This is a genomic window from Paenibacillus assamensis DSM 18201 (assembly GCF_000422445.1).
Taxonomy (GTDB): Bacteria; Bacillota; Bacilli; order Paenibacillales; family Paenibacillaceae; genus Paenibacillus_B; species Paenibacillus_B assamensis.
In genome coordinates, this window is sequence record NZ_KE383839.1 from 292678 (window position 1) to 375261 (window position 82584).

At 41.1% G+C, this 82584-nt stretch carries 77 protein-coding genes and 2 pseudogenes (1 of these 79 only partly in view); 65 read left to right on the forward strand and 14 right to left on the reverse strand.

Annotated elements, in window-relative coordinates:
- From H580_RS0121380 to H580_RS0121405, 6 genes are all read left to right on the forward strand, one after another.
- A protein-coding gene (locus H580_RS0121380) for a DUF4179 domain-containing protein (protein ID WP_028596597.1) crosses the window boundary here: on the forward strand, window positions 1-247 show its 3' end. The gene continues 959 nt to the left of window position 1, outside the view; the window shows 247 of its 1206 coding nt (coding positions 960-1206); its start codon lies beyond the left edge, outside the window; it ends in the stop codon at window positions 245-247.
- 262 nt (window positions 248-509) lie between these two features.
- Window positions 510-1187 carry a response regulator transcription factor gene (locus H580_RS0121385; protein WP_036605635.1) on the forward strand — a complete coding sequence of 226 codons (678 nt, stop codon included), beginning with the start codon at window positions 510-512 and terminating at the stop codon, window positions 1185-1187.
- 16 nt (window positions 1188-1203) lie between these two features.
- Complete coding sequence (locus H580_RS0121390) at window positions 1204-2229, forward strand: sensor histidine kinase (RefSeq protein ID WP_028596599.1); 1026 nt, start codon at window positions 1204-1206, stop codon at window positions 2227-2229.
- A 216-nt stretch (window positions 2230-2445) separates the two neighbouring features.
- Window positions 2446-3231 carry an ABC transporter ATP-binding protein gene (locus H580_RS0121395; RefSeq protein ID WP_028596600.1) on the forward strand — a complete coding sequence of 262 codons (786 nt, stop codon included), beginning with the start codon at window positions 2446-2448 and terminating at the stop codon, window positions 3229-3231.
- Complete coding sequence (locus H580_RS0121400; protein WP_245583616.1) at window positions 3209-5131, forward strand: ABC transporter permease; 1923 nt, start codon at window positions 3209-3211, stop codon at window positions 5129-5131. The genes H580_RS0121395 and H580_RS0121400 overlap by 23 nt, the downstream gene beginning before the upstream one ends.
- A gap of 62 nt (window positions 5132-5193) precedes the next feature.
- Window positions 5194-5535, forward strand: coding sequence for a YxeA family protein (locus tag H580_RS0121405; RefSeq protein ID WP_028596602.1), 342 nt, complete (start codon window positions 5194-5196; stop codon window positions 5533-5535).
- Window positions 5536-6093: 558 nt separating this feature from the next.
- Here the strand turns inward: H580_RS0121405 and H580_RS0121410 are convergent.
- A complete protein-coding gene (locus H580_RS0121410) occupies window positions 6094-6672 on the reverse strand; it encodes a DUF3238 domain-containing protein (RefSeq protein WP_028596603.1) in 579 nt (192 codons plus the stop codon).
- A 148-nt stretch (window positions 6673-6820) separates the two neighbouring features.
- On the opposite strand from H580_RS0121410, the gene H580_RS0121415 reads away from it, so the two are divergent.
- The 10 genes from H580_RS0121415 (at window position 6821) to H580_RS0121460 (ending at window position 15186) form a co-directional block, all read left to right on the forward strand.
- Window positions 6821-7294, forward strand: coding sequence for a MarR family winged helix-turn-helix transcriptional regulator (locus H580_RS0121415; RefSeq protein WP_028596604.1), 474 nt, complete (start codon window positions 6821-6823; stop codon window positions 7292-7294).
- Between the two features lie 461 nt (window positions 7295-7755).
- Window positions 7756-8856 (forward strand): C45 family autoproteolytic acyltransferase/hydrolase, encoded by a 1101-nt coding sequence (locus H580_RS0121420; RefSeq protein ID WP_028596605.1) that lies wholly within the window; start codon window positions 7756-7758, stop codon window positions 8854-8856.
- A 167-nt stretch (window positions 8857-9023) separates the two neighbouring features.
- The gene (locus H580_RS0121425) at window positions 9024-9248 is read left to right on the forward strand and encodes a hypothetical protein (RefSeq protein ID WP_028596606.1); all 225 of its coding nucleotides are present in this window, start codon (window positions 9024-9026) and stop codon (window positions 9246-9248) included.
- A 15-nt stretch (window positions 9249-9263) separates the two neighbouring features.
- A complete protein-coding gene (locus tag H580_RS0121430) occupies window positions 9264-9509 on the forward strand; it encodes a hypothetical protein (protein ID WP_157283049.1) in 246 nt (81 codons plus the stop codon).
- Between the two features lie 63 nt (window positions 9510-9572).
- Complete coding sequence (locus H580_RS25095; RefSeq protein WP_084509448.1) at window positions 9573-10211, forward strand: winged helix-turn-helix domain-containing protein; 639 nt, start codon at window positions 9573-9575, stop codon at window positions 10209-10211.
- Entirely contained in the window at window positions 10208-11149 is a 942-nt protein-coding gene (locus tag H580_RS26890; protein ID WP_281167990.1) for a sensor histidine kinase, read from the forward strand. The genes H580_RS25095 and H580_RS26890 overlap by 4 nt, the downstream gene beginning before the upstream one ends.
- Before the next feature lie 14 nt (window positions 11150-11163).
- Window positions 11164-11310: an ATP-binding protein gene (locus tag H580_RS26895; protein WP_281167991.1), complete on the forward strand. Its 147-nt coding sequence runs from the start codon at window positions 11164-11166 to the stop codon at window positions 11308-11310.
- Between the two features lie 170 nt (window positions 11311-11480).
- A complete protein-coding gene (locus tag H580_RS26485) occupies window positions 11481-12443 on the forward strand; it encodes an ATP-binding cassette domain-containing protein (RefSeq protein ID WP_051217633.1) in 963 nt (320 codons plus the stop codon).
- A 49-nt stretch (window positions 12444-12492) separates the two neighbouring features.
- Entirely contained in the window at window positions 12493-14019 is a 1527-nt protein-coding gene (locus H580_RS0121455; protein WP_028596608.1) for a serine hydrolase domain-containing protein, read from the forward strand.
- A gap of 144 nt (window positions 14020-14163) precedes the next feature.
- Window positions 14164-15186 carry an amidohydrolase family protein gene (locus tag H580_RS0121460; protein ID WP_051217635.1) on the forward strand — a complete coding sequence of 341 codons (1023 nt, stop codon included), beginning with the start codon at window positions 14164-14166 and terminating at the stop codon, window positions 15184-15186.
- Here H580_RS0121460 and H580_RS0121465 read toward each other — a convergent pair.
- Window positions 15183-16019 carry a lipase family protein gene (locus H580_RS0121465; RefSeq protein ID WP_084509450.1) on the reverse strand — a complete coding sequence of 279 codons (837 nt, stop codon included), beginning with the start codon at window positions 16017-16019 and terminating at the stop codon, window positions 15183-15185. The genes H580_RS0121460 and H580_RS0121465 overlap by 4 nt on opposite strands.
- A 148-nt stretch (window positions 16020-16167) precedes the next feature.
- On the opposite strand from H580_RS0121465, the gene H580_RS0121470 reads away from it, so the two are divergent.
- The 6 genes from H580_RS0121470 (at window position 16168) to H580_RS0121495 (ending at window position 23411) form a co-directional block, all read left to right on the forward strand.
- Window positions 16168-17838: a ribonuclease J gene (locus H580_RS0121470; protein ID WP_028596611.1), complete on the forward strand. Its 1671-nt coding sequence runs from the start codon at window positions 16168-16170 to the stop codon at window positions 17836-17838.
- Between the two features lie 160 nt (window positions 17839-17998).
- Window positions 17999-19444 carry a SulP family inorganic anion transporter gene (locus H580_RS0121475; RefSeq protein ID WP_084509452.1) on the forward strand — a complete coding sequence of 482 codons (1446 nt, stop codon included), beginning with the start codon at window positions 17999-18001 and terminating at the stop codon, window positions 19442-19444.
- Between the two features lie 140 nt (window positions 19445-19584).
- Entirely contained in the window at window positions 19585-20010 is a 426-nt protein-coding gene (locus tag H580_RS0121480; RefSeq protein ID WP_028596613.1) for a MarR family winged helix-turn-helix transcriptional regulator, read from the forward strand.
- Window positions 20011-20100: 90 nt separating this feature from the next.
- Window positions 20101-21519, forward strand: coding sequence for an MFS transporter (locus H580_RS0121485; RefSeq protein WP_028596614.1), 1419 nt, complete (start codon window positions 20101-20103; stop codon window positions 21517-21519).
- A 109-nt stretch (window positions 21520-21628) separates the two neighbouring features.
- Window positions 21629-22840 carry a macrolide family glycosyltransferase gene (locus H580_RS0121490; protein WP_028596615.1) on the forward strand — a complete coding sequence of 404 codons (1212 nt, stop codon included), beginning with the start codon at window positions 21629-21631 and terminating at the stop codon, window positions 22838-22840.
- A gap of 262 nt (window positions 22841-23102) precedes the next feature.
- Window positions 23103-23411: a hypothetical protein gene (locus tag H580_RS0121495; RefSeq protein WP_028596616.1), complete on the forward strand. Its 309-nt coding sequence runs from the start codon at window positions 23103-23105 to the stop codon at window positions 23409-23411.
- Between the two features lie 136 nt (window positions 23412-23547).
- Here the strand turns inward: H580_RS0121495 and H580_RS0121500 are convergent, their stop codons facing one another.
- A complete protein-coding gene (locus H580_RS0121500; RefSeq protein ID WP_028596617.1) occupies window positions 23548-23976 on the reverse strand; it encodes a VOC family protein in 429 nt (142 codons plus the stop codon).
- Between the two features lie 289 nt (window positions 23977-24265).
- Here H580_RS0121500 and H580_RS0121505 point away from each other — a divergent pair, with 289 nt between their 5' ends.
- The gene (locus H580_RS0121505) at window positions 24266-24877 is read left to right on the forward strand and encodes an ArsR/SmtB family transcription factor (RefSeq protein ID WP_028596618.1); all 612 of its coding nucleotides are present in this window, start codon (window positions 24266-24268) and stop codon (window positions 24875-24877) included.
- Between the two features lie 25 nt (window positions 24878-24902).
- Window positions 24903-25712, forward strand: coding sequence for an MBL fold metallo-hydrolase (locus H580_RS0121510; protein WP_028596619.1), 810 nt, complete (start codon window positions 24903-24905; stop codon window positions 25710-25712).
- 410 nt (window positions 25713-26122) lie between these two features.
- Here H580_RS0121510 and H580_RS0121515 read toward each other — a convergent pair whose 3' ends face one another.
- Complete coding sequence (locus H580_RS0121515) at window positions 26123-27052, reverse strand: hypothetical protein (protein ID WP_028596620.1); 930 nt, start codon at window positions 27050-27052, stop codon at window positions 26123-26125.
- 701 nt (window positions 27053-27753) lie between these two features.
- On the opposite strand from H580_RS0121515, the gene H580_RS0121525 reads away from it, so the two are divergent.
- The 8 genes and pseudogenes from H580_RS0121525 (at window position 27754) to H580_RS0121560 (ending at window position 37585) form a co-directional block, all read left to right on the forward strand.
- Window positions 27754-28983 carry a serine hydrolase domain-containing protein gene (locus tag H580_RS0121525; protein ID WP_051217636.1) on the forward strand — a complete coding sequence of 410 codons (1230 nt, stop codon included), beginning with the start codon at window positions 27754-27756 and terminating at the stop codon, window positions 28981-28983.
- A gap of 436 nt (window positions 28984-29419) precedes the next feature.
- A complete protein-coding gene (locus H580_RS25115; protein WP_051217637.1) occupies window positions 29420-30604 on the forward strand; it encodes a DUF418 domain-containing protein in 1185 nt (394 codons plus the stop codon).
- A gap of 135 nt (window positions 30605-30739) precedes the next feature.
- Entirely contained in the window at window positions 30740-30994 is a 255-nt protein-coding gene (locus H580_RS0121535) for a glycine zipper domain-containing protein (RefSeq protein WP_028596622.1), read from the forward strand.
- A gap of 163 nt (window positions 30995-31157) precedes the next feature.
- Entirely contained in the window at window positions 31158-32156 is a 999-nt protein-coding gene (locus H580_RS0121540) for an alpha/beta fold hydrolase (protein ID WP_084509455.1), read from the forward strand.
- 130 nt (window positions 32157-32286) lie between these two features.
- A pseudogene (locus H580_RS25120) lies at window positions 32287-32802 on the forward strand (MFS transporter); the annotation flags it as partial.
- 313 nt (window positions 32803-33115) lie between these two features.
- Complete coding sequence (locus H580_RS0121550; protein WP_084509457.1) at window positions 33116-34459, forward strand: extracellular solute-binding protein; 1344 nt, start codon at window positions 33116-33118, stop codon at window positions 34457-34459.
- Complete coding sequence (locus tag H580_RS25125) at window positions 34426-36237, forward strand: cache domain-containing sensor histidine kinase (protein WP_051217639.1); 1812 nt, start codon at window positions 34426-34428, stop codon at window positions 36235-36237. Before H580_RS0121550 ends, H580_RS25125 begins: the two co-directional genes overlap by 34 nt.
- Before the next feature lie 52 nt (window positions 36238-36289).
- Complete coding sequence (locus tag H580_RS0121560) at window positions 36290-37585, forward strand: response regulator transcription factor (protein WP_028596625.1); 1296 nt, start codon at window positions 36290-36292, stop codon at window positions 37583-37585.
- A 445-nt stretch (window positions 37586-38030) separates the two neighbouring features.
- Here H580_RS0121560 and H580_RS0121565 read toward each other — a convergent pair whose 3' ends face one another.
- Entirely contained in the window at window positions 38031-38429 is a 399-nt protein-coding gene (locus H580_RS0121565) for a PPC domain-containing protein (RefSeq protein ID WP_028596626.1), read from the reverse strand.
- 272 nt (window positions 38430-38701) lie between these two features.
- Between H580_RS0121565 and H580_RS0121570 the strand changes: the two genes are divergently transcribed.
- The 9 genes from H580_RS0121570 to H580_RS25130 all read left to right on the forward strand — a co-directional run bounded on the left by H580_RS0121570 (window position 38702) and on the right by H580_RS25130 (window position 49688).
- Window positions 38702-39847: a sensor histidine kinase gene (locus H580_RS0121570; protein WP_028596627.1), complete on the forward strand. Its 1146-nt coding sequence runs from the start codon at window positions 38702-38704 to the stop codon at window positions 39845-39847.
- Window positions 39844-40479 carry a response regulator gene (locus H580_RS0121575; protein ID WP_028596628.1) on the forward strand — a complete coding sequence of 212 codons (636 nt, stop codon included), beginning with the start codon at window positions 39844-39846 and terminating at the stop codon, window positions 40477-40479. The genes H580_RS0121570 and H580_RS0121575 overlap by 4 nt, the downstream gene beginning before the upstream one ends.
- Before the next feature lie 141 nt (window positions 40480-40620).
- Entirely contained in the window at window positions 40621-41553 is a 933-nt protein-coding gene (locus H580_RS0121580) for an ABC transporter ATP-binding protein (protein WP_028596629.1), read from the forward strand.
- Window positions 41554-41567: 14 nt separating this feature from the next.
- A complete protein-coding gene (locus H580_RS0121585; RefSeq protein WP_028596630.1) occupies window positions 41568-42845 on the forward strand; it encodes an ABC transporter permease in 1278 nt (425 codons plus the stop codon).
- Window positions 42846-43949 (forward strand): ABC transporter permease, encoded by a 1104-nt coding sequence (locus H580_RS0121590; RefSeq protein WP_028596631.1) that lies wholly within the window; start codon window positions 42846-42848, stop codon window positions 43947-43949.
- A gap of 465 nt (window positions 43950-44414) precedes the next feature.
- Complete coding sequence (locus H580_RS0121600; protein WP_028596632.1) at window positions 44415-45734, forward strand: hypothetical protein; 1320 nt, start codon at window positions 44415-44417, stop codon at window positions 45732-45734.
- 110 nt (window positions 45735-45844) lie between these two features.
- The gene (cls, locus tag H580_RS0121605) at window positions 45845-47296 is read left to right on the forward strand and encodes a cardiolipin synthase (RefSeq protein ID WP_028596633.1); all 1452 of its coding nucleotides are present in this window, start codon (window positions 45845-45847) and stop codon (window positions 47294-47296) included.
- A gap of 174 nt (window positions 47297-47470) precedes the next feature.
- A complete protein-coding gene (locus H580_RS0121610; protein WP_157283051.1) occupies window positions 47471-48247 on the forward strand; it encodes a hypothetical protein in 777 nt (258 codons plus the stop codon).
- A 196-nt stretch (window positions 48248-48443) separates the two neighbouring features.
- Window positions 48444-49688, forward strand: coding sequence for an MFS transporter (locus H580_RS25130; protein WP_051217641.1), 1245 nt, complete (start codon window positions 48444-48446; stop codon window positions 49686-49688).
- 137 nt (window positions 49689-49825) lie between these two features.
- Here the strand turns inward: H580_RS25130 and H580_RS0121620 are convergent, their stop codons facing one another.
- Complete coding sequence (locus tag H580_RS0121620) at window positions 49826-50776, reverse strand: LacI family DNA-binding transcriptional regulator (RefSeq protein WP_028596635.1); 951 nt, start codon at window positions 50774-50776, stop codon at window positions 49826-49828.
- Between the two features lie 238 nt (window positions 50777-51014).
- A complete protein-coding gene (locus H580_RS0121625) occupies window positions 51015-52064 on the reverse strand; it encodes a bifunctional transcriptional activator/DNA repair enzyme AdaA (protein ID WP_036605613.1) in 1050 nt (349 codons plus the stop codon).
- 256 nt (window positions 52065-52320) lie between these two features.
- Between H580_RS0121625 and H580_RS26755 the strand changes: the two are divergent.
- Window positions 52321-52459, forward strand: a pseudogene (locus H580_RS26755) (DUF2332 domain-containing protein); the annotation flags it as partial.
- Window positions 52460-52741: 282 nt separating this feature from the next.
- Here the strand turns inward: H580_RS26755 and H580_RS0121630 are convergent.
- Window positions 52742-53353 (reverse strand): hypothetical protein, encoded by a 612-nt coding sequence (locus H580_RS0121630; protein WP_028596637.1) that lies wholly within the window; start codon window positions 53351-53353, stop codon window positions 52742-52744.
- A 352-nt stretch (window positions 53354-53705) separates the two neighbouring features.
- Between H580_RS0121630 and H580_RS0121640 the strand changes: the two genes are divergently transcribed.
- Window positions 53706-55262, forward strand: a complete 1557-nt coding sequence (locus H580_RS0121640) for an ABC-F family ATP-binding cassette domain-containing protein (protein WP_028596638.1) — start codon at window positions 53706-53708, stop codon at window positions 55260-55262.
- A gap of 590 nt (window positions 55263-55852) precedes the next feature.
- Complete coding sequence (locus H580_RS0121645; protein WP_028596639.1) at window positions 55853-56530, forward strand: protein kinase family protein; 678 nt, start codon at window positions 55853-55855, stop codon at window positions 56528-56530.
- A gap of 83 nt (window positions 56531-56613) precedes the next feature.
- Here H580_RS0121645 and H580_RS0121650 read toward each other — a convergent pair whose 3' ends face one another.
- Window positions 56614-57555 carry a helix-turn-helix transcriptional regulator gene (locus tag H580_RS0121650; RefSeq protein ID WP_028596640.1) on the reverse strand — a complete coding sequence of 314 codons (942 nt, stop codon included), beginning with the start codon at window positions 57553-57555 and terminating at the stop codon, window positions 56614-56616.
- Between the two features lie 140 nt (window positions 57556-57695).
- On the opposite strand from H580_RS0121650, the gene H580_RS0121655 reads away from it, so the two are divergent.
- From H580_RS0121655 to H580_RS25655, 10 genes are all read left to right on the forward strand, one after another.
- Window positions 57696-58217 carry a dihydrofolate reductase family protein gene (locus H580_RS0121655; RefSeq protein ID WP_028596641.1) on the forward strand — a complete coding sequence of 174 codons (522 nt, stop codon included), beginning with the start codon at window positions 57696-57698 and terminating at the stop codon, window positions 58215-58217.
- 112 nt (window positions 58218-58329) lie between these two features.
- Window positions 58330-59742: an MBOAT family O-acyltransferase gene (locus H580_RS0121660; RefSeq protein WP_028596642.1), complete on the forward strand. Its 1413-nt coding sequence runs from the start codon at window positions 58330-58332 to the stop codon at window positions 59740-59742.
- 28 nt (window positions 59743-59770) lie between these two features.
- On the forward strand, window positions 59771-61063 hold the full coding sequence (locus tag H580_RS0121665) for an alginate O-acetyltransferase AlgX-related protein (RefSeq protein WP_028596643.1): 1293 nt from the start codon (window positions 59771-59773) through the stop codon (window positions 61061-61063).
- Between the two features lie 22 nt (window positions 61064-61085).
- Window positions 61086-61940 carry an aminoglycoside 6-adenylyltransferase gene (gene ant(6) / locus H580_RS0121670; RefSeq protein ID WP_028596644.1) on the forward strand — a complete coding sequence of 285 codons (855 nt, stop codon included), beginning with the start codon at window positions 61086-61088 and terminating at the stop codon, window positions 61938-61940.
- 224 nt (window positions 61941-62164) lie between these two features.
- The gene (locus tag H580_RS0121675; protein ID WP_028596645.1) at window positions 62165-63217 is read left to right on the forward strand and encodes an NADH:flavin oxidoreductase/NADH oxidase; all 1053 of its coding nucleotides are present in this window, start codon (window positions 62165-62167) and stop codon (window positions 63215-63217) included.
- Window positions 63218-63430: 213 nt separating this feature from the next.
- Window positions 63431-63880 carry a MarR family winged helix-turn-helix transcriptional regulator gene (locus H580_RS0121680; RefSeq protein WP_028596646.1) on the forward strand — a complete coding sequence of 150 codons (450 nt, stop codon included), beginning with the start codon at window positions 63431-63433 and terminating at the stop codon, window positions 63878-63880.
- A 156-nt stretch (window positions 63881-64036) separates the two neighbouring features.
- Complete coding sequence (gene trxA, locus H580_RS0121685) at window positions 64037-64357, forward strand: thioredoxin (protein WP_028596647.1); 321 nt, start codon at window positions 64037-64039, stop codon at window positions 64355-64357.
- Between the two features lie 206 nt (window positions 64358-64563).
- Window positions 64564-65175, forward strand: a complete 612-nt coding sequence (locus H580_RS0121695) for a TetR/AcrR family transcriptional regulator (protein ID WP_028596648.1) — start codon at window positions 64564-64566, stop codon at window positions 65173-65175.
- A 47-nt stretch (window positions 65176-65222) separates the two neighbouring features.
- A complete protein-coding gene (locus H580_RS0121700) occupies window positions 65223-66443 on the forward strand; it encodes a cytochrome P450 family protein (protein WP_028596649.1) in 1221 nt (406 codons plus the stop codon).
- Window positions 66444-66540: 97 nt separating this feature from the next.
- Complete coding sequence (locus tag H580_RS25655; protein WP_051217642.1) at window positions 66541-67014, forward strand: GyrI-like domain-containing protein; 474 nt, start codon at window positions 66541-66543, stop codon at window positions 67012-67014.
- Window positions 67015-67138: 124 nt separating this feature from the next.
- Here the strand turns inward: H580_RS25655 and H580_RS0121710 are convergent, their stop codons facing one another.
- Window positions 67139-68386, reverse strand: coding sequence for a hypothetical protein (locus H580_RS0121710; protein WP_028596650.1), 1248 nt, complete (start codon window positions 68384-68386; stop codon window positions 67139-67141).
- 303 nt (window positions 68387-68689) lie between these two features.
- Between H580_RS0121710 and H580_RS0121715 the strand changes: the two genes are divergently transcribed.
- On the forward strand, window positions 68690-71074 hold the full coding sequence (locus H580_RS0121715) for a polyprenyl synthetase family protein (protein WP_211224429.1): 2385 nt from the start codon (window positions 68690-68692) through the stop codon (window positions 71072-71074).
- Window positions 71075-71419: 345 nt separating this feature from the next.
- On the opposite strand, the gene H580_RS25140 is transcribed toward H580_RS0121715, so the two are convergent.
- Window positions 71420-71857, reverse strand: coding sequence for a hypothetical protein (locus H580_RS25140; RefSeq protein ID WP_084509462.1), 438 nt, complete (start codon window positions 71855-71857; stop codon window positions 71420-71422).
- 121 nt (window positions 71858-71978) lie between these two features.
- Between H580_RS25140 and H580_RS0121725 the strand changes: the two genes are divergently transcribed.
- Window positions 71979-72665, forward strand: coding sequence for a response regulator transcription factor (locus H580_RS0121725; protein WP_028596652.1), 687 nt, complete (start codon window positions 71979-71981; stop codon window positions 72663-72665).
- 202 nt (window positions 72666-72867) lie between these two features.
- Here the strand turns inward: H580_RS0121725 and clpP are convergent, their stop codons facing one another.
- Window positions 72868-73452, reverse strand: coding sequence for an ATP-dependent Clp endopeptidase proteolytic subunit ClpP (gene clpP / locus H580_RS0121730; protein WP_028596653.1), 585 nt, complete (start codon window positions 73450-73452; stop codon window positions 72868-72870).
- A 181-nt stretch (window positions 73453-73633) separates the two neighbouring features.
- Here clpP and H580_RS25145 point away from each other — a divergent pair, with 181 nt between their 5' ends.
- The 6 genes from H580_RS25145 (at window position 73634) to H580_RS0121760 (ending at window position 79456) form a co-directional block, all read left to right on the forward strand.
- A complete protein-coding gene (locus tag H580_RS25145) occupies window positions 73634-74377 on the forward strand; it encodes an RNA polymerase sigma factor (RefSeq protein WP_051217643.1) in 744 nt (247 codons plus the stop codon).
- 212 nt (window positions 74378-74589) lie between these two features.
- Entirely contained in the window at window positions 74590-75726 is a 1137-nt protein-coding gene (locus H580_RS0121740; protein WP_245583617.1) for an ATP-binding protein, read from the forward strand.
- A 48-nt stretch (window positions 75727-75774) separates the two neighbouring features.
- Window positions 75775-76452: a class I SAM-dependent methyltransferase gene (locus tag H580_RS0121745; RefSeq protein ID WP_051217648.1), complete on the forward strand. Its 678-nt coding sequence runs from the start codon at window positions 75775-75777 to the stop codon at window positions 76450-76452.
- A gap of 267 nt (window positions 76453-76719) precedes the next feature.
- A complete protein-coding gene (locus H580_RS0121750; protein ID WP_028596656.1) occupies window positions 76720-77904 on the forward strand; it encodes a stalk domain-containing protein in 1185 nt (394 codons plus the stop codon).
- A 197-nt stretch (window positions 77905-78101) separates the two neighbouring features.
- Window positions 78102-78851, forward strand: a complete 750-nt coding sequence (locus H580_RS0121755) for an alpha/beta fold hydrolase (RefSeq protein WP_028596657.1) — start codon at window positions 78102-78104, stop codon at window positions 78849-78851.
- 8 nt (window positions 78852-78859) lie between these two features.
- On the forward strand, window positions 78860-79456 hold the full coding sequence (locus H580_RS0121760) for a TetR/AcrR family transcriptional regulator (RefSeq protein ID WP_028596658.1): 597 nt from the start codon (window positions 78860-78862) through the stop codon (window positions 79454-79456).
- 87 nt (window positions 79457-79543) lie between these two features.
- Here H580_RS0121760 and splB read toward each other — a convergent pair whose 3' ends face one another.
- A complete protein-coding gene (gene splB / locus H580_RS0121765) occupies window positions 79544-80572 on the reverse strand; it encodes a spore photoproduct lyase (protein ID WP_028596659.1) in 1029 nt (342 codons plus the stop codon).
- On the reverse strand, window positions 80565-80840 hold the full coding sequence (locus H580_RS0121770) for a transcriptional regulator SplA domain-containing protein (RefSeq protein ID WP_028596660.1): 276 nt from the start codon (window positions 80838-80840) through the stop codon (window positions 80565-80567). Before H580_RS0121770 ends, splB begins: the two co-directional genes overlap by 8 nt.
- A gap of 212 nt (window positions 80841-81052) precedes the next feature.
- Here H580_RS0121770 and H580_RS0121780 point away from each other — a divergent pair, with 212 nt between their 5' ends.
- The 3 genes from H580_RS0121780 to H580_RS26035 all read left to right on the forward strand — a co-directional run.
- Window positions 81053-81484, forward strand: coding sequence for a serine hydrolase domain-containing protein (locus tag H580_RS0121780; protein WP_028596661.1), 432 nt, complete (start codon window positions 81053-81055; stop codon window positions 81482-81484).
- Window positions 81485-81892: 408 nt separating this feature from the next.
- A complete protein-coding gene (locus H580_RS0121790) occupies window positions 81893-82246 on the forward strand; it encodes a HesB/IscA family protein (RefSeq protein ID WP_028596663.1) in 354 nt (117 codons plus the stop codon).
- 216 nt (window positions 82247-82462) lie between these two features.
- A partial coding sequence (locus H580_RS26035; protein WP_211224432.1) for a transposase occupies window positions 82463-82584 on the forward strand: 122 nt, incomplete at its 3' end.

The following is an 82584-nucleotide window of genomic DNA, read 5'->3' on the forward strand; positions in this document are numbered from 1 at the left end:
TGTGGACGACAAAGGCAACGTTGTGGAACAAAGTATGTTTGGATACTTCCACCGCTTACCTGAATTACACTATCAAAATGATGATTTGTATAGTCCATTTGAAGGCACACCACAATCAATTACGATCAGACCGTTTACATTAACGGTGAAGACAGTAGACTGGAGTGTTATGGATTTGGATAAGGACGGCAAACAAGATAGAACCTATCTGAAAGATCTAGAGCTGACCATTCCTATTAAGAAGTAATTTTCTTAGGAGAACCCACTATATTTGGGTTCTTTTTATTTTTTCACGATATTTCCCAAAAAGTATTCAGAAAAAAATCAGATATAGCTCACACAACTATTATTTCTAATTGCTAATATAGAAAAGTTATTCAAGAGGTAATGTATACGATTAAGAATGAAAAGCTGATAACAGCTGTTAGAAAAGTAAACAATAACAGTAACATTTTATGAAAGATATTTTATGTATCGAGAAGAAGATAGGATGTGTAGTTAGCATGAATATGAATATTCTTATTATTGAAGATGATGCCGCTATTTTGGATTTGTTGAACAAAGCGCTGGAACAGTGGGGATTCCATGTTACCGGTACAGATGATTTTCATCATGTAATGGGTACTTTTCTGAAGGAGAAGCCTCATTTGGTTCTTATCGATGTTCAGCTGCCCGCCTATGATGGTTTCCATTGGTGCCGCGAGATCCGCGCAGTTTCGAAGGTCCCAATCCTTTTTCTTTCTTCACGGGATCATCCAATGGACATGGTGATGGCTATGAGCATGGGGGCAGATGACTATATTCAGAAACCATTTAATATCGATGTGCTGCTTGCAAAAATTCAAGCCATGCTTCGACGTACATACGCATATGGAGAAGAAGCATCGGACTTTATTGAATGGAATGGGACGATTCTTGATATGAAGCGCGGTGTTATCCGTATGGAAGGCAAAGAAATTGATCTGACAAAAAACGAGTTCTTCATCCTTGCTACGCTCATCCATTCCAAAGATGAGATCATTACACGCCAGGATCTCATTCGAAAGCTATGGGACGATGACCGTTTCGTAAATGACAATACGTTAACCGTAAATATTACGAGGCTGCGCAATAAGCTGGCCGATTTTAACTTGGAAGAAGCCATTGTCACCAAAAAGGGTCTCGGGTATATGGCGGTTACGTTCTAATGAAGGGGAGATCGTAATGTTCATTCGATATTTGAACGATATGAAAAGCTGGATCCTCTTTTTCCTTGGGGCATTAGGCTTCACGAATTTACTGATTTGGCTAGATGATGGACTAGCACTTCAAGTATACTCCATCATCTATTTGAATAGTTTGCTGATTATTTCATTTGTTGTGTTCCTTATTTGGCGTTATAAAAAAGAAAACAAGTTCACATCTGCGCTTGATGTGCTCATTCGTGACACCATGGACGAGGATTGGTTGGAGAAGCTGCCGGAACCTGTGTTGAGCCGTGATGAAGTTACGGAGGAAGCCTTGCATGCAGGAGTTAACGCTCTTCGGAACAAATGCTCTGAGTTAAATGAGGCTCACTTAGTGGAGCGGGATTATATGTCTTCTTGGGTACATGAAGTGAAGACACCACTTACTGCTATGCGTCTGATGATAGATGCAAATCGCTATGATCCGATTCTACGCAAAGTGGAAGCAGAATGGCTGCGAATTCATTTGCTTATTGATAGGCAGTTATATATTTCACGCTTGCCTTCATTGGAGTCTGACTTTGTGCTCGAAGTAACGGAATTGCAGAAGCTTGCTGCTAAAGAAGTGCGTGAATTGGCTTCATGGTGTATGGAGAAGAACCTTGCCGTTGACATAGAGGGTGCGGAGCAAGAAGTGATGACGGACAGTAAATGGTGCCGCTTCATCATTAGACAATTGTTGACGAATGCAGTGAAATACAGTCCAGACGGGGGGATAATTACGATCACGACATGTGCCAGATCATCTGGTCATGTCGTCTTATCAATTACAGATGAAGGGCCAGGTATTCCAGCGTATGATCTGCCACGCATATTCGATAAAGGCTTTACAGGCGGCACTGGACGGCTCCAGCATGCAGCAACAGGATTAGGTCTATATTTAGCCAAGATGGTGGCCTCCAAAATAGGAATTACGCTTACGGTACGATCACAATTAAATCAAGGCACGATTATACAGATGACGTTCACGACGAAAAATACCTTCGAATCCATTCGTACATGACAACGAGGTCACGATTCATCCTCTGCTTGTCATTATAATCAAATGCCTTTCCAGATGAGGCTATACCATTATGGGTTGAAAATAGTGTCAACTGAACTCACCAAAGTTACAGGAATGTCACGTTGTAATTCGAAATGTCATGTGAAACGAACGACCAAGCCTACGGTAAGTCTTACAATAAAGCTATAAGCAAACGGGAGGAGAACTTCGTCATCTATGAATCAATCAACTACACAATCAACAGTACTGCATGCTCAAAATGTACGCAAATCCTATGGTACACGGAGTAATGTGCAGCAAGTATTAAAAGGCATTAATCTGCGCGTTCTGGAAGGGGAATTCGTAGGTATTATGGGGCCATCTGGCTCAGGAAAGACAACCTTGTTGAACGTCCTAGCAACTATTGACCGTCCAACGGAAGGTTCTATACTAATCCAGAATGTCGATATCGCGAAAATGAAAGATGCGGAGCTATCGTTGTTCCGACGCGATAAATTAGGCTTTATCTTTCAAGATTACAACTTGCTCGACACACTAACGGTCAAGGAAAATATCCTTCTGCCGATCTCTCTCGGCAAGATAAAGAAGAAAGACGTGGAGCAGCAGTTCCATACGATCACATCCATTCTTGGCATCGAAGAACTGGCGCATAAATATCCGCATGAAATCTCAGGAGGGCAGAAGCAGCGTACATCAGCAGGGCGCGCACTTATTCATAAGCCCTCGATGGTGTTTGCCGATGAGCCGACAGGAGCACTCGATTCGAAGTCCGCTTCGGACTTGCTCGGAACAATGGAAGATATCAATAAGAAGCAGGGCGTCACGATTATGATGGTTACACATGATCCAGTCGCTTCGAGCTACTGCAATCGTGTCGTATTTTTGAAAGATGGTACTATCTATTCGGAATTGTATCGCGGAGATAAAACGAGACAGGCCTTCTTTAAAGATATTTTGAACGTGCAGGCCGTTCTCGGGGGTGACAACGTTGACGCTATTTGACCTCATTATTCGCAGCATGCGTAAAAATGTGAAGCATTATTATCTTTACTTTTTTGCTCTTATTTTCAGTACCGGATTATACTTCGTATTTTCAACCTTGCAGTATGATGAGGCTACGCTCAAAGTGATGGCTTCAGATGCTAGCTTCAATACGGCATTTAAAGTTGCGGGAATGCTGCTGCTTTTCATCGTGGTGGTGTTCGCGTTCTATGCCAATCAGATTTTTTTGAAGCGTCGTAGTAAGGAAATTGGCGTCTATCAGTTGATTGGATTAACGAGAAAAGCGGTGGCACGCTTACTTGTAATTGAAAATATATTGCTTGGTCTTGGTGCGCTTCTGTTAGGCATTTGTGGCGGAGCCTTAATAGCACGACTTTTCCTTATTATCTTACTAAAGCTAATTGGCTTTGCAGGAATGGTCAACATTTCATTTTCAATCGAAGCAGCCATACAAACGATTATCATTTTTAGCTTGCTAATTGTGCTTACTTCGATTCAAATTGTACGCACGGTTTATAACCATACCTTGCTTGAATTGTTTCGTGCGGATCAACAAGCAGAGCACCCTCGAGAGAAGAACAGTATCATCTCTGCAATTATTGCGGTCATGGGCATTTCATTAATCGTATATGGTTACTCTCTATCTGGGAGGATGACCGAGGACACGTTATTGCTCGATATGCTTCTCGTACTAGGATCGACGATTTTAGGCACTTATTTGCTGTTTCGCGTCACGATTAGTTGGCTGTTCTGTACGATACGTAAAAATAAAGACGGCCATCTGGGGTTGAAAAATAGTGTGTCACTTGCACCACTCATGCATCGCATGAAGGCGAATGCAAACTCACTTACATTAATCACTATATTGTCGGCGATGACATTGACGATGGTGGCAGTTTCATACTCGCTTTACTATTCTGCAAAGGCAGACACAAGAGCGCAGATGCCGTACGATTTTATTTTTGAGAACAATCCACAAGCAGCGAAGTCCTTTAGTAAGGAATTAGAAAAGGCCGACATTTCTTTCGTCTATCAACCGATTGAAACCGTGAAGCTGCTTGGCAAAGTTGGAAGTGAGGATGGCAAGGACAGCATGCTGCTGCTTCCAGCAGAACAGCTTCGTCAATCTGGTATCGATGTCATCCTGCCTGACCAAGGACAAGCTATTCATTACGATGCGCATGCGAATATGAATTTGGATTCCGATAAGCAGACGTATCCAGGTACGGTGGAAATAGAGCATATCGGGGGTACAACAACACTTGAACTGACACAGCTTGTCGTTAAAAATGCGATCAACTTCAATGTGCATGGCAACCAATATGTCGTGTCTGAGTCACTTATGAATGATCTTAAGGAAAAATTGCCAAGAGCTGATTTCAATGAGGTCATTGTTCTCGATACGTACCAGATTGCGAATGAGCAAGCGCGCGCCAAGGCAGCTGAGTTGTATGAGAAATATATATCTGAAGGTGAGTATATGCCGAACTTCCATACGGAGTATAAAGGCTATCTTCAATTATTCGGCATATTTATTTTCATTGCAGCATTTTTGGGGCTTGTGTTCTTGATTGCAACGGGTAGCATTCTTTATTTTAAGCAAATGACAGAAGCGGAACAGGAGAAGCAAAGTTATAAGACGTTAAGGCAGCTCGGATTTGATGTGAAGGATATCATGGGAGGAATTATTCGCAAACAACTATTTGTCTTCGCGATTCCACTCGCAATTGGGCTGCTGCACTCGATATTTGCAGTAAAGGCAGCAAAAGTGTTGCTAATTTCAGATATTACGGTACCGTCAGCGATTGCGATGGGGGCTTACATCTTTATTTACTTCTTATTCGCGGTACTAACCATTAATTATTACAAGCGAATCGTTAAAGGTGCATTAAAGTCGTAATACGTAATTGCCACAACTTGTGTACCTCTCATTCATTTTTTAAGGACAGGTGAAATTAGGTTATGAAAAAGTCAGGAACAATTTTTGTAATGGTGATGCTCATCATTATTGTGGGTACAGTGCTAATGTACAGAGAGGATCTGGATCGCTTTAATCCGTTCTTTACGAAAGAATATGTATATGTTCAAATCAATGAACAGCCAGAACCCGATGAACCAGACGGCAAACGTTTTAAGTATCAGCTCACAGGATTCAATGATGAAGGCAAAAAGAGAAATGTGAACTTCAGTACGAGTAGTGAGTTGGAGCAAGGAACCTACCTGAAAGTGATGGCAAAAGGTCAGTATACAGAAAAGTGGGAAAAAATAGAGGATGACAGCCTTCCAAAGAACATCAAGTTTTAACCTACAGAGTTAACACGATAGTGGTTCATACATGTTTCAATTAGAACGTGTCGATTGGATTGGCACGTTCTTTATATGGAATAGCTAGCTGGTGCATATAGATCATAGTCCGTATTTCGAGTTATTGCTAACATAGAATTTCCACGGTAAATCCACCGGGTACTTCTATATAAAAGGTATAGCCATTCTGTTTCCATTAAAAAAGCAAGTCCTTTAAGGACCTGCTTTTTTTCTTCTTTGAACAGCATAAACTGGAAATCTGCCTTCCACGTCAATAACCTGTTTGCCATCGAATAAATCTAGAAACAGATCACGCTTGCTGGCTTAAGGATATCCCATCAATATGCCTGCGATCCTGTACAACTTTATTTTCGATCCGATGTTCATAGGTAACGTTACCTACATGGCTAAATACATTATAGACTTGCTGTTCCAGCGACGTTAGTCCAAAATGCCTACAAACCCTGTGAGTGCCCGGTCCAGCAGACGAGTGAAAAAGGACTCCTTGGCAGAAGTCCTTTCAAATCCTTGCACATCACATGGATTCAACTCTGTTGATTAGCTATAGTACCTAAACTTATACTCCATGTCACCAGCTAGTGCAGCCGGTGTATCTCCCGTTTTTCTATAGTCATGCGTATAGATGGTCTCGAATAGACCGAAATCGATCTGTTGATAAAATTCAAAACATGGGAAACCATCATGTGCGCCTGCAATCGTTACCGTGCCATAATTAGTTACTTTTACGGCTAGTAAGTAGTCGACTGGAGGTGCCTTATCGTTCAAAGGATTGCTAGCACTTGCTCTCATTTTAAAGCTAACATCTTCCGAGCCCCATACAATATCGGTACATTGGATACCGTCTGTGCTAGCCTTACCTTGTCGTAACTGAATCGAACCATCTGGGCTCGTAATACGTTCTGTTGTAATCCCCGTATTTTTATAATTAAATACTTCTTTTTTTTGAAAATCTACAGTAACTTCTTGCTCGACTCTAGAGCGCATTGTGTTTACGGCGTAGGGAGTGAATTCGCGTGAATCCCCTTCGAACTGCTTGATATTTCCAGTCACCGTATCCTGTTCGGGATAAGTCCAAGATAGCGGAATAAACACACTTGCTCTAATTTTGATAATCATATAGAACCTCCAGAGTTGTTTTAATCTGGTTGACTAACATAAATAATAATTAAAATTTTAAAAGTCAACTTGATTGACTATATATCAGACTGTACAATGTTAATTAGAGAAAGTCAACTTGATTGACTACATTTGAGGAGAGATTGATATGAATGAGCAAAAAGATGTGGGAACCGACCTTCCTGTATTACTGGCGACAAGTATTAACTTAATGATTCGGGAACTTCATCAACAGCTGCATGAATTAGGATTTGAACATATAAGACCAGCACATGGCTTTCTGTTTAAACGTATCGTGCCTGATGGTGCAACAGGCATAGAGATAGCAGAGTATCTGGGGATTACGAAGCAGGCTGTGAGCAAAATGGTTGATCATCTAGAGGAAAATGGATACGTCGAACGTACTAATCATCCCACAGATATGAGAGGAAAATTGATTGTGCTCACTGAACGCGGGAAGTTAGCCATACAAGCAAAGGAAAAAATAGTTGCAGAGATTGAAAAGTGTTGGGCAGAGCGAATCGGTGTGGAAAGAATGAATTTACTCAAAGAGGATTTAACAACGTTAGTTAGTAAAGCTAATGGAGGACAAGTTCCATCGGGAGCTAGGCCAGTTTGGTAAACAAAGCCGAACAAGTAAGCCAGTGACACCAAACATTGGTGGAACCAATCGCTGTTAGGAATCCTCTAACTCATCAGCAATTGATGGGACTAGAGGTTTTTTTATGTTATTTATAGAGTAGCCTGTGCACAGGCTGTTTCAATCCTCATTGCTTGCTTTTTCTTCGATACTTCGCATAGCTTCGAATTCATAAATCGATATTAACTGCTTCGCCATATCTTCTGGAGAAAGTCGTGTGGGGGTCTTGATCAAGCCAGTATTTTAAAATACCCATAAACGAAAATAGTTCATAATGAATAATAAGGTCTTTGTTAATAGGAATAGTCGCATTAGAGCTCCGCTTCATGTCCTCAATGGACGAAACGATTTAGCAGTTAACTCTCCAGTTACTGGAGACTGTATGCTGTGTACAGCAAGACTATATGCATCTTGCTATACACATACAGAATGGGGAGCTTGGAATGAACATGTATACAGGAAAATTCGCTTATCTGATTGGAAGTTCATATGAGGTGGGGGAACAACAAGCTTTAGAGTACGCTGAACATGCACATGCTAAGGAGATATTTTTTACGGAACAATCCGTTTCTGACAGCGCCTATCTGGAAAAGAGATCGCAAATCGCAAAGTATTGTCCAGGATTAAATGAAGAGTTAGAGGGCTTTGCGCAAGGGTTTGGTCGTGATCCGCAGCAATTAAAGTTTTATAACGATGGGTGGTTAATACCTGGGGGATGTAGTATAGGTGCTATTTTGCCTCGTAAAATGGTCGACGGCAAAACATACGTATTACGAAACTATGACCTCTCTCCTGACATTTCGGATATGCGACTTTGTACCACAAAGGTAAATGGAAAATACACACATACAGGTTTCTCGGTGTCTACCTTCGGTCGAAGTGAAGGGTTGAATGAGAAAGGTCTTTGTGCAGCCTTTGCTTCGTGCGGTATGCCAATAGGTCATTATCCAGGGATGAGAGCGCCAGCAACTGCTGGATTGCAGTTTATGGTGATAGTAAGAGCCGTACTAGAAGCGTGCAAAAACGTTGAAGAAGCCGTCTATGCAGTTATGAATATGCCTGTGGGAACGAATATGAATTTACTTTTAGCGGATTCCAGTGGGGATGCAGCTCTAGTTGGAACCTATGACGGAGTGAAAGTAGTTAAAAAGGCAGAACAAGACTATTTACTTGCAACCAATCATGGACTATTTGCCGAAATTGAAGCTCTTGAACTAGGCAAGTTAGAACAATCTCAACTACGATATAATCTCTTAGAAAATAAATGTAGTGAAAATGGTAAGAGAACAGTAGACGAAATGAAAGAGCTTCTCTCGACGGAGTTTCCGAAGGGGTTGACCGTTCATAATTATAACGAGAAGTTTGGAACGGTTCATTCCGTATTGTTTAATGTTACGGATGGCCAACTTGAGTTTTCGTTTGGATCTTCCTTGCAAAATACATCCTATACATTACAAGTCGGTGAACATTTTGCAAAGACGGAAATTCCAGTTGAGTTGTCTAACAAGAACTATGGAGTGGGCTTCTGGAAAATCATGAGATAATAACTGTAAAATTATAGTGAGTGATTAAACTGAAATACTATATATTTTCATATCACAAATAGAATGTCCATATTCACAGAAAGAGAAAGGGTCAACAAATCAAAACTAGATTTGTTGACCCTAGCCATTTATCGTTCTTTTATGTAAATAGGATGAAGATTCTCCATATGCTCGCTGATCTTGTATTGCTGGAAGCGAACCCGCTGGAGGATATTCGGAACACTACTCGTATCTCCGCCGTTATTTACAACGGGAAGCTGATGGAGAAGAAAGAATTAGAGAAATCGATTAAGACGTACGATCTTGTCAAAATGGAAGATTTGAAGGTTGAACCAAGCCCACCTCATACACCGAAGTCATCTTCACATCATCATGGATTGCATTCGCATTAAAGAAAGAGTCGGAGATTGCTCACACATTCATTTATTTGTATAATGATGGATGAATGTCATGTTGAGGATATTTTACATGCGGTTACTTTTATTCTCGATTCAGCTACACAACGAATTGAGAAGCTAATCATTGCAAGTGAAGGGAACCTAGACCGCATAGATGAAGAACTGAATGTGGTGTTTCAAGAGCTAAGAAAGTGCTTAAACTTGTTCCGCTATGGCATTTACAAAGCAAGTTCCAACGGTGCTGCTGGATCATAAACTTATTATAGCCTCCAATGTCAAATGACGTTGGAGGTTGTTTTGTGCTGGTAATACAGCGATATTGTAACAGAGTTGAATGCGTATGCACCGAATCTAGTACTACTAGATATTAACTTGCCATACTTTGACGGCTATTATTGGTGCAGACAAATTCGAAAGAATTCAAATGTACCAATTATTTTTATATCAGCAAGAGAAGGTGAAATGCACCAGGTGATGGCCATCGAACATGGCGGAGACGACTATATTACCAAGCCGATTTCTCTTGATCTCTTAATGGCAAAAATAAAAGGAGTGCTGCGGAGAGTATACGGCGAGTATGCAGATACGTCGACACTAGCTCCTCCTGATTCCGAATTAAGTGCAGAAGGGTTGCGACTTAATCTTAGTAGAAATGAACTGATATGGAAGCAGGAAAAGATCGTGCTTACGAAGAATGAGCAATTGTTAGTGGAATGCTTTATGCAGCATCTTGGCAGGACGATTACACGTGATCGATTGTTGGAAGTGCTATGGGATAAAGCAGAGTTCGTAGACGATAATACGTTGACGGTGAACGTCACTAGGTTGAGGAAAAAGTTTGAGGAACTTGGACTGCCAGAGGTCATTGTGACCGTGCGAGGCCTTGGCTATAAAATGGTGCTCGAAACAGATATAAAGAATGAGAAGGAGTCGAAGGATCAGAGGATGCATCTATGAACAAACAGGGAACACATAGCACAGCAGTTCTATTTATACGGGATCGTTTATTGTTTTTTCTAACAGCGCTCGTCATTATTGTACTTGGCGTCGTACTAATGGAATTAGACAGAGTGCGTCTAAGTAAAGGTATTAATGATATCGGTACCACTACATACTTTATTATCGTATCACTCTTTTTTATTGGAGTGTGGTTGGTAATAGACTTCATCCGGCAGCGTGCTTACTATCGGCAGTTACATATTGCGATTGAACATCCACCTGTGATGCAAGCCGCTGCAATCATACAGTCTACGGTAACGCAAGAACAACGGCTAGTTGCTCGTTTATTGGAACAACAGCAATCAGCTTATCTGAATGAGCTTCGCAGCTATCACCGTCAGCAGGAGAGGCATAATCATTTTGTATTACAGTGGGTCCACAATATGAAAACACCTGTTTCGGTTATGGATTTACTTATGCAGGAAGCGATACAGCAGATTCCTTTTTCTGATCAAGAGCAGTATCAGTTTATTTCAGATATACAGGATGAGGCCGATCGGATGATGAGAGGTCTGGAAATGCTGCTGTATTCAGCGCGGATTGATAAATTTGAGATCGATTTACATTGTAAGCGATTCTCACTGCATGAGTTGATTCGTGATGTGATCATTGATCATAAACGTCTCTGTATCCGTCATTCCATCACTCCTCAGATCGTTGGAGAGGCTTGGGTAGAAACAGATATGAAATGGATGACGTTCGTACTCAATCAATTGGTAACCAATGCGATCAAATACAGCAAGGGCAGATCAGGTCCCAAACGTCTGCATTTTCATATGGAACAGAACGAACATGAAGTGAAGCTGAATGTAATAGATGAAGGCATTGGCATACCCTCATATGATTTGCCAAGAGTATTTGATCCGTTCTTTACCGGTGAAAATGGTGTTCTGTAGAAGAGTCCACCGGAATGGGCCTGTACTTGGCGAAACAGGTATGCGATAGACTTGGTCACAGGTTGAATGTACATTCTGAAGTGGGCAAGGGCACAACCTTTACGGTATCATTTGAGGCAAAGAGTATTCATCGAATGGATTTCAAAGTGACAAATTTGTAAGGTTGATTTCAAACCATTTGTCATCTTAATCGATGTGAGCCATGCTTGTGGAAGCCTATACTTACGTAGTAAGCGTACCTGATACACATACAGCTTGGGAGAGGGACTAGAGGACGACTATACTAAAAGCGCAGGGGCTTGGAAAAATATACAGTTCCAAAGGGAACATCATGACCACGGCACTAAACGACATCGATTTAGAAATAGAAGAAGGGGAATTTGTCGGCATTATGGGGCCATCTGGCAGCAGCAAAACAACGCTTCTTCATTTATTGGCTACCATGGATCGGCCAACGTCGGGAAGTATAGAAATTAACGGTGTTAATCCTCTTGGATTATTGGATAAGGAGCTGTCATTATTTCGACGCCGTCAGCTTGGTTTTGTATTTCAGGAATTCAATCTCGTACACACCTTATCGATGAAGGATGTGCTGCTAGCCCCGTTTATTATGGTAACAGTTGTGGTAGGAACGTATTTTTTATTTACACAACTTAGTATCTATATGCTGCAGCTTGCTCAAGGGAATGCTAGATTCTACTATAATCGCACCAATATGATTATGATTGCCCAGTTAGCTTATAAATTGAAAGACAATGCGCGAATGCTCTTTATTGTATCGATATTGAGCGCGGTAATGCTAACTGCATCAGGTGCTGTGTATACACTGTTACGAAGCGTGCAGCTAGATGGCGCACAAACACAATACGAAGATCCAGAAGGATTATTTGCACTCATTTTATTTAGTGGGATGTTTATTAGTTTGCTATTTTTTATTGCAGCAGGCAGCATGATTTACTTTAAATTGTTTACAGAGCTGCGTGAGGATCAGGAGCAGTATAACGTATTGACTCGCATCGGCATGACACCGGACGAAATTAGAAAAATTATCGTTGCGCAATTAGGTATTATCTTTTACGTGCCTTGCATCGTTGGGATTATTCATGCATCGTTTGCGATGAAAGCGATGGATAATGTTCTCCAGCTAGCGCATTGGAGCTATTCATTCGGAGTCATCTGTATTTATATTGCGATGCAGACGATATATTTCTTAGTAACCTGTCATGACTATATGAATCATGTTGTGCACAGTAATAAATCTATGAGGTCACGAGGAGGAGGGTATGATCATTAAGCCGACTAATCACACAGCTAAAAGCGATGCGAAGAGAAATTGCTATATCATGACCCAACATCGAATCGCATCGGCATGGAAAACGTATTTTTTTATATTCATAGTGATAGCGATCATGGGTGGTATACTGCCGCAGTACGTTGCGGCGCAAGATTTTTTATCTAAGAAAGAGAAAACGAAAATAATAGAGCAGTTTGTGCAAAATCAAATGCAAGGAAGCCGAATTCCAGGAGTTTCATTGATTATTGTAGAGAAGGGGAATATCGCTTATCAAAATGGATTTGGCTATGCGGATGTTGCTTCGAAGAAGCCAGTCACAGGAGATACGTTGTTCGAGCTCGCTTCTACAAGTAAAGCCTTTACGGGATTAGCCATTTTACAGCTAGAAAAGGAAGGGAAGCTGAAGAGGACGGATCTTATTACAACGTTCATCCCGTGGTTACAATTGTACTACAACGGCAAGCATGCTTCGATCACGGTTCGAGATTTGCTCTATCATACTAGCGGAATCCCATCAACTTCGATTCAGTATTATCCAGAGAGCGACGCTGATGATGCACTTGAACAAACAGCAAGAACGTTACTTAACCAACCTTTGAACCGTGAACCAGGAAGTTCCTATGAATATGCGACCATTAACTACGATATATTAGGCCTCATCATTGAAAAGGTGACAGGGCAGTCCTATGAAACGTATATGCAGCAGCATATTTTGCAACCACTTGGCATGAACGATTCCAAAGTTGGTGTAGAGAAAATACCGCCAGTTAATATGGCAATCGGTTATCGACTACAATTTACGGTACCTACTGCACATTCGCCAGCCATTTATCGCGGAAATACATCAGCTGGTTACATCATCAGCAGCGCGAACGATGTAGCGAAGTGGATGAATGTTCAGCTTGGAGATGTACAGTTGCAAGGCATGGATCCGCACCTTATAGGTGATTCTCATGTGCCTGATCAGTCCGTTGAGCCTTTAGATGAACATACGTACTATGGAGCGGGTTGGTTAGTACAACAAGGTATTAACAAAGTCATCCATCATGCAGGAGCTAATCCCACTTTCTCTTCTTACATCACATTGCTGCCGGAAGAACAGATGGGAGTAGCAGTGTTATCGAATATGAGGAGCAGTACGACCACTACGATTGCCCAAGGCGTCATGGATATATGGAATGGCAAGGAACTAGAAGGTAATAGTCAACCAGATGGTATGTTAAAGGTAGAACAATTCTCCACCTATGTATTTGTTATTGTAGGAGGATTAGGCCTTATCGGTCTTATGTTAATAGCTCTATGTATGAAGAGAGTAGTCAAACAACAGAGATACCGTACTGCATTAAAGGGGAAGAGGTTATTATTGCTCGTCATTCACACCGTGCTCTTTGCAGCAGGTATAATCCTTATTTTGAACCTCCCCAATATACTGCTTGGAGGTATGTCATGGACCTTTGTAGATAGATGGGCACCGGCAACTATTATGTTTACTTTGTACAGCCTGCTTGTGACAGGCAGTGTGTATTTTGTATATGGTCTGATGCTGCTATCGACGAAGAAACGATTAGAGACATAGAGAGTTGAAGTCGTAATAGATGTGTGAGTGTAATAGGAGAAAGCAACTGGGTTATTTAAGACGCAGTTGCTTTTTTTATAAAATGGGATAAAGATCTTATATAGACAAGTTCGACTAAATTTTATACTGCGAGGTGTAGTTATTATGGAAAACAAAATGTCTATTCGTACGATTGCGTTAGAAGAACACTTTGTGACTCCATCCTTTATGGAGGGGCCGGGACGAATGATCAAGGCGCAAGCACAAGCGGCACATGCTCATCCCCAAGTAGCCGCAGGTATTACAAAGCTTATCGAGATGCTGTCTGATATAGGTGAAGGCAGGATAGCGGAGATGGATGCAGCGGGTATCGATATGCAAGTATTGTCGCTAACATCTCCAGGTGTGGAGCAACTTGACAATTCAGAAGCCGTTGCACTTGCCCATGAAGTCAACGATACATTGGCCGATGCGGTTCAGCGATTTCCGAGACGCTTCGCTGGCTTTGCTGCGCTCCCAACTTCTTCTCCAGATAAGGCTGCGGATGAACTGGAACGTATGGTTCGAACTCATGGATTCAAAGGAGCGTTAATCAATGGACATACGCAGGGCCGTTACTTAGACGATGAATATTTCTGGCCTATTCTCGAACGTGCCGAAGCGCTGCAAGTCCCGTTGTATCTTCATCCAACACCACCTTCACAATCTGTCATAAAGGAAGTCTACACCAGAAACTATAGTTCGGATATAGCAGGCGTATTGGCAACAGCCGCTTGGGGGTGGCATATTGATACCGCCAATCATGTTCTTCGTTTGATCCTTAGCGGGGCATTCGATCGTTATCCGCAATTACAAGTTATCGTTGGTCACTTAGGTGAGGCCCTTCCATTTATGCTGCCAAGACTAGAGCGAAGCCTACCTCCGCAAATGACGAAGCTGAAAAACAACGTAGGTACGTATTTGCGTGAAAATGTTTATTATACCGTGTCAGGATTCAATTGGACGCCCGCATTTCTTGATCTTTTCCTCCAAGTTGGTGTCGAACGAATTATGTTCTCTACGGATTATCCATACTCATCGATGCATGAAGCTCGTGCATTTCTCGAACAGCTCCCAGTAAGCCCCGCAGATCAAGCGCGGATTGCCCATCATAATGCAGAACGACTGCTAAAGATTGAATGGATTTAATTGGATTGATTTACATGGGGAGCAGGTGCATTCGAAGAAGTCGGATGTTCTAACATATACAAATAGGTGCTTATGCTGTGATAATCTTTCAAAGAATGGCCGATGGTAGGATAATCAAGCGAATTTAATGGAATCCCAGGTCCAACTTGTACGAAGCCAAACCATTCTCCAGGCAGCTTTGGCACAATATCAGGTTCATTATATACCCGATAATTGTCTGGAATGCTCTGGCAATAAGCTGAAGAAAATGTAGGATCTCCTGTCATGGGCGCAGCATACGTATAGACCTCCGTTTGAGTTACGTTTGCACTGCATATCCCCGTTAAAATAGCCAACGCACCACCTAAGCTATGACCTGCAATGGTAATCTTAGCGCTACTAGATGTGAGTTGAGCAAGAACTTCCGTGAAAGGGGTCTCGTTAGAGCCATCTGTGTTTGTGCCATACAAAGTGCGATAACATTCCGTAAATCCCTTTTCTGTGTAACCTGCATGTGGTACTTCAGTAAATTCAACTAAGCCAAATTCCGCATCCAGCAACCATTCTAATTCCGTTTCTGTTCCTCGGAATATGACGGCAACGTGGGTCGGATCACTTGTAGAACGGGCGACATAGCCGATGAATTTGGTTTCGGTGAAAAATACGGCAACGGGATGGACGATCAATAAGATTTCAACCTCCCAATCATCTGGGAAATCAGCAGGTGGGAGAGGCGCAAGATTACAAGGGGAGGATTTATACATCTCATAAGCATAATTCACCATTTTGGCCCAAAATAAAGTCTCCGTCCAATTGATGTCTGTCGCTGTTCTAGCAATTGAAGAACTCATCATTATACCTCCTTAAAATTAGAAGTAGCAGATCTATTCTCACTCTATTTTCCGCGTAATGGTTTATGTCAGCTCTCAAGAAAAGCCGAATGAAAAAATATCGTTAAGGAAAACGTAACAGATAGGTCAATGGTTATTCGGAGGGTTAAGGATGAAACAAAGCGATGAGAAACGGCTGCTGATTGCGGCATTAGGTGGAGTCAATGAGATAGGAAAAAATATGTACCTTGTCCAGTATGGAAATGACATTGTCGTTATCGACTGTGGCTCCAAATTTCCAGATGAAAGTCTGTTAGGCATCGATCTGATTATTCCTGATATTAGCTACTTGTTATCGAATAAAGATAAAGTTCGTGCATTGGTGGTCACACATGGACATGAAGATCATATTGGAGGAATTCCTTACTTTTTAAAACAAATGCAGGTACCTATCTTCGCCTCAAGGTTAACGCTTGGACTTATTGAAATTAAGCTGCGGGAGCATGGGATTCTACATGAAACGAGCATGACATGCATTAACACAGATTCACAAATTGAACTTGGCACGATAACGTGTTCATTTTTCCCTACGAATCACAGTATTCCAGATTGCCTTGGTATCGTATTTGATACGCCTGAAGGAACGGTCGTACATACTGGTGATTTTAAATTTGATATGACACCTGTTAATAAACAATATCCTGATCTTCACCGTATGGCTGAAATCGGTAAGAAGGGTGTACGTGTACTTTTATCCGAGAGCACCAATGCGGAGCGGCCAGGGTTTACAGCGTCGGAAAGTATCGTTGGAGCACATTTAAAAGAAGCGTTCAATAAAGCAAGTGGTCGTGTATTTGTTTCAACATTTGCTTCGAATGTGTATCGGCTTCAACAGGTGATTGATGCTGCGGCTCAAACAAACCGTAAACTAAGCTTGTTAGGTCGTACGATGGTCAATGTTGTGTCGGTTGCGCAAGAGCTTGGATATTTGTCAGTCCCGTCAGGTATGATTATGGATGTACAAGAGGCTGCTAAACTCCCACCTGAGCAATGCACGGTTCTTTGTACAGGCAGTCAGGGCGAGCCTATGGCTGCACTTGCTCGGTTGGCCGGTTCTTCTCATCGTCAAATGAAAGTGGATGCGGGGGACACGGTCATCATTGCAGCCAACCCTATTCCTGGGAATGAACGCAATGTCGCTCGTATCGTAGATAATTTGTACGCATTAGGGGCAAAGATCATCTACGGTTCTCGTAGTGAATTGCATGTTTCTGGGCACGGTAACCAAGAGGAATTGAAGCTTATGCTTACGTTAATGAAGCCTGAGTATTTTATTCCGATTCATGGTGAATACCGTATGTTGTATTTGCATCGCGAGCTTGCTGAATCTGTTGGTGTTAATCGAGATAACGTGTTTATTTTAAAAAATGGCGAAGTTGTAGAGTCTTTAAATGGAGTTGTTCGTCAATTTGGACATATTCCAGCAGGTCAAACGTTAGTAGATGGCTTTGGCATTGGCGATATTGGCAATATCGTGCTGCGGGATCGCCGCCAATTGTCAGATGACGGTATATTAATCGTCGTTATTACATTAAGTAAAACAGAAGGCAAGCTGTTAACGGAACCTGATACGATTTCGAGAGGCTTTGTATATGTTCGTAATTCTGAGGAGCTTATTGAAGATATTAACCAGCTTGTCATTGGAACCGTTGAGAAAATGCAGCATGAAAAAATGAATCAATGGAGTGTAATGAAAAAGACATTAAAAGATACACTTGGGCAGTTTCTGTACGCTCGTACGCAAAGACGTCCTATCATTTTGCCGATTATTATTGAGGTGTAGCCTTAGATGTGTATTGTATTTGTAAGCTGGTCAGCTGTGAGCTGTCCAGCTTTTTTAGGTTGGCTGACAATAAACATATTACATTCTAATTCCATTTCGGTAAGAGAAATGATAAACTAATATTTTGCATTTTTATTATCATAAAATATGGGGTGGAGAAGTGTTGCAGAGAATACAGAAAGAATGGTTCTCTAATATAAGAGCAGATATTTTGGCAGGGATTGTTGTTGCCTTGGCTCTTATTCCCGAGTCTATAGCTTTCTCAATTATTGCAGGAGTCGACCCGATGGTTGGCTTGTACGCATCATTTTGTATAGCTGTTATTATTTCATTTGTAGGTGGTCGCCCAGGTATGATTTCAGCTGCGACAGGTGCGATGGCACTATTAATGGTGCCATTGGTGAAAGAGCATGGTCTGAATTACTTGTTGGCGGCAACCATATTAACCGGTATTATTCAAATTATTTTCGGCGTGTGTAAAGTGGCTCATGTAATGAAATTTATCCCACGAGCAGTTATGATTGGGTTTGTTAATGCGTTGGCAATATTAGTATTTATGGCACAGCTGCAGCATATCATAGGCATTTCAACTGTAACTTATGTATTTGTTGGAATCACGTTGCTTATTGTTTATATGACTCCGAAATATGTTAAAACGATACCAGCACCGCTTATTGCGATTGTTATATTAACAGCAGCTGCGATGATTTGGAACATGGACCTTAGAACAGTAGGGGACTTGGGCAGTATTCAGCAAACCTTGCCTTCATTCTTTATACCGAATGTTCCTTTCACGTTGGAGACACTTGCGATTATTTTCCCATATTCGCTTGCTTTGGCAATTGTAGGGTTGCTGGAATCGTTACTTACTTCCTCCATCGTTGATGATATGACGGACACAAGCAGCAATAAAAATAAGGAAGCACGGGGTCAAGGGATTGCGAACGTCGTAAATGGCTTTTTTGGCGGAATGGCAGGTTGTGCGATGATTGGCCAAACGGTTATAAATGTAAAATCGGGTGGGCGAGGTAGACTTTCCACCTTTGTATCAGGCATGTTTTTAATGTTCCTTATTATTGTACTTGGTGATTTGGTTGTTCAAATTCCGATGCCTGTGCTGGCTGGTATTATGGTTGTAGTATGTATAGGGACATTTGATTGGTCATCCTTTACCTACTTGAAAAAAGCACCGAAGTCAGATGCATTTGTCATGCTGGCAACGGTTACTATTGTTGTAGCGACTCATGATTTGTCCAAAGGTGTTATTGCTGGCGTGCTGTTAAGCGCGATTTTCTTTGTAGCAAAAATATCGAAGATTAAAGTTATCAAAAAAATAGATGGAGAAAAACAGATATTCCAAGTGGAAGGGCAGCTGTTCTTTGCTTCAACCAATACTTTCGTCAATGCATTTGATTGGAATAGCACCGGACAGGAAATCGTTATTGATTTCTCAAAAGCCCATTTATGGGATGACTCAGGTGTTGGTGCTGTTGATAAAGTGGTTCTCAAATATCGAGAGAATGGCAATCAAGTTAGCATGATAGGTCTTAACTCATCCAGCCAAAATTTAATAAATCATCTTACCGTTCATGAAGGGCATAGATAGCAATAAATAGCGATTCAAGAAAGGACTGCGTTTCAAAAAATTGCAGTTCTTTTTTGTTTCTTGCGGATTGACTTCATAAAAGGAAGTACATATAATTGTCATAACAACTATATTTGATGTTAAAAAATGGAGGGCATTCTTTGGAGTTAGAAAAGTATATCGGTGTCATCGTTCACCGGGCAGATTTAAAGCTTAATCAGTATTATCAGAAAGTATGCGACCCATTTGATATCACTGTTGATCAGTGGGAAATTCTCGTTACATTGTGGGAAAAGGAGGGCATTACTCAAAAGGAATTGGCGGAAAGATTGTATAAAGATCAAGCCAACATCGCTCGTATGCTTTTCAAGCTTGAGAAGAAGGGGTTTATCCACCGAGTTACTCATGAGACGGATAGGCGATCATTACGAGTGTTCTTAACGGATAAGGGACGTAATATAGAAGAGGATATTATGGAACCGTCGACTGAAGCTTTTAACAAAACCATCGCTGGTTTGACGGAAGAAGAAGTCGAAAATTTCAGAAGGACGTTGGCGATTATATACAACAATGTAAAGGATCTATAACTACGAGACGAGTTATTGGTCCTCCATTTTTGGACATATAGTTGTTATGACAATTACCGTTACGACAAGTATATAAGGGAGCGATCGGTTATGACATCGGCATCGGAAGCGATACAACCAAGTATATTTGGTGCTCCATATCGTGCCTTAACGATAGGCATTATATTAGCTATTTCTACCGTGGCTTTTGAAGGATTGGCGATTACGACAGTTGCACCGACGATAGCACAAGAGCTGGATGGTCTCCATTTATATGGATGGATTTTTAGTGCGTTCTTGTTGAATCAGATTATCGGGACCATTGTTATCGGCAAGCGGATAGATAAGCACGGGGTCTTCAAGAGCATGATTTTGTCATTTGTTATTTTTGTGGTAGGGATTGTAGTAGCGGCTATATCGTCACATATGCTCATTCTTATTATCGGAAGGGCATTTCAAGGTTTTGGAGCGGGCGCGCTTATTACGTGCGTGTATTATAGTGCTGCCGTTCATTATCCAGATTCACTTCGAACGAAAATATTAGCCTCATTTTCCATGGCATTTGTGCTGCCCGCGTTAATCGGACCTTATATAGCAGGGTATGCAGCTGCCCATGTATCGTGGAGGTTTGTATTTTTAATGGTCCTCCCCATCATTGTATTCGCTTTAGTATTAACGCTTCCTACTTTTCGCACGTTACCTTCACCTAGATCTTCATCATCCCGTAAACAAAACTACAAGGAATTACATGCGATCCTACTTGCCGTAGGAACAGGCATTTTATTGACCGGCTTGGGCTGGTTACCCAATTGGACAGGGATATTGCTTGCTATACTGGGCCTAATTATTATGATGAAGCCTTTGAGCAAGCTGCTTCCAGAAGGTACATTTTCAATAGCATCAGGATTGCCAGCAACAATTGCTACACGAGGAATGTATGTGGCCTGTTATTTCGCTACAGAAAGCTTTGTTGTGTTGGCACTTGTTGAAGTGAAAGGCTTATCAGAAGAGTTGGCAGGCTTAATTGTAGCTGCAGGTGCATTGAGTTGGTCAGGAGCGGCATGGCTGCTGTCTGTGCTTGATGCAAGGGATCAGGGCAAGGGTAGAAAAATAAGAATTCACATTGGCGTCAGCTTCATTATTGCTGGAGTAGCGCTCGTCATTGCAGCCATCGCTTCAACAGGTGGAGGTATCTTGATCGCAACCATATCACAAATTATTATCGGCTTCGGCGCAGGCTTGGCGAATCCGACAACGGCAGCCATCGCTTTGCAGCACGCAAATGCTGGGGAAGAAGGGGAGGTTTCCGCTATTCTTCAGTTCATTGATTCCTTTAGTATTGGATTAAGTATAGGCATTAGCGGAGCTTTAGTAGCGATAAGTGATACATTCGACTGGGGCATAACGACAGGAATTGTCCTGGTGCTATCACTTCAATTGTTGTTTGCGATCATTAGCTTCATTACTTCTTTCCGTGTTACGAAGAAGAAGCGAGTTGTTCAAGCTGGAACAACCAACCACATCTCTTAACATTCTACGCCGCGCAAATCGTTTAGCTCTGGCATCATGTTTCCTACACTACATTCTGCGCAGCTCAATCATTCAAAGTTAATCCTACTATATTGGAGGCGGTATACATATGGCACGCGTGTTAATCGTTAATATTCCTGCTGAAGGGCATGTGAACCCTACACTTGGCTTGGTGAAGCAGCTCATAGACCGTGGTGAAGAGGTTGTATATGTGTGTACAGAGGAATATCGAAATAAAGTGCTTCAAACGGGCGCAGAATTTCGAGCTTACCCATTTCAAGTAGACCCATTCTCCTATGATCCAGACTTGAAGCCTGCTCCATATAAACATCCATCCCAGTTTGCGAACATGGTCGTTCGTGGCATAATTCAGAAAATTGTTCCTGAAATACTAAAAGTTATCGAAGGCGATACGTATGATTACTTTATCTTTGACTCCTTGATGGGGTGGGGAGGTACGATAATTGCACAGAGACTGGATATTCCTGCGGTATGTTCGATTGCATCCTTTGCATTCGTAGAGCCACTTGGTTCAGAGCAAGGATTCATTGATGATGACGTTGAAAATGTATATGAATCAACGTTGGAGTTGGCACATCAGCTAGCCGTCCAGTTTAACGTACCGGCTCCAACGATACAGGAACTTACGAAGCATGCCGGTCAGCTTAAGCTTGTATACACAAGTCGCTACTTGCAGCCTAAAGCGGAACAGTTGGATGCCAGCTTCTATTTTGCTGGAACTTCTGTTGTACCACGTAAAGATGCACCCATTCTTCCCTTTGATCAGCTCCTAGACCCAAACAAACAGACCGTTTACATCGCGATGGGAACGATTTTGAACCGAGATCTGGCGTTTTATAAGCTGTGTTTTGAAGCTTTTCAACACTTGCCGATCCAATTTATACTAGCTTCAGGCAAAGATACGGATATGGGGCCATTGGCTGATTACATTCCTTCTAACTTCATTGTTCGCCCGTACATTCCACAGTTGGAGGTACTTGAACGTTCCGCTGCATTTGTCACACATGCTGGGATGAACAGTGTGAGTGAGGCGTTGTATTATAATGTTCCAATGGTTATGATTCCATTAACGTCAGACCAACCGTTAGTATCCAATCGAGTAGAAGAACTCGGAGCAGGGATTACGCTCGATCATCATACATTGACACCCGAATGTCTGAGAGAAGCATTGATGAAGGTGCTAACAGACTCAAGCTATAGGCAGCAAGCTTATCACATTGGTGAATCCTTACGTCTAGCAGGGGGATACATTCAAGCAGCAGATGTGATCATTTCACATTTCTCCAAAGTAAAGCAATAAATAAATGATTGTCATTGTATAAAATAAACTTGGATATATAAGTTCGACGTCAGAAAATAATTCTGGCGTCTTTCTTTGTTTTATAGTTGGTATTTTGGTTGCATACTAACTAAGACAAAGGTGTTTAACTGTTGTAAGAATTAAACTATATAAAATTCGTGAGAAAAATGGTACAATAAAAGTAGCCTTTTCTTAATAACCAGTCCAGCGAGAGAAGCTGCGGGTTTTAAAAATATGGTTGAACAGAAAGGGAGAGTGAATGATGCGAGTTGAATTGACCTTTACGAACAAAGGAAAATTAGCGATTGCTAATTTCAGCAACGAGGAGCTACTCGAAATCTTTTCAAGATATATGAATACGTTAAAGAAAAAGTATGATATTGAGGTAGCGGTTGATCATGAATCCAATCCTAATATCATTAGTGACAATGTTCTACTCGTTCATGCGGACAATGTGAATTGTGATGCAGAGACCTTCTTCAAAGAACTAAGCAGAGATGTAAAGGTTCCATTGAAGAAAAGACTTGAGGGAAACTTGGATAATGTTTTTAAAATAAAAATCAGTGAATAAAGAAACGATAGAGCATCTTCAATAAGCCTTGTGCTTACGAAGATGCTCTTTAACTTTATATTAGGAAGGGGGTGAAACGAGGATAGATCTCTGTTCTACTGAAACCATCCAGTTCCCGCTGCTAACCTAGGTTGATTTAGCCACAGTCCTCTTCACTGCGAAGATTGAACTGCCACTCAATGCCAAACTTATCCGTTAAGCTGCCGTAACATTTACTCCAAAATGTTTCTTGAAGTTCCATCGCTACTTTACCGCCTTCTTTGAGCTTATGGAATGCAGATTGAATTTCTTCGATATCATCGCCAACGAAAGTGAGGCTGACGTTGTTACCAACTACGAACGGCATGTCAGGGAACACATCGGAGAACATCACCGTACTGCCATTGATGTTAATGCGAGTGTGCATAACTAGATCCTTTGCTTCCTCTGGAAGCGTAAAGTCTGGGGATGGCGGAGCATCGCCAAAGGCCATAATTTCAGGTTGCTCTGTTCCAAACACCTCTGCATAAAACGTCACCGCTTCGCGACAATTGCCATTAAAATTAAGATATACTTCGATGGACATCATATTCACTCCTCAACATAGATATGTAGTGCTTCATTTCGAATTTCGATCATATTGTATCACGTAAAATGAAAAATGCAAATATATGTTCGCATTTAGATAAATCCCAATCCTTTTCTCTATGGCATAGTTTTATCCGATTCACTTACAAAAATACCGCTATATAAGGAACAAAAGGCAGATCTAGCAAAGTGGGATATTTGACCAAATCGGATTGGCCGTGCTAAGATGAATTTCGAACAACAGTAAAAAAAAATTTACCGGTAAAATATACGGAGGTGTAACGCGTTTGAGTATTACTGGTGTGTACAAAATCAAAACGCATGAGCAGCTTAAAGCTATTGCAGACCCACTTCGAACTAAAATACTAATGAATCTCGTCAAAGACGCTTATACGGGTCAGCAGTTAGCAGAACTATTGAGCATTACAAGAAATAATATTTACTTTCATCTCAAGGAGCTAGAGAAGCACGGCATTATCCATGTCGTTCGCAAAGAAGAGAAAAATGGAATCATGCAAAAATATTATCGCGCCGTTGCAGGACGATTTATTCCAGAAGATCATTTGCTTCCAAGTTTAGACTTAATAGAAACTTCAAGACAGGTGTTTATGGAGACTTTAGAGGTTACACGTTCGAAGATAGAACATGCACCTGCTGCTTCGTTTGCACTAGATAGCACAAATGTAAATCGGAGAAAAAATATCGCCTCTACTTATCGATTTCATGCTCGTGAAGAGAGCTTTCATGCTTTTCTGGAGGAGTTTAAGCAGTTGATGGACAAGCATTTTACCATGCATCCGGATGAATCCAGCATCGATATACAGTCAGAGGAAGAGAAGAGCTACTATATGTCTTTAGTCGCGTTTCAGGATAACAACGGAAACATCAACATTCAATAATTACATTGCCGTGGAGGGAATACCTATGCAACAGGCTCAATACCCTATCGTGATTGATGATGCGTGGTTTACCGTTTCGAAGCTGGATGAGACGACATTCGCAATTAGTGAATACGGACATTGGGAAAAAGTCCATTCGTTCTTACTTATTGGAAAGGAACGTGCGGCTCTTATTGATACCGGGCTTGGGATCGATAACATGAAGCGGATGACTGATCAGTTAACGGATCTACCTATTATCGTACTGACGACACATGTTCACGCCGACCATATCGGTAGTCATGGGCAATATGAAGAGATTTATGTACATGAGTCAGAAGAGGATTGGTTAGTGAGTGGCATTAAAAAATTGTCGATTGAGCAAATCCGCAAAGATATATCACGTGATATTACAAGACCAGTTCCAGCATCTTTTGATCCGGAAACGTACACACCTTTTCAAGGTAAGCCGACAGGGCTGCTCTGTGACGGGGACATTATCGAATTAGGGGAGCGATCGTTGAAAATATATCATACACCCGGCCATTCTCCAGGTCATATTTCTATTTTTGATAAAAGTCGCGGATATTTATTTACTGGAGATTTGTTGTATGATGAGACACCTGTCTATGCCTTTTTTCCAACAACAAATCCAGAGGATCTCGTAAGCTCGCTAGAGAGAATTGCAACGAAGATTGATGGCATTCATAAAATATTTGGTGCTCATAACCGGATTGGTTTGGAACCTGAATTGCTCGAATCGGTGCAAGCAGCGGTGGGAGAGCTACGAGAAAAAGAACTGGTTCGATTCGGTACCGGTGTTCATCAGTTCGATGGGTTCTCGGTGAGGTTTTAAGCTGCAAGTTTGCTGGTATAAATGAAATTCAAATATATATGTATTGTAAGCCCCGTGCACTCGTGCATGGGGCTTACTGTTGTCATCTCATCAATATTTCTATACTATCCACTCTTTTGCATGTCATATGACGTTTCGTCATACTGACACCTGATAGCTTATGCCTCTAGACATCTTCATAGTCACATTTACAAATGACACCTGCTCACTGTGAACAATGACACCGCTCTTTATACTAATTCATATGCTAGTACAGGAATACGAGCCGGTACAGATTAAACCTAACTAACAATGAGGAGAGATTCGAGATGAATGTAAATTATTCCTTTTATAATTTCCATGGTGGATTAATATAAGGAATGATTGTTATAAAATATGAAGCAGTGACAAATGACGAGAGCGCTATCCATTTAATTTTTGATATAAATTTCTTCATTGTCATGTTCACCAACTTTCTGATCATATCTTTGTAAGTGATCCATTAAAGACTGTATCATTATTCTAACACTGTTGTTGCTTACTTCTGGCTGGTTATTCAAAATGTCATTGTTTATTTTCTTCAAGATGTCAAATGCTTTGCTAATATGAGAGTGGTTATAGTAGTTAAAAAAGCTACTAACGTAATTACGTAGAACCTTTTCGTAATTTGGTGATGAAGCTGTAAGTAGAAACTCAGCCTTGAGGTTATGAAAGTGAGCGAGAGTAGCAAATAGTAAAGGTGTTTGAAATTCAATAGGGGCTGTTTTCACCAATTTATCAACAAGAGTTTCGAGTTCACATAACTCCTTAGATAAGTTGTAGTTATTAGTATGCATAGAATGCTGTAATAATTCATTAATAATAAATACTAAGCTATCGTTGTGGTTTTCTTCATTTTTTATGTGAGTGTAAAGACATTGAATTGCCTCAGAATTGTTTTCTCTAATGGTAAGTAAAAGTGATATTATTTTAGCATCTTTATGAGCAAAATCATATCCTGTTTCTAGACATAAATCTAAATATTTTTTACATTGCTGATAGTCATTGATTTGATAGAACGTACTAAAAAGGACATATAATGCACCAGCTTTGTATGGGCTATTAGAATCATCCACACGGGTAATATAACTTGCGTAGTCAATCGAAGATTTATAGTGCATTAGATTGTATGCGTGAACTGCCATCATGTAATAGAGACTAATCCTTTTTTCTATATCAAGATGTTCCGCTAGGTCCTCAATTAGATGCTCTCCTATTTTATAAGAATCTCTTAGCTTAGTGTGGTCTTGCCGTTTCTCGATATAGTCATCATACATTTTCTGTGCCAATTCTCGCATTATTGAGTTTTTCCTTCCGAACATTTATCCACCTCCGTTCAAAAATCATTTTAGGTTAACTATATCATGTAACAAACATGATGTAACGATCGTTTCCTTTTTTTCTTGATTTTTGAAAATAGCTCTGAAGAGGGAAACGGCAGCTATAACTTCATGAAACAACTTAATCGATGGTAAAGATAGATTGTTTTCTTCTAAATACTTTGTTATGTAATGGAAAAACAGTGATTGAAATCGTTTACATTAAAGAACAGAGTGCAGTTTTATAATGCGAGTAACAATGAAGAAGCACTTTTGAGTATTCAAAATGGCTTACACCTCTCTTCAAAGAATTCCCTATTACAGATTCGAGTGTTTCCCTTAAAGATAATAAATTCATCGTTGGAGTACGTGACCTCGCGGTATACGCTAGAATTCCAAATGATCCTTATGAAAATGACGGGAGCAAGATTTGGGGGCACGGGGGGACAATACATGGATATTTTACTTTCACAGGTGGGACAATGGGCGGCAAGCATGTTATTAATTTCAGCCTAAATTTACTTTCTAATGATATGAAAAAAATGAATACTGTCTATGAACTAAGCGATAAAATTTTCGAGTCCGAATTTGCAAAATCACCCAAAGAAAAATCGTCCAAATAGTTGAAGGTCTGTTCCTGTGCGCCTGCGTCCTATTATCGACCTTACATTTATAAACATCTATTATCAGGAGGAAAGCAAGATATGCCTATTCGTACAAGAATAATGCTTACTGTGACGCTCTTAATGACGAGCACATTGTTGATTTCAACTACGGACGGAATGATACAGGCGACAGCAGGAACAGGTAAAAATTCGCGTGAAAAGTCCAGTGAAGTAACTGCGAGTAACGCAGTAAGTAAGAAGTTGGAGCAGGGCACACATCAAGCAAGTATCAGGAATCACGTCATTGTTAAAGCGATGGAAGAGGGTGTTGCTAAAGGAATCCCTGGAATGTTGTTACAGACTCGAAAAGATGGGGTCGTGCAGCACTATACGGCTGGAAAAGCGAGCATTTATGCAGATCGGAGCATGCAATCTAATTTTCATTTCCGGATTGGCAGTGTAACGAAAACGTTTGTCTCTGTCACGATGCTGCAGCTCGTCAGTGAAGGAAAGGTGAGCTTGAATGATACCGTTGATAAATGGCTGCCGGGAATTGTCCAAGGAAATGGATATGATGGGCAGCAAATTACGATAAGACAATTGCTTAATCATACGAGCGGAATTGCTAGTTATACGGACGAACATTTTATGAAAAAGGTGTACGAAAACCGCTTTAAAAGTTACACGTCTGAGGAACTTGTACAAGAAGGATTACGGCAAACGCCTTTATTTACGCCAGGTACTCAGGCTTCCTATTCCAACACGAATTATGTACTTGCTGCGATGATTATCGAGAAAGTAACGGGGGATACATACGCAAAGCAAATCGAAGAACGTATTATTAAGCCGTTGAAGTTGAACAACACGTTTATACCAGGGAATTCTACGAATTTGCCTGAGCCGCATGCAAGAGGTTACTATCAGTTTAAGTCAGGCGGACCGCTTCAAGACTTTACGGAGCTGAATACAACTTCGGCCCATGCATCGGGTGGAATGATTTCCACTGCGGATGACTTGAATCGTTTCATATCGGCACTACTCACCGGCAAGCTGCTGAAGCCTGAACAAATGAAACAGCTGTTAGATACTGTAGAATTTCAAGATCAGTCTAAATACGGCTTAGGTCTTCTGCAAGTAACGTTGCCAAATGGCGTTCAACTATGGGGACATACGGGTGGAGTTCATGGATTTAAAACATTTACATTCGCGACACTTGATGGTAAGCATGCAGCTACGATGAGCATGAACTATCACGGAAAAGATTTGGAGAACGCCATTACAGAGTTAATTGTGAACGTTTATGACGCTGAGTTTAAACCTAGCGATTGAGTTTCGTATTCGTTTAAATCATTGCAAGGGGTTCATTTTGCTTGACACGTTGAAGAGTTATTGGAATGTAGCCGGAAAAGTAAAGTAATAAAAGGCACAACTACTACGTATAACAACGTATAGGTGTGCCTGAATAACGTTTCTGTATGCATAGACCGCGATTATCCCGGTTTTTTCAATAGGAAAGAAGTAGTAGTACTTATTTCAATAAAACACGCATAAGCCATGTAGCATCAGGGAGACCGTGACCATCGCGTTCCTGAATTTGCGCATCAGACCACTAATGATGGCGAAGTACCAGCATAAAATAATATTTATTATTTTCTTCGAGCATTCCCTCTGTAATCATAGCAAGTAACTCTGCAGGTCATTGTCAGTCATGCTTGCTATAACTTCAATTTACATGTTCAGCTTGTTGAAATGGAGTGGACCTACTATGAGTCAAGAAGGGTTAAAGAAAGCTGCACGAGGAGCGGTCGCACAGCATGAACGTTCGGTCGCACCTGATTTAGCGAGAGGGTTGATGCTGTTACTCATTTGTATTGCCCATGTACCGTTGTACATTTCTAACAGTGCGCAATTCAGGACCTTGAATCATCCATCAGGGGGAGACTTATTAGATAATATCATCCAATTTGCAACGATTATGATCGTCGATCTTCGATCATATCCGATGTTTGCGGTGCTATTTGGATATGGTCTGGCCATGATTGTGACTCGGCAGCTAGCTGCAGGTACTTCGCAGCAAACAACGCGCAAACTAATACGCCGTCGTTGCTTATACTTAATCCTATTTGGCGCTGTACATGCTTTGATCGTATTTTCATTTGATATTCTTACCGTATATGGGCTAGTTGGATTATTATTCGGATCATTACTTTTTTCCCCGAAAAGAAAGCTGCTTCGTGTTATCGGCTGGTTAAGCCTCATTATGGTCAGTCTTTTACTTATACAAGCTTGGTTGTTATCAGGAGGAAATGGAACACCAATGTTGGATTATTCTACAATAGCAACTTCCTATGGAGGAGCTATCGAGAAGCGTTTATTTGAATATCCGTTCTGGATTGTGTATTCGTTGATTGCTATGCCACTTATTATTCCCGTTTTGTTAGGATTTTGGGCAGGCAGCCAACGATTGCTGGAAAATCCTCATCAGCACCGCACTCTGCTAAAGAAAATAAGTGTACTAGGCATAACTGTTTCCTTTCTAGGAGCACTTCCGCTAGCGCTTACTGTGTTTGGCTTCTGGCAAAAATCTTCGTATCTCATTACCTTACACTCCATTAGTGGCATATTCGGGGGAATCGGATATATCGCGTTATTCGGGTTGATTAGCGCTAAGATTAGTGCAGCAGGCAGCCGTGGAAAGATCGTTCAAGCATTAGTCGCAACGGGTAAACGATCACTTACGAGTTATTTGCTCCACTCGCTCATTCTTGCTTTGCTATTGTCGAGCTGGGGACTTGGACTGGGTAAACAGTTTCACAGCTTCCAAATCTTTTTCATGGCTATTCTAACTTGGTTAATACTCGTGTTTATATCTGTCTTCCTAGAAAGGAAAGGGCAGCAAGGACCTGCTGAAGTGCTTCTTCGCAAACTTATATATCGCAAATCGTATTAAAGCAAGCAAGACTAACGTATTTGATACGTTATGATGAATCCATTGAGATCGAAGCGGGCAACCTATGCAGTGGAAATGCGCTGCTGAAAAAGAGCATCGTATTTTCTAAAATAATCTCAATGGAGGGCGAATGAAATGTCTAAGAAACACGAGCATAATCAAAACCATAATCACCACAATCATAATCATGTTTCTGAACGTGAATCAGCGGACACAACAGATATGAATGCGGGAGAAGTGGCAGGAACTGTCGGTGGTGGAGCGGTAGGTGCTGCAGTAGGTTCTGTGTTAGGTCCTATAGGTACGGTTGTAGGCGGTATTGCAGGTGCAGCTATCGGTAATATGGCTGGCGAAAGTATGGAAGAAGCAGTAGTGGATGATGAAGGGTAATCTCCGCTAGCATTCACATCTAGGAAGAATAAGACGTATTTGAGAGGTGACAAGAGTCGCGGTCGCTTTCAAATACGTCTTTTTTAAACGGAATTTAAATTAGTTCCCGCCTTTCTTTTAACCTTTGATGATTATGATAAATGAAGAGAGGTGAGAAAGAGGGATGGAACATATCGTTCAAACAAGAAAGAAGAAACGAAAAGTCTGGACTATCACAAGAAATACGTTGCTCGCAATCGCTACATTACTGTTAACCTGGGTCGGTTTTCATCATGCGATTACAGTCTATGAGAAGAGTAAATATCCAGCCCCTGGGCACCTCGTTGAGGTGGACAACAAGAACATGCACGTATATACACGAGGGGAAGGTGAACACACGATACTATTGCTGCCGGGTCTAGGCACATCAGCACCTGTATTGGACTTTGAGCCTTTAATCAATGAGCTGGCAAAGAGCCATCGAGTTGTTGTAGTGGAGCCTTTCGGTTACGGCTGGAGTGATCAAACGAATAAGGAACGAAGCGTGGAAAATATTGTTGAGGAAGTAAGAACAGCATTGAAGCAAGCTAATGTCACAGGGCCCTATATATTAATGCCTCATTCCGTATCTGGCATATACAGCATGTACTACGCGAATCAGTATCCTGATGAAGTGGAAGCTATTATCGGAAATGATATCACTTTGCCACAAGCACTAGCGTATTTTAATGAAGGTGCTCCTTCAATGCCTACTTTTATGAGCATGCTTGCACCAACTGGAGTTACAAGATTGCTTTCTTATTCTTCTCCTGATCAGTTCCTACCTGCAGCAGATAAAGGAACCTATACGGATGACAATCTTAAGATGATGACACTCCTTTCTGCGTGGAAAGGTCTTAATAAAAATGTTGTTCATGAAACAAATGAAATGGAGAATAACATTCAAAAAACAATAGACATGTCATTTTCCACAGATCTTCCTGTCTTGCTCTTCGCGAGAGAGAGAAAAGACAAGGTAAGCGTGGACGGGAAAACAAATCTGACCTTTTATGAATCACAACTAAGTCATGTGAAAACAAGCAAACTGATCCCGCTAGAAGGGCATCATTATTTGCACTGGACGCAATATAAAGAAATGTCTGAGCAGATTAATCGCTTCATAGACTTGATCGAGCGTCATTAAACCATGTAGGCCTCCTTTCCGATGACTGGAATAGGAGGTTTTTTCTCTAGGAAGACAGGAAATTATATTGAAATTATTACATATAGAGATTACTATTTTTTAGACATGCCTATATAACTAAATAGAGATCATGAGAATTTGGGGGATTTTTGGAGTGGAGCAGCATTTGAAGAAGCATAAGAAGATTTATGCTATGCAGTTGGCACCGATCTTTCTAGGCTTCATTATATTTGGCATTTCAGAAAATATTAAAGGACCAGCAATACCACGTATTCAATTCGACTTCATGCTTAATGAAGCACAGTTAGGTACGTTATTGTCACTTAATGCGCTAGGTTACTTGTTGGCTTGCTCATTTACAGCATTTTTAACGCGAATATGGGGTATTAAAATCGTAAGCATTGCAGCCTTTGGCGCGATGCTTCTATCGGGAGTCTGTATTTATTTTTCACATAGTTATCCGTTGTTCGCTTCATCATATTTCATAATGTATATTGGAAACGGAATGCTGGAGATTGCGCTGGCGATACTGGGTGCACGCATTTTCGTAAAAAATACAGGCATGATGATGAATTTATCGCACGGTTTCTATGGACTCAGTTCTACGGTGGCACCGTTGATTGCAACTGGACTTATGTCAGTAACTCCTTCTATATTCAATACTATATTTTCCACATTTTTCTTTGAAGTATATTTATTATAATGATATAGTAATAATGGATTGAATCATATGGATTTACTTACTATTACTAGGAGGTGCTTTTCATATCAAAAAGAAGCATATAAACAAACTTCTCGTTTTATTTGCGATTATTATCGTGATTGCAAGTGCAACCTGGTTTGCAAAACTATTGTTTGATCTTCGAAATACCAACCCGTTAACCCCACAAGAAGTGAAATCAAATCATCAATCTGTATCAATCGTGATAAATAGTCTAAACTTTACTTTTCCTGAAGGAATGGACGAAAATAACAATCCATACTTACACTATATCGAGGACAACACCAACATCGACATTCGGGTTAAAATGCCGTCTGTAACTCCGTATGAAGACACCCTCAAAGTGGAATTATCCAATGCAACTCCCCCTGATATGCTTACTACATATGTCTCTAAAACTTTTTATGACCTAGTAGAACGTGGAGAGCTTGCGCCACTAGATGAGCTTATTGCGTCGTATGGAGCTGATCTGCAAAAGTATATTCCAGAAGAGGCATGGAATAACGTTCGTGTTAATGGTCACATTTATGCGATCCCAACCTTGTATGATGTAAGTGGTGACGAAGTGATTTATGTAAGAAAAGATTGGCTTGACAACCTCAATTTAGACATCCCCACAACAATAGATGAGATTGAACATGTCATTCGTGCTTTTACGAGACAAGACCCTGATCGCAACGGGAAAGAGGATACATACGGTATAACGTGGATGCCGCATTTAAATTATACGAGTCCGTTACTAGGTGCGTTTGGTGTTCAATTTGATCACTGGATAAAAATTGATGGTCAACTGGCCTATGCGAATATTTTGCCGGGAATGAAAGAAGCTGTATCCTTTCTTGCAGGATTAAATAAAGAGAAATTGGTGAAGCCGTTTACCTCGTTTTTTACAACAAAAACAGCCTGGCTGCATCATACGATCGTTGATAATAACGTCGGTATGTTTTCTAGCTCATGGTATAATCGAAGTTTCATTCAAAACCTTCAACGTGAAAAGGGAATTGAAGCGGAATGGATAGCCATTGATGCTCCGATTGGAAGGAATGGTGAACGGAGCACGAGGGCGCTCCCTTTAGTCAGAGGATATCAACTTGTTCCTAAAAATAGTGCCAATAAAGCCGAAGTTATAAAATTGTTAAACTTTATCGCTGAAGAAGGCAGAGAAACCTTAGATATGGGTTTCGAGCATCAAGTGTGGCATCGGCAGGGCGAAGAAATTGTTTACGATGTAAATGAAGATAAAGCATCAGAATATCGCGGCATATATGCGGTTCTTGCTAACGTACAAAATCGAGAAGCATACGAAGCAAAATTTAAGCATGACAAGGTGAAAGTTGAAAATTTACGTAAGGCGGAACGTTTCGCTGTTGAAAGTGCATTTACATCCTATCAGACATCGACGATGAAGTCCCAACATAAACAGCTTGAGCAGCTAAAAGCTATATTCGATGAAATGATTAGTGGACAAGCTTCAATGGATGAGTTTGACCGTTACGTTAATGAGTGGAAAGCACTCGGTGGTGACCAAATTACGAAGGAAGTGAACGAATGGCATGCATCAAATCGTGCAAACAAAAAGTAGCGCGATTATGGTGCAAGGCGAGACAGCAATATTTGAAACGAACGCAATTGCGCCTAACCGTTTATTTTCTAGTCGTAATCGTACCGTTAATCGTTGTGAGTTTATATGCTAATTTTCGCACGCAGCAAATTATAAACGATGAAACAGATGCAACAACTAACATCCAGCTTGATATGCTAGGTATGTCTATTGACGATATGGTGAAATCGATAGAAAGTTTGACATACGATTTTGCAAGAGATGAAAACACGATTGCAAAGCTTGAAATGATGAAATTCCAAGCATCACTATCCCCCGTTGATGTGAGCGAACTGCTCGATTATTTAGAAACAAAATTGTCTCCGTATGCTATTTTTTCGCACATAACCATCATTGATGTTGAATTAGAAACGATTTTTTCAACTAAAATTGGGGCACGGCGAGAAAGTAGATCCACGATACAGCGAAAAGCCGATGTTATTTCCAATTTACTTGATCACGGTCCTGTAATTAAAAATAACTCAGAAAGTTTGCTATACGGCTCGCCAGCACGTGTATCTGATGTAGAGGGCGTTTCATTCATTCGAAAAATGGACGATGACGTTGGAAAAAACGCGGAGCGGTATTTGTTTGCGACTATAAAAAAGAGTGTGTTAAATGAGAAATTGAGGCCGCTTCAACGACATGAATCTGTGCGAATTGATTTGTATTCCAAGCAGGGTACCCCTATTACAAGTGTTGGACGCGAAGCGCCTTCAGGTGATTGTAATGAAGGATGCGTTAAGGTGAAATATACCGATGATTATCATTGGCGCATCGTATATCATGATCCAACGAAGCAATCGTTAGCTCAAACCGAATCTATTAACGATTTCACAGTTCTCATTAATATCGTTAGCGTTATATTGGCAATCTTGATTGCTTGGGGAGTATATACACGTATTGTTGCACCGTTAGACAAATTAACGCACGCTATGCGTAACATGATGCGTGGCAATTACGACGTACGTCTCGAGAATGATCGAGAAGACGAGTTTGGTTTTCTTATGGCAGCTTATAACCAAATGGCTGCGCATCAGAAGGAACTTATTGAAGGTCATTATGAGCAGCAATTGCAGCTTACGCAGGCCGAGCTCAAATTTTTACAATCTCAGATTAATCCTCATTTTATGTACAACACACTCGATTCGATCTATTGGATGGCTAAACATTACGATGCAGACGAAATTGGGGACATGGTACTTAACTTGGCGGCTTTTTATCGTGCTAGTTTACATAAAGGTGCGAGTACTTGCACGGTCGAAGAGACGATTACACAGTTGAATTATTACGTTCGTGTACAGCAAATCCGATTTTTGGACAAATTTGAAGTGAAGTACGATATTTCGGATGATAGTAAATTCATTCCTCTATTAAAACTGCTGCTGCAACCTCTAGTCGAAAATGCAATCCTACATGGCTTAAACTCCAACATTTCAGATGGCAAGTTAACAATTTCAAGTCGCACAACAGAAGACCGTCTTATATTGCGGGTAGAGGATAACGGCAATGGGATAGCCCCAAATAAACTAGCGATGGTTCAAGATGTGCTGTATAAAGTACAAACACCAACATGTACTACAAGCATGAAGCAAGTGGACGATGGGCAATTTTATGGATTAAGAAACGTGATGTCACGGGTTAAAATGGTTTACGGTAATGATGCGACGATGAACGTCCATAGTGAAGAGAATCAAGGTACATCCATTACGGTTGAACTTCCGCTTGAGCAATGTTGGGCTGCTGCTCATTACAAATAACCGGGTTCTATTTATATGATTTGCGTTAAATGTAGAAATTGGGGGCGCATATATGAACTTGCTTATCGTAGAAGATGAAGAGCGACTTCGTAACAGTTTAGTTTATTATATTCCGTGGGAAGAACATGGCATTCAAATTGTGGGTGCAGCAGAAACGGGCGAACAAGCGCTGCAATTCATCGAACGAAGACAACCAGATATCGTGCTGCTCGATATTGAGATGCCCGATTTAAGTGGATTGGTTGTTGCAAAACATGTGTGTAAGCATCATGAGCATATAAAAATGATCGTGCTGAGCGGGCATGATGATTTTCAATCTGTGCAAAAAGCGATGGAATTTGGGGTTAGTTTGTACTTGCTTAAGCCGGCAGGTACAGAGCAAATAATAGACTACGTGTCACATGTCGCTAATCAATTAAAAGAGACGTGGGCGCAGCAGCGTGAGCAGTTGTTGCTTCGTGAAAAATGGGAATATTACTTACCTAGTGTGAGAGATCGTGCGATTGGCGACATTTTAAAGGGAAAGTATGACCGTGAACAATTAGGAATGTTAAATAATGACCTGCAGCTTGGGTTGATGACGGATTGTTATTATGCGGTTGCTACGATTGAAGTGGACGATCAATTTGCGGAACATAGTAATGTTGGCTCTCGTTCACAGCAAATGTTCGTTCTTTCCTCGATGATACAAACTTGGCTGGCCGGGCATCCATGTTGGGTTTATGCGGAGCAGAATGGCACGGTTGACATTATATTTGAGCTACAAAATGATGCTGTAGAAGGGCTCATTCAAATTCATGCTTTATTGGAAAAAGTGTTAGGTCACATACGAATATGTTTGCAGTTGCCGGCAAGTGCGGGTATTTGCGGAAGTGTTGGTACGGTTGAAGCGATTTGTACACAATATTATGAAGCACGAATCGCTTTGAAGCAGCGCCATATTTATGGCAGCGGCATAGCCATACCGTACCAAAGGGCATATTGCGCGGGACAAGGGGTTCGAAATAAGACGGTGCAAAGCATCGTCCGAATTGTAAATGAAGAGATGGAGCAGGAAGTGACGCTGCACGGGGTGGCAGAGCGATTGTTTGTTAACGCTTCTTACTTGAGCAGATTGTTTAAGCAGGAAATGGGTACCTCGTTCTCGACCTATGTCATTGAGCGCAAAATGGAGAGGGCGAAGCACATCTTGCTAGAAGGCGCTAAAGTGTATGACGCTGCTTACCGTGTCGGTTACCGCGATGTTAGTTACTTCACCAAAGTGTTCCGCAAACATTGGGGTGTAACTCCAGGTAACGTGAAGCAAAAGTCAGGGCACAGCGATTACGCCGAGTTGGGTGCACGTTAGTAGCGGTGAGATGTTACTTACATTAACTCCACAGGTGAGAGTGGAAAAGATGGATACCTTTTTAAAGTGTCTATCTTTCTCCCTCTTTTGGTTAAATGGAATATTTGTAACATTTTTAGGATTGCTGCGGCTTTTTCATATTGTCTTGGAGTACTTTGCATTATGTTTAAGTATTTTACGGACATAGTTCGAATTAGCGGACACAGAAACTCTTATTTGCGTCCAATTTCTTTTTTTGACGCTAATGCGAGCGTGCAAGCTCACATAGTTTATACTCGCGCTACTACTGGCACATATTATGTCCGGGCGTAATAAGCCATTAGATGTCCAAATAAGTTTTATTTTAGATAACTTTTTCTAGTAATGAAGAGGGTATTACTTTTATGAAAACTAGTAAAGGAACTCCCATAAATGGAAGTTCCTTTACTAGTTTAAATGTTTATAACTAATTGCGATCAATGTCCAATGTGTATGGTGTTCTTACGCCGTTATGAGACTCTACTTTAATATAGTATTTTGTGCCCTGATCTAAGTTATATATAATCTCCTCATTTTTAATACCAGATTTTTCTGACTTGCCTAATTCCCATAAATCATTTCCGAACTTATCATAGAGGTACAAGTCAGCATCTTGTTCTAACCCTGTTAACTGAATACGATATGATCCGCTTCTGTCTGGAATGAAGTACCAATAATCAACGTCAGTTCCACTTACATAGCCAGTTTCGATGCTAAGAGTTATCTTGTTAGCTCTATCTGGAGTGTCTCCGCTAGCAAATGCCGCTCCAGCAGAACTACCCACGATTAGCATCGCACCGAACAAACTTAATAATACTTTTTTCATTAATCAAGTCCTCCTCAAATTTTGTTTAGTTAAGGATTTCTCCTTGGCTCTATCTTAATAGAAATATAGTATTGCAAAATAGTAGACTACTATGACATTAGATGGTAATTTCTTTACCTTTTTTGTACATATGGATACGTTAATGATTTACTATTTGTGTGTCACTATTGAAAAAGTGATCTATGTGTTTTTCAACTCTTATTGCCGAAATAATCATCCGTGACCTATACTTAGCTAGTTAAGGGAAATTAAGGTTAACGAGGAGGCAGTCTATGCGCTCGTATTGGATATGGCTCTTATTTCTTATGGCGACTTGGCTGTGTGCTTGGTTAAGTATGCCGATTGAAGAGGCGATGATGCCTTGGAGGCTGGCTGTAATTGCAGCCTTTTTTGCATGCTACTTCTTAGCTGCGCTGCTGCGCAAGCATCCATTTGGATTAACTGCGATGTTAATTGCGGCCACTCTTTTATCTACAGTGGGGTTATGGAAGGGGCAGTCTGGAGAGCAGGCACTCTACTTGCTATTAATTTATTCCTTGCTTGCAGGGAAGGCCATCTATCAATTGCCGCCTCTCTATGCGAGCAGCGTTGGAATGGTCTTAGCAGGTAATTTACTAGTTCTCGGATGGATAAGCTATTCTGCTTATCCTACAATGTTTGCTGTACTGTATGCGGGTATGCTTGCAGCTGGACTTGCCGTATATCATATGGTGAAAACAAAAATAGAAGAGCTGGAACAGCGCAATGATGCGCTGTTAAGTGAATATCGTAGAATGAAACGGCGCATTGCCACGGATGAGGAAGTGGCACGACAAGAAGAACGCACACAAATCGCGAGAGATATTCATGATTCTGTAGGACATAAGCTGACCGCATTGCTGATGCAGCTGGAAGTATTTCGATTGCAGAATACGGATAGTCAACTCATCCCACGCGTTAAAGAACTCAAGGAGCTTGCCAAAGAGAGTTTGGAGGAGACGCGAAGCGCGGTTAAATCGTTGAAGCAGCAGGAGACTGGGGGAGTTACAGCGATTCTCAATATGATTCGACGCTTGGAAGCTGAGCAATTTATGAGGGTCAATTTTACCGTAAAGCATGGTGCTTTATCTGCTCCCTTAAATGCTGCGCAATCGTTTGCTGTGTATAGAGCGGTGCAGGAGGCCTTGACGAATTTGATGAAGCACAGCGAGACAAGAGAAGCAACGATAACTTTTGAAGCTCCTGGCGGGGGCATTTTCCGGTTCGAAGTGATGAATCGCCTAAAAAATAAAGTTGTCGTTCGTGAAGGTTTTGGCCTAAGAGCGATGCGGGAGCGAATGGAAGAAGTGGGCGGTACATTGGAGGTAATTGCTTATCCAGATTCATTCATTATACGTGGCGTCATTCCTATCCTAAAAGAGAGAGGTGGAATTGAATGATCCGAATTTTGTTGGCAGAAGATCAAGCAATGGTGAGGCAAGGCTTGAAGATGATGATTGAAACCGATAAGGAACTACGTGTTACCGGTGAAGCAGCGAATGGCAGAGAAGCGATTGCATTATGTGAAACGCATTCATTCGAGATCATCGTGATGGATATTCGCATGCCGGAAATGAACGGGCTGGAAGCCACACAAATTATCCATTCGCGCTGGCCTAACAGCAAAGTACTCATTCTAACCACATTTAACGATGATGAATATGCGCTCGAAGCGCTCAAAAGCGGTGCGAGTGGTTATATGCTCAAAGATGCGGAACCTTCTGAATTGATTCGCTCGATTCGCAGCTGCTTGGCTGGAGGGTTGGCGCTGCAGGATGATGTCGCGGCCAAAGTAATTCCAAGATTGCTTCAATTTGATCGCGAGCAGTGTAAGGTTGATTCGTCGATTACACCACGTGAACTTACGATTCTTCGTCTTATTGGCGAGGGTCGCAGCAATAAAGAGATTGCAGAGCAGTTGGCATTGTCGATCGGCACGGTAAAAAATCATGTCAGTCAGATTATGGAGAAGTTGGAGCTGCGAGATCGAACGCAGGTAGCTATTTACGCCATTCGGCATAACGTTGTCTAAACGACCATGACGGAGGTCATGGTTAACTATAAAAGTAATGACGGGAGACAGTGGGAGCACTGTCTTTTTACTTATACACTTGAAGCATTAGCAGCACAGCATACCTTCATCTATTTATAGATGTGAGAAGGAGGAGATCATGTGTTAGAAACGGTGGAACTAAGTAAAAGTTTCAAAGGAAAAACGGTAGTAGACAATGTCAATCTTTATTTAGAGCGTGGCGAGTCAGTGGGATTGCTAGGTCCAAACGGGGCAGGAAAGTCAACGACCATATCTATGATTTCTTCTCTGCTAGTTCCGTCACAAGGGGATGTAAGGCTGTACGGTAAAAGTATTGTTAAAAATCCGCAAGAAATTCGTAAAGTGCTTGGCGTAGTGCCGCAAGATATTGCCCTCTATGAGGAATTGAGTGCGTATGAGAATTTGGTATTTTTCGGACGAATTTATAGACTGTCCAAGACAACGCTAGAACATAAAATTCAAGAGGTGCTTGAAATCGTAGGGCTCCGAGATCGTCAGAAGGAACTAATTAAGACGTATTCAGGTGGTATGAAACGGCGTATTAACATCGCTGCTGCGCTGCTGCACAATCCGCAAATTGTCATTATGGATGAACCGACCGTAGGCATTGATCCTCAATCCCGCAATCATATTTTAGAAACCGTTAAGTTGTTGAATCGAGAGAAAGGTACGACGGTCTTGTACACCAGTCATTACATGGAGGAAGTCGAACAATTATGCAATCGCATGTACATTATGGATCATGGCAAAGTCATCGCCTCTGGAACGAAAGAAGAGCTGGGTCGCATTTTGTCCAGTGAAGACACGATTCTACTTCAATTGGACGGATACAATGAAGCGGTGCTGGCTTCGATACGAGCAATTGAATCTGTGCGTCAGGTTGAAGAAACTGTGCAAGGACTGAAGTTGATTGTAACGAAACAAAGCCGAGTACTAAGTGCTATCGTGCAGTGTGCTGAATGTCATGGTGTGCAGGTAAACAATGTGCATGTACAAACACCGAGCTTGGAAGATGTATTTTTACATTTGACAGGGCGTACGTTACGCGATTAGAGAGGGGGATATAGATGAGAGCCTTTTTTAAGAAAGATATACTCGTCTTTTGCCGGGATCGTAAACAAGTGCTGATTCCTCTTATCCTGCCACTTATTTTGATAATTGCCATGGGTTTTCTATTGCCTAATTGGATGGGGAATGCATCCTCATCGATACAGGTCAAGGTCGGGTATGTTGTAAAGGATAATGTAGAGGCTGGACTGAAGAAATTTGAAGATTCGCTAGCAACGAAGGGAATGAGCAAAGATGAGGTTGCTAGATTGGGTATGATTGCGAAAGACATTCATCCAACTAAGCTGCTCAACCATGTGTTAGCCGATGAACAACTGACAGAAATGATAATATTTACAGAGATGGATGAAGAGGAAGCATTGCTGAAGTTAAAGGCAGAAGAGATTCATGCTATTGTTACGGTGCCTGAAGGCTTTACACGAAATGTAGTAGACAGAACGCTTCTTGGTGAAGGAAAGGGTGCAGCGATTAGTCTAGTTGCCGAAGATTCTACTAAGGAGGTAACAATTTTACAAGGAATGATTGGGAACTTTATACGTCAGTTAAATACCGGGGCCGCGATTCTAAATGTTGGAGCTGAGCATGTAAAGCAAGGCGGAATGCATGGAGAGTCTAGCATTACGGTTGTAGGAGGTATGGAACGAATTGAGGGAGTAGATACGATAACCACTTCACAGTATTTCACTCTGTCTATTACGCTTATATTTACTTTGTTTGCAGCTCTTTCGATTGCAAGCAAAGCAATTACGGAAAAGAGGGAACAAGTCTTTCAGCGAATATTGCTGTCAGGCAGCCGTCCACTGTCCTATTTGGCGGGAAAAATGAGTTCTACCTTTATTTTATCCACGGTGCAGCTATTGCTTGTTTTCACTGTATCTCAATTTGCTCTACATGTATTTTCAGATTTCTCTCTACAATTTTGGATTGGATTTATCCTACTCACGCTCATGCTATGCTTCTTTATTGCTGCTATGTCTGGTTTATTTACAGCACTCATGCTGCGGATAAATGCTGATATTGCAACTGCGATTTGCAATGCATGTATACTCGCCCTAGGCATACTAGGCGGAAATTTCGTTCCCGTATATATCCTGCCTGACAGCATGCAGCAATTGTGGGAGTGGACACCGAATGGATTGTGGCTATCTTCGGTGGTCCAGTGGATTCAAGTACAGTCGTGGACCGTTGCAGTAGAAGGGATACTTGGTTTAGCTGTATTTACATTTGTGACGGTTGCACTTAGCGTCTGGATATTTCCGAAAAGGGGGCGAATCTAGATGGTACCTGTATTTTTGGCACAATGGATGAAGGAAAAACGCTCTCCTTATTTAGTACTGATTTTTTGCATACTTTCCATTGTGGCGACATTACTGTTCGGCTCCAGTACAGGCATGAAAATCAAGGTAGATGCGTTTCCAGGGGAAGGATTGACCGCAGTCGAAGTAGAGCAGTGGCTGGATCGATTAAATGAAGGAGGTTCCTTTGACTTCACACTGCGAAGTGAGGAAAAAGCACTTTCTGATGTAAAACAAGGCCGCTCAGATATGGCTGTTAAGTTGCTGAAAGACGACTATCGTGTTATTTCTGTCATGGAGGGTGGAAATGCCAATTGGGTACAGCAGCATCTGCAGGTTATCTATACGGAGCAACTAAAAATAAATGCAGTTGCACAGCATACGAATGATGCGGCGCAATTCCGTGACTCGATGAAGGTGTACTTGGAACAACCGCCATTAACGTTGCAATCCAGCAAACCCACGGGTGAGGAGCTACAAAGCTATAATATGGGGCTGCAAATGCTCTTTGGATTCACGTTGTTCCTCGTCATGTTCACGGTAGGATTTAAGGTGAATGCGGTAACGGCAGAAAGAGTATCAGGTATTTGGAATCGAGTTATTTTATCTCCTGTAACGAAGACAGAAATGTATTTCGGTCATCTGACATACAGTACGCTTATTGGAATCTTTCAAATTACAATCATATTCGTTCTGTTCAAGTACCTGCTCGGATATGATCTGGGTGTGAACTTCGGGTTGTTATTTGTCATAAGTATGCTGTATATCGTAAGCATTGTTGCAATGAGTATGCTATTTACGGGCATGTTTAAGACACCAGAACAATTTAGAGCTTTCTTCTCGTCCGTCGTACCGATTATGCCTCCGTTGAGTGGGGTCTATATGCCGCCAGGCACGATTACAAGCGAGATTTTGTTATTTATCGGCCAGCTATTTCCGATTAAACATGCAATGGATGCTTTGATTGGTGTTTCTATGTATCAGCAAGGCTGGGATGATATCTATTTGCCGCTCGCTAAGCTGTTGTTGATGACGGTTATTTTTTTCGGAGTGGGAATCAACCTAGTAGAGCGGCGAAATGGTTAGAAAATAGTGCGACCCCTATGAAAAACATAGGGGTTTTATTATGTAGGTTCCTTAAGAAGGCGGCAAGTTCATGTTATTCGGGCACATTTTGAATAGTTAACAATATCAACCGTTTCTATGAATCAAGAAACACGGTCGAATTTTTCAGTTTTAACTAGGAAACTAGCCATACCCTTGATCCAGAAAGCCTCTATGCCAGCTTCAACCATCATTGCAACTCCAAAAAGCGAAGCTCATGCTGTTGACCAAATGATCATCTTTGATTACAATGCTATCGACGATTGGTCAGTAAAACAAGTTGGTATATGGCTTGGAACGCAGTCATGCGCTTGAACTTATTCGCATAGCTTTTACGCATTTAGATACGAAGTTTTTCGCCGACCTAACGAATGGAGTATCAATCGATGACGAATATATTTCTAACTTACATGAGAAAGTCCGTCATTTTATAAGGAGGAGATTTTATTGGACTGGTTACATAGAGAGATTGCTGAAAACTGGCGTCGTGAGGGAAAAAGATATGCGGCAGCTGTTAATGAATTTGTTCGAATCGGAATGGAAAGCGAGTGGAAGCAGGAGCAAGAAGAGCCGGAACAAGACAAGCGATACAGCCTTGCACAGTCTATTATTGAAATGATTCGTGCGGCTAATAAAGTTGGAGAAGTAGAGCGCTTGCGAGAAGAACTTCCTCCTGCATCATGGCCTATTACGCCTGCATATGAGAATAAGACTCAGGCTGTAAAGCCTGTCGCCTTTTTGCAGGATGGCAGTTTGGTTATACATACAGGCGGCCATAGCAATGATAGAAAGCTGTATCTCGTCTATGAGCAAACGATATCTGAAATTCAAGATTTGCAGCAGATCGGCTGCTCGCCAGACGGAAACTATTTTGCTCTCGTAAATAAGCAGGGTATCCGTATCGTGCATGGCCTTACTCGTAATAAAATAGAGGGAGAAGTAGAAATAACAGCTACTTCGTGGGAATATATCCAGAACAGTATTAAAAAGGCCGTCCCTGAATTAGAATCTCTTGCAAATCTAGAACATCCGGAAGCTGGTTTGGATGAAGTTATTCCCTTTCATGATGGAAAAAGCGTGCTGCTTGTAAGCCATTACGGTATCTATGTGATAGAAAATGATGAAGCACAATTACTTCACCCAGATCTATCACAGCTTATAAAGGATGAAATTGAAGATACAACCATTGATATGGCTCATGGATCCGTGTCACCGGATGGGCGTTGGATTGCCTACGGAAGTCAAGGCAGCGAACATTTACTCAAAGATACATCGCATGGAACGGTATATGAATTTGCTCCAGAGTCCAGTTATCCACACTATGCTTTATTCTCCCGGGATAGCTATGATGTTTGGTATAACGCATGCCATTTTTATAATGGAATGACCATGCGAGTGTCTATTAGCGAAGCGGAGAAGCAAGCGACAACTGCTGAAACTGTAGAATGGCCGCTAATGAATGATGAAATGCGTGTATACGCGGGAGTAGCATTGAAAGACAGTTACATCTTTGGTGATGCTTATGGATATTTGCGCTGTATTGATCGGGATGGACAAGAAGTATGGCGTTATTTTGTTGGCAGCACGATTTCTGGGATAACGGTATCTCGCGATGAGGAACGATTAGCAGTAGGGACGTATGCAGGCATGCTTCATCTCATTGATCTGAAAAGTGGATGCAAAAGTGAATACAGCATAGGTACGGCTGCTATTTTAGAAACGGAGCGTTGGATATTGTGGCAGAATGAGAAGCCGCTACGATGGTAATGAGTAAAAGGAAGATGGATATTTGTATAATGAGCAAATAAGTTATTCGTAATTTGGTGAAAATAGGATGGTATAGGTTATACGAACAGGTATTTCAGAGGAAGGTGACTATGAATATTACATCTTGGATGCTTGGGATCATCATTTTATTAAATATTTTATTTGCTTTTATCGTCATTTTTCAGGGAAGAAGAAAAGATATAGGATCAACGTGGGCGTGGCTCATGGTGCTGTTGTTGATTCCTATCGTCGGTTTTGTACTGTATATATTTTTTGCCCAGAACTTTAAACGATCAAGATTGTTTTATTGGGACGATATTAAAAAAAGAGGTTTAGATCAGGGGTTGAAATCCCAAGTATCACAGTTTCGTGCACAGCAGTTTCAATTCCGGAACTCCACATCCGCTGAGTACGGAGATTTAATTACGATGAATTTGCTTAACAATCAAGCGGTTCTTACGGAAGACAATCAAGTAGAAGTGTACACAGACGGCAAGGAGAAGTTTGCTGCTTTATTTAGAGATATTGAGCAGGCCACAGAGTCTATTCATGTTCAGTATTATATTATCCAAAAAGATAATTTGGGCAGAGAACTGTTGGACTTGTTGACGAAAAAGGCCAGAGAAGGGGTTATGGTTCGAGTACTGTATGATGATTTAGGCTCAAGAAGCCTCACGAAGAAGTTTCTGAGTAATCTACGTGCTGCTGGAGGACAAGTTGAAGCCTTTTTCCCATCCAAGTTCCGCCTGATTAATCTTCGCTTGAATTATCGGAATCATCGCAAACTGGTCATTATCGATGGCAGAATCGGTTATGTGGGAGGATTTAATGTAGGAGATGAATATCTCGGGTTGAGTTCCAAATTCGGTTATTGGCGGGATACGCATCTTCGAATTGAAGGAGCGGCTGTTTACTCTATCCAGACTAGATTTATATTGGATTGGAACCAAGCTTCCGAACATCATGATATTACGTACGTCCCAAGTCTGTTTCCTCCGATCCCCTCCAAGGGAGAAAAGGGCATTCAGATTGTTTCAAGTGGACCTGAATCGGAGTATGAGCATATTAAAAATACGTATTTGAAAATGATTACATCGGCTAGATCGTCTATTTATATTCAAACCCCGTATTTCATTCCAGATTCAAGCGTGCTTGATGCCCTAAGAATTGCTGCGTTGTCTGGAGTAGAAGTGAATATTATGATTCCAGACAAGCCGGATCATATGTTTGTGTATTGGGCAACTCTTTCGTATATAGGTGAGATGCTAAAGACAGGTACAAATGTATACTTGTACAGTAATGGGTTTGTACATGCCAAGACGTTAGTTGTTGATGAGCGGATTGCATCGGTTGGCACTGCTAATTTTGACTTCAGGAGCTTCAAGCTCAATTTTGAAGTTAATGCGTTTGTTTATGATGAAGGAACTGCACAGCAGCTAAGTCATGCATTCCAAGAAGATATCAATGTCTCGGAGCTTCTAACGTTGGAAAAGTATCAGCAGCGCTCTCGTTGGGTCCGGGTGAAAGAGTCCATATCGCGCCTTCTGTCACCAATCTTATAACTTGTTGTCGGCTCGTTATGGAGATGGTTGACATTTTATCTACTCAACTATATAATAAGGACATTTCAAACGGACATGCGAAGAAGCACCTCGCAGGACAGGCCAATAGGTCTTTCTTGTGAGGTGCTTTTTTTGTTTCGTTTGAAGAAAATAATCGAATGGGAGATGGTATTGTTGTTTGAACGAAGAGGTTACGCAAAGGGTCTAGTTGCAGTATGCTTGTTTCTCCTGATGTTGGTGTTCAGTCCTGGCCACGTATCAGCAACTAGTGTCGGTTGGGAGGCTGCATTAAGCACTGTTGAGCAGTTGCATGACAGTCTGAGTGCCTTGGAGTTAGCTAATCAACTAGACAAACAGAAGATCCAGCTGCTGCGCAAGCAAAATAATGAGAAGCGTAAAGAAGTGGATAGAAAAATTAAGCTTATCGACAAGGTCAAGCTCGATCATTTACAGTCAGAGGCAGAACGGAGCCAGAAACAACACGCTCCTCTTCTTGCGAAATACACGGAGTTCGGCAAGAAGGCATCTGAGGCTAAGAAGCGCAAAGATAAAAAGTCTGCATTGAGATATGACCTTGAGCGTAACCGCATAAAGGCTTCGGTAAGTGCAGCACGCCATGAGATTAAGCAGAAAAAAGATACGTTGACGGCTGCGAAGAAGCTGGCATACACAAAGGCGAAGCAAGTTAGGGAATCTTTAGAGCCGATACAAACGATAAAGAAACAAATTACGGCTGAGAACAAGAAAATCACAGATATACATAGTAAAAATAAGAGTGAAGCGAATAAACGCTATCGTTCCGCGATAAAGCAAGGAGACGCCGTATCTGCAGCTATAGAATTGAACCTTATTGTCGCAGAACTTACCCGAATTCATGCTGCGCTTAACAAGATTTATAAGTGGGAAGGGAACGTCCGTAATCTTATTCAGGCCGCAGAAGTTAAGCTGTAATACAATCTAACCGTTGAATACCAATTGGTTGGCTGCTGTTATACCCTAATCACGAGCGTTCAAGTAACCAATAACGAAAAATGGATCATTTATAAAATTTATATCTTGACCTGAAACGGATTTCATACTTTAGCCTACGCTTAGGCCTTCAATATTGAAGTTGTCACAACTGAATATCTTAAGGAGTCGATTAAAGGTGGCAACCTTATTTTTAGTAATGATTTATTTATCGTTTATTACGTTAGGACTTCCTGATTCATTGCTGGGAGCAGCATGGCCAGCTATGCACAAAGACTTTGATATATCACTTAGTTTTGCGGGTGTGCTGTCGATTGCGATTGCGTATGGTACGATCATGTCTAGCTTGGCAAGCGGCACGATATTAAAACGGCTGGAAACAGGGCAAATAACCTTGCTCAGCTGCCTATTGACTGCTTTTGCGTTGCTCGGATTTTACTATGCCCCATCTCTGATATGGTTGATCGTGTTGGCATTGCTCCTTGGACTAGGTGCAGGTTCTGTCGATTCAGCTCTTAATCATTATGTTGCAAAACATTACAAAGCTCATCATATGAATTGGCTGCACTGTTTATGGGGTGTCGGGGCAACCCTCGGTCCCATCATTATGGCTGCGTTTATGAGCGGACAACAGGGATGGCGTGAAGGGTATATAACGGTAGCTTTCATTCAATTTGCGCTGGTGGTTCTATTGTTTATAACTTTGCCACTGTGGAAGCGTATGGCCAGCCATCAAACTACTGGTATACATGAAGATAAAGAGCTTCAAAATAATCTAGACCCTATTTCCATAATTGAAAAACCGATGCAACTTAAGGGCGTTAAGATTACTTTAATGACATTTCTTTTCTACAGTGGAGCTGAATCGTCGGTCATATTATGGGGGAGTACTTATTTGGTATCCATTAAGGAGTTAGAAGCAGTAGTAGCTGCACAATGGATATCTATGTACTATGGTGGTATGACGATAGGCCGATTTATAGCGGGATTCGTTACTTATAAAGTGAGCAATCATATGCTTATTCGAAGCGGGTTGGTAATGGCTCTAGTTGGTGCCTTGCTATTTATGCTTCCTTTACCTATAATTTTCTCCTTTGTCGGGCTTATGTTGATAGGTTTAGGATTTGGCCCTATCTATCCTTGCATGCTGCATGATACGCCTAAGCGCTTCGGTAAAGACCAATCTCAGAAGCTAATGGGTTATCAGATGGCGGCTGCCTATACAGGGAATACATTGCTGCCTCCTGTGCTTGGTTGGATTGCTGCCCAGACAAGTATAATGATATTGCCGTTCGTTGTAGCTATTTATATTATCATCATGTTACTAGGTTCAGAGAACATGAATCGTATATTAAAGATGAGAACTACAGATGTTAGTACATGTAAGCATTATTCGCTTAGGTCCAAGAAATGCGCACAATAGTTTTACAGGTTTCGCACGGACCGTTCAGATTTAAGATTGTCACAATGTTGAATGAAGAAGACATGCTATTGTGCGGGTCAGGAACAACAAAAGCTGGTCTCACAATGAGCCAGCTTAATCGTTATATTCTCTATTCTTCAAACGGATGTTCTTTGAATAATCTGATAAGGCACTTTTACTTTCTGGTTCGACTTATGAATGATTAGTTCACATGCTTGTTCGCCAACTTTCGTCAGCTGATGATCAACAGTAGTAATGCCCAAACCAACACCAATTGGTTGATTTTCCTGCCCAATAATCGCTAGATCGCGAGGAGTTTCAAGATTAATAGACTTAGCATATAGCTGAATGCCACCAGCTACTTCATCTCCATTGGCAAAAATAGCAGTAGGTCTATTAGGTAGATGCAGGAGCTTCTTAGCTGCTGCAACACCATCATCCAGACAACTGCAGCCTGTCAAATAATATTCGGGTATAAATGTTCCAAATACCTCTTTATATGCCGTTATCAAATGTTGTGTACTCATACTTTCCGTTTCACGCGCTGTTGTAAATGCAACGTGTGTATGTCCTTTATCCTTTAATAATTGAAATGCATCAAGGTAGGATGAATACCTGTCGATATAAGAACATCCGATTGCAGGATGGGAAGTGTAATCGTACGACACGATTAAACCATAGTCTGAGTAGGGAATAATCGCATCCCAATCATTTGCTCTAGAGGTAATAATCATACCATCGAGCTGTTTGTTTTTTAATTTTGAAAGATATTCAATTTCTTTTTCTTTATTATATTGGGTAGGCAGCACGATAACTGTATAATCCATTTCAACCGCTTTGTTTAGCACACCATTCAGCAATTGATCAAAACAAGCATTATTGTTGTAAGGAATAATGAGACCAATCATTCTAGTTTCGCCACGCGTTAAGTCAATAGCACTTTGGTTTGGGGCATAATTGAGTTCATTAATAATGGTAAGTACTTTTGTCCTTTTGTCATCTGACACATATTTATGATTATTTAAAACTCTAGAAACGGTTGTAACCGAAACACCAGCCAGTTTAGCTATATCATGAATATTCGCCATGGAAGTGAGCTCCTGTAACTTTAGGATGCGGTAGATTCACATTTCATTCAGTTAAAGAGAGAACCGATTGATGAAGAAGGAATCACCTTGCACTAAGTGTAAAATATGAAATGGGTTTCAGGTCAAGAATTTGTGTATAGGACCGATTGCATAGTAGGCAAGCTGATTATAATATGTTACATCATAGTTAAATGAGGATCTTGTGACGAGAGCGACAGTGCGGCCACTCTCGTTGGATTTACTTCATTTGTTTTTCGTGATTAAGCAGCCATTGCTTTCGTGACAGCCCGCCTCCATAACCGCCAAGATCTCCATTGGCGTTAATAATGCGATGACAAGGGACGATAATGGCCAGTTGATTAGCGCCATTTGCTCGAGCCACTGCACGATAAGCAGTTGGTTGGCCCACCAATGTGGCTAATGCTGAGTAGGATTGAGTTTCACCAGAAGGAATATTCCTTAAGTGCCCCCACACTTTTTGCTGAAAAGGTGACCCAAGGTAACGAATGGGGGTATGAAATTCAATGCGTTTCCCGTCAAAATATTGAGTAAGCTCCATTTCGATAGAATGAATCGGCGGTGCAGTTCCTGGAATAATTGCAGATTTTGTTCGCTGCCTAAGTCGTTCAATCTCACGTTCTAACCCCCGACGATCCACAAATTCTAGCAGATACAGTGCTTCGTCATCGGCAATGGCAATCATGGGGCCTAATCGTGTGTCTACCCAAGATGCTTTCAGCGTGTGAATGCTTTCGAGCGAGCTAGGAGCTGCACCCATAATTCGTGAAAATGCATCTCTAAACCCGCTGCTCGATTCATAACCAACTGAAAGTTGTGCATCGATTACAGGCTCGCCTTCTCTTATTTGCTTCATGGCAATCCCCATGCGTCGTGCTCGTGCGTATTCCACAAATGTCATTCCGAACCGCCTCTTGAATTGTCGGCGGGCTGTAGAGGCATCGATAGATAGCTGCTGAAAGTCTACATCTTTCCATCTCTTTTCAGGATTCGTCTCAACCGCCTCTACAAGAATTCGAACGACTTCTGAGACATGGTTGGGGTGGGAAAGAGGGCGGCATCTTTTACAAGGACGAAAAGAAGCGAGCAGTGCTTGCTTCGCATTGTCAAAAAACTCACAATTCTCGAACTTGGGTTTTCTAGCTGGACAAGTTGGACGGCAAAATACACCTGTCGTTTTCACGCCAACATAGAATAGTCCTTCATATTCCGAATTTTTATCGATCAATGCTTGATAGTACTCCTGTTTACGCTCTATTTTAAACGTCATTCTGTTCACCCTTATTTCAAATTAACTAGCTTTTTATGATCATTATAGCCATCGAAGTGGAGACTGTCCGCCGAAAATCAGGCATTGATTTTTTGAATATGTAAGCCTTGAATATTAGTTGATTTCTCATCGACAGCCTAACTTCTTGTTAATAATCAAAGTAAATACAAAGGACTGATGGCATTAAGTTTACATAATAAAGATTCTGTAAATCAATTAAGTGCTTTGAAAATGAACGACACAGTCCAGTGAATAAAGAGATGTCTTTCATCTGTACAATAATATATGGGATTCAGGACTACTTCACCTTGATTACTATTTGGGCGGGGAAGCGTACAAGGAAACGTTAAGCGGAAACAGATGGTGATGCACGTTGGTTCCAATGGAAGCTTTGAAGTAACAACACAGCAAAAGATCAGACATAAGAGGAAGTGCTCATGCTATGGTTAGAGCAATGATAGATGCTACAGGCATCGCGATTCATGAAATTAATGCAAAGGCATGATATGAAATTCCTCATGATTGCGGAAGCTGCAAAAAAATAGGCCCACATGCAGTCATAAGAGCCATAGATTCGACAGCATGTTTCCAACAAGTATGGACATATCGAAGTCCTAAATAAAAGGGTATAACCACTTCATTTATGAGGAGGTTATACCTTTACTTTTTCATGTTCTCTAATGAGACGGTTGTTGTGTTTCTGGCAATGCATCAACCTTTTTCTTGTTGGTGGATAATAACCATCCTACCACCGCAGATAGCGCTATCATGCCGAGAACGAGTGAAGTCTCGAATGTATCAAAGTAAAAGTAGGAAGTTAGAGAATTTTGAATGGCTCGCATCACAATTACAGCAGCGTAACCTAATAGCCATCCGATAGCCGAGCCAATTCCTATGTATACGATTTTGAAGTCATTAAACTCACGCTTCACGACAATGTAGCCGACGATAATAGACAACAACATGACGTAGTTCAAATAGGGATGAATGGAAGGGACTATACCAGAGATATATGTGTCCAACAAAGTATAAAGTAAATATCCGATAACGCCACCAACAGCTATTCCACGCACATTCACCTTATCAAATGATCGGAAATAAAATAGAAGAAGGAGTATAGCTACCATGGGTAGAACAATGAATACAACAATCAGTATGTCCAGTATCAGGTAGAAGTTGTCTTGCGATCTGAATGTACTGAAGTAAAAGACATCTAAGAAATGATACAACCCTAAGCAGCTCGCAACAACGGTAACGATAGTTCCTAGTATAGAATATATAATTCTCATATGTGCCTCCTTATATATTAGAATATTCATATCATAAGAGATAAATGGTTTGGGAATATTTTCTTAATAATGTTGTAATCAATTAGTTAGCAAGGTTGGTAAAATCACCAATCCTGTTCCGCGCCACGAAAGAAGTCGTATGCCTAAAAATTGGACTATGACGATTGAAGATATATATCTAGGCGGCGAGAAAAACGCTATTGCGAATATGATGAAATGGAAAGAGCGGGTAAGAGATGAACTCCCAATATAACAACATTACTTATAAAAATACATGGTTACACATTGAGTTATAGACCCGTTAACGTTTATAATAAGTCGAGTAAAAAGTATATTAGAAAAGGTGTCATGGATGAGCATATTAAACGTAGAGAAATTGAGCCACGGTTTTGGCGATCGTGCGATCTTTAAGGATGTTTCCTTCCGCCTACTTAAAGGCGAGCACATTGGACTAATCGGCGCGAATGGCGAAGGTAAATCCACTTTTATGAATATTATTACAGGCAAGCTTCAACCCGATGATGGTAAGGTGGAATGGTCCAAACGCATGCGTGTTGGATATCTTGATCAGCATGCTGTGCTGACAAAGGGATCGTCCATTCGCGATATTTTAAGAAGTGCATTCCAATATCTATTTGATTTGGAACAAGAAATGAATGATATGTACGGCAAGATGGGCGATGTAACTCCAGAAGAGTTGGAGAAGCTGCTTGAAGATGTTGGTACGATTCAAGACACGTTGACGAATCAAGACTTCTATCTGATCGATGCGAAAGTTGAAGAGACGGCACGTGGACTTGGACTTAACGATATCGGGTTAGATAAAGATGTTCATGATCTTAGTGGTGGACAACGTACAAAGGTATTGTTGGCGAAGCTGCTGCTTGAGAAGCCAGATATTTTGCTGCTGGACGAGCCGACGAACTATTTGGATGAACAGCATATTGAATGGTTGAAACGCTACCTGCAAGCATACGAGAATGCATTTATTTTGATCTCACATGATATTCCGTTCCTAAACAGCGTTATTAACTTGATTTATCATATGGAAAATCAAGAATTGAATCGCTATGTCGGCGACTATGATAAATTCCAGCAAGTATACGAAATGAAAAAGCAGCAGCTTGAATCTGCTTATAAGCGCCAGCAGCAAGAAATCGCGGAGCTGAAAGACTTCGTGGCTCGTAACAAGGCAAGTGTAGCGACTCGTAACATGGCGATGTCCAGACAGAAGAAGTTGGATAAGATGGATGTTATCGAGCTTGCTCAAGAGAAACCGAAGCCTCAATTCAATTTCAAAGACGCTAGAGCTTCAAGCAAGCTGATTTTTGAAACGAAGGATCTTGTTATCGGCTATGATGAGCCGTTGTCCCGTCCGCTTAACCTGCGTATGGAACGCGGTCAAAAGATTGCATTTGTTGGTGCGAACGGTATCGGTAAAACGACGTTGCTGCGCAGCATTTTGGGCGAAATCAAAGCGATTTCCGGCTCTGTTGAGCTTGGAGAAAACTTGGCAATCGGCTATTTCCAACAGGAAATGAAAGAAGCAAACACGAATACTTGTATCGAAGAGATCTGGAGTGAGTTCCCTTCCTTCACACAGTTCGAAGTGCGTGCAGCACTAGCGAAGTGCGGACTTACGACGAAGCATATTGAGAGTAAGATCCAAGTACTTAGTGGTGGCGAGAAGGCAAAGGTACGTCTATGTAAGCTAATCAATAACGAGACAAACTTACTCGTACTCGATGAGCCGACGAACCACTTGGATGTAGATGCAAAGGATGAGCTGAAGCGTGCGCTGAAAGCATACAAAGGCAGCATTCTACTTATTTCCCACGAACCAGAATTCTACCGTGATATTGTTACAGAAACATGGAACTGTGAATCCTGGACGACAAAAGTATTTTAATATGTGCTAATAAAGCCGGTTCTGTCGCAGTCATTGTGATGGAGCCGGTTTGCACTATTTACATAACAGTGATCGAGTAGAGACCTACCAAATACCAAGCGTTTGAAAATTTCACATTTAATGAGCTTTCGTTAGAACAATTATGTTTAAAAGCAAAGCGACCTCTCAGAAACCACAAACACTACTATTTTGCTATGATGGAAAAAAAGATAGACTCCAAAAAAGAAGCTTTTGATATATACGCAAACCATTGTGAATATATTGGAAATGCAGCCTTCTGCATCGTGATAGAAACCAGTAAGAAGTTTTGCTAGCTCATATTATTGGGTATCAAATGAACAGAGTACTATTAGAAGCTAACATAATACATCGTATAAAGATGAAACGTCATGTGAAGAGTTTTTCATTTGGTATTATCATTTTCTTTACTCCTATGTAACGGACGAGCTGCTGAAAAAGGGAGTTATACAGCAACTAAAAGGTGGAGTATGTAGCTTTGTAGTATTGTGATATGGAACAAACCGGATTAATTACTGTGTATTGTATATGTATGAGTAGTAACAATGAGCAACATTCAAATGAGGTGACCCATGAATAGTGAGCAATGGAGAAGGGCCGAGCATGCCCTGTCTCGAATGGAAGTAATAAAGCAAGGTGCCAACGATCCGGTAACGATTGAAGGGGAATCGGATGAGCTGCACTGTATAGGGATCGGTACGGATGCTGCTGTATTTGTCCATAAACAAATGCCGCAATATGCATATAAGCTCTACGCAACTGAGGCTCTTCCTAAGAAGGAAGCGGAGATAAGCGTGTATGAAGCGTTAAAGGGTAGTCCATATTTTCCTGTCTATTTCGGTGCTGGCGATCGTTATGTTGTGATTAGCCACGAACGAGGGATAACCTTGTATGACTGCTTGCTCTTGGGTGTCCCAGTTCCTAGACAAGTTGTAGATGACGTAGAAGCTGCACGAGCATTTGTCCGGGAACGAGGCTTGAACCCACGAGATATCCATTTAAAAAATGTATTGCTGCAGGACGGCCGAGGAAAGGTACTGGATGTATCTGAATATATTCAGCCTGGGAACGATAAGAGATGGGAGCATCTCGTCTGGGCTTACGATAACGTCTATCCTTTGCTAGAAGGAGAGAAAGTATCGAGCTGGCTGCTCGAAGCGGTGAAAAATGGGTATTATCGTTTTGATCCAGCAAGCGGTAATTTACAAGATTTCGCGGAGCGCATTAGGCGTTTATTTTTTGGTAAATAAAATACTACGTATCAAATAAAAAGTGGTCGGTCTCCTGTACATTAAGGAAACCAGCCACTTTTCGCTTTATTGTTATTCCGATTTCAATTAGCACGACCATATATCTTCAAAATTTCTTCCGCATGTTTACACATACTATCTATCAATTCCTGTGGTTCTATGACTCGTGCATGAGCCCCAAGTCTTAAAAACAGGGGCATCGAAAAAGCAATTTCACCTTTATCTATAGGCGAATCAATCGTTCCCGTTCCATCTTCATGAATGATGACAGCACCTTCTAAACTGGGGACGCTTTTGCACTGACGCACGCCTTCTTGTGTCAATTGGACATAGAGCCTAACAGGATGCTTTATTTCATAGGAGCCAAACCATTGTTCTACATTCATATATTCATCGTTGTTCTCTTCGGTCGAAATAATGGACAAAATTCGATCTACACGATAAAGAAGTACTTTTTGCTTCGTATAATCAAATGCGGGCAAATACCATAGTCCATCGTGCGCGTACACGCCGATAGGTCGAATGTGCTTGGTCGTTGTTCCACCTTTTGATTCATAGTGCATATGTATATTTTTATTTTCAATGGCTGCCTCCAACGTATCTTTAAGCAGCGGGGTATCAATTGTTCTCGTAGGATTCCAAAAGGCGATGTAGGAGCGTACTTTATCTACTTTCCCTTTAGCTTCAACCTGTAAGGAACGGTATAGCTTCTGTGCAACGGAGCCGATTTCAGCATCAAATGGCAAGTCCCGATAATAACGTAACGATTGAAAAGCAAAAAAGATGGAAACGGCTTCTTCCTCGGTAAATAGAATAGGCGGCAGCATTTTGCTCGATAATACAGTGTAGCCTCCGTTCCTCCCTTGTTCCGCGTAAATAGGTAAACCCATATCACTTAAATCCAATATATATCGATGTACGGTACGAACTGAGATATGGAATTCATCTGCAATTTCTTGCGCAGTAAATTTCTTTTTCGCACTGGCAAACAAGAGAATATCTAGTAGTCGTTTTGCTTTAGACAATGTCGTCACCTTTTCTTTTTATCATGACATTAGTTGTCATGTTTTATAGGTAGTATAGAGGATACCTAATGAGTTTATCAATTAGGAAGATGTAAAGATGCCATGTAAAATGATACGCATGGTGAAAAGGAGACTGATTTATGTCACGAGAAGTTATTTTGTTTATTGCAGTTAGTTTAGATGGGTTTATTGCAAAAGAAGACGATGATTTGCAATGGTTAATGGAAACAGAAGGCGAGGGTGACAACGGATACAGCGAGATGTATCAATCGATTGATACAACGATTATGGGAAAACGCACGTATGACTGGGTGAGGGAGCATCTCGAAATTTTTCCGTATACCGATAAAAAGAACTATGTATTTTCGACAACGCAGACAGGTTCAAATGAATATGTCGAGTTTGTAAATGAAGATGTAGTTGAGTTTACGAAGAAACTAAAGGCACAACAAGGCTCGAAAATATGGATGGTAGGCGGAGGCGTCATCCTCGATGCATTTATAAAAGAAAACGTAATTGATGAGTATATTATAACAGTTACTCCACATATTCTTGGCTCAGGCATTCCATTATTCAAAGAACGGAATCCACAAATCAATTTACAGCTCATAAATACACGACGTTTCGGTCAGTTTGTAGAATTGCATTATAAGGTGAAATAGGGCGCTCTCGATGAGCGTCCTTTTAATTTTTCCTTTTTAGGGAAAAGTAACAACAAGTTCGAGGACGAGCCGTTATGGAGCATGGAGCATCAACAAGGGGGTGACAGATGATATGGTATTTTCAAGTATCCCATTCTTATTTTTATTTTTACCAGGTGTACTTGCCATTTACTATGGATTGTTGAGAAAGCGTCAAGCACGCAACTTATTTTTGCTCCTTGCGAGCCTAGTGTTTTATGCATGGGGAGAACCCGTTTATGTCCTGCTGATGATTGGGAGCTTCATGGGTAACTATCTATTTGGCTTATGGGTGCACAAGTACCGAGAGAAGTCGAACATGAGCCATCTCATCATTACCGTTATGTTACTATTTAACCTCGGAATCCTCGCAGTTTTTAAGTACTTAGCATTTGTAGTTGGCATTATGAACAGCCTCTTACATGTTCAATTGGATGTACCATATTTAACGCTGCCTATAGGCATTTCATTTTATACCTTTCAAGGCATATCCTATGTCATCGATATTTATCGACGGGATGCAGAGCCGTTAACCAATCCATTAGATGTTGGCTTGTATATTGCTTTATTTATGCAACTTGTTGCCGGACCTATTGTCCGTTTCAAGACCATTGCTAAGCAAATTTATGAAAGGCAGGAATGTGAGCGTAAATTTGTATATGGTATCGCTCGTTTTATAGAAGGGTTGGCTGTTAAGGTGCTGCTTGCCAATCATTTTGCACTTCTGGCGGATGCTGCTTTCAGTCATGAAGGTTACGAGCTGTCTGTTATGCTGGCGTGGATGGGCGCGGCAGCATATGGTCTGCAAATCTTCTTCGATTTCTCAGGTTATTCGGCAATGGCGATTGGTCTTGCTAACATGTTCGGGTTCCACTTTGAAGAAAACTTTAATGCCCCGTATATTTCGCGCACGGTGTCCGAATTTTGGCGTAGATGGCATATCTCATTAGGCACATGGTTCCGAGACAATGTATATATTCCGCTAGGAGGAAGTCGGGTGTCCAAGTGGAAAGTCGTGCGCAACTTGTTCGTTGTATGGTTGTTAACAGGACTATGGCATGGTGCCAATTGGACATTTATTGCATGGGGACTTCACTTTTTCCTGTTTATTATGCTGGAGAAGATGCTGGGCTTAGAAAGCTTCTTTACTAAATACAAGGTTTGGGGGCATATGTACGTCATACTCGTTGTGCTATTTGGGTGGGTGTTGTTCAGGGCCAACAATATTGCGCATGCACTTGAATATATGCGTTCTATGTTTGGATTGAACGGTAATGTTGTCATTGGAGAGGAGGCTATGTTTTATGCTCGCGAATATGTTCTTCTGTTCATTATCGGGATCTTGAGCTGCTTGCCATTGAAAAAGTGGGTGCTCAATCGCCACGTTAACCTTGCAAATACAGCTGCAATTTATACGTATCAACTCGTCATGGCTGCGCTCTTTATTTTCTCCATTGCGTATTTGGTGAAAGGCAGCTACAATCCGTTTATTTATTTTAACTTCTAAGTTATATAACAGAAGAGGAGGCGTACCTGTGGACGTGAGAAAAGAACAGCAAGCTAAGGAACACGACAATAGAAGTAGTATCAAAAATAAAGTGATTATTGCAGTGTTCTGTCTGTTTCTTTTTTTAAGTGGTATGCTGACCTTGCTGTTGAATTCAACGAAAATAAGTACAAACATAAAAAAGAGCCTGATGAATAACAACACGCAAAATGTAGGAATGGAGCGGGGGGTTCGCGGACTTACGAAGGGGCTGGAAGAAGCGATTTCAAGCGGATTTATTGCGAAAGAAAAGTATATTGACCTAGTTGGATTAGCGGATCGTATGTTAGGAAGGCAGTATATTAACGATGTTGATCCCAAAAAGGACGTTGTAAAGGACAATCATGGGTTATTGCACTTTTTAACACGTAGGATGAAGATAAGAGAAGTTACTGATCAGCTTATTCATCTTAATGAAATGTTGAAGGACAAGCGCATTCCACTCTTATATGTGCAAACGCCCATCAAAATTATGCCCGGATTTACGGAGCTGCCTCCTTCCATTGAGGATTACTCAAATTCCAATTCAAATACGTTACTTGCTGGGCTATCGATAGGAGGCGTACCTTATTTTGATTTACGAAGTGAAGCGAGCAAGATCGAAATGAATCCATCATCTATGTTTTATGATACGGATCATCATTGGACGAATCAAACGGCATTCTGGGCCGTAAGGGAAGTTGTTAAAAAGCTTGATGCGGATTACAACTTACGCTTAGATCCTGACCAATTTTATACAGACTCGGCCAATTATGATTATACGAACTATAACCGTGTATTTTTAGGATCACAAGGAAGACGCGTGGGCAGATATTATGCAGGAGTCGATGATTACACATTGATCGTGCCCAAATTTAAGACTGGATACAAGGTTGGCATCAATAAAAACGGACGATCTTTATCGATAAAAGAAGGAACTTTCGAAAATACGATATTGCATAAAGAATTACTGAATATGTCTAGTTCCGTTTATAAGAACCGTTATGCAGCATATTTTGGCGCAGATTACCGTGAAGTACAAATAACGAATAAAGAAGCTCAGAATTTTTATAAAATTGTCGTTGTAAAAGATTCTTTTGGTCTTCCATTCACAGCCTTTTTGTCAACGATGGCAAGCGAGATACGGATGATTGATTTACGATACTTTTCTCATGAGCATGTCATTGACTATATCGAGGAGTTTAAGCCTGATGCGGTTCTGTTTGTTTATAAAGGATTAGGAATCCGTTATAATTTGATCACCGAAATATTGAGGCTATCACACAATCAGGTTCAGAAATAGAATGCGATTCGAGGTGACGGGGATGAGAAGCAAACAGGAAATGATGGAATTAGGAATGAATTTTGCCCAAAGTTGTGAACAAATTAGAATATTCACGCTGGAAGGCTCATTAACGAATGTGAACATCCCGAATGACGAATTTCAAGATTATGATTTCAGTTATTTTGTTACAGATATGGAGCACTTTAAGCGAAATGATGATTGGCTGAACTACTTTGGCAAAAGGATTATGATGCAGAAGCCGGAGGCGATGGAATTATTTCCACCTGAATTAGGGAACTGGTTCTCTTATATCATGATCTTTGAAGATGGTACGAAAATGGATCTGACACTTATTCCGCTTCATGAGTATGCAGATTACTTTGCAAATAGCGATGGCCTCGTCGAAGTATTACTGGACAAAGATAATCTGATTCTTGAACCTATTATACCTACGGATCAGATGTATCATATTGACAAGCCGAGTTGCCAATCATTCGATGACTGCTGCAATGAATTTTGGATGTCATCTACGTATGTGGCGAAAGGGCTAGCCAGAAATGAATTGTTATTTGCAGCGGATATGATGAACCAAGTATTTCGTCCCAATTTACTTACGATGCTGCGATGGAAGGTGGGCATAGAAACGGAATTTTCGTTAAGCATAGGCAAGTCCGATAAATTTCTAGAAAAATACGTGTCGAGCGAAACATGGATAACCTTACTTGCTACTTATGAAATGGGCTCCAGGGAGAACATATGGGAAGCGCTATATACGAGTTATGCTTTATTCAGAAAGTCAGCTCAATTTGTAGCTGATCAACTAGGATATAGCTATCCAGATTATGATGAGAACGTAAGCCCTTATATCGATTCTATACGTCGAACATATGCTTGATGTAACTGATAACAATCATTCGATCATGTATCCGTAAAAGCGCCTCTGAGAGTTAGGGGTGCTTTTTCATTTAGGCGTACGGCAGTGGATATTTCTGAGTTTGATTGCCAAAGTTAAAGGGTAAGGTGTTGACATGAGCAAAAATGCACATTATATTAAATGCATGCACATGCATGTAAATAATTATTTCCTATACATTGATACCACATATAAGGAGAGTTATTATGGAACATTTATTTAGCCCTTTTGAAATGATGGATTTAAAGTTGAAAAATCGTGTCGTTATGCCGCCGATGTGCCAATATTCTGTCACGAACAAAGACGGGATTGCAACTGACTGGCATTATGCGCACTACGTTAGCCGTGCGATTGGTGGGGCCGGATTAATTATTATCGAAATGACCGATGTGGAGCCAGATGGTCGCATTTCGGATTATGATCTTGGGATATGGTCTGATGACCACATTGCGCCATTGGCTAGAATCGTTGAAGCTTGCCATGCATACGGTGCAAAGGTAGGTATTCAAATTGCCCATGCAGGGCGTAAAGCAGAGGATGCGGAAGTTCCAGTCGCTCCATCCGCGATTCCGTTCGGTCCAGAGTCTAAGACACCTAGAGAATTGAGTACTGAAGAGGTGAAGGAACTAGTCGAGAAATTCCGGCTAGGTGTAGAGCGAGCTGTCAAAGCTGGAGTGGATGTTATTGAGCTTCATGGTGCACATGGTTACTTGATTCATCAGTTCCACTCTCCGTTATCCAACAAGAGAACAGATGAATACGGGCAAGATTTGACGCTGTTCGGAAGAGAAGTAATTCGTGCGTCTATGAGCGTAATGCCAGCAGGCATGCCATTAATTATGCGTATTTCTGCTAGGGAATATGTAGAGGGTGGATATGGAATCGAAGAGAGCTTAGCATTCAGCCGAGCGTATAAGGAAGCAGGCGTAGATATTTTCCATATTAGTACGGGGGGCGAAGGTGCTATTGGAGTAGGGCCCATTGCTATGAATGACAGACCAGGATCTCATGCCGCTTATCAAGTGCCGTTGGCAAGAACAATTAAACACAGTCTAAATGTTCCTGTTATTGCAGTGGGCAGGTTGGATGAGCCAGCACTTGCTGATGCTGTTATTGGCAATGCAGATGCTGACCTCGTTGCAGTAGGTCGCGGAATGCTGAGAAATCCATACTGGACGTTAGAGGCAGCTGCTCAGCTTCATAAACATGCAGATGTTCCTCAACAATATCAATCTGGATTCCCTAGAAGGAACCAATAACACAGTATTAATAAAAACAAATTAGAGACGATCAATCATGTTGATGGTCTCTTTTTAGCACATCGAATACTATATTCCCAGTTGAAAATTGTTCTTCGCAGAGCAGCGATTTACTCGTATCTACTTGACGGTTAATGTTATAATTTTAGACAGTAAGGATAGCTTAAAGTATGATAATATTCAGTAACTTGACGCTCAGGAAGGAACTGTGAGATGGACAACGCGATTAATCATGAGCCCAGCCTAATATCGAATTGGTTGACCTTGACGCATATACAGATGACTGTTGCCAATGAATTAGAAGCCAATCTACAAGAGAAGTATCAGTTATCGTTAAAAGAGTTTTATTTGCTATTGTCTTTATCTGAGGCTCCGTATAAAAAGTTGAAGCTGCAACAGCTAGAATCAATGGTTGGATTAAGCCAGAGTGCGGTATCAAGGCTTGTTAGCCGTTTCGAAGCAAAAGGCTGTGGGGCTTTGCAACGCATTACTTGTGATGATGACCGCAGAAGCATTTACACATCACTTACGCCTTATGGTCAAGATAAAGTGAATAAGGCATTAGTAACATTTGAAGAAGTGTTATTAGCGACATTCCCCGAGCAGCAAGTGGAGCAGTTACTGCAACAAATGTTTCGCTTCAAACAGATCAAGTCGAAATAAGCCCAATGCGGGCTTTTTTTAATGTATGAAGCGTGTTTTGAGATGGTGTAACAACTATATTTTTCACAGAAGAAGTTCATCTTTAATATTTATGAATGATCGGTATTTACTCAGGTTCATAGATGGATGGCTAGGATAAACGGGAGGTAGATACACATGACGATTATCCATACAACGGGTGCTTCTTTTAAAAAGGACATAAAGAGTAATGGATATACGCTAGTTAATTTCTGGGCACCTTGGTGCGGGCCATGCCGATCATTGGCACCTATTCTTGAAACGTTTGCTCGAAAAAATAGCAGCGAAATAAAGGTGCTCAAGGTAAATGTAGATGAACATACGGAAATCACAAATCAATTTAAGATTAAAGGTCTCCCCACAACCATTTTGTTCAAAAATGGCAAGCAGATTGATACATTAGTCGGCTTAGTGAGCCTAGATAAGCTTGAGCAAATGCTCGCTGCACATAAGAAGTAGACGATTGGTACAAGATTCGGACGTTATTAATTGAAAAGGAGTCAAACGTTAGAAGGATGCTGTTGTGCAATCAAATCTCGTCGGTGTGGAGCCTACTCCATGCAGGCGGGATTTTTATTTTCGATCTTGACTACTGGAAAAAATTGATCTATATTCTTGCTGACCAATTGGTTAGTAAAAATGATGGGTAAGTGGGAGGTGAAGGGTTGCCTTTACAACTGTATGACAAAACGAAAGTATTAGAGGCTTGTATGTCTGTGTTTGCGCAGCATGGATATAAAAATACCTCGACGATCATGTTGGCGGAGGCAGCCGATATATCAAAAGCTTTGATCTTTCATCATTTCAAAAGCAAAAAGAATTTGTACCTCCAATTGCTGGATCATTGTATGACGAAAATACGGTTGGAGCTGGGTGTGGACGCTATTATCGAACAAGGTGATTTTTTTGAAGTTATCGAAAAGATTACACTTCTAAAGTTTGACTATTTTCGAAAATACCCAACGGAATATAAGTTTGTATTCGAGGCGTTCTATGCCGTACCTGAAGAGTTAAAAGAAGAGATTACAGAGAAATATGGTAAAGGAACTGCTGAAAGGCATCAATTATTAGAGCAGTTATTTGGAAAGCTTGTCCTTAAAGAAGAAGTGGATCGTAACTATGCTTTTGAACTGGTTATGATTACCATTAGGCATTTTGATAAGAAGTTTCTAACAGAAGTCACAGATATGGAAACCATTGATGAAGAGTATGGTCAGCGTTTTTTAAAGGAAATGAATCTTTTTCATCGCATGCTGCGCCTAGGAATTGCAAAGTAAAACTAGCTCGAGTGTACTTATCCTTCTACTATGAAAGGGGTATTCCCATGAGACAGTTTACAAGCACTGAGTTTATCTCTCCTGAAAATATGCGTGACTTCAGTTCCCTCTACAAAAAGCTTTCGGAAACCGATGAACCGCTCCATCGAATGGATGACTTTTTTGGCATGGGGCCAGCATGGGTTGCTTATAAATACGATGACGTAGCAGGAATTCTTAAAGATGCTCGCTTTGTGAAAAATATGAAACATCTTGCTTCAAACCCTTCAAATCAAGGAAGTAAAACGGTGCAATCGCTGCTGCAAAGATTTCAAAGTATGCCAAACATGCTTACGGTGGACCCTCCCGATCATACTCGGCTGCGCAGGTTAGCTTCCAAAGCATTTACTCCACGTATGATTGAGGAGTTACAACCGCGTATTCAACAAATCGCAGATGAGTTATTGGATACTGTACAGGCGCAAGGGACTATGAATATCGTTGAAGATTATGCTTATCCACTACCGATAAAGGTCATTTCTGAAATGTTGGGCGTGCCTGCCTCCGATCATATACGATTCCGTGAATGGACCAGAACAATTAGTAATGCTGCGTTAGACCCTACCAAATTAGAAGAAGTCGAAAATGCCTTGGAAGCCTTTATGGAATACGTAAAAACATTGATGGAAGAAAAACGAAAGAAACCTTGCAATGACGTCATAAGCAGCTTGGTTCAAGCATACGAAGATGGGGACCAATTCACCGAAAATGAAATTATCTCTACGATTTGGCTCCTCATTGTAGCCGGACACGAGACGACCGTTCATCTTATTACTAATGGTACTTTAGCACTCTTACAGCATCCTGAACAGTTGAATCTACTCCGTAACGATCCTAGTTTATTGCCAAGCGCTGTGGAGGAAATGCTGCGTTATGCAGGCCCTGTTATTTTTAGTATGCGGATTGCTGGCGAGGATATGATCTTCCACGGTCAGGAGATTCGTAAAGGCGAGGTGGTTGTACTCTCTGTAGCGGCTGCTCATTTAGAAGCAAGTAAGTTTGAACATGCTGAGGATTTCAATATTACACGTGAAGAGAACGATCACCTTGCATTCGGTAAAGGAATTCACTTCTGTCTAGGCGCGCCGCTTGCTCGTTTGGAAGGGAAAATAGCTTTTGGTACGTTGTTGCGGAGATTCCCTAATTTGCGTTTAGCAGTCGAACCAGAACAATTAGTATTTAAACCAAATTCAATGCGTGCACTTGAAAGTTTGCCCGTTGTGTTCTAGCTAACTTATCTAACATCCTACCTGTTTCACTGTGGAGTTAATTTTTGTATAATCATGTTGGTAAACTATTTCATGGTGATTAGGAGACATGCCCAGTATGCAAACAGAACAAGTCCAAACGGTTCAGCTCAAAGAGAAGAAGCTGGTTGGTTTATCTGTAACGGTGTCATTAAATCAAGATTTAGAGCATGGAATTGTTGTAAATTTGCGAGAGCAGCTCCTTTCTAAACGTGCTGACATGACAAATCGGGTGGATGATGGGATATACTTAATTCAAGTTTACCCGGATTGTGAATGGACAGAGGATGTTCCATTTGAAAGTATTGTTGCAGTCGAAGTTAGTGAAGATGCGCATATTCCCGAAGGATTCATTCAGTACACGATACCAGCCGGAGACTATGCTAAGTTCACACACAAGGGACCAGAATCCGAATTAGGAGAAACGTATGATGCGATTCGTGAAACAGGCGTCGCTGCACTTCGTCCTTTTGATTTCGAATATTGGGCAGATAGTCATGCGTTAGAGGAAGAAGAGAGCACTATCGAAATTTATTTGCCTTTAGAAGCATAGAGAACAAGTTCTTACCAACGCAGTGAGTGAATACCAGCTTTAAAAGCTGTAACAACATGAAAACCAGTCTAACACCCAATTATGGTGTGACGACTGGTTTTTCTTTGTCTAAACATCTATTTCGCTATTTTGGGGAAAGCGATCGTTTCTTATCCACCGCAATTAGGTTAGCAGGCGATTTCTCCTTTAAACGAAGTGCGACTAATTTAGCACCCGCCGTTTGCCAGTTATAATAAGTCCGCTCAGGTACATACGTACGAAACCATGCCAAGGCTTCCAATGATGTAGCATCTAGTTTATCAGATGAATATCTCATACTGTATGGCTTAATTCCGATAATGTATGGAAAATATAGTGCGTTATAGTACCGCCACTCATCAGAAGTGCCGAATGCCTCATCTTGTCTTGGCTTTAAATATCCGATGCTTTCAAGGAGGATCGATTTGAGCTCGATAGCTCTTTCCACAACGTCATCATCAGCACCACGATCTTGCAAGCGAGTATCAATCAGCTTCAGGTTCGTGAGCGGACTTGCAGCGAGACGTTGTAGATCACCAAATTGGCTTAATGCACGGCGTGTATGTCGATAAAGCTCCTCTTCATCCATCTCCTCGGGCTCCGCTTGATCATTTAGTCGGGTTTGCACATCTTCAACCATTCGTAAGTGGGCGCGTTCTTCACGAAGCTTTGGAAAAGTGAAAAATGCGATGCTGTCCAAAATTGCACGAAGTGGATACACAAACACTTGGAAGGTAATCGAAATGCATATGCTTATTAACAATAGTAATATTGTCATGCTGTTCCAGGATGAACTAAGTTGAATAACGAGGGCAATTTGCCCGGAGAATATAGTGGTAAATAGGAGCGAGTAATCCAAGGATCGAAATAAATCAGGCAAATATGCTTCGCCTTGTGTCGCTAATTCTTTAATTAGTAGATGAACTGCAAATAAAAGGAGTACAGTTCCGAATAGAATCCAGTTCCATTCAAAAGAAAAATCCCACGGTAGAAATCTTCCTTTGAACGATATAAGTACATAGATGGGAATAGGGAGTATTGTAATGACGCGATCGACAACAAGCAGCTTATTCCATAGAAAGACGCGTCTTTGAGTTTCATCCTCCATTTCGGTAGTAGCTCCTAATGCGGCAATCATCCAAGTTATAAAGGTGACGTGAAGAAATAGTGCGGAAAATAGGTGTGTTTGATCAAGTAGATCAGTTGCAGAAAGAACTAAGGAAGCACCAAGTCCGACTGCTCCTAGCAGCAAGCATAGACCTGTAGTTAAAAATAGCTTGTTGTATGTATCACGGTTGCATATATATAATCCTAGCCAAAAAAGAAGCCCGAACATAATATAGGTTAACACCATCTGGACGTATCACCTCATCTAATCTGTAAGCGTGGAGTACTAAGTAAGATTTTATACGTCTAAATTATATCATGAAAAAGTCGAATATCATTCACTATCGTGGATAAACAAGCGATATTTTCTGCTCTAACCATAGTGGATGTAACGCAAAACATTCCTTTGCGTATTAAAATATGAGAAAATAAATAATACGCTGCAAATCTGTTGAGGCACTTAGACAGACTATTTTACATGATTGCACAATCTTGAGTATCCAGAATGGATGCATGTTAAATTTAAATAGAAGCTGAGGTAATCCATCATATGAGTGAGGAATTTACAGATCATGCCGATACCTGGTATCGACTGCATGAGCAGAAGGCAGCACAATATTTTGCATCACTTCATGCTCAATTAAATGAAAAAACATATACAGCAACTTTGATTAACGATTTTCATTTATGGAAGAAGAATCATATTCATCCTCATTCCTTACTTTCTTTATTGTCACGAGGGAAGAAGAAGCCCAGTCCAAAGGATTATCATCGCTACATTCAATGGATGAATCATATGGGCAAGCTGGACGATTACTTAGATCGCAGCATTTCTTATATTTATATGAGGGATTTGGGTAAGGCACTGCATTCTCCCGAGACTCAAGTCAGCATTCAGCGGCTTGTGGCGAGTATAAAAGATCATTTAATTCGTTCTACCTCTTCCAATAAGCAACAACAATCTGAGTTCATGAGTATGACGGGAGTATACCGTTGGGGGCAAAAGGAACATGTTGAGCAGGCAGTAATCTGGGTGATCGATAAAATTAAGGCGGTTTCCACTCATATTCCGAAAGAGATGAATGCGGAGCATGCTATTCGCAAGCTCATTAAGATCATTTTGGGCGTAGTTCTACATGTGCTTGATGAACTGGAAGACACAACAGCGCCTGCGGAGCGTGCACAATCCCTTGATGCAGCACTTCGACTTGGATACTGTTATGGACTAACGTATCCATTTATTGATGATCTGTTGGATTCCGACGCCTTAAACGAGTCTGAAAAAGAGCAGTATTCCAATATGATTCGTACAGCCATCATTAGTGGGGAAGTACCAGAGCTAGGCGAATGGACGGGAAATAACGCTGACATGATACCTTTCATACACGCAGAGCTTCGCGATGCTTTTGAGTACATTAAAAATCATCAACAGTCATCAACGTTGAATACGTTCTTTGAGCAATCTTATGTGTTTTTTCATTCGCAGGATATTGACAGGGTAAAAGTACTTACAAATACGAACTACACAAATGAAGACCTGTACGTACCTATCATTTTAAAATCAGCTTCATCTCGGTTAATTGTCCGCTCTGTACTAAGTGCGGAGGTAGATGAAGGCATTGACAATCGAACGTTTTATTATGGAATTTACAACCAGCTCGCTGATGACTTCGCAGATATGTTTGATGATATGGAAGAGGGAGCGGTAACACCTTACACGTATTACTTAACATACCGGGATCAGCGGCCTGATCTGATTAATCCATTTGAAATGTATTGGGCAGTTATTTCGAATTTGATCCACAACGTCTATCAGTCTGATGCCAAGACCCGAGAAGTGATACTGGATCGTGCCATCAATGGCTTGAAGCGCTGCAAAGAACGCGTTGGGATTGAAAAATATAATGAACTGATGGGTATTTTCGCCGTTGGTATGCCAGAACTCAATCAGCTCATTCAGCAAATGGTTCGTAAAGCGGATGATGTTGATTTCTTTGACAAACTAGTTCGTGATCAGATGGTAACTACACTTCGAAATAATCGAACAGAGAAAGAGCAATTTTTCAATACGATCCAATCGGTTCGTAATCAAATTAACACGTTATTGCATATTCCGAAACATAACGGGATACCAGCGATGAAAGAGTCGATTATTGATGCTGCTAATTACAGCCTTGAAAGTGGAGGTAAGCGATTAAGACCTATTATGGCTTGGGTGATGGGGGTAAATGAATATGGACTCCCATCTACTGCTATTATGCCTTTGCTGCGATCGTTGGAGTATATGCATACAGCATCCTTAATTTTTGATGATTTGCCTTCGCAGGATAACGCTTCTACACGCAGAGGACGCCCGACACTGCATCATATGCACAATAGCGCGATTGCTGAATTAACCGGACTATTTTTGAACCAGAAAGCGATGGGAGAACAAGCGTCCCTTCATGATTTTGATGCAAAAGCTGTGCTATCATTGATTCAATATTCGTCCGAACGGGCAGCGGATATGTGTGCGGGACAGGCGATGGATTTGCAGTCTAAAGGAAAAGCGCTCACGCTAGAGCAATTGAATACGATATGCTTCTACAAAACGGGAATTGCATTTGAAGCATCTCTCGTTATGCCTGCCATTCTGGCCCAAGCGCAGGAGTTAGAAATTAGTACGTTGAAGAAATTCGCTTATCATGCGGGCATTGCCTTTCAAATTAAGGATGATTTGCTTGATCTCGAAGGCGAGCAGCATTTACTTGGCAAGCCAGTTGGCCAAGATGCGTACAATAACACTTCGACATTCGTGACGATCCTTGGTAAAGAGGGTGCTAGGAAGGAAATGTGGGAGCATTATTGCCTAGCTGAAGAGGCTTTGGTAGATATGCCGCGCAATACAACCTTTTTAAAGCATTTATTAAATTATATGATTCATAGGGAATCTTAAAGCTGCGAACGTATATGTTCACACTTTTTGCTGAAATTAATGAACAACTACACTAGCTGAAATCAACTTTCAACAGAAGTAGAATACGTGGAATTCATAGATAGGAGAGTCTAACCTGTACAATGGTCAGACTCTCTTTATTTGTTTATGATCAATCCGTGCTATATTTTACAAGTGTTTGATAATATGGAAATATGATGATAGTATTTAATTAGGAGAAAAAATAATAACTTTATAATAAATGGTAAAAAGCATCATTTTGATGATCAAACTGAACTTAGTAAGATGTGCTATTGAGGTATTTTAACAGGTCAGAGTAAGCGTCGGTCTATCGAAGTTGAATGACTAGCGATTGTAAAACTGTACGTAGCTTCCGTTTCGTGTGAAGTTCCCCAGAAAGGCCCAGTTAATCCAACCACCATCACCTTTGTTTCTAAATGTCCCATTCTCAAATACCCAAACGTAGTAATTAATAGAACCATAGCTTACGATAGCAGATTCTTTCACACCATGAAAACTACGCTCATAACCTAGTTGTGTGTTAAACACTAACACATTATAACGGTTTCCCCATTTGTTATTGTAGAAATAAAGCGTATCTTTCACAAATTGTTCACGAGCATTCATCGTTGTAATGTCACCATCAGCTACATTCGTTATTGTGGACTGTGCAGTAGGAGTTGGTGCGACATCAGATGTAGCAAAAGCGGCTGTCACTCCAGATGTTAACATGAGCGTTAAGCTCAGACTGGATACTAGCATCATGCGACTAAATTTTTTCATTTTAATACCTCCTAAATTGTTTTTGTGATATTCACATGTTCATACTAAATCTAGTATGTGTCTGCCGTGTGTTCAACTTCACAAAATGTGTACACACAGCAGACATAAAGGAGTGGTAGTAGTGAGTTATAGCGTACTTTTAATAGAGGATGATGCTGATATTCGTAATATAATGTGCCTATATTTTGAGAAGGAGCAATGGCAGGTACATGAAGCAGAAGACGGAGAAATGGCACTAGACATGATAAGAACTTGCTGTGTTGATTTGATTATTCTTGATATTATGCTGCCAAAGCGAGATGGCTGGAGTATTTGTCGATGGATTCGAGGATTTTCTTGTGTGCCTATTATTATTGTAACGGCATATTGTAATGATGATGATCAATTGATGGGCTATGAATTTGGGGCTGATGATTACATTACGAAGCCATTTAGTCCGAAAATATTAGTTGCACGTTCCACGATGCTAGTAAAGCGTGCGGAAGGAACAGTAGGATTGGAGCAGCAGCTCATTTCATTTGGCCATGTGACTATTCATAAACAAAGAAAGTACGTCGAAGTGAATCGTTCAGAGGTTGGATTAGCACCAAAGGAATATGAATTACTAGAATATATGGTTAGAAACAAAGGGATTATTTTGTCGCGAGAAGCGATACTTGATCATGTATGGGGATTTGATTTTTATGGGGATCATCGTGTTGTAGACACACATATTCGCAAGATTAGAGCAAAGCTAGGAGTAGAAGCTAGACATATTCATACGGTAAAGGGAGTAGGGTATATGCTGGAAGTTAAAGATAAGAAGTAGTTCCACAATTACATCGTTTACATATGTATGCAGAAGTCAATAGCGTATAGGTGCACCAATCTGTTACACAGGACCAACAATTCATTAAGCTTTTGGTTAGGAAGCAAACTAATACGTATGAGATGCATAATACTTATTTGACAATGTGAGAGTGGAATACAAAAGCCACCAAAATGGTGGCTTTCATCATACATGGTATGGATTAGATGGAGGTGAGCACTTTATCAATAATACCGTACTCAAGAGCTTCTGCCGCGGACATAAAGTAGTCTCGATCCATGTCTTTCTCTATTCTTTCTATTGACTGTCCTGTCCGTTCAGCGGTGATTTGAACCAATTTCTCACGGGTCTTGAGAATGCGTTTTGCACTAATAGCAATATCGCTTGCCTGCCCTTGTGCTCCACCATGAGGTTGGTGGATCATGATCTCACTGTTAGGCAGAGCAAATCGCTTGCCCTTAGCTCCAGCAAGGAGCAGCATAGCCCCGAAAGATGCCGCAAAGCCGGTACAAATCGTATGAATTTGCGGCCTAATGTACTGCATCGTATCATAAATACCGAATCCAGCACTTACCGAGCCTCCAGGACTGTTGATGTACATATAAATGTCTTTATCAGAATCTTCGGCTGCGAGTAGAAGCAGCTGTGCAATAATGCTATTAGCGAGCGGGTCGTTAATTTCTGAACCGACAAATACGATTCTGTCCTTGAGCAATCTTGAATAAATATCGTACGATCTTTCGCCGCGGTTGGTTTGCTCCACTACATACGGGATAAAACTAGACATGGCATTACCTCCGTGTTTATGTTTGAGTCATGTAACAACAGGTAAACGAATCCACGTTGTCAAAAGGTACGGAGCAAGCGTAAATAAAATGTATAAGTTCAGCGTAACGAAACGCACGTATGAATCGTTTACCTATAAGATATTCTAAACAACGCAACGAATAAGGAGTTGACTGTGAAAGATGAGCCATTCATTAACGACATCGTATGAGACGGTGAGCAGCGATCTGGAACAGTTACACGCTGTGCTAAGCCGCTACTGTCTTTCATTAACTCATTCTGTGTGGGATTCCGAAGATCTGGTGCAGGATACATGGGTGAAGATTTTGGATAGGAAGCGGGAGCAAGAACATAACAATTCTGAAGCGCTATTGCTGCGAACAGCTAAAAATACGTGGATCGATCAAGTGCGCCGCAGAAAAATACTGGATCGAATTTTGAATCAGGAAAGAGAACAATTGACAGAAGGTGAGAAGCATCTTACAGGTGGTAGTAGTACCTTAGACATCGAAATCGCTTTTTATTATGTGATGAAATATTTGTCTCCATTGCAAAGAACCGTTTTATTGCTGCGCGGGGCGCTTGGTTATTCCGTTGCAGACACGGCTAGTAAGCTTCAGACGACAGAGGGGGCAGTCAAGGCAGCCTATCATCGTGCACGTAAAGGGCTGCAATCATTGAAGGAGGATGACGATGCTTTAGATGAAATGGTTATCACTGACGAAGAGGTCGTACAATGGAATCTGAGTGCGCTTGTTAGGGCATATGTTAATGGTGAGGTAGAAGAGATATTAAGACTTGTCCAAGGAGAACAAGGGATACATGATGTATGTAATGTTTACTTCCTAGCTGCCACTCGTAAACAAATGAAAAATAAAACGCATAATAAATGTGTGTCCAACGTGTACGCATCATTAGCTGCGTAGTTGTGTGCGCCCATGTTGGTTCATGCTATATTATTGAAAATGATTGAGCTGCTGTGGGAAATGGTAATGATGAATGATTAAAGATCATCCGTGTAAACGGGTGATCTTTTTCTATGTAAATGTAATGGAATTACTTTACATCAAAAACGACACTAGGTATAATTATTATGTAATTACGTAATATCATAATACGTATTTTCATAAAATAGGAGATGATCCACATCAGCAAAGCATTACGCGGTGAGATTGATGCGTTAAAGACACAGATGTCTGAGCTTCAAATACTTGTTAGGAGCATCGTTACAAGTCAGTCATCTGTTGAGTTTCCGGTGCAACCAATAGCTCCTCAAGTCTTATACAAAGATGAACAAAACTTTTCAGCGTCATCGGGCAACGTGTATTATGCGGGCCAATATCAAGCAAATGGACAACTACTGCGTTGGGAGCCTAAGGATAAACAGCTGGAGCAATTGCTTCAAATAAGTACGGAAAAAAGCTCGAAAATACTATCTGCCCTAGGCAGCAAGCTGCGTCTCGATATTATAATAGCCATTTTAAATGAATCCCTTACAGGGGCTGAAATGGTTGAAAAGTTAAATATGGGTACGACGGGGCAGCTGTATCATCATTTAAAAGCTTTGAATGGGGCTAACTTGATAGAACAAGATAAGAGTGGACGTTATACAGTACCAGATCATCGTAAGCTGCCGCTTCTTTTGTTGTTGTCAGCTGCTGCTGATATGCTCGATACTAGCGATTATTTAGATATGGTTCAGGTCAGAGAATCCCCTGGAACTTATATGGGAAATGCCAATGCAGAAGGTTATGACGCCAATTTACTTTTATGGGCAGTCGTTGAAAATTCAATTCTCGAACACGCGGCAGGCTACACGACGGAAGTGCATTTGTTCTTGCATCAAGATGGCAGTGCAACTGTGAGTGATAACGGCAGAGGGATTCCGATCCAAGCTTTTCAAAATAGCAATCCATCGCATGTACAAACCGTATTGACGGATATTCATAGATTTCGAAATGAAGCGCCGTATCAAGTACCTGGTGCAGAGCAGGGAATAAGTATTGCAGTTGTAAATGCGTTAACCATGAGCCTCACCGTTGAAGTGCAGAGAGAAGGCTATGTGTATCGTCAGCAATATAAGCATGGAATTCCACAAACCGATCTTCTAACCGTAGGGATAACTTCATTAACGGGCACAAGCATAACGTTCAAACCGGATCCGGAATTATTCAGGCAAGGCTTTAACAGGAATGAAATCCAGCAACAAATTGAAAAATTAGCCGTTTCATATCCTAGCTTGATCATTTGCCTGCATCGACACACATTCTCTTAGGGGGGCGTTACGTTGGAGACGATTCATAGTCATGACGATATCCTTAACATGCTTGATACGCTATTAAGAGAGCAATCTAGTTTTACTTGGAATACTTTCTACTCAGATCGCAGTAAAGCGATTCCATTTTTCGTAAATGCACCAGATGAGAACTTAGTGCAGTATGTGCACCAGCGTCAGTTACCAGCAGCAGGCAGGGTACTTGAATTGGGATGCGGACCTGGAAGAAATGCCATTTATTTAGCCAAACAGGGATATGAAGTTGATGCTGTAGATCTTTCGAGTGAAGCCTTACAATGGGCAAAGGATAGAGCGCAACAACAGCAAGTTGATGTCAATTTCATATGTAGAAATATATTTGAATTGGATATTGAAGAAGCAGCCTATGATATTATTTATGACTCAGGATGCATGCATCATATAGCACCTCACCGTAGAATCGATTACGTACGTCTAGTGAATAGAGCTCTGAAGTCAGGAGGAATGTTTGCTGTTACTTGCTTTGTTGAAAATGGCGTGCTCGGAGGAGCTGAAATAAGTGATTGGGAGGTTTATCGTCAACGGTCGCTTAGAGGCGGACTGGGTTTCAACTCTGATAAATTAAAAACGATCTTTAAGGATCTTCATGCCGTCGAAGTTCGAAAAATGCTAGATATGGAGAAGTCTAGTGATCGCTTTGGCAATTCAGGTTTATGGGCAGCATTGTTTCAAAAGAAAGAACGATAAATGCAGCCAACCTGTTGTGGTAAGAATTCGGGGATAGATTCAAATAAATAGATGGAATGATCATGACCTCTGCGGAGGTCATTTTTTATATGACACATCATCTATCACGAATTCATACAAGGAAAGTTTGCATATGCATCGTGTTCACATAGGCTATTTGTATCTATGAAATAAATTGCATAGAAAACGTTGTGGCTGCTATAATATGGAATGTTAATATTTTCTATTGGAATAGAAAATATCTTTTATCATTCAGGAGGCGGAGAAATGAGAAAGCGAATCATCATTGGCATGCTGCTCGTTTTTATACTAGCTTTTCCATCGTTACTGGCAGCAGCTGAAAAAAACAAAGCAGTAGAAATTGAACTCAAGTACGGTGCCAATAACTCTTATGTATACGAAGGATTCCAAAAAAATGGAGTCGATTATGTTCCGATGAATCAGATTAGCTCAGATAATCAGCTAACAGAGACGTATCGAGTCGGTGCCAAAACCTATGAATCTTTACTAGATGTTCAAGTCCCACCGAAGTCGGACGTGTTTGGCAAATTTACAGCTCGGGAAAAAGATATTGTATTTAGAGTAGGAAAGGATCACGTGCGTGTGAATGGTTCCTACGTCAAGCTGAAAGGAACACCATTTGTTTATAAGGGCACTTTTTATGCCCCCCTAGCTCCAGTGTTGGATGCATTAGAAATAAAAACAACTTATGACAAGAAGACGAAAGTATATAAAGTGGATACGTCTTATACGCCAACATTCGATTATGCGAGCAAGACTTATAACAACATGACTTATCGTGTTGATTATAAGACAGGTAAAGTTCACGTGACAGATAAGAAGGGCAGACGTAAGCTTCTCACAACATTAGACGTGCCCATTCATAAGAGAGCGGAAATTACATTTAAGAAAACGCCCAAAGGACATGTGATTTTAAACATTTTCGATGACCATGGTGAGCCGAGTATCAATATGAATAAACATATGCTGCTATTAAAGAACGGCAAGCTTATTCATAAAACACTTGCTGATTATCATAAACGATACGAAGATAATATCGAGGTAGTAGGATCTACTATTTACATGACAAACGGTAAGAAGCTTACTATGATTAGTGATGATACTGGTAAAGTTGTGAAAACATTAGATTTAGTAGCTTTAGGTGGAGTAGATGATCAGTATTTTGTGTCCATGGTAAGTGAAGATTATATCCTTATCAGACCTATGGAAAAAGGCTTATTGACGCTGGTTTACTTGGATAACAAGGAAAAGGTGCTGCTGTACAAAGAGTTTCTGAATCAGGCAGAACAGGAATACGCAGAAATGAATGATGTTCCCTATCATGGTGATTACCTCAATTTTGTGAAGCAAGAGGGAAATAAGCTATATTTCAAAAATAAAAGCAATTTGATTAAAGAAGATAAAACCTTGTACACATATACGTTAAAATAAACAAGTAGAACTCGTTGCAGTGCAGGCTGTAGCGGGTTCTTTGCGGTTTTACAGGTTACAGAGAAAGACGGAGTTATAGGGTTTGGTGACTTCGTAATTACGTAGATATAAACTTGATTCCTTTAATATTGACTAAACATTCATTCAATAATAAACTGTGATCATCTTCTCATTACCAATTCATGGAGGGTTGCCAGATGGATTTGTATTATGAAGTACATGGTGAAGGAGAACCTGTTGTCCTTGTGCATAGCGGTGCTGCTGATATAAGAGATTGGGCCTTTGTCACACCAATTTTGGCAAAAAAATATCAGGTCATTACTTTTGACGGTCGTGGATGCGGCCAATCGCCTGCGCCAATAGAACCAGCTAACTACGTGGAAGATTTACATGCCATATTGGATTATCTTCAACTTGACCAGGCAACGATTGTAGGCCATTCAATAGGAGGCAGGATTGCAACCGATTTTGCACTGACTTATCCGCATCGTGTTACAAAGCTTGTACTTGTAGCCCCAGCCTTGTCCGGTTTCCAACATAGTGAGGTATTCACGAAGAACATGTTGGACATCCAAGCGGCATCACCTAATGTTGATAAAATGATTGAGATATCCTTGAACAACTGTATTTATCGTCTTGTACTAGCTAGTCCGCAGCGAGAATACTTCATAGATATGCACAGATCTAATATGTTAAAAATGTTCCATTGGAATACTTGGGAGTCGGTATGGCCGCAGCCTCCTGCGATAGAGCGTCTGGAGCAGCTTTCAGCTCCAACTTGCTTTATTATTGGTACAGAAGACTCCTCGGATTTACATCAAATTGCGGAGCATTTTCAGGCTGTTCCAGACATCCGATTTGTTGAAATGAATGGAGTCGATCATAAGCCCACGCTAACTCATCCGGAAGAACTTAGCCGTCATATACTTGAATTTTTGGAGGATTGATTGCAGCCGTGCCTCGTACCCCAGAAGAAAATGAACGCATTCGACAAGCTGCGAAAGAAAAAATTCATGCAGCGGCGATGACGCTTTTTGTTAAAAAAGGCTACCATGCTACCTCGGTCGAAGAAGTATCCAAACTAGCCAACATATCGAAGGGCTTGCTCTACAACTATTACAAAGGTAAAGAAGACCTTCTCGCAGCTATGATCCAAGTTCGCATTGAAGAAATTTCTGAAGTGATAGAAACAGCTGCCGTAATAAAGACACCGATTGAGCAGCTCCGCTATATCGTCGATGGTGCATTAGATAACGTATACCAACGTCCCGAAGTTTATCGATTTTATTTAAACTTGCAAACACAGCCGGAAGACGATCGTGTGCTAGCTGCTTATAGACAGCAGCTGAATGAGGAAGCCCGCAAGCAATTTGAAGTACAGTGTCAAATCTTTGAGAAGCTTGGGGTTAAGGAACCGAGAATGAGATCGCTGTTCTTCTCTTCAGCGCTGCATGGCACCATGTTGATGATAGCTACGTATACGGAGAGATTCCCCGTAGAGAAGATGAAACAACAATTGATGCGAGAATACGGTAACAGCAAGGGAGAGTAAAGGTTTGCTGCATAGGTAGTACGAATCGATAATCAAGTATAACGCGGCAGTTAAAGCATATTTACGTACTCTAAGCTGCCGCTATTGTTATGTAAAATACTCAATTTTTGCTTGTGGAAAATAAGTGTTGATTAAACTGCCTAACGTATCTTTTATTTCTTCTTGTTCCGTATCGGTATAGACGTATTTTCCTATCCCATATCGCCCCCATTTCCACTTTCGCTTTGACTCTTCCAGCTCCAATTTCGTCATCGGATAATTTTGTTGAATGACACGTTTCGCTGGCTTGGTGAAGCGATGCTGAATCATTTCAAACGTTACATTGTTTTTTGCAGAAGCAGGCAGGGAGGATTCAAGTGTTTGGATAAGCTCTGTATAGCCTTCCTTCCAGCCTTCATGCAAATAGATCGGAGCAATAATAAATCCTAATGGATATCCAGCGTTAGCAACCTTCGCTGAAGCTTCGATTCTCTCCTGAAGTCTGGACGTTCCAGGTTCAAAATTTTTAATGATGTAGTCAGCATTTATGCTAAAGCGAAAGCGCGTTCTTCCATTATGCTTGGCATCAAGCAAATGATCCACGTGCGCAAACTTCGTCACAAACCGAAGCTGACCATGCTCCGATTGACCAAAATGTTCAATCGTCCGTTTCAACGTATGTGTCAAATGATCGACACCGACAATGTCTGACGTACACGATGCTTCAAAGCGAGTAGGCTGTGGAGCACGCTCCAGCATATATTTGTCTGCTGCTGCTAATATATCCTCTACATTTACATAGGTTCGAATGTATGGCTTACTCCCCATTGTAGTTTGCAAGTAGCAATAGTGGCAGTGCCCCATGCAACCGGTTACTAAAGGAATCGCGTATTCTGCGGATGGTTTGGATGTATCAAACTTAAGCGTTTTACGAACACCAAGCACAAGTGTTGATTTTGCGATACGATAGCGTTGAAAGTCATTTTCACCAGGCAGGTTACGAATTTGGTTGTGGGAAGTCGTTTGTCTAATTTCTACACCCATCTGTTCAAATTTGTGGACTAATTCTTTACCTAATGAATAATCCAATGCACTAGGCTCCACATAGACAAGCTGCGGTACAAACGGCTTAACCATAATAGGTCTCCGTATCTCCTATGCCAACCATATCTCCCATTCCAAATGCCTCTTGATAGGCGAACTCTGCATCTTCCAATGAAGAATACACAGCAACTTCATTGGTTAACGGATAATAGGTTTCATATAGAAAAAGGGCCAGCCCGCTTGGAACTTCAGGATTGTGGACAACAGCGGCTTGCTGCACGTTAGCTACATCTTGCGAATGGGGGTTCCGTATAATGACATATACAATTTGACCAGGTGAAAAAGGGATGCTTTGCTCCATGGTTTTATCATACCTCTCTAAAATTGAATTCAGTTTCTATATTTTACTTACCAGTATTAGTGTCCTAAATGAGACCAATTATGCTTGCAGCGCAATTCGATTTCAATTCTGGAGGCATTTTATCAGGTGAATAACAACGTTAACGAGAACAATATATGGAAGTTATACGCGTTCGAGGAGATTAAGCAAATGCAAAAGGGCGGTGCTGTAAAATGACCAAGCAAGCATGGGTGCAAGCAGGACTTGAGCGATTACAAGCAGTGGTTGCTGCACAGGTAGAGCAAGGAGCGCTCCCGGGCGTTGTTTACGCGGTAAGCCGTCAAGGTGAAACTCACGTGGAAGCGATCGGCACGATGGAAGTAGCAGGTAAGCGTCCGATGACGCGGGATGCGATATTTCGCTTGGCTTCACTTACAAAGCCAGTGTCAGCCGTAGCGGCAATAATTCTTGTTGAACAGGGGATATTGAAGCTTGATGATGCTATCGATCGTTGGCTTCCCGAATTGTCAGAACGTCGTGTTCTGCTTCATCCCGATGGGCCAATTGATCAGACTGTGCCTGCCAAACGTTCGATTACGTTTTTAAGACATAACGAGAATCGAACATATAGAGTGGATGACGTTCATGGTACTTCCTATTTATGATGTAAATGAAGATAAACTACTTTTAATAGAAGGCTTTATGCTCATTTCTATTATTGGCTTTTACGCCTTTATGATGGGAAATGAATCCGCTCATGTTTGGATGCGTGAACATATGCCCAAGTTCTGTGCCAAGCAGTGCCTTCCGTACTTGTCAGGTGAACGGATATTTTATACCAGATAGCAGGAATTATTATCGTTAATCGTTTATGTAATTAAGCCACGCTGTCATCTCGGTATTAAATTAGAGTTAAATCATGTATTCAGACGGGCAGTGCTTCGGCACTGTCTTTTGATTTATAAAAGATAAGGATTGACCTTCTGACAGGATTAGGTTAGCATGTGTTCATAAACTTATTATACTTTTTAGTATAATTAATAAATTTAATCCGTGCGATTGAGGTGATGAATATGATCCAAATTAGTGATCATGCAGCTGTCCAAATTAACGAGATGCTTAGCAGCTTAGATTGGCAGCATGTATATTTGCGTGTTGGCGTCGTTGATGGAGGCTGCAGCGGCTTATCTTATGACTTACGCCCAGAAGACACAATGTCTGATGAAGATCTTTCTTTCAAAGAGAAAGGTGTTCATGTCATTATGGATGCTAAGAGCGTCGAATTCCTTGTGGGATTGAAGATCGACTATAAAGTACAAGGAATGACGGGGGGATTCACTATGGAAAACCCAAACGTGAAAGCAAGCTGTGGATGTGGAGCAAGCTTTAGAACAGCTACATATCGGGGTACTGTGAATAAATGCTAAATGCTAAAGGCGCGTCCAGAGATGGAGCGCCTTTTCTAATCTAGCTTACAGCCCTTCCCGAACGGGAAAGCCCACTTCTTTAGATGTGGGATGAAAGTGAGGTCGTATACGGAGTGCCACTCAACCGTAGGTTTGTGGTGCTTAAAGTATCCGAAAGTTGTTGACTTTTGTCATTTTTTTGTTTCAGCTTTATCTATCAACTGATACAATACTAGCATGAATGAATATAGAAGAACATTCACTACGGTATCCTTGCTTAACTATCATTTTGTGTTTTGTCCACGATACAGGCGAAAGATATTTCTAAAGTCAGAAGTTGAGCAACGATTCAAGGAGAT

What these genes read in the sequence shown, in the direction of transcription:
- H580_RS0121385 (WP_036605635.1), top strand. Translation starts at nt 510, where the DNA reads ATGAATATTCTTATTATTGAAGATGATGCCGCTATTTTGGATTTGTTG.
- H580_RS0121390 (WP_028596599.1), top strand. Translation starts at nt 1,204, where the DNA reads ATGTTCATTCGATATTTGAACGATATGAAAAGCTGGATCCTCTTTTTC.
- H580_RS0121395 (WP_028596600.1), top strand. Translation starts at nt 2,446, where the DNA reads ATGAATCAATCAACTACACAATCAACAGTACTGCATGCTCAAAATGTA.
- H580_RS0121405 (WP_028596602.1), top strand. Translation starts at nt 5,194, where the DNA reads ATGAAAAAGTCAGGAACAATTTTTGTAATGGTGATGCTCATCATTATT.
- H580_RS0121410 (WP_028596603.1), bottom strand. Translation starts at nt 6,672, where the DNA reads ATGATTATCAAAATTAGAGCAAGTGTGTTTATTCCGCTATCTTGGACT.
- H580_RS0121415 (WP_028596604.1), top strand. Translation starts at nt 6,821, where the DNA reads ATGAATGAGCAAAAAGATGTGGGAACCGACCTTCCTGTATTACTGGCG.
- H580_RS0121420 (WP_028596605.1), top strand. Translation starts at nt 7,756, where the DNA reads ATGAACATGTATACAGGAAAATTCGCTTATCTGATTGGAAGTTCATAT.
- H580_RS0121425 (WP_028596606.1), top strand. Translation starts at nt 9,024, where the DNA reads ATGCTCGCTGATCTTGTATTGCTGGAAGCGAACCCGCTGGAGGATATT.
- H580_RS26890 (WP_281167990.1), top strand. Translation starts at nt 10,208, where the DNA reads ATGAACAAACAGGGAACACATAGCACAGCAGTTCTATTTATACGGGAT.
- H580_RS26895 (WP_281167991.1), top strand. Translation starts at nt 11,164, where the DNA reads ATGGGCCTGTACTTGGCGAAACAGGTATGCGATAGACTTGGTCACAGG.
- H580_RS26485 (WP_051217633.1), top strand. Translation starts at nt 11,481, where the DNA reads ATGACCACGGCACTAAACGACATCGATTTAGAAATAGAAGAAGGGGAA.
- H580_RS0121455 (WP_028596608.1), top strand. Translation starts at nt 12,493, where the DNA reads ATGACCCAACATCGAATCGCATCGGCATGGAAAACGTATTTTTTTATA.
- H580_RS0121460 (WP_051217635.1), top strand. Translation starts at nt 14,164, where the DNA reads ATGGAAAACAAAATGTCTATTCGTACGATTGCGTTAGAAGAACACTTT.
- H580_RS0121465 (WP_084509450.1), bottom strand. Translation starts at nt 16,019, where the DNA reads ATGATGAGTTCTTCAATTGCTAGAACAGCGACAGACATCAATTGGACG.
- H580_RS0121470 (WP_028596611.1), top strand. Translation starts at nt 16,168, where the DNA reads ATGAAACAAAGCGATGAGAAACGGCTGCTGATTGCGGCATTAGGTGGA.
- H580_RS0121485 (WP_028596614.1), top strand. Translation starts at nt 20,101, where the DNA reads ATGACATCGGCATCGGAAGCGATACAACCAAGTATATTTGGTGCTCCA.
- H580_RS0121490 (WP_028596615.1), top strand. Translation starts at nt 21,629, where the DNA reads ATGGCACGCGTGTTAATCGTTAATATTCCTGCTGAAGGGCATGTGAAC.
- H580_RS0121495 (WP_028596616.1), top strand. Translation starts at nt 23,103, where the DNA reads ATGCGAGTTGAATTGACCTTTACGAACAAAGGAAAATTAGCGATTGCT.
- H580_RS0121500 (WP_028596617.1), bottom strand. Translation starts at nt 23,976, where the DNA reads ATGTCCATCGAAGTATATCTTAATTTTAATGGCAATTGTCGCGAAGCG.
- H580_RS0121510 (WP_028596619.1), top strand. Translation starts at nt 24,903, where the DNA reads ATGCAACAGGCTCAATACCCTATCGTGATTGATGATGCGTGGTTTACC.
- H580_RS0121515 (WP_028596620.1), bottom strand. Translation starts at nt 27,052, where the DNA reads ATGTTCGGAAGGAAAAACTCAATAATGCGAGAATTGGCACAGAAAATG.
- H580_RS0121525 (WP_051217636.1), top strand. Translation starts at nt 27,754, where the DNA reads ATGCCTATTCGTACAAGAATAATGCTTACTGTGACGCTCTTAATGACG.
- H580_RS25115 (WP_051217637.1), top strand. Translation starts at nt 29,420, where the DNA reads ATGAGTCAAGAAGGGTTAAAGAAAGCTGCACGAGGAGCGGTCGCACAG.
- H580_RS0121535 (WP_028596622.1), top strand. Translation starts at nt 30,740, where the DNA reads ATGTCTAAGAAACACGAGCATAATCAAAACCATAATCACCACAATCAT.
- H580_RS0121540 (WP_084509455.1), top strand. Translation starts at nt 31,158, where the DNA reads ATGGAACATATCGTTCAAACAAGAAAGAAGAAACGAAAAGTCTGGACT.
- H580_RS0121550 (WP_084509457.1), top strand. Translation starts at nt 33,116, where the DNA reads ATGGACGAAAATAACAATCCATACTTACACTATATCGAGGACAACACC.
- H580_RS25125 (WP_051217639.1), top strand. Translation starts at nt 34,426, where the DNA reads ATGGCATGCATCAAATCGTGCAAACAAAAAGTAGCGCGATTATGGTGC.
- H580_RS0121560 (WP_028596625.1), top strand. Translation starts at nt 36,290, where the DNA reads ATGAACTTGCTTATCGTAGAAGATGAAGAGCGACTTCGTAACAGTTTA.
- H580_RS0121565 (WP_028596626.1), bottom strand. Translation starts at nt 38,429, where the DNA reads ATGAAAAAAGTATTATTAAGTTTGTTCGGTGCGATGCTAATCGTGGGT.
- H580_RS0121570 (WP_028596627.1), top strand. Translation starts at nt 38,702, where the DNA reads ATGCGCTCGTATTGGATATGGCTCTTATTTCTTATGGCGACTTGGCTG.
- H580_RS0121575 (WP_028596628.1), top strand. Translation starts at nt 39,844, where the DNA reads ATGATCCGAATTTTGTTGGCAGAAGATCAAGCAATGGTGAGGCAAGGC.
- H580_RS0121585 (WP_028596630.1), top strand. Translation starts at nt 41,568, where the DNA reads ATGAGAGCCTTTTTTAAGAAAGATATACTCGTCTTTTGCCGGGATCGT.
- H580_RS0121590 (WP_028596631.1), top strand. Translation starts at nt 42,846, where the DNA reads ATGGTACCTGTATTTTTGGCACAATGGATGAAGGAAAAACGCTCTCCT.
- cls (WP_028596633.1), top strand. Translation starts at nt 45,845, where the DNA reads ATGAATATTACATCTTGGATGCTTGGGATCATCATTTTATTAAATATT.
- H580_RS0121620 (WP_028596635.1), bottom strand. Translation starts at nt 50,776, where the DNA reads ATGGCGAATATTCATGATATAGCTAAACTGGCTGGTGTTTCGGTTACA.
- H580_RS0121625 (WP_036605613.1), bottom strand. Translation starts at nt 52,064, where the DNA reads ATGACGTTTAAAATAGAGCGTAAACAGGAGTACTATCAAGCATTGATC.
- H580_RS0121630 (WP_028596637.1), bottom strand. Translation starts at nt 53,353, where the DNA reads ATGAGAATTATATATTCTATACTAGGAACTATCGTTACCGTTGTTGCG.
- H580_RS0121640 (WP_028596638.1), top strand. Translation starts at nt 53,706, where the DNA reads ATGAGCATATTAAACGTAGAGAAATTGAGCCACGGTTTTGGCGATCGT.
- H580_RS0121645 (WP_028596639.1), top strand. Translation starts at nt 55,853, where the DNA reads ATGAATAGTGAGCAATGGAGAAGGGCCGAGCATGCCCTGTCTCGAATG.
- H580_RS0121655 (WP_028596641.1), top strand. Translation starts at nt 57,696, where the DNA reads ATGTCACGAGAAGTTATTTTGTTTATTGCAGTTAGTTTAGATGGGTTT.
- H580_RS0121660 (WP_028596642.1), top strand. Translation starts at nt 58,330, where the DNA reads ATGGTATTTTCAAGTATCCCATTCTTATTTTTATTTTTACCAGGTGTA.
- H580_RS0121675 (WP_028596645.1), top strand. Translation starts at nt 62,165, where the DNA reads ATGGAACATTTATTTAGCCCTTTTGAAATGATGGATTTAAAGTTGAAA.
- H580_RS0121680 (WP_028596646.1), top strand. Translation starts at nt 63,431, where the DNA reads ATGGACAACGCGATTAATCATGAGCCCAGCCTAATATCGAATTGGTTG.
- trxA (WP_028596647.1), top strand. Translation starts at nt 64,037, where the DNA reads ATGACGATTATCCATACAACGGGTGCTTCTTTTAAAAAGGACATAAAG.
- H580_RS0121700 (WP_028596649.1), top strand. Translation starts at nt 65,223, where the DNA reads ATGAGACAGTTTACAAGCACTGAGTTTATCTCTCCTGAAAATATGCGT.
- H580_RS25655 (WP_051217642.1), top strand. Translation starts at nt 66,541, where the DNA reads ATGCAAACAGAACAAGTCCAAACGGTTCAGCTCAAAGAGAAGAAGCTG.
- H580_RS0121710 (WP_028596650.1), bottom strand. Translation starts at nt 68,386, where the DNA reads ATGGTGTTAACCTATATTATGTTCGGGCTTCTTTTTTGGCTAGGATTA.
- H580_RS0121715 (WP_211224429.1), top strand. Translation starts at nt 68,690, where the DNA reads ATGAGTGAGGAATTTACAGATCATGCCGATACCTGGTATCGACTGCAT.
- H580_RS25140 (WP_084509462.1), bottom strand. Translation starts at nt 71,857, where the DNA reads ATGAAAAAATTTAGTCGCATGATGCTAGTATCCAGTCTGAGCTTAACG.
- clpP (WP_028596653.1), bottom strand. Translation starts at nt 73,452, where the DNA reads ATGTCTAGTTTTATCCCGTATGTAGTGGAGCAAACCAACCGCGGCGAA.
- H580_RS25145 (WP_051217643.1), top strand. Translation starts at nt 73,634, where the DNA reads ATGAGCCATTCATTAACGACATCGTATGAGACGGTGAGCAGCGATCTG.
- H580_RS0121740 (WP_245583617.1), top strand. Translation starts at nt 74,590, where the DNA reads ATGATCCACATCAGCAAAGCATTACGCGGTGAGATTGATGCGTTAAAG.
- H580_RS0121745 (WP_051217648.1), top strand. Translation starts at nt 75,775, where the DNA reads ATGCTTGATACGCTATTAAGAGAGCAATCTAGTTTTACTTGGAATACT.
- H580_RS0121750 (WP_028596656.1), top strand. Translation starts at nt 76,720, where the DNA reads ATGAGAAAGCGAATCATCATTGGCATGCTGCTCGTTTTTATACTAGCT.
- H580_RS0121755 (WP_028596657.1), top strand. Translation starts at nt 78,102, where the DNA reads ATGGATTTGTATTATGAAGTACATGGTGAAGGAGAACCTGTTGTCCTT.
- splB (WP_028596659.1), bottom strand. Translation starts at nt 80,572, where the DNA reads ATGGTTAAGCCGTTTGTACCGCAGCTTGTCTATGTGGAGCCTAGTGCA.
- H580_RS0121770 (WP_028596660.1), bottom strand. Translation starts at nt 80,840, where the DNA reads ATGGAGCAAAGCATCCCTTTTTCACCTGGTCAAATTGTATATGTCATT.
- H580_RS0121780 (WP_028596661.1), top strand. Translation starts at nt 81,053, where the DNA reads ATGACCAAGCAAGCATGGGTGCAAGCAGGACTTGAGCGATTACAAGCA.
- H580_RS0121790 (WP_028596663.1), top strand. Translation starts at nt 81,893, where the DNA reads ATGATCCAAATTAGTGATCATGCAGCTGTCCAAATTAACGAGATGCTT.